Source organism: Priestia aryabhattai (assembly GCF_023715685.1).
GTDB classification, from domain to species: Bacteria; Bacillota; Bacilli; order Bacillales; family Bacillaceae_H; genus Priestia; species Priestia aryabhattai_B.
Map to the genome: position 1 here is coordinate 173,014 of NZ_JAMBOQ010000003.1, position 115,343 is coordinate 288,356.

General features: G+C 37.9%; 118 protein-coding genes, 2 pseudogenes and 4 riboswitches (2 of these 124 only partly in view). Of the genes and pseudogenes, 85 read left to right on the forward strand and 35 right to left on the reverse strand.

Translation table 11 applies throughout. The features are described from left to right. The 3 genes in view from M3225_RS14000 to M3225_RS14010 are tightly spaced (each overlapping or abutting the next) and all read left to right on the forward strand, a layout consistent with a single transcriptional unit that may run on beyond the window. On the forward strand, positions 1 to 335 hold the end of the coding sequence (locus tag M3225_RS14000) for an ABC transporter ATP-binding protein (protein WP_251394704.1). Its footprint begins 430 nt before the window's first position; only the last 335 of its 765 coding nucleotides appear in the window; its start codon lies off the left edge, out of view; it ends in the stop codon at positions 333 to 335. Further along, complete coding sequence (locus tag M3225_RS14005; protein WP_251394706.1) at positions 332 to 1,075, forward strand: ABC transporter permease; 744 nt, start codon at positions 332 to 334, stop codon at positions 1,073 to 1,075. The genes M3225_RS14000 and M3225_RS14005 overlap by 4 nt, the downstream gene beginning before the upstream one ends. Then, positions 1,072 to 2,082, forward strand: coding sequence for an ABC transporter substrate-binding protein (locus tag M3225_RS14010; protein WP_251394708.1), 1,011 nt, complete (start codon positions 1,072 to 1,074; stop codon positions 2,080 to 2,082). Before M3225_RS14005 ends, M3225_RS14010 begins: the two co-directional genes overlap by 4 nt. 176 nt (positions 2,083 to 2,258) lie before the next feature. Here the strand turns inward: M3225_RS14010 and hxlB are convergent, their stop codons facing one another. The 3 genes from hxlB to M3225_RS14025 all read right to left on the reverse strand — a co-directional run bounded on the left by hxlB (position 2,259) and on the right by M3225_RS14025 (position 4,090). After that, a complete protein-coding gene (gene hxlB, locus M3225_RS14015; RefSeq protein WP_251394710.1) occupies positions 2,259 to 2,816 on the reverse strand; it encodes a 6-phospho-3-hexuloisomerase in 558 nt (185 codons plus the stop codon). A 10-nt stretch (positions 2,817 to 2,826) separates the two neighbouring features. Beyond that, positions 2,827 to 3,456 (reverse strand): 3-hexulose-6-phosphate synthase, encoded by a 630-nt coding sequence (gene hxlA / locus M3225_RS14020; RefSeq protein ID WP_251394712.1) that lies wholly within the window; start codon positions 3,454 to 3,456, stop codon positions 2,827 to 2,829. A gap of 268 nt (positions 3,457 to 3,724) precedes the next feature. Beyond that, on the reverse strand, positions 3,725 to 4,090 hold the full coding sequence (locus tag M3225_RS14025; protein ID WP_251394714.1) for a winged helix-turn-helix transcriptional regulator: 366 nt from the start codon (positions 4,088 to 4,090) through the stop codon (positions 3,725 to 3,727). Positions 4,091 to 4,361: 271 nt separating this feature from the next. On the opposite strand from M3225_RS14025, the gene M3225_RS14030 reads away from it, so the two are divergent. Next, a complete protein-coding gene (locus M3225_RS14030; RefSeq protein ID WP_251394716.1) occupies positions 4,362 to 4,943 on the forward strand; it encodes a hypothetical protein in 582 nt (193 codons plus the stop codon). 16 nt (positions 4,944 to 4,959) lie between these two features. Next, positions 4,960 to 5,283: a DUF3243 domain-containing protein gene (locus M3225_RS14035; RefSeq protein ID WP_251394718.1), complete on the forward strand. Its 324-nt coding sequence runs from the start codon at positions 4,960 to 4,962 to the stop codon at positions 5,281 to 5,283. Between the two features lie 43 nt (positions 5,284 to 5,326). Here M3225_RS14035 and M3225_RS14040 read toward each other — a convergent pair whose 3' ends face one another. Genes M3225_RS14040 through M3225_RS14050 form a run of 3 tightly spaced genes read right to left on the reverse strand, consistent with a single transcriptional unit; the run spans position 5,327 to position 7,725 of the window. Then, positions 5,327 to 5,512, reverse strand: a complete 186-nt coding sequence (locus M3225_RS14040; RefSeq protein ID WP_014461400.1) for a FeoB-associated Cys-rich membrane protein — start codon at positions 5,510 to 5,512, stop codon at positions 5,327 to 5,329. A 15-nt stretch (positions 5,513 to 5,527) separates the two neighbouring features. Beyond that, positions 5,528 to 7,498, reverse strand: a complete 1,971-nt coding sequence (feoB, locus tag M3225_RS14045; protein WP_251394720.1) for a ferrous iron transport protein B — start codon at positions 7,496 to 7,498, stop codon at positions 5,528 to 5,530. Then, on the reverse strand, positions 7,495 to 7,725 hold the full coding sequence (locus M3225_RS14050; RefSeq protein ID WP_013055605.1) for a FeoA family protein: 231 nt from the start codon (positions 7,723 to 7,725) through the stop codon (positions 7,495 to 7,497). The genes feoB and M3225_RS14050 overlap by 4 nt, the downstream gene beginning before the upstream one ends. A gap of 175 nt (positions 7,726 to 7,900) precedes the next feature. Between M3225_RS14050 and M3225_RS14055 the strand changes: the two genes are divergently transcribed. The 3 genes from M3225_RS14055 (at position 7,901) to M3225_RS14065 (ending at position 11,861) form a co-directional block, all read left to right on the forward strand. Continuing rightward, positions 7,901 to 8,386 carry a GNAT family N-acetyltransferase gene (locus M3225_RS14055; protein ID WP_251394722.1) on the forward strand — a complete coding sequence of 162 codons (486 nt, stop codon included), beginning with the start codon at positions 7,901 to 7,903 and terminating at the stop codon, positions 8,384 to 8,386. 192 nt (positions 8,387 to 8,578) lie between these two features. Next, on the forward strand, positions 8,579 to 10,912 hold the full coding sequence (locus tag M3225_RS14060) for a YhgE/Pip domain-containing protein (protein WP_251394724.1): 2,334 nt from the start codon (positions 8,579 to 8,581) through the stop codon (positions 10,910 to 10,912). A gap of 97 nt (positions 10,913 to 11,009) precedes the next feature. Then, on the forward strand, positions 11,010 to 11,861 hold the full coding sequence (locus tag M3225_RS14065; protein WP_251394726.1) for a class I SAM-dependent methyltransferase: 852 nt from the start codon (positions 11,010 to 11,012) through the stop codon (positions 11,859 to 11,861). Positions 11,862 to 11,919: 58 nt separating this feature from the next. Here M3225_RS14065 and rpoN read toward each other — a convergent pair whose 3' ends face one another. Further along, on the reverse strand, positions 11,920 to 13,254 hold the full coding sequence (gene rpoN, locus M3225_RS14070; RefSeq protein WP_251394728.1) for an RNA polymerase factor sigma-54: 1,335 nt from the start codon (positions 13,252 to 13,254) through the stop codon (positions 11,920 to 11,922). A gap of 215 nt (positions 13,255 to 13,469) precedes the next feature. After that, positions 13,470 to 13,817, reverse strand: a complete 348-nt coding sequence (locus M3225_RS14075) for a winged helix-turn-helix transcriptional regulator (protein WP_251394730.1) — start codon at positions 13,815 to 13,817, stop codon at positions 13,470 to 13,472. Between the two features lie 212 nt (positions 13,818 to 14,029). Here M3225_RS14075 and M3225_RS29595 point away from each other — a divergent pair, with 212 nt between their 5' ends. Beyond that, positions 14,030 to 14,155, forward strand: a complete 126-nt coding sequence (locus M3225_RS29595; RefSeq protein WP_285885578.1) for a hypothetical protein — start codon at positions 14,030 to 14,032, stop codon at positions 14,153 to 14,155. Positions 14,156 to 14,203: 48 nt separating this feature from the next. Beyond that, a complete protein-coding gene (locus tag M3225_RS14080; protein ID WP_251394732.1) occupies positions 14,204 to 14,341 on the forward strand; it encodes a zinc-binding dehydrogenase in 138 nt (45 codons plus the stop codon). Between the two features lie 41 nt (positions 14,342 to 14,382). Here M3225_RS14080 and M3225_RS14085 read toward each other — a convergent pair whose 3' ends face one another. Together M3225_RS14085 and M3225_RS14090 are read right to left on the reverse strand one after the other, a co-directional pair. Beyond that, entirely contained in the window at positions 14,383 to 16,140 is a 1,758-nt protein-coding gene (locus tag M3225_RS14085) for an ABC transporter ATP-binding protein (RefSeq protein ID WP_251396077.1), read from the reverse strand. A gap of 43 nt (positions 16,141 to 16,183) precedes the next feature. Next, positions 16,184 to 17,926, reverse strand: coding sequence for an ABC transporter ATP-binding protein (locus tag M3225_RS14090; protein WP_308215742.1), 1,743 nt, complete (start codon positions 17,924 to 17,926; stop codon positions 16,184 to 16,186). Between the two features lie 126 nt (positions 17,927 to 18,052). Between M3225_RS14090 and M3225_RS14095 the strand changes: the two genes are divergently transcribed. Next, positions 18,053 to 18,538, forward strand: a complete 486-nt coding sequence (locus M3225_RS14095; protein WP_251394734.1) for a DUF6985 domain-containing protein — start codon at positions 18,053 to 18,055, stop codon at positions 18,536 to 18,538. A gap of 40 nt (positions 18,539 to 18,578) precedes the next feature. Here the strand turns inward: M3225_RS14095 and M3225_RS14100 are convergent, their stop codons facing one another. Next, positions 18,579 to 20,129: a solute symporter family protein gene (locus tag M3225_RS14100; RefSeq protein ID WP_251394736.1), complete on the reverse strand. Its 1,551-nt coding sequence runs from the start codon at positions 20,127 to 20,129 to the stop codon at positions 18,579 to 18,581. Between the two features lie 16 nt (positions 20,130 to 20,145). Beyond that, positions 20,146 to 20,481, reverse strand: a complete 336-nt coding sequence (locus tag M3225_RS14105) for a DUF485 domain-containing protein (protein WP_251396079.1) — start codon at positions 20,479 to 20,481, stop codon at positions 20,146 to 20,148. Positions 20,482 to 20,971: 490 nt separating this feature from the next. Between M3225_RS14105 and M3225_RS14110 the strand changes: the two genes are divergently transcribed. From M3225_RS14110 to M3225_RS14125, 4 genes are all read left to right on the forward strand, one after another. Further along, positions 20,972 to 21,280, forward strand: coding sequence for a hypothetical protein (locus tag M3225_RS14110; protein ID WP_251394738.1), 309 nt, complete (start codon positions 20,972 to 20,974; stop codon positions 21,278 to 21,280). Positions 21,281 to 21,497: 217 nt separating this feature from the next. Continuing rightward, positions 21,498 to 22,253, forward strand: a complete 756-nt coding sequence (locus M3225_RS14115) for an IclR family transcriptional regulator (protein ID WP_251394740.1) — start codon at positions 21,498 to 21,500, stop codon at positions 22,251 to 22,253. A gap of 31 nt (positions 22,254 to 22,284) precedes the next feature. After that, positions 22,285 to 23,112 carry an aldo/keto reductase gene (locus M3225_RS14120; RefSeq protein WP_251394742.1) on the forward strand — a complete coding sequence of 276 codons (828 nt, stop codon included), beginning with the start codon at positions 22,285 to 22,287 and terminating at the stop codon, positions 23,110 to 23,112. 121 nt (positions 23,113 to 23,233) lie between these two features. Continuing rightward, complete coding sequence (locus tag M3225_RS14125) at positions 23,234 to 23,995, forward strand: SDR family oxidoreductase (protein WP_251394744.1); 762 nt, start codon at positions 23,234 to 23,236, stop codon at positions 23,993 to 23,995. A gap of 93 nt (positions 23,996 to 24,088) precedes the next feature. Here the strand turns inward: M3225_RS14125 and M3225_RS14130 are convergent, their stop codons facing one another. After that, positions 24,089 to 24,544 carry a MarR family winged helix-turn-helix transcriptional regulator gene (locus tag M3225_RS14130; RefSeq protein ID WP_016763199.1) on the reverse strand — a complete coding sequence of 152 codons (456 nt, stop codon included), beginning with the start codon at positions 24,542 to 24,544 and terminating at the stop codon, positions 24,089 to 24,091. 352 nt (positions 24,545 to 24,896) lie between these two features. Here M3225_RS14130 and M3225_RS14135 point away from each other — a divergent pair, with 352 nt between their 5' ends. The 17 genes from M3225_RS14135 (at position 24,897) to M3225_RS14215 (ending at position 41,210) form a co-directional block, all read left to right on the forward strand. Continuing rightward, positions 24,897 to 25,535, forward strand: a complete 639-nt coding sequence (locus tag M3225_RS14135) for an HlyD family efflux transporter periplasmic adaptor subunit (RefSeq protein ID WP_251394746.1) — start codon at positions 24,897 to 24,899, stop codon at positions 25,533 to 25,535. Positions 25,536 to 25,577: 42 nt separating this feature from the next. After that, positions 25,578 to 27,203 carry a DHA2 family efflux MFS transporter permease subunit gene (locus tag M3225_RS14140; RefSeq protein WP_251394749.1) on the forward strand — a complete coding sequence of 542 codons (1,626 nt, stop codon included), beginning with the start codon at positions 25,578 to 25,580 and terminating at the stop codon, positions 27,201 to 27,203. A gap of 18 nt (positions 27,204 to 27,221) precedes the next feature. After that, positions 27,222 to 27,752 (forward strand): NAD(P)H-dependent oxidoreductase, encoded by a 531-nt coding sequence (locus M3225_RS14145; protein ID WP_251394751.1) that lies wholly within the window; start codon positions 27,222 to 27,224, stop codon positions 27,750 to 27,752. 8 nt (positions 27,753 to 27,760) lie between these two features. Then, the gene (locus M3225_RS14150; RefSeq protein ID WP_251394753.1) at positions 27,761 to 28,171 is read left to right on the forward strand and encodes a hypothetical protein; all 411 of its coding nucleotides are present in this window, start codon (positions 27,761 to 27,763) and stop codon (positions 28,169 to 28,171) included. A 162-nt stretch (positions 28,172 to 28,333) separates the two neighbouring features. After that, entirely contained in the window at positions 28,334 to 28,759 is a 426-nt protein-coding gene (locus M3225_RS14155; protein WP_251394755.1) for a MarR family winged helix-turn-helix transcriptional regulator, read from the forward strand. A 117-nt stretch (positions 28,760 to 28,876) separates the two neighbouring features. Beyond that, on the forward strand, positions 28,877 to 29,866 hold the full coding sequence (locus M3225_RS14160) for a LacI family DNA-binding transcriptional regulator (RefSeq protein WP_251394757.1): 990 nt from the start codon (positions 28,877 to 28,879) through the stop codon (positions 29,864 to 29,866). After that, the gene (gene rbsK, locus M3225_RS14165) at positions 29,859 to 30,737 is read left to right on the forward strand and encodes a ribokinase (RefSeq protein WP_251394759.1); all 879 of its coding nucleotides are present in this window, start codon (positions 29,859 to 29,861) and stop codon (positions 30,735 to 30,737) included. The genes M3225_RS14160 and rbsK overlap by 8 nt, the downstream gene beginning before the upstream one ends. After that, positions 30,738 to 31,127 carry a D-ribose pyranase gene (gene rbsD, locus M3225_RS14170; protein WP_251394761.1) on the forward strand — a complete coding sequence of 130 codons (390 nt, stop codon included), beginning with the start codon at positions 30,738 to 30,740 and terminating at the stop codon, positions 31,125 to 31,127. 14 nt (positions 31,128 to 31,141) lie between these two features. Next, entirely contained in the window at positions 31,142 to 32,623 is a 1,482-nt protein-coding gene (locus tag M3225_RS14175; protein WP_251394763.1) for a sugar ABC transporter ATP-binding protein, read from the forward strand. Position 32,624: 1 nt separating this feature from the next. Further along, positions 32,625 to 33,584: a ribose ABC transporter permease RbsC gene (gene rbsC, locus M3225_RS14180; RefSeq protein ID WP_025749709.1), complete on the forward strand. Its 960-nt coding sequence runs from the start codon at positions 32,625 to 32,627 to the stop codon at positions 33,582 to 33,584. Positions 33,585 to 33,595: 11 nt separating this feature from the next. Further along, on the forward strand, positions 33,596 to 34,516 hold the full coding sequence (rbsB, locus tag M3225_RS14185; protein WP_251394765.1) for a ribose ABC transporter substrate-binding protein RbsB: 921 nt from the start codon (positions 33,596 to 33,598) through the stop codon (positions 34,514 to 34,516). Positions 34,517 to 34,953: 437 nt separating this feature from the next. Next, a complete protein-coding gene (locus M3225_RS14190) occupies positions 34,954 to 36,222 on the forward strand; it encodes a PcsB-like coiled-coil domain-containing protein (RefSeq protein ID WP_251394767.1) in 1,269 nt (422 codons plus the stop codon). 154 nt (positions 36,223 to 36,376) lie between these two features. After that, entirely contained in the window at positions 36,377 to 36,988 is a 612-nt protein-coding gene (locus M3225_RS14195; RefSeq protein ID WP_251394769.1) for a flavin reductase family protein, read from the forward strand. Positions 36,989 to 37,343: 355 nt separating this feature from the next. Further along, positions 37,344 to 38,621, forward strand: coding sequence for an ABC transporter substrate-binding protein (locus tag M3225_RS14200; RefSeq protein ID WP_251394771.1), 1,278 nt, complete (start codon positions 37,344 to 37,346; stop codon positions 38,619 to 38,621). Positions 38,622 to 38,693: 72 nt separating this feature from the next. Further along, entirely contained in the window at positions 38,694 to 39,548 is an 855-nt protein-coding gene (locus M3225_RS14205; protein ID WP_251394773.1) for a carbohydrate ABC transporter permease, read from the forward strand. A 68-nt stretch (positions 39,549 to 39,616) separates the two neighbouring features. Further along, on the forward strand, positions 39,617 to 40,423 hold the full coding sequence (locus tag M3225_RS14210) for a carbohydrate ABC transporter permease (protein ID WP_251396080.1): 807 nt from the start codon (positions 39,617 to 39,619) through the stop codon (positions 40,421 to 40,423). A 52-nt stretch (positions 40,424 to 40,475) separates the two neighbouring features. Continuing rightward, positions 40,476 to 41,210 carry a sugar phosphate isomerase/epimerase family protein gene (locus M3225_RS14215; protein ID WP_251394775.1) on the forward strand — a complete coding sequence of 245 codons (735 nt, stop codon included), beginning with the start codon at positions 40,476 to 40,478 and terminating at the stop codon, positions 41,208 to 41,210. 31 nt (positions 41,211 to 41,241) lie between these two features. On the opposite strand, the gene M3225_RS14220 is transcribed toward M3225_RS14215, so the two are convergent. Beyond that, a complete protein-coding gene (locus tag M3225_RS14220) occupies positions 41,242 to 41,757 on the reverse strand; it encodes an N-acetyltransferase (protein WP_057241493.1) in 516 nt (171 codons plus the stop codon). A 264-nt stretch (positions 41,758 to 42,021) separates the two neighbouring features. Between M3225_RS14220 and M3225_RS14225 the strand changes: the two genes are divergently transcribed. The 5 genes from M3225_RS14225 (at position 42,022) to M3225_RS14245 (ending at position 46,251) form a co-directional block, all read left to right on the forward strand. Next, the gene (locus M3225_RS14225; RefSeq protein WP_251396081.1) at positions 42,022 to 42,357 is read left to right on the forward strand and encodes a response regulator; all 336 of its coding nucleotides are present in this window, start codon (positions 42,022 to 42,024) and stop codon (positions 42,355 to 42,357) included. Positions 42,358 to 42,849: 492 nt separating this feature from the next. Beyond that, entirely contained in the window at positions 42,850 to 43,224 is a 375-nt protein-coding gene (locus tag M3225_RS14230; RefSeq protein ID WP_251394777.1) for a DnaJ family domain-containing protein, read from the forward strand. A 36-nt stretch (positions 43,225 to 43,260) separates the two neighbouring features. Then, positions 43,261 to 44,067 carry an alpha/beta fold hydrolase gene (locus tag M3225_RS14235; protein ID WP_251394779.1) on the forward strand — a complete coding sequence of 269 codons (807 nt, stop codon included), beginning with the start codon at positions 43,261 to 43,263 and terminating at the stop codon, positions 44,065 to 44,067. Positions 44,068 to 44,079: 12 nt separating this feature from the next. Further along, a complete protein-coding gene (locus tag M3225_RS14240; protein WP_251394781.1) occupies positions 44,080 to 44,667 on the forward strand; it encodes a histidine phosphatase family protein in 588 nt (195 codons plus the stop codon). A 264-nt stretch (positions 44,668 to 44,931) separates the two neighbouring features. Further along, positions 44,932 to 46,251, forward strand: coding sequence for an aspartate aminotransferase family protein (locus M3225_RS14245; RefSeq protein WP_251394783.1), 1,320 nt, complete (start codon positions 44,932 to 44,934; stop codon positions 46,249 to 46,251). A gap of 171 nt (positions 46,252 to 46,422) precedes the next feature. After that, positions 46,423 to 46,522: riboswitch (SAM riboswitch) on the forward strand. Positions 46,523 to 46,766: 244 nt separating this feature from the next. On the opposite strand, the gene M3225_RS14250 is transcribed toward M3225_RS14245, so the two are convergent. Continuing rightward, positions 46,767 to 47,396 (reverse strand): hypothetical protein, encoded by a 630-nt coding sequence (locus tag M3225_RS14250; protein ID WP_251394785.1) that lies wholly within the window; start codon positions 47,394 to 47,396, stop codon positions 46,767 to 46,769. A 53-nt stretch (positions 47,397 to 47,449) separates the two neighbouring features. After that, a complete protein-coding gene (locus M3225_RS14255; protein WP_251394787.1) occupies positions 47,450 to 48,019 on the reverse strand; it encodes a YkoF family thiamine/hydroxymethylpyrimidine-binding protein in 570 nt (189 codons plus the stop codon). A 522-nt stretch (positions 48,020 to 48,541) separates the two neighbouring features. Here M3225_RS14255 and M3225_RS14260 point away from each other — a divergent pair. The 3 genes from M3225_RS14260 (at position 48,542) to M3225_RS14270 (ending at position 52,687) form a co-directional block, all read left to right on the forward strand. Then, positions 48,542 to 49,885 (forward strand): 5'-deoxyadenosine deaminase, encoded by a 1,344-nt coding sequence (locus M3225_RS14260; RefSeq protein ID WP_251394789.1) that lies wholly within the window; start codon positions 48,542 to 48,544, stop codon positions 49,883 to 49,885. A gap of 300 nt (positions 49,886 to 50,185) precedes the next feature. After that, positions 50,186 to 51,511 (forward strand): NCS2 family permease, encoded by a 1,326-nt coding sequence (locus M3225_RS14265; protein ID WP_251394791.1) that lies wholly within the window; start codon positions 50,186 to 50,188, stop codon positions 51,509 to 51,511. A 144-nt stretch (positions 51,512 to 51,655) separates the two neighbouring features. Next, positions 51,656 to 52,687, forward strand: coding sequence for a LacI family DNA-binding transcriptional regulator (locus M3225_RS14270; RefSeq protein WP_251394793.1), 1,032 nt, complete (start codon positions 51,656 to 51,658; stop codon positions 52,685 to 52,687). Between the two features lie 24 nt (positions 52,688 to 52,711). Here M3225_RS14270 and M3225_RS14275 read toward each other — a convergent pair whose 3' ends face one another. After that, on the reverse strand, positions 52,712 to 53,269 hold the full coding sequence (locus M3225_RS14275) for a shikimate kinase (protein WP_013055659.1): 558 nt from the start codon (positions 53,267 to 53,269) through the stop codon (positions 52,712 to 52,714). Positions 53,270 to 53,815: 546 nt separating this feature from the next. On the opposite strand from M3225_RS14275, the gene M3225_RS14280 reads away from it, so the two are divergent. From M3225_RS14280 to aroD, 3 genes are all read left to right on the forward strand, one after another. Then, positions 53,816 to 55,246 carry an aldehyde dehydrogenase family protein gene (locus M3225_RS14280; RefSeq protein ID WP_251394795.1) on the forward strand — a complete coding sequence of 477 codons (1,431 nt, stop codon included), beginning with the start codon at positions 53,816 to 53,818 and terminating at the stop codon, positions 55,244 to 55,246. 51 nt (positions 55,247 to 55,297) lie between these two features. Further along, positions 55,298 to 57,055, forward strand: a complete 1,758-nt coding sequence (locus tag M3225_RS14285; RefSeq protein WP_251394797.1) for a thiamine pyrophosphate-binding protein — start codon at positions 55,298 to 55,300, stop codon at positions 57,053 to 57,055. 66 nt (positions 57,056 to 57,121) lie between these two features. Then, positions 57,122 to 57,907: a type I 3-dehydroquinate dehydratase gene (gene aroD / locus M3225_RS14290; RefSeq protein WP_251394799.1), complete on the forward strand. Its 786-nt coding sequence runs from the start codon at positions 57,122 to 57,124 to the stop codon at positions 57,905 to 57,907. 38 nt (positions 57,908 to 57,945) lie between these two features. Here the strand turns inward: aroD and M3225_RS14295 are convergent, their stop codons facing one another. Continuing rightward, a complete protein-coding gene (locus M3225_RS14295; RefSeq protein ID WP_251394801.1) occupies positions 57,946 to 58,122 on the reverse strand; it encodes a YvzF family protein in 177 nt (58 codons plus the stop codon). Between the two features lie 202 nt (positions 58,123 to 58,324). On the opposite strand from M3225_RS14295, the gene treP reads away from it, so the two are divergent. The 7 genes from treP to M3225_RS14330 all read left to right on the forward strand — a co-directional run bounded on the left by treP (position 58,325) and on the right by M3225_RS14330 (position 66,325). Beyond that, the gene (gene treP, locus M3225_RS14300) at positions 58,325 to 59,788 is read left to right on the forward strand and encodes a PTS system trehalose-specific EIIBC component (RefSeq protein WP_251394803.1); all 1,464 of its coding nucleotides are present in this window, start codon (positions 58,325 to 58,327) and stop codon (positions 59,786 to 59,788) included. A 15-nt stretch (positions 59,789 to 59,803) separates the two neighbouring features. Then, positions 59,804 to 61,489 (forward strand): alpha,alpha-phosphotrehalase, encoded by a 1,686-nt coding sequence (gene treC, locus M3225_RS14305; protein WP_251394805.1) that lies wholly within the window; start codon positions 59,804 to 59,806, stop codon positions 61,487 to 61,489. A gap of 88 nt (positions 61,490 to 61,577) precedes the next feature. Continuing rightward, positions 61,578 to 62,294 carry a trehalose operon repressor gene (treR, locus tag M3225_RS14310; protein ID WP_251394807.1) on the forward strand — a complete coding sequence of 239 codons (717 nt, stop codon included), beginning with the start codon at positions 61,578 to 61,580 and terminating at the stop codon, positions 62,292 to 62,294. A 356-nt stretch (positions 62,295 to 62,650) separates the two neighbouring features. Then, positions 62,651 to 63,373, forward strand: a complete 723-nt coding sequence (gene pxpB / locus M3225_RS14315) for a 5-oxoprolinase subunit PxpB (RefSeq protein WP_251394809.1) — start codon at positions 62,651 to 62,653, stop codon at positions 63,371 to 63,373. Continuing rightward, a complete protein-coding gene (locus tag M3225_RS14320; RefSeq protein ID WP_251394811.1) occupies positions 63,363 to 64,361 on the forward strand; it encodes a 5-oxoprolinase subunit C family protein in 999 nt (332 codons plus the stop codon). The genes pxpB and M3225_RS14320 overlap by 11 nt, the downstream gene beginning before the upstream one ends. An 11-nt stretch (positions 64,362 to 64,372) precedes the next feature. Further along, positions 64,373 to 65,128 (forward strand): LamB/YcsF family protein, encoded by a 756-nt coding sequence (locus tag M3225_RS14325; RefSeq protein WP_251394813.1) that lies wholly within the window; start codon positions 64,373 to 64,375, stop codon positions 65,126 to 65,128. Positions 65,129 to 65,137: 9 nt separating this feature from the next. Beyond that, complete coding sequence (locus M3225_RS14330; RefSeq protein WP_251394815.1) at positions 65,138 to 66,325, forward strand: NRAMP family divalent metal transporter; 1,188 nt, start codon at positions 65,138 to 65,140, stop codon at positions 66,323 to 66,325. Positions 66,326 to 66,367: 42 nt separating this feature from the next. Here M3225_RS14330 and trhA read toward each other — a convergent pair whose 3' ends face one another. Then, positions 66,368 to 67,018, reverse strand: coding sequence for a PAQR family membrane homeostasis protein TrhA (trhA, locus tag M3225_RS14335; RefSeq protein WP_251394817.1), 651 nt, complete (start codon positions 67,016 to 67,018; stop codon positions 66,368 to 66,370). 382 nt (positions 67,019 to 67,400) lie between these two features. On the opposite strand from trhA, the gene M3225_RS14340 reads away from it, so the two are divergent. The 4 genes from M3225_RS14340 (at position 67,401) to M3225_RS14355 (ending at position 70,877) form a co-directional block, all read left to right on the forward strand. Further along, entirely contained in the window at positions 67,401 to 68,039 is a 639-nt protein-coding gene (locus tag M3225_RS14340) for a DUF1643 domain-containing protein (RefSeq protein ID WP_251394819.1), read from the forward strand. Positions 68,040 to 68,140: 101 nt separating this feature from the next. After that, the gene (locus M3225_RS14345) at positions 68,141 to 68,560 is read left to right on the forward strand and encodes a hypothetical protein (RefSeq protein WP_251394821.1); all 420 of its coding nucleotides are present in this window, start codon (positions 68,141 to 68,143) and stop codon (positions 68,558 to 68,560) included. Between the two features lie 463 nt (positions 68,561 to 69,023). Continuing rightward, entirely contained in the window at positions 69,024 to 69,677 is a 654-nt protein-coding gene (gene bluB / locus M3225_RS14350; RefSeq protein ID WP_251394823.1) for a 5,6-dimethylbenzimidazole synthase, read from the forward strand. A gap of 168 nt (positions 69,678 to 69,845) precedes the next feature. Further along, on the forward strand, positions 69,846 to 70,877 hold the full coding sequence (locus M3225_RS14355; protein WP_251394825.1) for an AI-2E family transporter: 1,032 nt from the start codon (positions 69,846 to 69,848) through the stop codon (positions 70,875 to 70,877). Here M3225_RS14355 and M3225_RS14360 read toward each other — a convergent pair. Next, positions 70,874 to 71,752, reverse strand: a pseudogene (locus M3225_RS14360) (LysR family transcriptional regulator). The gene M3225_RS14355 and the pseudogene M3225_RS14360 overlap by 4 nt on opposite strands. A 178-nt stretch (positions 71,753 to 71,930) precedes the next feature. Between M3225_RS14360 and M3225_RS14365 the strand changes: the two are divergent. The 9 genes and pseudogenes from M3225_RS14365 to M3225_RS14405 all read left to right on the forward strand — a co-directional run bounded on the left by M3225_RS14365 (position 71,931) and on the right by M3225_RS14405 (position 80,780). Continuing rightward, on the forward strand, positions 71,931 to 72,365 hold the full coding sequence (locus M3225_RS14365) for a zinc-binding dehydrogenase (protein ID WP_251394827.1): 435 nt from the start codon (positions 71,931 to 71,933) through the stop codon (positions 72,363 to 72,365). A 50-nt stretch (positions 72,366 to 72,415) separates the two neighbouring features. Next, positions 72,416 to 72,640: a zinc-binding dehydrogenase gene (locus M3225_RS14370; protein WP_251394829.1), complete on the forward strand. Its 225-nt coding sequence runs from the start codon at positions 72,416 to 72,418 to the stop codon at positions 72,638 to 72,640. Between the two features lie 234 nt (positions 72,641 to 72,874). After that, complete coding sequence (locus M3225_RS14375; RefSeq protein ID WP_251394831.1) at positions 72,875 to 73,453, forward strand: DedA family protein; 579 nt, start codon at positions 72,875 to 72,877, stop codon at positions 73,451 to 73,453. A 517-nt stretch (positions 73,454 to 73,970) separates the two neighbouring features. Continuing rightward, on the forward strand, positions 73,971 to 74,867 hold the full coding sequence (locus M3225_RS14380) for a shikimate dehydrogenase (protein ID WP_251394833.1): 897 nt from the start codon (positions 73,971 to 73,973) through the stop codon (positions 74,865 to 74,867). Positions 74,868 to 75,510: 643 nt separating this feature from the next. Continuing rightward, complete coding sequence (locus M3225_RS14385; RefSeq protein WP_251394835.1) at positions 75,511 to 76,815, forward strand: MFS transporter; 1,305 nt, start codon at positions 75,511 to 75,513, stop codon at positions 76,813 to 76,815. Between the two features lie 111 nt (positions 76,816 to 76,926). Beyond that, positions 76,927 to 78,135, forward strand: a complete 1,209-nt coding sequence (locus tag M3225_RS14390; protein ID WP_251394837.1) for a CaiB/BaiF CoA transferase family protein — start codon at positions 76,927 to 76,929, stop codon at positions 78,133 to 78,135. Further along, entirely contained in the window at positions 78,135 to 79,091 is a 957-nt protein-coding gene (locus tag M3225_RS14395) for a hydroxymethylglutaryl-CoA lyase (RefSeq protein ID WP_251394839.1), read from the forward strand. Before M3225_RS14390 ends, M3225_RS14395 begins: the two co-directional genes overlap by 1 nt. A 204-nt stretch (positions 79,092 to 79,295) precedes the next feature. Then, positions 79,296 to 79,786, forward strand: a pseudogene (locus tag M3225_RS14400) (aldehyde dehydrogenase family protein); the annotation flags it as partial. A gap of 118 nt (positions 79,787 to 79,904) precedes the next feature. Next, positions 79,905 to 80,780, forward strand: a complete 876-nt coding sequence (locus tag M3225_RS14405) for a sugar phosphate isomerase/epimerase family protein (protein WP_251394841.1) — start codon at positions 79,905 to 79,907, stop codon at positions 80,778 to 80,780. A 249-nt stretch (positions 80,781 to 81,029) separates the two neighbouring features. On the opposite strand, the gene atzF is transcribed toward M3225_RS14405, so the two are convergent. From atzF to M3225_RS14430, 5 genes are all read right to left on the reverse strand, one after another. Next, positions 81,030 to 82,781 (reverse strand): allophanate hydrolase, encoded by a 1,752-nt coding sequence (atzF, locus tag M3225_RS14410; protein ID WP_251394843.1) that lies wholly within the window; start codon positions 82,779 to 82,781, stop codon positions 81,030 to 81,032. A 14-nt stretch (positions 82,782 to 82,795) separates the two neighbouring features. After that, a complete protein-coding gene (gene uca, locus M3225_RS14415; RefSeq protein WP_251394845.1) occupies positions 82,796 to 86,407 on the reverse strand; it encodes an urea carboxylase in 3,612 nt (1,203 codons plus the stop codon). 16 nt (positions 86,408 to 86,423) lie between these two features. Further along, entirely contained in the window at positions 86,424 to 87,077 is a 654-nt protein-coding gene (locus tag M3225_RS14420; protein ID WP_251394847.1) for an urea amidolyase associated protein UAAP2, read from the reverse strand. Between the two features lie 20 nt (positions 87,078 to 87,097). Continuing rightward, on the reverse strand, positions 87,098 to 87,835 hold the full coding sequence (locus tag M3225_RS14425) for an urea amidolyase associated protein UAAP1 (protein WP_251394849.1): 738 nt from the start codon (positions 87,833 to 87,835) through the stop codon (positions 87,098 to 87,100). Positions 87,836 to 87,882: 47 nt separating this feature from the next. Then, a riboswitch (guanidine-I (ykkC/yxkD leader) is annotated at positions 87,883 to 87,987 on the reverse strand. 124 nt (positions 87,988 to 88,111) lie between these two features. Then, positions 88,112 to 89,461, reverse strand: a complete 1,350-nt coding sequence (locus M3225_RS14430; RefSeq protein WP_251394851.1) for an APC family permease — start codon at positions 89,459 to 89,461, stop codon at positions 88,112 to 88,114. Positions 89,462 to 89,524: 63 nt separating this feature from the next. Then, positions 89,525 to 89,626: riboswitch (guanidine-I (ykkC/yxkD leader) on the reverse strand. A 212-nt stretch (positions 89,627 to 89,838) separates the two neighbouring features. Continuing rightward, positions 89,839 to 89,940: riboswitch (purine riboswitch) on the forward strand. A 508-nt stretch (positions 89,941 to 90,448) separates the two neighbouring features. Between M3225_RS14430 and M3225_RS14435 the strand changes: the two genes are divergently transcribed. Then, entirely contained in the window at positions 90,449 to 91,774 is a 1,326-nt protein-coding gene (locus tag M3225_RS14435; RefSeq protein ID WP_251394853.1) for an amidohydrolase family protein, read from the forward strand. Between the two features lie 47 nt (positions 91,775 to 91,821). Here the strand turns inward: M3225_RS14435 and M3225_RS14440 are convergent, their stop codons facing one another. After that, positions 91,822 to 92,019 carry a cold-shock protein gene (locus tag M3225_RS14440; protein WP_013055689.1) on the reverse strand — a complete coding sequence of 66 codons (198 nt, stop codon included), beginning with the start codon at positions 92,017 to 92,019 and terminating at the stop codon, positions 91,822 to 91,824. Positions 92,020 to 92,442: 423 nt separating this feature from the next. On the opposite strand from M3225_RS14440, the gene M3225_RS14445 reads away from it, so the two are divergent. From M3225_RS14445 to M3225_RS14475, 7 genes are all read left to right on the forward strand, one after another. Further along, positions 92,443 to 93,075 (forward strand): NAD(P)-dependent oxidoreductase, encoded by a 633-nt coding sequence (locus tag M3225_RS14445; RefSeq protein ID WP_251394855.1) that lies wholly within the window; start codon positions 92,443 to 92,445, stop codon positions 93,073 to 93,075. Positions 93,076 to 93,248: 173 nt separating this feature from the next. Further along, positions 93,249 to 94,235, forward strand: coding sequence for a Gfo/Idh/MocA family protein (locus tag M3225_RS14450; protein WP_251394857.1), 987 nt, complete (start codon positions 93,249 to 93,251; stop codon positions 94,233 to 94,235). A 403-nt stretch (positions 94,236 to 94,638) separates the two neighbouring features. Beyond that, on the forward strand, positions 94,639 to 95,181 hold the full coding sequence (locus M3225_RS14455; protein ID WP_014461319.1) for a peroxiredoxin: 543 nt from the start codon (positions 94,639 to 94,641) through the stop codon (positions 95,179 to 95,181). 119 nt (positions 95,182 to 95,300) lie between these two features. Continuing rightward, complete coding sequence (locus M3225_RS14460; RefSeq protein ID WP_251394860.1) at positions 95,301 to 95,744, forward strand: TlpA family protein disulfide reductase; 444 nt, start codon at positions 95,301 to 95,303, stop codon at positions 95,742 to 95,744. Positions 95,745 to 95,963: 219 nt separating this feature from the next. Then, positions 95,964 to 96,575: a sigma-70 family RNA polymerase sigma factor gene (locus M3225_RS14465; RefSeq protein ID WP_251394861.1), complete on the forward strand. Its 612-nt coding sequence runs from the start codon at positions 95,964 to 95,966 to the stop codon at positions 96,573 to 96,575. Then, positions 96,568 to 96,714, forward strand: a complete 147-nt coding sequence (locus tag M3225_RS14470) for a YvrJ family protein (RefSeq protein WP_251394863.1) — start codon at positions 96,568 to 96,570, stop codon at positions 96,712 to 96,714. The genes M3225_RS14465 and M3225_RS14470 overlap by 8 nt, the downstream gene beginning before the upstream one ends. A gap of 4 nt (positions 96,715 to 96,718) precedes the next feature. Continuing rightward, entirely contained in the window at positions 96,719 to 96,946 is a 228-nt protein-coding gene (locus M3225_RS14475) for a helix-turn-helix domain-containing protein (protein WP_251394865.1), read from the forward strand. Between the two features lie 315 nt (positions 96,947 to 97,261). Here the strand turns inward: M3225_RS14475 and M3225_RS14480 are convergent, their stop codons facing one another. The 5 genes from M3225_RS14480 to M3225_RS14500 form a co-directional block, all read right to left on the reverse strand. Continuing rightward, positions 97,262 to 97,435 (reverse strand): twin-arginine translocase TatA/TatE family subunit, encoded by a 174-nt coding sequence (locus M3225_RS14480; RefSeq protein WP_013055701.1) that lies wholly within the window; start codon positions 97,433 to 97,435, stop codon positions 97,262 to 97,264. 73 nt (positions 97,436 to 97,508) lie between these two features. Next, entirely contained in the window at positions 97,509 to 97,823 is a 315-nt protein-coding gene (locus tag M3225_RS14485) for a DMT family transporter (protein ID WP_251394867.1), read from the reverse strand. Position 97,824: 1 nt separating this feature from the next. Next, positions 97,825 to 98,166: a quaternary ammonium compound efflux SMR transporter SugE gene (sugE, locus tag M3225_RS14490; RefSeq protein WP_025749661.1), complete on the reverse strand. Its 342-nt coding sequence runs from the start codon at positions 98,164 to 98,166 to the stop codon at positions 97,825 to 97,827. Positions 98,167 to 98,208: 42 nt separating this feature from the next. Then, positions 98,209 to 98,799, reverse strand: a complete 591-nt coding sequence (locus M3225_RS14495; RefSeq protein ID WP_251394869.1) for a TetR/AcrR family transcriptional regulator — start codon at positions 98,797 to 98,799, stop codon at positions 98,209 to 98,211. 84 nt (positions 98,800 to 98,883) lie between these two features. After that, the gene (locus M3225_RS14500; RefSeq protein ID WP_251394870.1) at positions 98,884 to 99,537 is read right to left on the reverse strand and encodes a hypothetical protein; all 654 of its coding nucleotides are present in this window, start codon (positions 99,535 to 99,537) and stop codon (positions 98,884 to 98,886) included. 908 nt (positions 99,538 to 100,445) lie between these two features. On the opposite strand from M3225_RS14500, the gene pgsB reads away from it, so the two are divergent. The 6 genes from pgsB to M3225_RS14530 all read left to right on the forward strand — a co-directional run bounded on the left by pgsB (position 100,446) and on the right by M3225_RS14530 (position 106,832). Beyond that, complete coding sequence (pgsB, locus tag M3225_RS14505; protein ID WP_016763263.1) at positions 100,446 to 101,627, forward strand: poly-gamma-glutamate synthase PgsB; 1,182 nt, start codon at positions 100,446 to 100,448, stop codon at positions 101,625 to 101,627. 16 nt (positions 101,628 to 101,643) lie between these two features. Next, a complete protein-coding gene (pgsC, locus tag M3225_RS14510) occupies positions 101,644 to 102,093 on the forward strand; it encodes a poly-gamma-glutamate biosynthesis protein PgsC (protein WP_013055707.1) in 450 nt (149 codons plus the stop codon). A 40-nt stretch (positions 102,094 to 102,133) separates the two neighbouring features. Beyond that, positions 102,134 to 103,330 (forward strand): CapA family protein, encoded by a 1,197-nt coding sequence (locus tag M3225_RS14515; protein ID WP_285885580.1) that lies wholly within the window; start codon positions 102,134 to 102,136, stop codon positions 103,328 to 103,330. A gap of 28 nt (positions 103,331 to 103,358) precedes the next feature. Continuing rightward, complete coding sequence (locus M3225_RS14520; RefSeq protein WP_251394871.1) at positions 103,359 to 104,921, forward strand: gamma-glutamyltransferase family protein; 1,563 nt, start codon at positions 103,359 to 103,361, stop codon at positions 104,919 to 104,921. A gap of 20 nt (positions 104,922 to 104,941) precedes the next feature. After that, entirely contained in the window at positions 104,942 to 105,145 is a 204-nt protein-coding gene (locus M3225_RS14525; RefSeq protein WP_014461308.1) for a CapE family protein, read from the forward strand. A gap of 124 nt (positions 105,146 to 105,269) precedes the next feature. Beyond that, positions 105,270 to 106,832, forward strand: coding sequence for a gamma-glutamyltransferase family protein (locus M3225_RS14530; RefSeq protein ID WP_251394872.1), 1,563 nt, complete (start codon positions 105,270 to 105,272; stop codon positions 106,830 to 106,832). 26 nt (positions 106,833 to 106,858) lie between these two features. Here M3225_RS14530 and M3225_RS14535 read toward each other — a convergent pair whose 3' ends face one another. Further along, the gene (locus M3225_RS14535; protein WP_251394873.1) at positions 106,859 to 107,308 is read right to left on the reverse strand and encodes a staygreen family protein; all 450 of its coding nucleotides are present in this window, start codon (positions 107,306 to 107,308) and stop codon (positions 106,859 to 106,861) included. 148 nt (positions 107,309 to 107,456) lie between these two features. Here M3225_RS14535 and M3225_RS14540 point away from each other — a divergent pair, with 148 nt between their 5' ends. The 3 genes from M3225_RS14540 (at position 107,457) to M3225_RS14550 (ending at position 109,025) form a co-directional block, all read left to right on the forward strand. Beyond that, positions 107,457 to 107,624, forward strand: coding sequence for a hypothetical protein (locus M3225_RS14540; protein ID WP_013055713.1), 168 nt, complete (start codon positions 107,457 to 107,459; stop codon positions 107,622 to 107,624). A 137-nt stretch (positions 107,625 to 107,761) separates the two neighbouring features. Beyond that, positions 107,762 to 108,235 (forward strand): hypothetical protein, encoded by a 474-nt coding sequence (locus M3225_RS14545; RefSeq protein WP_251394874.1) that lies wholly within the window; start codon positions 107,762 to 107,764, stop codon positions 108,233 to 108,235. Between the two features lie 130 nt (positions 108,236 to 108,365). Further along, the gene (locus M3225_RS14550; RefSeq protein WP_251394875.1) at positions 108,366 to 109,025 is read left to right on the forward strand and encodes a haloacid dehalogenase type II; all 660 of its coding nucleotides are present in this window, start codon (positions 108,366 to 108,368) and stop codon (positions 109,023 to 109,025) included. A 31-nt stretch (positions 109,026 to 109,056) separates the two neighbouring features. Here M3225_RS14550 and M3225_RS14555 read toward each other — a convergent pair whose 3' ends face one another. The 3 genes from M3225_RS14555 to M3225_RS14565 form a co-directional block, all read right to left on the reverse strand. Continuing rightward, the gene (locus M3225_RS14555; protein WP_013055716.1) at positions 109,057 to 109,239 is read right to left on the reverse strand and encodes a CsbD family protein; all 183 of its coding nucleotides are present in this window, start codon (positions 109,237 to 109,239) and stop codon (positions 109,057 to 109,059) included. Between the two features lie 140 nt (positions 109,240 to 109,379). Continuing rightward, complete coding sequence (locus M3225_RS14560; RefSeq protein ID WP_251394876.1) at positions 109,380 to 109,874, reverse strand: NUDIX hydrolase; 495 nt, start codon at positions 109,872 to 109,874, stop codon at positions 109,380 to 109,382. Between the two features lie 91 nt (positions 109,875 to 109,965). Beyond that, complete coding sequence (locus tag M3225_RS14565; protein WP_251394877.1) at positions 109,966 to 111,516, reverse strand: glycoside hydrolase family 10 protein; 1,551 nt, start codon at positions 111,514 to 111,516, stop codon at positions 109,966 to 109,968. Between the two features lie 215 nt (positions 111,517 to 111,731). Between M3225_RS14565 and M3225_RS14570 the strand changes: the two genes are divergently transcribed. From M3225_RS14570 to M3225_RS14590, 5 genes are all read left to right on the forward strand, one after another. After that, on the forward strand, positions 111,732 to 112,586 hold the full coding sequence (locus M3225_RS14570) for a MurR/RpiR family transcriptional regulator (RefSeq protein WP_251394878.1): 855 nt from the start codon (positions 111,732 to 111,734) through the stop codon (positions 112,584 to 112,586). A gap of 14 nt (positions 112,587 to 112,600) precedes the next feature. Next, positions 112,601 to 112,906, forward strand: coding sequence for a PTS sugar transporter subunit IIB (locus M3225_RS14575; RefSeq protein WP_013055720.1), 306 nt, complete (start codon positions 112,601 to 112,603; stop codon positions 112,904 to 112,906). Between the two features lie 83 nt (positions 112,907 to 112,989). Beyond that, positions 112,990 to 114,291, forward strand: coding sequence for a PTS sugar transporter subunit IIC (locus M3225_RS14580; protein ID WP_251394879.1), 1,302 nt, complete (start codon positions 112,990 to 112,992; stop codon positions 114,289 to 114,291). Positions 114,292 to 114,345: 54 nt separating this feature from the next. Further along, positions 114,346 to 114,612: a hypothetical protein gene (locus M3225_RS14585; protein ID WP_251394880.1), complete on the forward strand. Its 267-nt coding sequence runs from the start codon at positions 114,346 to 114,348 to the stop codon at positions 114,610 to 114,612. Between the two features lie 16 nt (positions 114,613 to 114,628). Next, positions 114,629 to 115,343 carry the 5' portion of a 6-phospho-beta-glucosidase gene (locus M3225_RS14590; RefSeq protein WP_251394881.1) on the forward strand. Its footprint extends 602 nt past the window's final position, so 715 of the gene's 1,317 nt are visible here — the first part of the coding sequence; the start codon lies at positions 114,629 to 114,631; the stop codon falls past the right edge of the window.

The window sequence follows — 115,343 nt, forward strand, 5'->3', positions numbered from 1 at the left end:
CCTTTCTAAGAACGGTATTAAGCGGTTCTAACGTGCTGCTTTTAGATGAGCCTTTCAGTGCGCTTGATGCCATTACGCGTTTGTCGATGCAGGAATGGCTGCTTGAACAATGGCAAAAGCGTAAGCACACCATCTTATTTATCACTCATGACGTAAACGAAGCGCTTTTTTTATCAGATCGTATTTTTATCTTTTCAGACAAGCCGGTAAGTCACCTTGAAGAAATTCAAGTGCCGCTTAGCAGGCCTCGAACGCAAAAAGATTTGAATCAACAGCGTGTGCTTGATGTGAAAGATTATTTAATTGAACAGCTAAGATCGAAGGTGAACACATGAAAAAGTACGGGGCTTCAGTGATTTTAGTAGTCATTTTGCTGGCTGCTTGGGAAATTGGAGCACGCATTGTAAACTATCCGTTTATTTTACCAACGCCCAGTGGTATTTTAACGAAGCTTTGGGATTTGCGAATGGATTTATTGTTTAAGCATTTACCAGCTACGTTATCTATTATCCTAATTGGGCTGGTTATATCCGTTGTACTAGGGGTTCTGCTGGCTGTGTGGATGAATTGGAGTCCGCTTATTGAGCGTGCTTTCTATCCGCTTATTATTGCGTCGCAAATGATCCCGACCATTGCCATTGCTCCTGTATTTGTTCTGTGGTTTGGCTACTCAATTTGGAGCAAAGTGATTGTGACCGTATTAATTACGTTTTTTCCCATTACTGTTGGCACGTTTGATGGGCTTCGTTCCAGCAACAAAGAGTTAAAAGAACTCATGTTAACGATGGGAGCAACAAAAAAAGATATTTTCTTTAAGTTGAACATTCCTTCTGCACTGCCTCATTTTTATTCAGGGCTCAAAGTAGCGGTTACCTTTAGTATAATAGGTGCTGCCATTGGGGAATGGCTAGGTGCACAAGCGGGTTTAGGATATTTCAGTCGTCGCATGATGACACAGTTTGATGCAGCTGGTGTATTTGCACCAATTGTGATTTTATCCGCGCTTGGTATTTTATTCTTTATTATTGTAGTAGGTTTCGAAAAACGTTCATTAAAGTGGAGGAAAACAGAATGAAAAAATGGTTTGCGATTGGCTTAAGCTTGCTGCTTGTTTTGATGCTCGCTGCTTGCGGTCAGAACAAGGAAAATAAAGCTGGTGAAAGTAAAAAATTAAAAGACGTTACAATTATGCTTGATTGGTACCCAAATGCAGTGCACAGCTTCATTTACGCTGCACAAGAAAAAGGATATTTTAAAAAAGAAGGACTGAATGTAAAAGTACAGTTTCCTGCTAATCCAACAGACTCACTTAATTTAGCAGCTGCGGGGAAAGTCACGCTCGGCCTTTACTATCAGCCTGATGTAGCAATGGCACGAGCAAATGAAGATGTGCCGGTAAAGTCGGTAGGAGCGATTGTAAGGTCTCCGCTAAACCGAGTTGTAGCGCTGAAAGATAGCGGTATTAAACGTCCTAAAGATTTAGAAGGAAAAGTAGTAGGCTACAGCGGAACACCATTAAGCGAATCTGTTCTAAAGAAAATGGTGAAAAGCGATGGAGGAGATCCGAATAAAGTAAAACTAGTAGACGTAGGGTTTGAGTTAAATTCATCGCTGATTAGCAAAAAAGTAGATGCTGTAATAGGTGCGTATATTAACCACGAGGTACCATTGCTTCATAAAAAGGGATACAAAACGGTTGACATTGATCCTTCAGATTACGGCGTACCATCTTATTATGAGCTAGTGGCAGTTACAGGGGATCAAACATGGGCGAAAGATTCTGATACGATTAAAGCATTTTGGCGTGCAGCGACAAAAGGGTATGAATACACCGAGAAACATCCAAAGGAATCACTTCAAATTTTGTTAGATAATCAAGATAAATCAAACTTCCCGCTTGAAAAAGATGTGGAAACAAAAAGTTTGAATATCTTACTTCCAAAAATGAAGTCTGAACAAGGTTTCGGCAGCCAAACGAAAGAATCATGGCAGTCAAATGTGGATTGGTTAAAAGAGTCAGGGTTAATTAAGAAAAAGCCGAATGTAGACGAGATGTTTGAGAATATTGGGGAATCCAAGTAAAAAATTTAAAAGTTGCAGAGCAGCCGTTTTATGGAGATGCAACAAAATTTGAATAGGGATGTTGAAGAAACAAGGTTAACGATAAAGTAAATTTAGTTTCTATATGAGATAAGTGGATATTTCGTTATATAGAAGGTTTCAAAACAAAAAAGGTCTTGCCTAGGCAAGACCTTTTTTTATTCTAAATTTGCGTGCTTTCCGTACATCGTATAAGTATCAAGTTCTTTCTTCTCCATGAAGCGAAGAATAAGCGCATCGTAAAAGAGAAGAAGCGTTTGTTCAAACAGTGACGCCATAGGCTGAACTGTTTGATAACTGCTTTGTTCTTGATCCTTCGGAGCACCAGGCAGCTTCACGATAAAGTCAGCCAGTTTGCCAAGCGTGGAAGCCGGGGAAATTGTAACTACTCCAACTTTTCCTCCAAGTTCTTTTGCTTTTTGAGCTATAGGAATCAAGCTTTTCGTTTCGCCAGAACCTGATCCGATGATTAATAAATCATCTTGTGTGAATGTGGAAGTTACGGTTTCTCCAATTACATAAGCATCAATACCCATATGCATCATACGCATAGCAAACGATTTGCCCATAAGGCCTGAACGGCCGGCTCCTGTGACAAACACCTTTTTAGATAAGATGATGCCATTTACAAGCTGTTCAGCTTCATCGTCAGCGATTAGAGCAGTTGTTTGTAAAAGCTCATTCATAACCGTTTTTAAATGTTCGCTCGTCTGCATAGAAAGCTCCTTAATTTGTAATAAGCTCTTTCATTTGAGAAGCAACTGATTTTTTATCGTCTTGGCTCGTGATGCCACCGCCAACGATAACAAGATCAGGCTGTGCTTTTACTACTTCAGGTAAAGACTCTAATTTAATGCCGCCAGCAACGGCTGTTTTTGCATTTTTTACAACGCTTTTGATTGTTACTAAATCTTCAAAAGAGTTTTGGCCAATCGCTTGAAGATCGTATCCTGTGTGTACACAGATATAATCAACGCCAAATTCGTCTAGCTCTTTTGCGCGCGCTTTAATATCTTTTACACCAATCATATCGACTAGAATTTTTTTACCTTGTTTTTTGGCTTCTTCAACTGCACCTTTGATTGACATATCTTCAGCAACACCTAAGATGGTAATGATGTCTGCCCCGGCTTGAGAAGCTTGCTGTACTTCATAACCAGCTGCATCCATGATTTTTAGGTCAGCTAATACTTTTAAATTAGGAAATGCTTCTTTAATTTCTTTAACGGCGCGAAGACCTTCATTGATTACAACAGGTGTACCGATTTCCACGATATCAATATGTTCTTCAACTTCTTTTACTACCTCTTTTGCTTGAGAGATATTAACAAGATCTAATGCTAATTGTAGTTCCATTCTACTCCACTCCTTACAGGAATCTATAAATACCTTTTGTGCTTTTTTACATAAAAAGCAGCTGGTGTAGTTATTGTACTCGCAGTTTGAGGTTCTTAAAAGTACGCACTTTTCCCACAAATAGTGTGGGAAATGATAGTATACAGAAGTATACTAATGGACATATCAGTCTTGTAACCGCTTAATTTTCATTAAAAATGCGGATGATATTGAGTAACATCATCCGCGTAAAAAAATAAAAACTATGGAATAGAAGGAGTAGTTTCCATCATTTAATTAACGTTTCCGCCTTTTGTTCTTGATTAATCAGCACTGTATCACGGTAATTTTTACCCCAATCGTACATGGCTGTCAAAATAGGCATTAAACTTTCTCCTTCTTTTGTAAGTGAGTATTCCACTTTAGGTGGTACGACAGGATAAACTTTACGGTTAACAATTAGATCTTCTTCCAGTTCCCGCAGCTGGTTAACCAGCATGCGCGGCGTAATATCAGGAATAAGCGATTTTAATTCTCCAAACCGTTTTGTTCCTTCACGTCCTAAGTGCCATAGTATCAGCATCTTCCATTTTCCACTGATAATAGCAAGCGTTAATTCTTTCTCACAGTTAAATTCCTTATTAAGCTGGCTCAATTGCTTCACCCCTATGACCAATAGTATAAAATTTCTTTTAAAGTACTTCTTATTATACCGGTGCTGACAATCCTTTTACAAAAATCCGGCTTGTATCTTTCTATTAACAAAGTTCAGCTTTTCTTACTATTCTTACTATATAGTTATTCTTTACTAGTGAGATGTAAAAGGTGGCCTTTAGTCATGTTTTTTATTTTTAAGGAGTTCAATTGTTTAAATATAAAAAAAGATGGGAAATCACTCAATAACAATGCTAAAGGAGGCAGTGAAAATGGAAAAGAGCCGATCTGAATTACAAAACCCTGCTTTAAGTAACAGCGCAGGCATTAACAACGACGTAGGAATCAATAACAATCCACAGACAGCTAATAGCACTACTGCTGTTAGCAATGGAAAAAGCTGCAGCAGCAAGCTGGTAAAAGGTGTTGTTGTCGGAGCAGTTGTGGGTGGATGTATAACACTACTTGATAATAAAACTCGCTCATCTGTTAAAAGAAGAGCCGTTACATTAAAGGACTCTTCTGCAAACATGATTAATCAAGTAAAAGAGAACCCTCAAGAAACAAAAGAAAAAATGGTGCAACAAATGAAAAACGCATCGAATCTTTTGAAAGATGCAATTAATGATGCCAAACATTTGTACGAGCGTGTAAATGAAGATTTCTTTAAGCAAGCAGAAGATGTGAAAAGCGTTACGCATGATGCAAAATCGACGGTAGAAGATGCTAAAAGTGATTTACAGCAAATTGGTGAAAAGGTGAAAGATGCAACTTCTGAAATAAGTAAGGAAAAGATGACGCCAGACGAAAAACCAGAAGCTGAGCGTGAAAGAACATACCAATCTATTCACTAAAAAGGAGATGTTAACTGTGAGTCAAATGAATGAAGGAACTACAAAAGACATGAATAAAATTGAAGAAACGGTAGATAATTTAGGGACGGAGAAAAAAGAAGCAATTTTGCAGAATTTTGATACGTTTACTGATTATTTAAGTCAAAAAGTCCATGTCGGTAAAAAGCTCGGGTTAAATGAGGAACAACTAGCAGCCGCTACAAAAAAAGTGGCTAGCTATTTAGCCAAAAATGAGGAGCCTCGAAACCGAGAAGAAAAAGTCCTTCATGAATTATGGAAAGTCAGCAGTGAAGAGGAAAGGGAAGTCCTTTCTCATCTCATTTTAAAACTAGTTGCGTAACATTAAAAAAGCATCCCATCTATCAGGATGCTTTTTTAATGTATTAAGATGATTGATTTTGAGCTTCTTGAATCGTTTTATCCCAATCAATACCGCAATCATCCGTCGTACAAGAAGATTGCTGTCCGCAGCTTGCGCATTTTCCCTGAGTGCTCTTGCGGAAGAATTTTGTCATATGATAAAGAGCATATCCAAATATTAAAACCCCAATTAAAATGTTAATAATCACTGTTATTCACTCCTTTTAAGAAAAACCAAGTACTTTTCCGATAGTGTGTACAAGCAAAGCTACGAGATAAGCGACAACTAAAGGGTAGGCAACGGCAAATGCCGTCCATTTTAATGAGCCGGTTTCTCGACGAATAACAGCGACGGTTGCTAGACACGGAACGTAAAGAAGAACAAACACCATAAACGTATAGGCTGTTAGCGGTGTAAAGAATGTCTTCATTGTGTCTCCAAGCTGTCCTTCTTGTACTTTATAAATGATGCTCATAGTCGAAACAACCACTTCTTTCGCTAGGAAGCCTGTGATAAGTGATGCTACAGCTTGCCACGTTGCAAAACCTAGAGGGATAAATAGAGGAGCAATAGCACCTCCAATAATAGCCATAAAGCTATTTTCCATATCTACTCCAAAGCCGCCAGGGCCGGCGTAAGATGATAGCCAGATAAATACAGAACCAGCTAAAATCACCGTACCTGCTTTTCGAACAAAATTTCGTCCTTTTTCCCACGTGCTTCTCCAAAGAGTTTTGGCCTGAGGTACGCGGTAAGGAGGAAGTTCAACAATAAAGGTTGATTGTTCGTCTTTAAGAAGCGTTACTGATAAAATCTTCGTTACAACAAGTGCTAAAATAATGCCAAGCAAGTACATAGAAAATACCACAGCTGCTCCATTGTGCACAAAAAACGCACCTACAAACAAAGCGTATACAGGAAGACGTGCTGAGCAGCTCATAAATGGATTCACTAAAATGGTCATAAGACGCTCTTTTCGCTGTTCAATTGTACGCGCGGCCATAATCCCCGGTACGTTACATCCAAAGCTAATAATCATCGGAATAAAGGCTTTACCGTTTAAGCCGAAAAATTCCATGATACGATCCATTACCACAGCGATTCGAGCCATGTATCCTGAATCTTCAAGCAGTGAAATGAAAAAGAACAGGACGAAAATTTGTGGTACAAATACTAATACGCCGCCTACGCCTGCAATGATGCCGTCTACAATTAAATCATGAATAAATGGAGCGGCACCAGCTGCATTTAAAAGAGAATCAGCGCCTTCACTAAGCGTTCCGCCAAAAAAACCGTCGAGTTTATCAGAAAGCGGAACGCCAATCCAAGTAAACGTAATATTAAAAATCAAATACATTAAGCCAAGAAAAATAGGGAGACCGAGCCACTTATGCGTCACGATTCGATCAAGTCGATCAGTGAAGGTTAAAGGTGTTTCGCTGCCCTTTATGATACACTCTTTGGAAATGCGGTCAATAAATGCTGTACGCACGTCGAAGAAATGCTCACTAAGCGGCTTGTTTAATTTTTCGGCAGTCGCTTTTCGAAGCTCAAGCAGCTCTGAGTAACTCGTTTTTTCTTTTAAAGTTGATTCTATTACGCTGTTTTCAGCTAAAAATTGAATCGCAATCCATCTGCTGACATCCGCTTTTGTTTGAATGATATTGATTGCTTGTTCAGCAGTTTCTCCGTAATTCAATTGAAACAACGGAGCTTTTAAATCTTGCTTCAAAGTGGAGAGAAGCTCATTAATTCCTTTTCCATTGCGGGCAATAATTGCAGAAACCGGAATATGTAATGAGTTGCTAAGCTTCTCCAAATTAAAAGTCAGTCCGCGTTTTTCCGCTACATCAATCATATTTAAGCCGATTACTAATGGCTTTCCATATTCCAAAGCTTGAATAGTGAGATGCATACTTCTTTCAAACTGAGAAGCGTCTACAATATTCAGCATACTGTTAAATTCTCCGGTTAACAAAAAGTTAGTAACGACTGCTTCATCTGAAGAAAGAGGAGTAAAGTCATACACACCTGGCAAATCAACCAGCTGGCTGTTTTGTTTTTTAATAGACCCAACTTTCTTTTCAACGGTTACACCGCTCCAGTTTCCTACGTATTCATAGGAATCTGTTAATATATTGAATAAAGAAGTTTTTCCTGTGTTTGGATTTCCTAAAAGTGCAATTGTACTCATGCTGTCTCAACCTCAATTTTAGCTGCATCGCGTTTTCGGATACTAATCATTTGACCTTGACATTCAATAATACAAGGTCCTCCTAAGATGGTTTTTTGTTTCATGCATAGTTCGCATCCTTTTTTTACCCCAAAAGAAAGAAGGCGGCGTTCTAATGATCTATCTAAAAATTCAATGTTTTTAACTTTTACTTTGTCGCCAATACTCACGGTAGTTAAATTCATCATTCAGCACTCCTGTTAATGATAATCATTTTCAATTTGTATCTATCTCGATTATACATAAGGTTCTAAAATCAATCAATGCTTCTAGAGCGTTACAATTAAAAATATATATTTATAACTATATTTTTTAGGTGAAATTATGTACGATTTTAGCAGCAAATTGTCAGGGGGGATGTGAGTGGATGTAATCGTTCGCAAAATGAGAAAAGAAGATATTACGTCTGTTCAATATGTCGCAAAGATGAGCTGGTATGATACATATGAAGGAATTATTCCTCGAAGCGTTCAGAATCGGTTTCTTTCAGAAGCATACTCAAATAAAAGGCTGCTGTGGCGCTTGCACAATTCGTTCATTTATGTAGCAACTATTGATGAGAAAATTGTAGGATACGCTAACTTTTTTTCACTGCGAAACAGAGGGGAGATAGAACTAGGATCTATCTATATATTGCCTGCTTATCAAGGAAAAGGAATTGGCTCACAATTGCTGGAAAAAGGAATGAAACGCTCGAAGGAATTAAAAATCGTTTACATTAACGTAGAAAGGGAAAACAGAATAGGCCGTGCATTTTATCAATCAAAAGGTTTTCAGCTCGTGGATGAATTTGATGATGAATTTGAGGGGCATTTATTAAAAACGATGCGGATGAAGTTAATGATTTAAGCCTAGTGTTTAGTATGAACCTTCTCTTAAAAAAGCTGATTTTAAACTTTCTGCTAAAATCAGCTTTTAATTACAGAATAACGATTGACCTTATTCTTGTGAATATGGTAACATTAATCAGAACTTAATGACCGAAAGTGTTTTTCGGTCAAACAGTCAGACAGAAGTAAGGATTATTGGAGGCTAAAAAACATGAATATGATTAAAGGAGAATGGAAAAAAATCTTTTCCAAACCAATGACTATTGTCGTGATTTGCGGATTGTTATTTGTTCCATTACTTTATAATGTCATCTTTTTATCTGCTTACTGGGATCCATATGGAAAAACAGATCAAATTCCAGTTGCAGTGGTAAATGAAGATAAAGGTGCTACGTTAGATGGAAAGAAATTGAATGTCGGTCGTGATTTTGTTGATGATTTAAAGAAAAACGATAAATTTGATTGGAAATTTACGAGCAAAGAAAAAGCGTTAGATGGCTTAAAGAACGAGGACTATTATTTAGTTTTAGAAATCCCAAAGAATTTCTCCAAAAATGCAACAACATTAATGGATAAAAATCCTAAAAAAATGAAATTCATCTATCACACAAATGCCGGAAAGAACTATTCAGGCGCTCAAATTAGCTCAAATGCAGTAGCTAAAATCAATGATCAGATTAAAGAAGCGGTCACAAAGCAGTATGCTGAAACGGTATTTGACAGTTTTAAGCAAGTAGCGGACGGTCTTCAAAAAGCAAGTGACGGTGCCGGAGAGTTAGAAAACGGCTCAAAAACGCTGCGAGATAACATGAAGAAATTAGCAGACAGCACGGTCACGTTTGAAGACGGTACAGCTAAATTAGCAAGCGGGTTAACGGATGCACGAAAAGGAGCAACAGATTTAAACGCTGGTGCAGCTAAGCTACTGAACGGTGCGGACACAATTAATGAAAACTTAGGTAGCCTAAACAGCGGTTTAGGGAAGTTAGAGAGTGGAAGCAGTCAATTATATAGCGCTTCTAGTCAATTAGAAACTGGAGCTGTTGGTGTTCGAGATGGATTGTCAAAGTTACAAAGTGCAACCAAACAACTTAATGATGGAACGCATACACTTCAAGGAAAGCTTCCGCAGTTCACAAGCGGTTTAAATCAAGTAGATGCTGAAGTGAGCAGCGTTACCCAGCAAATTAATCAAGCGGAACAGGAAATTACGCAGATTAAACAGCAGGTAGATTCAAAAAAAGCAGAGTTTGAACAGCAGCAGCAAGCTCTAATTGACAGCATTAACAGCAATGAGTCTATTCCTGATGAGCAAAAACAAACGTTGATTGCAGGAATTAAAAAGCTAACGTCTCAGCAGTTTATGGATGAACAGCAGCAAAAAGCAGAGCAGTTAAAAGCAAAAGTAGATAAAGTGCAAGAGTTATCTGCGGCGCTTCAAAAGCTGTCTAAAGGCGGAGAAGATATTCAAAGCGCAATTAATAAAATTGCTGACGGGCAAAGTCAGCTGTACGATGGACAAACGAAAGTATACAACGGTGCTGTTAAATTAGCGGACGGAGAAAAGCAGTTCAACAGCAAATTTGCAGAACTAAACAGCGGTATTGCTAACGCTCATACAGGAGCTGGAAAGCTTGCTAACGGGCAGCAGCAAATTGTGGATGGACTTAAAAAGTCTGAACAAGGAAGCGCAGCGCTAGCAAATGGTTTAACACAGCTAGAAAACGGGGCAACCAAATTAGCAAATGGTTCTAAAGAGTTAACAAATGGTTCGTCCAAACTATATGATGGTTCATCTAAATTATCAGATGGAACAAGTGAGCTTCATTCATCTTTAGCAGATGGTGCAAAAGATGCGAAAGATGTTAAAGCGGATGATAAAACATATAGCATGTTTTCAAATCCAACCGATTTAAAATCAGATAAACAAAACAACGTAGATAAGTACGGTGTCGGATTAGCTCCATACATCTTATGTATTGGCTTGTTTGCGGGAACGTTAATGTTTTCAGCGGTATACCCAATGAAAGAGCCATCAATTCGACCAACATCAGGCATTTCGTGGTTCTTAAGTAAGTTTAGTGTTATCACTATTGTAGGTATGCTACAGGCAGCGATTGCTGTTACAGCTCTTCTATGGGGCTTGCATTTAAACGTAACAAGCATTTGGCACTTCTATATCTTTACCATGATTACAGGTGTAACGTTCTTTACACTTATCTTATTCTTAACAACAGCGTTAGGAAAAGTAGGGCAGTATTTAGCCTTTATTATTCTGCTGCTTCAAATTGGCGGCAGTGCAGGTACATTCCCTAAAGCACTTGTGCCGGAATTCTTCCAGGCAATCAATCCATACTTGCCTATGACCTATGCAATTCGCGGTTTCCGTGAAATTATTTCAATTGGTGATGATTTCGGCTATGTATGGCATCAAGCTGGCGTACTTGGAATCTTTGCAGCAATCTTCATCACTCTTTCATTGATAATGTTTTATATCAATGCAAGAAAAGAGAAGCATCATACAGAGGAAGAGGCAGCAGCATAATTTAGTTAATATAAAAAGAGAGTTCCAGTTTAAAAAGGAACTCTCTTTTTCTTTATGATAGTATAGGTTTACGTATAAAAGAGGGGAAAGTGAATGCATGCAGCTTACAAAATTTTCGGTATATGAAAGTGATCGTGTGAAAAAGTGGCAGGAAGGGCTGAAAGAGTGGGATGGTTCAATATCGGAACGGATGATAAATGACCGAGCTGAAGATGAATTTTGGCAGCAGTATTTAGAAAAAATGTCTTTTAATTCAGAAAATGATCCTGTAGTAAAACAGCTTCAACAAGAACTTCTTGCTTTTTTAAATTCAAGTGACTCTGTTATGGAAATTGGCCCTGGTTGGGGAAATTATACGTTTTCGATTGCTGATTATGTAGAAGAACTTACGTGTATGGATTGTTCACCAAGCATCATTCGCTACTTACAAAAACAATCGGGGGCTCGCTCTAATTTAAAGTTCATAGAAGGGAAATGGGAGTACGAGCGTCTAATGGATAACTATGATGCAGTAGTAGGAATAAACTGCTTTTACCGTATGCATAATATTGTCGATGGTCTTCTAAATATGAATGATTCGGCTAATCGCTTGGCTGTTATTGGCATGACAACAGGTCCAGAAAAGCCTCATTACGTAGAGTTACATAGAAAACTTGGGTACGAGATTAAATGGCGTCGTAAGGAATATATTGACTTATTAAATATTTTATATGAACTGGGCATTTATGCAGATTGCAAGCTGATTCCTGTAACCAAAACGGTAACGTATGATACTTATGAAGATCTTATCAAGAAGAACTCGACAAAGGTTCTTTCCAAAGATATTGACAGGCTAGAAACTGAGAAGATTATTTTACAGCATGTAAAGAAAGTGAATGGTACATATGAATATACGTATCAGTATCATATGGCTTTTATTTATTGGAAACCGATAAAAAGAACCCGTTGAGTAAAAATCAACGGGTTCTTTTTAGTAGTGATAAAGCTGTGGTTTAGAATAAGTAATATTAAAATCGTCGCCGCTTAGAAGAACTTTCAATTCCTGCTTCTTCGCGGTATTTAGCCACTGTTCTTCTTGAAATTTGAATTCCTTCGTTTGAAAGAAGCGACATGAGCTTTTGATCTGAAAGAGGTTTCAATTTATCTTCTTCGGCAATTAATGTTTTAATTTTTTCTTTTATAAAGGCAGTAGAATTGCTTTGTTCGCCATCAGTTCGCTCTAAAGAATTGGTGAAAAAGTATTTTAACTCAAACAACCCGCGTGGCGTTTGAATATACTTTCCGTTAGTCGCACGGCTTACCGTTGATTCATGACAATCTACTTTTTGAGCAATATCTTTTAAGGTAAGCGGCTTTAGCCCCGAGATACCTACTTCGAAAAAATCCTGCTGATGTTCCACAATGGCTTTAGACACGTTGTAAATCGTTGCATTACGCTGCTCAATACTATTGATTAGCCAAGTAGCTTCATGCATCTTTTCCTGTACGTATCGATCGGTCGTTACGCATGCGGAGTGATGAACTAGCTTTTGGTAGGTGCTGTTAATTTCGAGGGGCGGAAGCAACTCGCTATGAAGAATGACATGATAGCGGCCATCAATTTTCTGTACCGTTACATCAGGTGAAATGTACTTCGTAAGCGGGAGGTGAAAATCTCCTGCTGGACGAGGATTTAATGTCCGGAGGCAGTCCACAATTTCTTGTACTTCACGCATCGAAATAGAGTATTTTTTTGAAATGTTCCGATATTTTTTGTTGGCAATATCTTCAATATCGTGTTTTACCACATCGTATAAAAAAGGCGGCTTTGACTTTTTTGTCTTAATTTGAATAAGCAGTGAATCGACAAAGTCTTGAGCGCCCACTCCAATCGGATCAAAGCTTTGTAAAACGTGGATCATATCGTTGACTTCGTCAATTGAAACGTTCAGCAGTTCGGCTGCCAACTTTGGCTCAATTGCTAAAAAGCCGTTTTTATTTAAGTTTCCAATTAGAAATTGAACGATGTGTTTTTGCTGTGAGTGTAAATGATTTAGCATAGAAAGCTGCTCTAATAAATGACTCTCTAATGTCACAGTTTGATCAGATATATAATTAAACGGATTATACTCGTCATCGGCATGACCTTTTGAATATGAACGCTGTTCTCGAGTGTCAAATGAATCTTTTTGCTGAGAGTCGCCAGCAGACAGTTTAATTACAGGATTTTCATTGACTTGCTGATGAAGATAATGAACTAAATCGGCCGTAGAATAATTTAAAATGTTGATAGACTGACGTAATTCAGGTGTCATGGCCAATTTTAATAGTTGTTTTTGGGATAAATCTAAACCTAATTGCATCATTGAATCACCTATCATTCTTGAGTTCTATTTCGACAATTCTGGCTGCATCGTTCGACATCATCATATCTGAAAATGCGAAAGAATTCTATAGTGTTGTCAGATGTTCTTACACAGGGGCGGATCGCAAGAAAGAGTAGGAGAATAGATAAAACACAAACGAATAGCTCCTCACAACAGCTATTCGTTTGTTTTGACAGAGCCGCTAGGAGAACTTAGCTGCAATTTGGGTTGTTTCCCATTCTTCTATCTCCCCATGCGCACATCATATTTAAAATTTCTCGTAAGGTTTCGCCTTCTTCACTGAGTGAGTACTCTACTTTAGGAGGAACTTCATTGTATACTTTTCTATTAACCATACCATCTTTTTCTAATTCTTTTAGCTGTTGAGACAGCATTTTTTTGGTAATAGCAGGCATAGCTCGCTGAAGTTCACTGAAACGTTTTTCGCCTTCTTTTAATAGGCATAAAATAACGACTTTCCATTTCCCGCCGATTACTTCAAGCGTTGCTTCAACAGGTATATTATAGTGGGTTGCTTTCACCGTTAATCCTCCATTCATAAACAGATATGAAATATGAATATAATAATTTGGTATCCATAGACCTAGGTTACCGGGAAGGTACCTGGTTACACGAAAGTGCCGTCTTTTGTAAACAACATGTATTTATTATACTGAAAAAGAACTTTTAATTGAAGGAAGAAATTTAAAAGGAGAGATCTTGATGAAAGCTTTATTGCTAGAAGGCAAAGGGAAAGTAAGTGAGATGAAAGTTGGCGAAGGCTCTTGCTTTTAATAGTCAAATTGCATTTATCGCAGGACCGCCTAATGTAAACGATGCGATTTCGTTCGCGCATCCACTATCGTTTCATCAAGTTGCATTAGGAAGTGTACATTAGTCTAATAACGTAAAAGAACAGTAAAAACTTGCTGAGATGGGAAATAGAATGCTTTTGCTTTTACAAGAAAATAAGCTAAATGCTCTCGTGGAAAAAGTTATTTCACTAGACGAAGTGCCAGCAGCATTAGATAAACTGGCGACTCGTCGAGTAAAAGGGAAAATTGTAGCTGTGATAGATAAATGATAGGAATGAAAAAGGCAAACACAATGAAAGTGCTTGCCTTTTTAAATGGTAAACTGCTGCGTATAGAGCTTGTGGTAAAACCCTTGTTGCTCTAGCAGCTCGCGATGATTTCCTTCTTCAATAATTTGTCCGTCTTTTAAGACAAGAATTTGATCTGCATTTTCAATCGTTTTGAGGCGGTGGGCAATCACAAAGCTTGTTTTTCCTTTTAATAGATTACTCATTCCTCTTTGAATATCAATTTCTGTTTTTGTATCAATATTGGAAGTAGCTTCGTCTAAAATTAAAATATCACAGTCAGAGAGCATGGCTCGAGCAATCGATAAAAGCTGCTTTTGGCCTTCACTTAAATTTCCACCACCGGCTGAAATCACGGTATCGTATTGCTGCGGCAGGTGCTTGATAAAAGAATGAGCATTTGCCATTTTTGCTGCGCTTTTCACTTCTTCATTGCTGGCATCTAATTTGCCAAATCGAATGTTATCCGCAATCGTACCAGAAAATAAATAGGTATCTTGAAGAACAATGCCGATTCGGTTTCTTAAATCATGGATGTTATAGTCACTGATGGAGCGGCCGTCAATTTTAATTTCTCCGTTTGCGATGTCATAAAATCGTGTGAGCAAGTTAATGATTGTTGTTTTACCGGAGCCTGTCGGACCAACCAAAGCAACCATTTCACCTTTTTTTGCTGTAATTGTAACATTTTTTAAAATTATTTTTTTGTCAGTATAGCCAAATGATACGTTCTCAAAAGCAACGTCTCCTGCAAATTTTGTAACAGAAAGAGCGTTTGGCTTGTTTGTGACGTCTGGCTGCTCATCCATAATTTCAAACACACGCTCTGCGCCGGCCATAGCCGAAAGAATGGTGTTTACTAAGTTTGCCATTTGACTGATTGGGCGAGAGAACTGACGTGAGTAGTTAACAAATGAAGCGATCATCCCAACTGTAACGCTACCTTGAACAGCCATAAATGCTCCCGCTCCAATCACTAGTGCTAAGCCTAAGTTGTTAATAAAGTTTGTGACAGGACCTAAAAAGCCTGAAAATGTTTCTGCTTTTGTTGCTGAACTTCTTAGCTGTTCGTTTCGTTCATTAAAAACAGTTAAAAAGTCTTTTTCCTTACTAAAAATCGTAACAACTTCTCCTCCAGAGATCGCTTCTTCTACAAAGCCGTTTAGCTCACCTAAGTCTTTTTGTCGTTTGACAAAATTTTCACTGCTTCGTTTTAATATTTGTCGAACGATTATAACCATTAATGGAATAACAATCAGCGTGATAATTGCAAGAATCCAGTTGAGCGAGAACATCGCAATGGTAATGCCGATTAAAGACAAAATAGAAGACAGAGCTTGAATAACGCTTTGACTCAGAGCATTGTTTAAATTATCAATATCATTCGTGACTCGGCTCATTAACTCTCCGTGAGCTCGCTTGTCAAAAAAGCGAAGAGAGAGAGTCTGAAGCTTTGCAAATAAATCTTGGCGGAGCATTCCAATAGTCGTAAACGAAACGTTCACCATTAAATAGGTTTGCAGCCATGTTAACAAAGATGTCGTAATATAAATTCCTGCAAGAGTGAGTGACATTCGTATCGTTCCGCTGATATCTTTGGGAATAATATGCTCATCAATAATAACCCCAATTAAATAAGGCCCTAATAAATTAAGCAGGGAAGTCACGATGACTAAGATAATCGCAGCCACAAGCGGAGGTTTTCGTTTCCCCATATATGACCAAATTCTGTGCAGTGTTTTTTTAGCATTCTTTGGCTTAACTACAGGGCCTTTCATCATTCCTCTAAGACCGCGAATAGAACTGATTTGATTTTTACCTTGATTATTCACTAGGCAACACCTCTTTTCCGCCTTGTGCAAGATAAATGTCGTAATAAAGAGAGCGATGACGAAGCAATTCTTCATGAGTCCCTTGTTCAGCGATTTTGCCTTCATCCATGACGATAATATGATCAGTATGGAGAAGAGACGAAATTTTAGAAGCAATAATAATGACGGTCGCATCAGAAAACTCTTCTTTTAAATTTGTTAGTACCTGCGCTTCTGAGACAGCATCCAACGCCGAAGTTGCATCATCAATGACGAGAATAGCAGGCTTTCTAACAAATGCACGAGCGATTGAAAGACGCTGCTTTTGCCCTCCTGATAAATTGGTAGCTCCCCGCGTTAAAGGATAATCATATTTTTCTGGGAGTTTTTCAATGAACTCCGTCGCGCATGCAAAACCCGCAGCATCTTCAATTTCTGAGGAAGAAGCATGTTCTTTTCCCATTCGGATATTCATATCAATCGTTCCGGTAAACAGCGTAGCTTTTTGAGGAATAAATCCAATGGATAAGCGAAGCTCTTTTACGTCATAGTCCGTAAGATTTTTTCCATCTATGAAGATTTGGCCGTCATCAGGATCATATAAGCGGGAAATAAGCTTTGCGAGCGTCGATTTTCCGCTTCCAGTAGAGCCGATAATGCCAATTGTTTCTCCATGTCTAGCAGTAAATGAAATATCTTTTAATACGTTTTCGCCATTTTTACTGTAGCTGTATGTAACGTTTTGAAACGATAGATCACCTTTAAGTCTGTTGATTTGAGCAGCAGAGTTTGCTGGAGGAATGTCTATCTTTGTTTTTAAAACAGAATCGATTCGTTCAGCTGAAGGGAATGCACGCGTAATTTGCATCAAGACCATGCTGCTTGACATAAGTCCGTTTAAAATAATCGTGAGGTAATTAATAAAAGCTAAAATCACCCCTGCTTCTATTTTGTCTGCCTCCACTTGAAGTCCACCGAGCCATAGAGTAGCTACCATTCCGATATTTACTACAAATAAAATAACGGGCATTAAAAGCGAGATAAGCTGAACAGCGCTCATATTAGCTCGCGTCAAGGAGTTGTTTGCTTGTTTAAACTGATTGATTTCATATGATTCTCTTACATACGCTTTTACTACACGCATCCCTGATAAATTTTCTTGCACTTTTGTATTTACACGATCAACTCTTTGCTGAACTTTTTTAAAAAGTTTTCCAGCTTTCGTGATCACAAACCAAATGCATAAAAATAAAATAGGGACGACCACGACGATAATAGGAAACAAAGAACGAGCGGTTAATAACACGATAACAATACTTCCGGCAAAAAGTAGAGGACCTCTAACTAATACTTTTAGCGTCATATTCAATGCGTTTTGAACACTCGTTACATCATTTGTCATGACAGTAATTAAGTGACCAGTTCCTAGTTTGTCTCTGTTGCTGTTTGAGAGGTTTTCAATCTTTTCAAAAAGCGATTTCCGAATATCGGTAGAAAAGTTTACTGCCGCTTTTGTACTAAGGATGGCGCAGACGATACCAGCAGCTAAGCCAATTATAGCTAACATGAGCATAAGGATACTTCGGGTAATAACATACGTTTGATTGTTGTTTGCAATGCCATAATCAATGATATGCTGCATGATAGTAGGCTGAAGAAGGTCAGCTAACACTTCAATTACCATCAATAGCGGGGCAAAAAGCGCGAGCCATTTGTAAGGTTTTAAGTAAGGGTACAAAGATTTAATTGTATTCACACATTGTGACACTCCTTTCTGTAAAAAATATGGTAACATAGAATAAGTTTAGAAGTTTGTTTCAAGCACCATTTATTATACGCCAATGCAAGCAGAAATCCACTTTTTGAGAGGGTCAGGTATGCAATGAATCAAATATTACGAGTACATCATCCACTTTTTGGATCTTTGTTATATGACTCGGCCTGGGTTGGAGAAAAACAGGTCACTTTCTTTGGACAAAAACAACACATATTATTGACAATTGATGGAGATAAAGAGAAGCCATTTCAAAAACAACAAGAAGAGGCCTTTCGAGCATTTTGGCTTCAAGGCGAATTATTGTTAAAGAGGACGGAAAAAGCTCTTTTTGATTATTATCAACAGGTGCGAGATGAATACAGAACTCAAGTTGAAAAAGACGTGGTAGACTTATTAGTTCCGAATATTAAAAAGCGAAAAGACATCGGTTTTTTAGTTGAGTGTATTCAAATCTTTGTCCCTGAAGCACCTCATGATACAAGAGAACTTGGTTTGTTTTTTGAATGCACGTGGGAAGAAGAGCATATGTTAGCTGTAAAGTTTAGAAATGAACAAATTGCCGCTATTGGCTTACAAGAGGATTTATTCTAGTAAAAAGCCTTGAAGCAAACTGCTTCAAGGCTTTTTTGCATTAATGTTTAACAGGCTCTTCGATTCCCATACCTGTATTTGCTTTTACTAAAATCTCATCAAATTTCTTTTCGTCTGCTTTTTTAGAGGAAAGAAGTGTTCCTATAAAAGCAGCTAAGAAGCCTAGAGGAATAGAGATAATACCAGGGTTTGTTAGTGTGATGAGCGGTTCACCTACAAAGATAGCAGCTCCCGGCTCAGGTGCCCACACGTTTGGACTAATGGCGACTAAAAATAATGAGCTGAATAGCCCAACCAGCATGCCAGTAACCGCTCCAGATGTATTAAAGTGTTTCCAAAAAATGGTAAGTAGAATAATTGGCAAGTTAGCGCTCGCTGCCACTGCAAAGGCAAGTGCCACTAAAAATGCTACGTTCATGTTTTGAGCGAATAATGCAAGAATAATAGATAGGATGGATACCCCAATAGAAGCCCATCGTGCAGCCACTACTTGTTCTTTTTCAGTAGCAGCTCCTTTACGAAGAATATGACTATAGAAGTCGTGCGCGAATGCTGAAGCTGCTGAGAGCACCAGTCCGGCTACAACAGCTAAAATCGTAGCAAATGCTACAGCTGAGACGAATGCAAAAAGAAAGTCTCCACCAAGAACTTGAGCGAGCAGGGGAGCTGCCATATTTCCTGCTGCATTTGCTTTGATAATATCATCGTATCCTACGAATGCAGCAGCGCCGAATCCTAAAAAGATAGTCATGATGTAAAAAACGCCAATAATCCACGTTGCATAAATAACAGACTTTCGTGCGGTGATGGCATCTTTTACTGTAAAGAAACGAATAAGGATATGAGGCAAGCCTGCTGTACCAAGAACAAGAGCTAAATTCAACGAAATCATGTCCAGCGGATTTTTGAATTTATTGCCTGGATTTAAAAAGCTGTCACCAAGAGGAGTTGCGGTTTTCATCTCAGAAAACATTTTGGCTAAGCTAAAATCAAATTTTGAAAATACAATAATGGAAATAATGAACGTACCAATCATAAGAAGCAAGGCTTTGACAATCTGTACCCAGCTAGTCGCCGTCATTCCTCCAAATACAACGTAAACCGTCATCAAGACGCCGACAATCAAGACAGAGTATACATAATCCAGACCAAGTAATAGATGAATTAATGCTCCTGCTCCAACCAGCTGCGCAATCATATAAAAAATGGAAATGGTGATCGTATTTAACGCAGCAACTCCCCGCACTTTCTTTTCGTTAAAACGAGCTGCTATCATGTCTGCCATCGTGTACTTTCCTAAGTTGCGAAGTGGTTCAGCTACAATGTATAACACAACGAGATAGGCAACTAAAAAGCCAATGCTGTAAAAAAAGCCGTCAAACCCAGAAAGCGCTACCATTCCTGCTATGCCTAAAAATGACGCAGCAGACATATAGTCTCCAGCAATCGCCATTCCATTTTGCCAGCCGGTTAAACTTCCGTCTGCTGTATAAAAATCACTGGTCGTTTTTGTCCGCTTTGATGCCGCATACGTAATGATTAGCGTAAGACCTACAATGGCTAAAAAAAGTGAAAAAGCTAGTACGTTCATTCGCTCAACCCCCTATTCAATTTGCAGCTTCTTTTTTAATCGTGTCAACAAGTTCATCAAATTTTGAGGCTCTTTTTGTGTATAAAATGCATAGGGTCCAAGTCATCACAAACTGTGCAAAAGCAAATACCCACGCCCAAGTCATAGAAGCAAAAGCCGGTTTGTTTAAGACGGTTGTGTATGCCGTTAAGATAGGCAGCGTAAAATAAAAAGCAAGAAAAAACAGAGAGAGCGGTAAAATAAAATTGCGCTTTTGTTTCAAAAGCTTTTGAAATGAAGCAGACTGTACAATTTCTGTGTAATCAGGAGAGGAAGAAGCAGTGTTTACCTTCTTTAAAGAATTTTCATTCATCGCCAAGCGGAATTCCCCCTTTGATAATAAATAGATGAAGCAAAAAGCTTCATATCACTTGAATTATATTATTTTCGGAATAAAAAGTAAATTCTGTCTTTTCGTGAGAATGGTAACTTTAGAAGTTTTTTAATATACTAAAGGTTCAAACTAAATGAATACTAGCATAATGAAAAACGAACATCATTCAATACAAAAGAAAAATCATTTACAAAAGGAATGTTTAAATTAATCCTTGGTTTCTTTTACATATAAGGCTTCTCTTTATTATCTAAACGTTATTTTTTTGTTTGGCCTTTTGAAAAGTAAGAGAAGATGATGGTAAAACCATAAGCACACAATAATGTTAGATAGGGAATAAGTAGAGAAAATACAGTATTATTTTGAAATGGTTATAAATAGACAAGGTATTATGAAAGGTTTTTATATGGATATTATTTACAATAAACAAATGATGTGACTACTTATATAAAAGAGAAAAGGTGAAATAATGGCATTTGGAATCAAACGCCCAGAACTAAACACATGGAAAGCAGCTGTTAAGCGAGGAGAGATCGCATTTTTAACTCATTACTGGCTTGATGAGCGTTTTCCAAATGCAACTACTGTGACAAAAGTAGGTTGCAGTGACTTAAATAAGCTGATTAAGTGGGGAGAAAAGCATGGTATTTCCGCTAAGTATATCGATAATCGATCCGGCTATCCCCATTTCGATTTACTAGGCGAGCGTCAGAAAGAAATTATGAAAAAGGAAAATCAGCTGGAGCAGCTGAAGCGATTTGAAGAAGTTAACGAGTGAAAAGCAAAGCTAGTACAAGAAAACTGTAAAAAACTTCTATTGTTAATGTTTTTTTTATGTTTAAATAGCAAAAACAGTGGAATAGATTAAGAAGAACAATTACGTCATATATTTTCTTATATAGGGAAAATAACTTGAAAAAGTTTCTTTATTTGATACGATAAAGAGCTTTGTTTTATAATAAAATTGTTGTTCGGATAAAAGGAGGAAGAAGGGCATGTCCGAGGTTGGAACTTTAAAAAAAGGATTAGATATCTTCTCTTTGCTTTTAAACCGTCCGAATATGACTATTCCAGAAATGATGGAAGCCCTCGGTTTTAATAAGAGTACGATGTATCGTCTTGTGAGCACGCTCGAACAAAACGGATTTATTGTAAGAAACCCGTCTAACCGCTATACGGTTTCACCCCAATTGGTGCTGGCACTCGTGCAAAATACGATGCATACGAACTATGAAATGAATTGGCTCTCTGTTCCGGCTATGCAGAAGCTGAGTGAAGAGACCAATGAGACCATTTACGCGGGAATTCTCCATCATAAACAAATGGTTACAACTCAGGTGGTGAACGGGCAATATAGCACTCGTACGCATTCTGAAGTAGGAAATAAAAAGCCGCTTCATGCAAATGCTATTGGGAAGTGTATTCTTGCCTATCAAGAGGATAGCGTGCAAAAATCTATTCTTCACGAACTTTCGCTTGAAGGTTATACAGATCGAACGATTACCGAGCTGGACGAGCTTGAAGCAGACTTAGCTTTAAGTAAGGAAAGAGGATATGCTATCGACAATGAAGAACGGGAGCTTGGCGTTCGCTGTATTGCGGCCCCTATTTTTAAAAAAGGAAAAATAATGGCAGCTATTGCTTTATCAGGTCCATCCGTTCGTATTTCACAAGAGAAAGACGAAGAACATGCTGCACTTGTTAAGCAATGCGCAGAACAAATTTCACAAGCAATTACTCTTTATGAATAATTCAACAATAAAAAAGGGGATGAACGGTAACATGGAAAACTTACAGTCAACAACGACCTTAGCAAACGGCGTTAAAATGCCTTGGTTAGGTCTAGGTGTTTATAAAGTAGAAGAGGGTCAAGAAGTTGTAGATTCAGTTAAATATGCAATAAAGGCTGGATATAAAAGCATCGATACGGCTAAAATTTATGAAAATGAAGAAGGCGTTGGACAAGCGATCAAAGAATCAGGTGTTTCTCGCGAAGAATTATTTGTTACATCAAAAGTATGGAATGCGGATCAAGGCTATGACACAACTCTTCAAGCGTTTGAAACAAGCTTAAACAAGTTAGGTCTTGATTATTTAGATTTATACTTAATTCACTGGCCAGTTGAAGGTAAGTATAAAGATACGTGGAAAGCACTTGAAAAACTTTATAAAGACGGGAAAATTCGTGCAATCGGTGTATCGAACTTCCAAGTTCATCATTTAGAAGACTTAATTGCGGATGCAGAAATTAAGCCGATGGTAAACCAAATCGAGTTTCATCCACTTTTAACACAAACAGAAGTGCGTGAATACTGCAAAAAACAAGGAATCCAAGTGGAAGCTTGGTCGCCGCTTGCACAAGGTGAGTTACTTGATAATGAAGTGTTAACTCAAATTGCTGAAAAGCACGGAAAATCAACTGCTCAAGTTATTTTACGTTGGGACCTGCAAAACGAAGTAGTAACTATTCCTAAATCAACAAAAGAACATCGTATTATCCAAAATGCAGACATATTTGATTTTGAATTAAATGCAGAAGAAGTTGAAAAAATTAACGCATTAAATCAAAATCATCGCGTAGGTCCAGATCCGGATAACTTTGACTTTTAATTTCAAAACAAGACTAAAACGTCTCGTAAGATAAATAATAAACAAAGCGCTATTGTTATTCATGCAGTAGCGTTTTGTTTATTAAAAAGTAAATGCGATGGTTGAACGAGGAGGAAGAGTAATGGAAATGTCAGGAAACACCATTTTAATTACGGGCGGAGCGTCAGGGATTGGGTTGGCACTTGCAGAACGTTTTTTAAATGAAGGAAATGAAGTTATTATTTGTGGAAGGCGGGAATCAAAGCTGCAAGAAGCAAAAGAAAAATTTCCTTCATTACATACAAAAGTGTGTGACGTATCAATAGAAGAAAGCAGAGTAGAGTTAGTAAAATGGGCGACTGAAACGTTCCCAAAATTAAATGTTATTGTGAATAATGCAGGCATTCAGCAGCGCGTAAATCTTTTACACATGCAGGAAGAGTGGCAGTACTATGAAAAAGAATTAATGAGTAATGTAAGTGCACCTATTCATTTGATTTCGTTATTGATTCCTCATTTCGTTCAACAAGAACGTGCAGCGGTTATTAACGTAACATCCGGGCTGTCTCTAACACCTGGAGCATGGGTGCCAATCTACAGTGCAACAAAAGCGGCCTTGAGGTCGTTTACGATTAGTTTAAGACATCAAGTAGAAGGAACAAATACCGAAGTAATAGAAATTCTTCCTCCAGCCGTGAACACAGATTTAGGAGGACCGGGTCTTCATACATTTGGAGCACCTCTTGATGACTTTGCTGATTCAATATTTAAAGAATTGAAAAAAGGTAAAATCGAAATTGGCTATGAAGATAGTGCTAAGAGGCTTCATGCTTCCAAAGAAGAAATTGAGAAAGCTACAGTACAGGCTTGGAATGGATTTTTAAAAAACAATCCTGAATTTTAAAGGTAGGAAACAAAAAGGTTCCTAAACCTGTCAATAGTAGCGGGTCATAAAAAGCGTGTGTCCATAAAATAAATGAACACACGCTTTTTATCATTAACGATCCACAGTTTGTCTAATTCGTTTTTCCATTTTTTCAAGCATGCGGAGGTACTCATCCTGTTCTTCAGGAGTTAGAGCAAAAAGCATGTCTTGCCAAAATAAATTTCGCTGCTCAATTACATAGTTCACTAATGTTTCGCCAGCCTCTGTTAATGATATCCATACAATTCGGCGGTCTTTTTGGTCACGTACGCGCTTAATGAGTGCATCATCTTCTAATTGATTTAATAAAATGGTAGTAGCCCCGGAAGTTAGCTTTAGATTTGAAGAAATTTCGGCTACCATACGTTTAGAGCTGACTCCAATGAATTTTAGAATTAAAAATTTCGTAATGGTCAAATTATAGGGCTGCTCACTGATTTTATCTTCCAAGAGCTTCCGCTTGAGTTCAAATAATGAGGTTTTAACTTGGTCAAGTTTTTCTAGTTTATCTATTAACTGCTGATCCATCATAATCACCTTTTCTTTATCATTATAGGTGTTAAACAATTGCTGCTAGTTACCTATTGTGGTTTATGTATATAGGGAGTTTGTTCCAAACAAAGGAGCTGTTTTTGCGTATAACCCTATGCTTATATATCTAACTTTAAAGTAAAGTAAAGTACTTGTAAAGAAACCAAAACTTTTAAGTTGTATTTCGGTTAAAGATGTAGTAAAGTATTCAGTCGGGAAAACTTTATGAAACATAAATGTTTAGTTTTAAAAATAAATTAAAATCAAAGTTATTTACAACTAAATATCTTTGTGATAAAGTTATCTAGCGTAATACTTAACTGAATGAAATATTAAGGAGGTAAAATAAATGTCAAGAGGGCGTTTAATTTTAATGAACTTTATCGGAATTATTGTAGTATTAGCTTTAATTATTGGTGGAGGATACTATTATATTCAAAAATCTAATTATGTATCCACAGACAACGCAAAAGTGTCCGGCGACCTTTATACAGTAGTAGCGCCAGCGGCAGGTAAAGTAGCAAGCTGGAACATTGAAGAAGGTAAAGATGTTTCAAAAGACGATGAAGTAGCTAAAATCCAATCAGAAGATGGAGAAAAAACAGTTACAGTACCAGAAAATGGAAAAATCATCAAAACACAGGTAAAAGAAAATCAAATGGTTCAAGCTGGTCAACAAATTGCTAGCGAAGTAGATATGAATAACTTATTCATCATTGCAAACATTAAAGAAGACAAATTAAAAGATATTGAAGCTGGCGATGACGTTGATGTAACAGTTGACGGAGATACTAAAACAACAATCGATGGAAAAGTAGAAGAAATCGGTTATGCAACAAACTCAATTTTCTCATTAATGCCAAGCTCTAATTCAGACGGCAACTATACTAAAGTATCACAAACAGTTCCTGTTAAAATCTCTATTTCTAACTACTCTGAAAACGTACTACCAGGTATGAACGCAGAAGTTAAAATCTCTAAAAACTAAGCACGTACATGATTAAGAAGAGAAGAAAGGAGGAAGGAACTGATGTCAGCAAACACGATACAACCAGAGGAAAGCTCAGTTAAAAAGCATATCCCGCTACTAGTCGTACTTATGCTTGGATTGTTCTTAGCAATTTTAAACCAAACGCTGCTAAATGTTGCGATTCCGCATCTGATTACAGAGTTTGGCGTTACGGCTAATACGGCACAGTGGTTGCTTACGGGATATATGCTTGTAAATGGTGCACTTATTCCATTATCAGCCTATTTAATTGAACGTTTTGGCGTTCGTCGCTTATTCTTATTTGCAATGGTCTGCTTTACAGTAGGTGCACTTGTCTGCGGAATTGCGCCTACTTTCTCGATTATGCTAATAGGACGTCTTGTTCAAGCAGTCGGAGGAGGAGTACTAGCACCTCTAGTTATGACCATTATCGTATTTATTTTCCCTCCTCATATGCGCGGAAAAGGAATGGGGATCTTTGGTTTAGCCATGATGTTCGCTCCGGCAATTGGACCGACGCTTTCAGGATGGGTTATTCAAAACTATGACTGGCACATTTTATTTACGGGAATGGTGCCACTAGGGGCGCTCGTACTTATTATTGCAGCTTTTAAATTAAAAGATATTAAACCACCTCAAAATGTAAAAGTAGATCTAATTTCTGTGTTTACATCTCTTGCAGGTATGGCTTTACTTCTATACGGCTTCAGTGAAGCTGGAAAAGATGGTTGGACGGATTCAGTTGTATTATCAACGATGATCGGTGGTATCGTCTTATTAATCATCTTTGTTTTGCAGCAGCTTCGACTTAAGAGTCCATTACTTGATGTGAGAGTATTTAAATACAGTATTTTCTCATTATCTAATATCATTAGTATTGCCATTACAATTAGCATGTATGCTGGTATGTTCTTATTACCAATTTATTTGCAAAATATTCGTGGCTATTCAGCGTTTGATTCAGGTTTATTAATCTTGCCTGGTGCACTTGTTATGTTAGTTATGTCGCCAATTTCTGGTACGCTGTTTGATAAACTAGGACCGCGTCCACTAGGGATTGTCGGGATGTTGATTACGGTTGTGACAACATTCGAATTTACAAAATTAACACTGGAAACACCCTTTAGTCATATTGTTATTATTTATATGATTCGTGCATTCGGTATGTCATTATTGATGATGCCAATTATGACAGCTGGTTTAAATCAGCTGCCGGCAAAATTAAGCAGCCATGGTACCTCAATGGCGAACACGCTTCGTCAGGTGAGTGGTTCAATCGGTATCAGTTTAATGACTACAATCTTTACAAATCGCACAACATATCATGTGAATGAAATGAGCAGTTCAATGACTACATCCGATCCATTCTTTATGAATAACTTCCAGGTATTTGTTCAAAAGATTGCTCAAACGCTTCACCTTTCTCAAACAGAGGCTCAAAAACAAGCTTTAACAACATTAGCTGGAAAAGTTCAAGCGCAAGCAACTGTACAAGGAATTAACGACGCGTTTTACTGGACAGTTATTATTGCCATTATTGGATTGATTTTAAGTTTCTTCCTACGTGATGTTCGTAAAGATGCAGTAGTAGAAGTAGAAGAGACAGAAAAAGAAACAACAGACGATATTCGTATGTTACCGGCACCAAAAGATATGAACTCATAAGCAACGGAGGGATAAAGGATGAAAATTTGTATCGTATATGATAGTGAAGGCGGACATACAGAGGCATTAGCAAAAGCGATTGCTTCTGGCGCTGAGCTGTCTGGAGAAGCAACCGTATATGTAAAGCATGTCGAAGATGCAGATGTACGTGAACTGCCTGAAATGGATGCTATTATTTGGGGCTGCCCAGGGCATTTTGGAACAATTAGTTCAGGGTTAAAAACGTGGATTGATAAATTAGGTTATCTATGGGCAGAAGGTAAATTAATTAATAAAGTAGGTGCGGTGTTCTGTACAACAGCTACAACGCACGGTGGCTTAGAAGCGACGCTTTTAAATTTAATTACACCTATGCTTCATCAAGGTATGATTATTGCTGGGTTACCAGGTAACATTCCAGAAAATGCGCTGTACGGTACTTATTACGGTGTTGGAATTACTTGTCCAATCGAAGGTAACGAATTATTAACAGAGAACGACCAAGCGCTAGGTAAAGCATTGGGAGAACGTGTTGTTCAAGTGACTAAACGAATGACACAAGGACAGTAGGTGACGGTATGTTAGGTATTTTACTGATCGTTGTAGCTGTGATTCTAGTTGTACTAATTATTACAATGAATGCCAAAGCATCATCTTCTAAGCGCCAGCGTACAGTTCCACCTAAAAAAGAAGCGGCTGCCTCAAATGCTCCTAAAGAGCCAAAAGTAGAAGAGAAAAAAGCACCAGAAAAACCTGCAGCACCAAAAGAAGAACAGCCAAGAGAGCCACAGGCGAAGACGGAAACAAGAACATCTAGACATAAGAGAGAAAAAGATGTCATGAACGATGATATGTATCGTCAAGTGCTCCAGAAGTTTAGAGAAGGCGAAAAAGACGACACGGTTTTCACAAAAGAAGAACGCGACGTTATGAATGATGACGCTTTTCGTAAAGCTTTAAGATCGTTTAAGAAAAACGATAATGAATGAGTTTCTTCTATTATAATAGTACGGAATAAAATAGATAGAAAATAGGTTATAAGCATTCCGCGAAACCAGCCGTTCTCCCCAGGTTAGGTTTCGCTTGGAGTGTAGCAGGGGGCTGACATGTTAAAATCGACTCCCTGATTATAAGAAAGGGGACGTCAAAACATGGAACAGCTCACATTTATTGAAGAGGTCCAGAGAATTTCGATATCCCTTAACAAAAAGGTAATGGCAGAGATAAAAGAAAGGTTGCTTTCACAAGGGATTACGCCTTTTCAATATCATATCTTATTAATTATAGGTAAATGCAGTCACATTGGAGTAACCAAGCTGGCAGAAGAGATGCGCGTAAAGCCTAGCGCGATTACTCCTGTTATTAATCGTTTAATAGACTTAGAGTTAGTTTCACGCTATCACTCTAAAGAGGATCGTCGTAAGGTAAACATTGAGTTAACAGCTAAAGGTGAACAAGTGATTGAAGAAGCAAATGAGATTGTGCAAAAAATGATTGCTCATTTCTTTTCTTGCTATGAACCGAAAGATCAAGAGCAATTTTTGAAATTATTTAAGAAACTAGACGCTAATATCTAATGAAAGAAACATCACTTCTTAATGGAGTGATGTTTTTTTGATAAAAAGATTGTCAACTTCACTTTTCCATGATATTATTTGTGTAAACGGTTACATATATGAAGGGAGGGAAATAAAGTGGTAACAATTCGTGATGTAGCAAAAGAAGCAGGTGTGTCCGTTGCGACCGTTTCGCGCGTTTTAAACAGTACAGGGTATGTAAAAGAAGACACGCGTGTGCGAGTAATGAATACAATTCAAAAATTAAACTACAGCCCTAACGAAGTAGCCCGTTCTCTTTATACACGTGAATCACGTTTGATTGGTCTATTGCTTCCAGACATTACAAACCCTTTTTTCCCTCAACTTGCACGAGGAATAGAAGATGAAGTACATAGCCATGGATTTCGTTTAATTCTTGGCAATAGTGATGAGCAGTTAGAGAAAGAATTAACATATCTCCAAACGTTTACGCAAAATCATGTAGTAGGAATGATCACGGCAACAACAAGTCTAGCTCAGAAACTATATGAAGGTCTTACATTTCCCGTAGTGTTTTTAGATAGAAGTTCTGATCAGTATCCATCCGTTTATGCTGATGGTTTTGAAGGTGGGAAACTTGCTGCAGAAGAAATAATCAAAAGAGGAAGTAAAAGAGTTACACTTATCAAAGGTCCAGTAAATGTAAAGCCTGCCCAGGAACGTTTTCAAGGCTCTCTGTCTGTTTTGAGTCAGTCTGATGCAGACTTTTACGTATTAAATACAAATTCTCTAGCGTTTGACGATGCGCAGAAATGGGCAAAGGAAATCTTTCAAAAGTACCCTGAAACAGATGGAATAATTGCTAGTAATGACATTGTAGCCACAGCTGTTTTACACGAGGCGTTTCGATTAGAAAAAAGTGTGCCTGATGATCTACAAGTGATTGGTTTTGATGATATTCCGCAAAGCCGCTTTTCGTTTCCAGCGCTGTCTACAATTCGTCAGCCTGCTTATGAAATGGGCAAGCAAGCAGCAGGTCTGTTAATGAAATGCATTAAGAAAGAACCTTTAATTCAAAAGCAAGTACAACTACCCGTTACGTTTATTGAACGAAATACGACACGAAAGGTTGAGGAACATGGCTAAAGTAACTGTGATTGGAAGTTCATCAATGGATTTAGTAGTAACATCAAATATTCGTCCTGGAGCTGGAGAAACAGTGTTAGGAGAATCATTTAAAACCGTTCCGGGAGGAAAAGGAGCCAACCAAGCTGTTGCAGCAGCCCGTCTTGGAGCGGATGTGAGTATGATTGGGTGTGTGGGCGAAGATCATTATGGAAAAGCAATCCTGGAGAATTTCAAATCAAACGGTGTATCTGTGGAAAGTGTGAAACCGGTTACAGGTTCAGATAGCGGAACAGCTCACATTATACTCGCTGAAGGCGATAACAGCATTGTAGTTGTCAAAGGAGCAAACGATTATATTACTCCAGACTACGTAGAAAAAGCAAAAGAAAAAATTAAAGAAGCTGATATCGTACTTATTCAGCAAGAAATTCCAGAAGAAACGGTTGAATATGTTGCTCAGCTGTGTCAGGAATTAAACGTACCGCTTTTATTAAACCCAGCCCCTGCAAGACCATTAAAAGCAGAAGTGATTGAACAAGTTTTTTACATCACTCCAAATGAACATGAAGCAGAGCTTTTATTTGAAGGAAAAGAAAAAGCAGAAATGTTAAAACAGTATCCAAATAAATTGTTCATTACAGAAGGAAAACAAGGTGTACGCTATTTTAACGGCGAGAAAGAAGTATTGGTTCCTTCTTATCAAGTAGAAGCGGTTGATACAACAGGAGCAGGAGATACATTTAATGCAGCGCTTGCTGTGGCACTTGCCGAAGGCATGGGTTTTGAAAAGGGAATTCAATTTGCCAATCGCGCAGCTTCGCTATCCGTCACTAAATTTGGTGCTCAAGGCGGCATGCCGACTCGAAAAGAAGTGGAGGAGAGCTTGTAAATGAAACGACACGGAATGATTAACAGTCATATTACAAAGATACTAACAGATCTAGGTCATACAGACACAATTGTCATTGCAGATGCAGGGTTACCTGTTCCTAGTAATGTGCCTAAAATTGATTTGTCTTTAAAGCTAGGAGTGCCTAGCTTTGAAGATGTAGTAATGGCTGTATTAGAAGATATGGCTACAGAAAAAATAGTGATTGCAGCTGAAATGAAAAAAAGAAATCAAAAAGCTTATGAGTTAATGGAAAAGCAAAACATCTTAGTAGAAGAAGTATCGCATGAACAATTAAAAATGCTAACAAGCAAAGCAAAAGTGGTAATTCGTACAGGAGAAGCAACTCCTTATGCAAACTGCATTTTACAAGCGGGAGTTATTTTTTAAAAGAGGTGAACAGCATGCATATTGCAATGAGAGGGATTCATAAAGCCTTTGGAGCAAACCGTGTACTAAGGGGTGTGGATTTTGAATTACATGAAGGTGAAGTTCACGCACTAATGGGGGAAAATGGAGCGGGAAAATCTACGCTGATGAATATTTTAACCGGCCTTCATAAAAAAGATGAAGGGCAGATTCTGATTGATGGCAAAGAAACATATTTCCAAAATCCAAAAGAAGCAGAACAAAATGGAATTACTTTCATTCATCAAGAGCTGAACGTTTGGCCTGAAATGACGGTGCTTGAGAATCTATTTATCGGCAAAGAATTAAAAACATCCTTAGGTTTTTTAAAAACAAAAGAAATGAAAGCGTTAGCAAAGGAGCAGTTTGAAAAATTAGCTGTTACCATTCCTCTTGATCAAGAAGCGGGACTTTGTTCGGTCGGACAGCAGCAAATGATTGAGATAGCCAAAGCGCTGATGACCAATGCAAAAGTCATTATCATGGATGAGCCAACGGCAGCGCTTACTGAAAGAGAAATTCAAAAGTTATTTGACGTGATTAATGCACTGCGAAAACAAGGTGTATCGATTGTCTATATTTCACATCGTATGGAAGAGATTTTCGCTATTTGTGATTCCATTACGGTCATGCGTGACGGACAGACAGTGGATAAAAAGCCGATTCCAGAAACCAGCTTCGATGATGTCGTTCGTAAAATGGTAGGAAGAGAATTAACGGATCGATTTCCTGCTAGGACTTCTTCTAAAGGAGACGTTGTATTTGAAGCAAAAGGCTTAGAGAGAAAAGGTGTATTTCAAGACGTTAATTTTTCAGTGCGATCAGGAGAAATTGTTGGCGTTGCAGGGCTGATGGGAGCTGGCAGAACGGAAATTATGCGGGCTATCTTCGGACTAGATCCGTTAGAAAAAGGCGAAATTATATTAAATGGCAAACGGGTCAACATCACAAAGCCCGTTCAAGCCATTAAATTGGGTCTCGGGTTCATTACAGAAGACCGTAAAACAGAAGGGCTCGTTCTGGATTTTTCTATTCGAGAAAATATTGCGCTTCCAAGTCTATTCAGCTTTTCGCCTAAAGGCTTTATTGAACAAAAAAGCGAGCAGCAATTTGTAGAGTTACTTATTAAACGTTTAACGATCAAAACCGAGTCGTCTGAGACGAGTGCAGGTAACTTATCGGGAGGAAATCAGCAAAAAGTAGTTATCGCCAAGTGGATTGGCATTGGACCCAAAGTGCTGATTTTAGATGAACCAACTCGAGGAGTAGACGTTGGGGCAAAGCGTGAAATTTATCAGCTTATGAATGAACTCACAGACAGAGGCGTGGCCATCATTATGGTGTCTTCAGAGCTTCCGGAAGTACTCGGTATGAGCGATCGCATTCTTGTTGTGCATGAAGGAAAAATAACAGGTGAACTGACAAGTGAAGAAGCAACTCAAGAAAAAATTATGACATTTGCAACAGGAGGTCAGTAAAATGAAAGCAAACACAGCGATAAAAGAAAATCGCGTTGATAACGTGATGCAAAAGCTAGGTCCGTTACTAGGTCTATTTATTCTTATTGTCATTGTATCGATTTTAAATCCAAGCTTTTTAGAACCTTTAAATATTTTAAACTTGCTGCGTCAAGTAGCCATTAATGCCTTAATTGCATTCGGTATGACATTTGTCATTTTAACAGGCGGAATTGATTTATCGGTTGGCTCTATACTTGCTCTATCAAGTGCGTTAATGGCAGGTATGATCGTTTCGGGTGTAGATCCTATTTTAGCTATTTTAATAGGATGTGTGTTAGGAGCTGTAATGGGTATGATTAACGGCTTGCTTATTACAAAAGGAAAAATGGCGCCGTTTATTGCGACGCTAGCTACGATGACAATTTTTAGAGGGTTAACGCTTGTTTATACAGATGGAAACCCGATTACCGGCTTAGGTGAAAATTATTACTTCCAATTATTTGGTCGCGGCTATTTTCTAGGTATTCCTGTTCCAGCGATTACGATGGTACTAGCATTTGCTGTCCTATGGGTGATTTTGCATAAAACGCCGTTTGGTCGTAGAACATATGCAATCGGTGGAAATGAAAAAGCGGCATTTATTTCAGGAATCAAAGTGCCAAAAGTTAAGGTTATGATCTACTCACTAGCAGGATTATTGGCAGCGCTATCAGGAGCGATTTTGACTTCTCGTTTGAACTCTGCTCAGCCAACTGCAGGTACATCTTATGAGTTAGATGCTATTGCTGCAGTAGTACTAGGTGGAACAAGTCTTTCTGGAGGACGTGGACGCATTGTTGGAACATTAATTGGTGCGTTGATTATCGGAACGTTAAACAATGGCTTAAACTTACTTGGCGTTTCGTCATTTTATCAAATGGTCGTAAAAGGAATTGTTATTTTAATCGCGGTATTAATTGATCGCAAGAAGTCAGCTTAGGAGGGGAAAACATGAAGAAAATTTGGCTCGTGTTATTATCATTTTCATTATTACTGTTAGGGGCTTGTTCACTTCAGCCTCCTGAGTGGGCGAAACCATCTCAAAGTAAAAATTTAAAAGATATTAAAATTGGTTTATCTGTTTCTACATTAAATAATCCGTTCTTTGTCTCGCTAAAAGAAGGGGTACAAAAAGAAGCAAAAAAACTAGGTATGGAAGTAGTCGTAGTAGATGCTCAAAATGATTCAGCAAAACAAATTAACGATGTAGAAGATTTAATGCAGCAAGGTGTTAACATTCTGCTTATTAACCCAACGGATTCGGCTGCTATTTCAACAGCAGTACAATCGGCTAATAATGTAGGTATTCCAGTTATTACGCTAGATCGTTCAGCAGAAAAAGGGAAAGTGGAAACACTGGTAGCTTCAGATAATGTAAAAGGTGGTCAAATGGCTGCTGATTACATTGTAAAAAAAGTGGGGGAAAAAGCTCAAGTAGCAGAACTTGAAGGCGTACCAGGAGCTTCAGCAACTCGCGAACGAGGAAAAGGGTTCCACAACGTTGCAGATCAAAAGCTAGATATTACGGCTAAACAATCAGCTGATTTTGACCGTACAAAAGGCTTAAACGTTATGGAGAATGTTCTTCAAGGAAATCCTGGTATCAAAGCCGTATTTGCTCACAATGATGAAATGGCATTAGGAGCTATTCAAGCTATTAACAGCTCAGGAAAAGATGTGTTAGTAGTAGGGTTTGATGGAAACGACGATGCAATTAAAGCGGTAAAAGAAGGGAAACTAGGAGCAACTGTAGCTCAGCAGCCTGTTTTAATTGGTAAACTTGCCGTAAAGTCTGCTAAAAATGTTCTTCAAGGCAAAAAAGTAGATAAGCAAATTCCGGTGCCTTTAAAACTAGTAACCTCTGAAAAATAACGTATTCATACGTGTGAAAAAAAGACGCGCATTTGACTTATGGGCGTCTTTTTGTGTATATACAGTGTGAAAAAGAAGTGAAAAAGTCACAACTTTATAAATAGTATAGGAATTATGTAGGTGGCATTTATGTAATAAAAAGTAAAAAACACCGAAAAAAGACGGTAAAACACATAATTTTCCGTGAAAAATTTGTAATATATCTGTAATAATAAGTAGTTATTTCTATTTTTGAAGAGGAATTTTGCCCTGTTTATGACAAAAATATATCTTTTTTAATAAACAGTAAACCTCTCTATCAAGGGATTTTGGTGATGAATTCCCAGAAAGAGATTCTTGGTTATACAGATTATGGGATTTTTTTAATTGTATTGTAACATAAACAGATAGTTTTTTATGGTATAACTATGTCTATGAGGAAAGGGGACTATTACTTTATGAAAATTTTTAAGCGTATGACTCTTGCAGCAGTCACAGGAATTTTCTTCATGACCGGCATTACAGAGACTCACGCCCAATCGAATGAAGAAGCGCTCCAGAGTACTGAAAATAAAATTAAAGAAACAGAAAAGGCTGTTCAACAAAAAGAGAAAGAGAAACAGTCTATCAATTCAGATGTTCAAAACATTCAATCACAATTAAATTCATTACATACAGTAATCTCTAACAATAAAAAAGAGTTAGCATCGACTGAAAAGCAGATTTCAGAAGCGAACCAAATGATTGAGAAAAAGAAAAAAGAGATCGTTTTGCTTCAGGAAAAAGTGTTAAGTCGTAAAGATATTATTGAAAATCGATTAGTTGCTTTACAGCAAGACGATAAAACAAGCGTTGTTATTGATACATTAATGAATGCTGATAACTTTGGAGATTTTGTTGCACGTATGGGTGCTGTAACAACTTTATTGTCAGCAGATAATGATATTTTAAAGCAACATCAAAATGATTTAGATCAAATTGAAAAAGATAAAAAAGAAATTGATAAGCAAGAAAAAGTACTAGAAGCAGCAAAAGGTAGCCTAGCGGCTAAACAAGCTGAATTAGATAAAAACGTTGCCAAACAAACAGCAACGTTAACAACTATGCAAGAAAAATACAGCACGGTCGTAAATGAAATTGAGGCAGCTTCTTCAGAAAAAGCAAACCTTCAGTCTGAATTAACAGGCATTCAAGATAAGATTGCAAAAGAAAAAGAAGCAGCTCAAAAGCAAGCTGAGCAAGTGGCAAAACAGCAGGCAGCTGAAAAGGCTGAGGCTGATGCAGAAGCAAAGCGTCAAGCTGAACTAGCAACAGCTAAAAAAGATGTAAAAACAGAGCCAAAACAAGAAGTAAAAACAGCTGCAGCTACAGAGAAGAAAGCAGCCGTTTCTTCAGAAGCAAAAGAAACGAAAAAAGAAGAAAGCACACAAAAGCATTCTGGTAAAGAAATGTATGTAGAAGCAACAGCTTATACAGCTAATTGTGCAGGTTGTAGCGGCGTAACAGCTACTGGGCAAAATGTAAGTTCAGGCACTCATAAAATTATTGCGGTAGATCCATCCGTTATCCCATTAGGTTCGAAAGTATATGTAGAAGGATACGGAGTGGCAACAGCAGGTGATACGGGCGGTGCGATTAAAGGATATCGAATTGACGTATTAGTACCTTCTGAATCAGCTGCAAAAGCATTCGGACGTCGTACAGTAAAAATTACGGTGTTAAATTAACGAAATAGGCTGAGACAAAAGTATTTTAGTTGAAGGAAGATCCGAACGATTCATCGTTCGGATTTTTTTGCATGTTGGTGAGCAAATTGCTAGCTAATCTATGCTCTTTTCGTTACCATACAATAAAGTAAATGGAAGAAAAGGAGTGGGTAAAATGAAGGTAGTCGATCCAGCGGTACAAAGTGCAAAAGACAATTATCATTTACTAACAGGTGTCGTCATTCCTCGGCCTATTGCGTTTATTACAAGTCAAAATAACGACGGTGTAGTGAATGCCGCGCCGTTTAGTTTCTTTAATGTAGTTGCAGCAGAGCCTCCGCTGATTGCCGTTTCGGTTTCGAGAAGTGAAGGTCAAATGACGAAAGATACGGCCAAAAATATTAGTGTATCTAAAGAATTTGTGGTTCATCTTGTAGACGAAAACTTAGTGGAACAAGTGAATCAAGCGGCATCTTCTTATCCTTCTTCCGTAAGTGAAGTCGAAGAAACGGGGTTAACACTAGCACCGAGCAAAAAAGTGCAGGTTCCCGGAATTCAAGAAGCCAGCATTCGAATGGAATGTAAACTTCACCAAATTGTTCCATTAGGAACGAACGAAGCATACAGCTCAGATTTGTTTATCGGTGAAGTTGTGATGTTTCATATTAGTGAAAAAGTGATAGAAAACGATCGCGTTTCTGCAGAACGTGTGAAGCCAGTCAGCCGACTTGCGGGTTCTAACTATAGTAAACTGGGACAATTATTTTCCTTAGAACGTCCCAAATAAGCAAGAAAGTGTTACTTATGTAGCAAAAAAATAGTATACATTGGATTTTTTTAAATAAGCGATTGTGTTCTGTTTCAACAACGACAGTACATTCGCTTTTTTTCGTAAACGAAAAAGTTAATAGAAACCATAATAACAAAATCAATTTAGAAAAAGGCAAAAATGTAAGGTTTTTGCCTTTTATATTTACCATTGAGGAAAAGGGTATTCATTCATATAATTTAGATTAAGTAAATTGTATACGCTTTCAATATACAGAATTATTTTTCAATAATTCTTTCGGGAGAAAAAGAGATATGAGCGTTTACAAAAAAACTTGCCACACTAGGAGACGAGATCATAGGAGGGGTATTCATTGAAACGTTGGTTTAGTTTAATCAGTTTTGCACTCATTTTAACCCTAGTACTTGCAGGATGCGGAGGAAAGTCTGCTAATGAAACAAGTGGTAGCGGTGGAAAAGAAGTTGTTGCGTGGGCTTGGAATATTAACGTACCGGTATTAAAGAAAGCAGCAGCAGAATATCAAAAAGAGAATCCAGGTTTTAAATTAAAAGTAGTGGATATGGGACGTGAAGACGTTTATTCAAAACTAACAACAGGATTGCAAGCTGGCGGAAAAGGCCTTCCTGATATTGTATTAGTAGAAGACGATCGTTTCCAAGGATATTTGGATGCATTTCCAAAAGCATTTTTAAACCTATCAAAAAAAGGATTTGATAAGCAAGAAGATAAATTTCCTGAGTTTAAGAGAGCCCTTTTATCAAAGAATGGGGATATGTACGGCTTCCCGTTTGATGCAGGTCCAACAGGCGTTTTCTACCGCACAGATTACTTTGAAAAAGCAGGCGTAGATCCAAACAGTATCAAAACATGGGATGATTACATTGCGGCTGGTAAGAAAATTAAAGAAAAAGTTGGCGTTGATTTACTAGGTTTAGATTTTAACAATGACGATGGCTTATTCCGAATGGCGCTGACACAGCAAGGTACGTTCTATTTTAATAACAAAGGAAAGTTAAATTTAACTTCTAAAGAAGCGAAAAAAGCAATGGAGTTAAATAAGAAGTTAAAAGAAGCAGGCATTGTTAAAAATACAGTGGGCTGGGATGCTTCAATCAGTGCTTTAGCAGAAGGAAAAGTAGCAAGTTCACCATCCGGTGCTTGGCTATTCGGTTCTATTACACAGCAGGCTCCGGATTTAAAAGGAAAATGGGGCGTATTTTTATTACCTTCGTTTGAAGAAGGAGGCAACCGTGCTTCTAACTTAGGCGGAAGCAACTATGTGATTTCAGCAAATAGTCAAAAAGCAGATGAAGCGTACAAATTTATGGAGTATTTCTCAACAACGGATAAAGTTCAAGAAGAAGCGATGAAGGGCGGATTATTCCCATCATTAAATACCGTATATTCTTCAAAATTATTCACTGCACAGGATGAGTACTTTAATAATCAGACGATTTGGAAAACATTCGCAGATGAAATGAAAGATATTAAACCGGTTAACTTTACAGGCAATTACTCAGTTGCAAACAGTGAAGCAGTCAAAGCTGTTTCAGAAGTAACAAATGGTAAGGGCGTTACAGAATCGCTTGAAGCAGCTCAAAAACGCTTAGAAAACCGAATTAAAAAATAATCAAGAAGCATAGAAGGTGATTTCTAGAAGATTACCTTCTATCTCTTCTTCTTGCGGTACCAGGAGGTCATCATGAAGACAAATAAATCGTTGCCTTACTTATTTATTGCTCCAGCACTTTTGCTGTTCACGCTGTTTACGATCTACCCTATTTTTTCATCGTTTTTTCTAAGCTTTCAGAGTATGGAAGGCGGGAAGTATGAATTTACCGGATTATCAAACTACACACGACTGTTCGGAGATGATATTTTCTGGAAAGCGCTTGGAAATACGGGTGTTATTTTAATCGTTCAAGTGCCCGTTATGATTTTGTTAGCACTTGTACTAGCTAATGCGTTAAACAGTCAGCTTTTAAAACTGAAAGGTTTTTTCCGAGTTTCATTTTTCTTGCCGGCAGTAACGTCACTAGTTGCCTATTCTATTTTGTTTTCAATCATTCTTCAAGATGAAGGAATTATGAATACTATTTTAGGGTTTTTCGGTATCGATGCAATTCAGTGGCTGGGGGATCCATTTTGGGCTAAAGTCTCAATCATTGTTGCGATGACTTGGAGATGGACAGGTTATAACATGGTTATTTTTCTAGCAGCTCTTCAAAGTTTATCTCGTGAAGTTTACGAAGCAGCTGATTTAGACGGGGCAAATCGTATTCAAAAGTTTTTCCACGTAACAGTTCCACAATTAAAACCCGTTATCTTGTTTGCTACTATTCTATCAACAATTGGTACACTTCAATTGTTTGACGAACCTTTTAACTTAACAAAAGGCGGCCCTGCTGATTCCACGATGACGCTAGGCTTATATATTTATCAAAATGGCTTTGAGTACTTTGATTTTGGATATGCTTCAGCCATTGCGTACGTTGTTGTATTATTAGTTGGTATTTTAACGTTCTTCCAATTTAAATTTACGGGTGATAAATCATGAGTGTATTAGAGAGAGTAGAAGCAACCGCAGTAGCTACCGTTCCTAAGGTCAAAAAGAAAAGTCACATCATGCGTAAAATAGGATTATACAGCTTGCTTGGGCTGTTCACCATTATCTCTATTTTCCCTTTTTACTGGATGTTTATCGGCGCTACGAATGAATCAGGGAAAATGTTTACAAACCCTCCAACGCTGAAGCCTGGCGATCAATTTATGACAAATCTACAAAATTTAAATGCCTCAATTGATTTAGGGCGCGTCTTCTTTAACTCAGTATTTGTTTCAGGAGTGTATGTGATTGTAGCTTTAATGGTCTGTTCTACAGCTGCGTATGCGCTAGCTAAATTTGAATTTAAAGGACGAAACGCAATTTTTACTACGCTTTTATTGTCCATGATGATTCCATATCAAGCAACGCTCATTCCGCTTTTTCAGCTGATGTCGAATTTTAATTTGCTTGATACGTATTTTGCTCTTATTGTTCCGCAGCTGTGCTTTCCGTTCGCTATCTTTTTATTACGTCAGAACTTTTTAGCTTTTCCAACGGAACTTATTGAAGCAGCTCGTTTGGACGGAGCTGGAGAGATGAGAATCTTTTTAACCATTGTGCTTCCTTCTATGAAGCCTGCTATGGCTGCAGCAGCTATTTTCTTATTTATGACACAGTGGAATAACTTTATGTGGCCTTTAGTTGCGACTACATCAAACGAAATGGCTACATTGCCGGTTGCTCTTTCAAGCTTAATTGGATTATCGATTATTGATTACGGTCAAGTAATGATGGGGGTAACGATTGCGACCATTCCAATCATTGTCTTCTTCCTAGCACTTCAGCGTCATTTTATTTCAGGAATGCTTGGAAGTGCAGTAAAATAAAAAGCAGAAGCTCCTATTATAGGAGCTTTCTCAATGAATAGGGGGAGAGAAGATGGGAGAAATACCTGTAGGAGTTCAGCTTTATACGCTGCGTGAAGAAACGAAAAAAGACTTCAAAGGAACTCTTCAAAAAGTAGCTGCATTAGGATATCAAGGGGTAGAGTTTGCAGGGTATGAAGGACATACAGCGCAAGAAGTAAGAGCATGGTTAACGGATTTACAGCTGAAGCCAGCTTCTAGTCATGTGCCGCTTGAACAATTAGAATCTAATTTAGAGCAAGTGATTCACTTTGAACAGCAAGTTGGAAATTCACATATTGTTTGTCCTTATTTAATGCCTGAACGACAAACTGAAAAAGGATATTTCGAACTTATTGATTCTTTAAATTACATTTATACGTATTGTAAAAAAGAAGGCATGTCGTTTAGCTATCATCATCATGATTTTGAGCTGAAGAAATTGTCAACTGGAAAGTCAGCTCTCCAAACAATCTTAGAACAAACTGAGGTAGACGTAGAGCTGGACATTTATTGGCTGACTAAAGCAGGCGAAGATCCAGTGGAGTGGATGAAGCATTATCGAAATCGTGCGCCTTTTATCCATTTAAAAGATATGACAACAGACGGCGAGCAATTTTTTGCTCCTCTTGGTACCGGAGGAGTAGATGTAAAGGCGGTAATGCAAGAAGGACATAGAGCAGGTGTAAAATGGTGGATTGTTGAACAAGATCACTGCAAAGAAAATACTCTTAGCAGCATTGAAAAAAGCTTAGCATATATAAAATAAAAAATGAACAGACGTCGTCTGTTCGCTTTTTTTATTGATAAGCTGGAGTCCATTCAATCTCTCCGCACTTATTCGTATAATCAATATTTACCTCAAAGTTATGTTTTTCATAAAAATGAATCAATCTTTCGAGATGATCCCAGTCGCGCTCAGCGATATCCCCTTTAATGACATGAACATTTTGATCAACCGCTACTTCTTTTAAATAATTCATACATACAGAGCCATATCCCTTATTAGCAGGACCTTTAATGTCACCAATAAAAATAGTGTGATTATCTTCATATACGCCATCGATGGCAAAATCCCAAGCGCCTCTATAGGCTTTTGTACATTCATTTAGCATAATTTTACATGCGTTGCCGTCATTTTGTGCCGATACAATAACTAACTGATTATCTTCAGGCTGATCGACACCAATAACTTCATACTTTTTAGCAATTTCTTTTAAATTATCCTGCATGCGAAACAGCTGAAACTCTAAATCATCAAGTGTTTCTTTTAATTCTTCTGCATTCTGTTTTTTTTCTGTAAGCTGAGTAAACATTTTATACTCCTTTCCGTCTGTTTTCGGTCTAAGTGCGCCTATGACAAAGAGGACACGGTGTATAAAGCGAAACTTTATTTGGCAAAGTATCTAGCTTAGTAAAAATATAAAAAGGAAAGAACCTGATTTGATTGGTTGTTCATCAAAACGGCTGCTTTCCTTATCATTCACTTTTAAATTTTTCACAACGTGTATAAGGGTAACAAAGACTCACTAACCTTGTCAATAAGGTTGGGGCTCTATTTATGAAGGAAGTAACGAGTAATATTACTTAGTCAGGTAGAATTAAAAGAAAGCGGTTTTCACGTTCGGTATTTTAACAACGGAGAAGACGCATTAAACTCTATTCATCAGCAAAAGCCGGAAGTGGTTGTTCTAGATATCATGCTAGGAGAAAATAAGTTAGACGGCTGGGATGTTTTAAGACATCTTAAAGAAAATACAGAGACAGAAAAAATTCCTATCTTAATCTCATCTGCTTTAGGCGAAAGAAGCAAAGGATTAGAGCTTGGAGTGTGTGAGTTTCTTAACAAACCCTATCAGTCTAGTAAATTATCCAAAACGATTCTCCAGCTGCTTTTGAAAAAAACAAGAGCATGAAGGAGAAATTATGATTCCGTCAGATAAAGAAGAGTAGAAATTTGGTGAGGCTTCGTTATTTCTACGGAGTCTCATTAAACGAAAAGAAAGTTAGTAAAGTAAGATAAAAAACCATTGAAAACGTTCTCAAAATGTGGTTTTATAGAAAGTAGGCATAACATGATGACCTTAGAATTACCTTTTTCCACCTCCTTACATGTGTAAGGAGGCTTTTTTGTATAAATATAGTAAGATAAGATAACAAAACCTGACGCAGAATCGTTCATTGAATTTCAGTTGGTTAAGAAGCTGCTCAAGAAAGTTTGATAATGAAAGGCATGAAGCTCTGGAAATTATTTTACAAAGGGAGGTGATCTAGCCAAGAAGTGATGGTAGTTCAATTTTTATAATCATAGTATAATAAAAAATACGGTTATAAAAGCTGTGTTTGTTATACATCTTTTATATAGAAGGTAAGGTTGAATTTTATATTTTCTTAAAGGAGGTCTTTCCTTGGATATTGCGTATATAATTGCTGAAGAAAGAATTAGACAAGCAATAAAAGACGGTGACTTTGATAAGCTACCTGGGGAAGGAAAACCATTAAAGTTAGAAGATTTATCACATATACCTGAAGAACTGCGCCAAGCGTATAGGATGTTAAAAAATGCAAACATGATAACTGATGAACAAGAGCTAAAACGAGATATGGCTACAATAGAAGAATTAATTTCTATATGCACGGATGCTAATGAAGAACAAAGGCTAACAGAGATGCTTACGGAAAAGCGTTTGCGCTTTGAGCAGCTCGTTGACAAGAAAAAGATGACAAGTTCTGCAGCTTACAGGACGTATCAGAATAAAATTCACTCCAAATTTTTTTATTAATGAGTATAATGGACGAGACGATCGGAGGGTGAGAACTTGCGGCTATTGATTTTATTGATTAGTATTATATTATTTATTTCGCTTTGTTTTTATATCTTTGCCCCACAAACAAAACGAGGTGCCCAATCGAAAAATGTGCCGGTTTTATTTATTCATGGCTATTTAGGTAGTCAAAAAAGTTTAGGGAAAATGATTAAACGATTTGAACAAAACGGATGGGGAACTAAAGTAGCTTACTGTGTCGTTCAAAAAGATGGAGCTATTCAGTGGAAGCATATTATGAAAGCAAAAGAGGGAAAACTTCCGCTTATTCATATCGTCTTTAAAAAGCCAGATGCCAGTATTGCACAGCAGCAAAAATGGATTGAAGCTATTATGCAAGATGTACGTGATACATATAAAACATCTTCTGTTGATTTAGTTGGACATAGTATGGGAGGAGTAACAGCAGCTGCTGTTAGTTTGTCTAACCCTCAATATATTCAAAAATTAGTTACGTTAGGATCACCAATTCAAGGATTAGATTATCAGGAATTAATGGAGATGTACCCTCATGCACGCAATCATATTGAATCTATGGGTGCCCGTGATTTAGCTTTTCACTCTATAGCGTTGAACAAGCTATACGAAAGTCGTCAAGATTTCTCAAAAGAAATCGACGTTTTTTCAGGAGCAGGAGATGTGGGAGATAAGACAGATGGTGTGGTAACAGTAGAAAGTGCATATGGACTGCAAGAGTTTACCGAACATATTCATCTCCAAACGTTTCATGAAGCACATTCGGATTTACATGAAAGCCCAGAGGTTGATAAAGCTGTCTATCAATTTTTAAAACGGGATTAAAGGGGGATTACGATGCTTTACTTAATTAGACACGGCCAAACAGATTGGAATAAAAACAAACTTATTCAAGGGCATGCTGATATTCCGCTCAACGAAGCGGGAAGGCAACAAGCCAAACGCGTAGCGGAACGTTTTCGAGATACCCATATTGATGTAATCTACACAAGCGATTTGCTTCGTGCGCAGGAGACGGCCCGAGAAATTGCGGCAGTTGCTAAAGTAGATAAAGTCGAGGTTTGTGAACAGCTGCGTGAGCGCTCTTTTGGAGAACTAGAATCAAAGAACGTAGAAGTTTTGCATGAGCTTGTGCCAAACTATGCGACAAATTGGGGAGAAGAGCCTTTATATAATATCGAAACGCTCGAAGCTGCTCAAGAACGGATGGTTCGACGGTTAACGGAAATTATGAAGGAGTCTATCGGAAAGAAAGTAGCAGTTGTTAGTCATGGAGCAGCAATTAATACATTCATTCATCATGTAACAAGCGGAGAACAAGGAACAGGGACTACTATTTTACAAAATACATCGATTACAACTTTTGCTTATGAAAGTGGAAAATGGCGTCTCGAAACGATCAATGATGCCAAACATCTTGAATAAATATACTTAAAAGCACTGGAGAATTTTCTTCAGTGCTTTTAAGTATTGTAAATAAGCGAAGAGTAGAGGAGATTGAAAGACGATATATTAATTTTATATATAAATATTTATACAATTGATTTTAATAAAAATGCATAGTAAAATAAGTTTTATTACTATTCTATTAAAGCGTTTAGTATAACTGGATTTCCTAATATTGTTTAATAAGCAACTATATTTCAGAATAAGATTAATTGATTTGGATAATTTCAAGGAGGATGTAGTATGTCAAAAGATTGGAGTCATTTATTTGAAAGAATGCCTGAATTGCTAGCACCGACGATGGCTAAAGACCATCCGAATTTGCCCGTTGTGAAAGAAGAAGGATGCTATTATTACGGGCTGGATGGTAAGGAATATCTCGATTTTACTTCCGGAATTGCTACGACAAATGTAGGACATAGACATCCGAAAGTAGTAAAAGCCATTAAAGATGGAGCAGATCAATTATTGCATGGTCCTTCAGGTGTTATTATGTACGAATCGATATTAAAGTTAGCTGATGAGTTAGGGAAGGTAACACCGGGCGATTTAGACTGTTTTTTCTTTGGGAATAGTGGCACCGAAGCAATTGAAGGAGCATTGAAATTAGCGAGACATGTGACTAAGCGTCCGTACGTTATTTCTTTTTTAGGTTGTTTTCATGGCCGTTCCATGGGAGCTTTAAGTGTTACAACATCCAAAAGTAAATATAGACAATTTCAGCAGCCGTCGGGACTGACGTATCAAATTCCATATGCAAATCCAAAAGAGTGTCCTGCAGAGCTAGATAGCGATATATACTTTACTGAAAAGCTTGAAAAAGATTTTGAAACACTGTTTAAGCACCAAGTGACGCCTGAAGAAGTGGCTGCGGTTATTTTGGAACCAGTATTAGGAGAAGGCGGCTATATTATTCCTCCTAAAAGTTGGATGAAGAAGTTAAGAGAAATTTGTGATCGACACGGAATATTACTTATTTTTGATGAAGTGCAAACGGGTTTTGGACGCACCGGCGAATGGTTTGCTGGACAAACGTTCGATGTCGTACCGGATATCATGGCTATAGCAAAAGGAATTGCTTCTGGAATTCCACTTAGTGCAACAGTAGCTTCTCAAGAATTAATGAAGCAGTGGCCGCTTGGCACACATAGTACAACATTTGGAGGGAATCCTATTGGATGTTCAGCAGCGCTTGCAACTCTTGAAGTGATGAAAGAAGAACAACTGCTGGATAATACGAAAAAAATGGGTGCTTATGCGTTAGAAAAGCTACATCTTTTAAAGGAAAAACATTCAGTGATTGGTGATATCCGTGGTTTAGGACTTATGATTGGAATTGAAATTGTTGATCCTTATACGGGAGAAGGAGATGGAGACGCCTTATTCGAGATTTTAGATCTAGCTTTAGAAAAAGGCGTGTTATTTTATTTTTGCGGAAATGCAAGTGAAGTTATTCGTATGGTACCTCCGCTTACTGTAACAAAAGAACAGATAGATGATGGCATTCGCATGCTAGATGAAGCTATTACTTCTTTTGAAAAAAAGTCAGTTGTAAAGGCATGATTACAAAAATATAAAAAAAATTATATATTTGTAACCTAGTTGTCATAGTAATGGTAGCGATATCATAGTTTTAGAGGGAAAACAATTTTCTGAAAAGTAGTTGACATCTGTTTGTGCAGCATGTAACATAATACTTATCTTATCAACAATTATCAACAAAATTCGACAAACTTCTTATCAAGAGAGGTGGAGGGATAGGCCCTGTGAAACCTCGGCAACGGACTTTATAGAACCGTGCCAACTCCCACAAGCAGTGCTTGAAAGATAAGAAGAGACCAGGCTTACTAACAATTGTGATCCCAACCTCTTCTTACAGGCACTTAGACACTGTAAGTGGAGGTTTTAATTTTATGACAAGAGTATGACATTTAGATAAAAAAACAGCAGGTAATTTCGCCTGCTGTTTTTATATGCTGTAAAACGATAAATAACCTACCAGAATACCTAGTAAAAGAACTCCGGTAGTAATACCGACAATCCACCATATCATTTTTTTCATCATTTATTCCTCTTTATCAATTAACTGTAGCTGTAGATCCGCCTGAAGTGCCGGAAGCTGTGCCGTAAACAGTTTGTCTTTTGATTCCGGCATCTTTAGCTGCAACTTTCCACTGCCAGTCGATCCGCCCGTAGGCTCGGTTGTTTTGTACCCAAGATTTTGAATTCTTTTTTGAAATAGACACAAGGGGGTTTACATTTTTCGTAACGACGCCTCGTACACTTTTGACTGAAGTCACCGATGAGTTTTTTGTGTAATAGTCTACGTACACCGTTAGTTTCGTTGTTGTAAATCCAGCCGCTTTATAAGAAGCCGTATAAGCTGCTGTTTTGAATAAAGGTGAAGCCGTTCTTGCTCCGTATGCTGCTGTACTTGCAGCTTCAACCGTGCCGCTGCTCTCTTCAATATCCATTTTTAACAGAGATGGATCCTTTAGTGATTGTACAACTTTTTGTTTTTGCTGACGTGACAGTTTTGAAAATTCATATAGTGCACTTTTATCACTTTGCGCTTTCAAAAACTGAGTATAAGAAGCAACCGTTAAATGGGCAGGTTTTTCACTAGCCAGAACAGAATTTGGTACGACTAATATACACAATAATACACTTATCAAGAAAAAAGAAAAAAACGTTCTTTTTGTAGCCATATTTATATAAATCCTTTCTATTACTCTATCTTTATAAATAGATAAGAAGTAATTTATCGTTTTGAAGAAGGGCTATGTGCTGTCATATTAACTGTCATCACGACACGGGCTTGCTGCACGGATTCAATAAAACATTCGTATAAAGAAGCGAATACTTTGTCCACATCCCCTTCTAAAGCTGTTGCAAAAGGCACGGTTTCGGCAAAAACTCCCTGTTGTTTAACTGCGCCAATTCCGCTTTTGATGATGTCTACATAATGCGGCGTATCTAATGGATACAAAGAAAATTGAGTGGATACAGGGAACGAAGCACAAAGCTGTTGCTTTGGAGACACGCTTTCTTTTGGTTCTACTTTTCTTTTTTTGAAATATTTTTCGTGCTGCCCTGTTGAAAATGTAGCATTCAACACAATATGCTTTCCTGATTTTCCAGCACTTTTATAAACGGCTTGCACAACTTCAAACACGTCTTTGGCAGTTCCTTCAATAAATGTACTAACACGGTCCGTTTTTCGCTGAACTTTAGACATGTCCACTTCGTTTAGTGCGTCTAAAATAATATCGATGAAGTTATCACTCATAACGGAAAGCGTAAAACGACAGCCAACATTTATTTTTTCCAAACTAATCACCCCTAAAATATAGATTTGTAGTTTTTTAATCATACAAATCATAAAATAACTTTTCTGTTTTGTATAGAAACAGAAGATAGATTCTTTATTTTTAGGAAATATTACATAGAAGAAACGAAAATAAATTGCATAACATGAAAAATAAGGGTGTTAAGAAAAGTCACATAATGAAAAAGAATAAAAAAACAATGTTAGAACTTCTGACAAAAAGCTGGAATATAGACTGAAAACACCATATTATATATACAAGATCACATTATTCTCCTGCGATTTCGTATAACCTCTTGAAAAAGGGACTTGGGATTTTATCATAAATCCAACCTCCTAGCTGTATAATCAGCTAGGAATTTTTTTTACCCAAAGTCTCTATAGCGTATGAGGTTACCTACACTTATTCAACTCAGAGCGTGCATCATATATATATAAGAACAGTGTAAGAAAGGTTGCTTGAAGATGTTAGTGTTCGGCTTGAGCTAGAAAATAGATAGATGTTACGAAAGAGGGGAAGAAGGTATGGCGCACACATTAATTAAAAATGCAGAGATTATTACGATGAATGAGAAGAACGATATTATTTACGGTGACCTTTATATTGTAGGAAATCATATTGCAGCCATTGGAAAAAATCTGCATCCGGAAAAGGTAGATAAAGTCATTGACGCGGCAAATAAAACGATTGTGCCAGGCTTTATACATACTCATATTCATTTATGTCAAACGCTTTTTAGAGGGCAAGCAGATGATTTAGAGCTGCTAGACTGGCTTAAAAAGAAAATATGGCCGCTTGAAGCTTCGCATGATGAAGAATCTATTTATTATTCAGCACTGTTAGGGATCGGCGAACTTATTCAAAGCGGAACTACAACGATTGTAGATATGGAAACTGTTCATCATACGGACTCTGCTTTTCAAGCTATATCTCAAAGCGGAATCCGAGCTCTTGCAGGAAAAGTAATGATGGATAAAAAGGGCGATGATCTGCCAAAAGCCCTTCAGGAGACAACGGCTGACTCTATTAAAGAAAGTGTAGAATTACTTGAAAAATGGCATGATTCAAATAACGGTCGTATTCGATATGCATTCTCCCCAAGATTTGTGCTGTCGTGTACGGAAGATTTGCTGCGTGAAGTGAGTCATTTATCAGCTGCATATAATGTTCATGTACATACTCATGCTTCTGAGAATCAGGAAGAAATTCGCATCGTAGAAGCTGAAACGGGTATGAGAAATATTATGTATTTAGATCATTTAGGATTAGCCAATGAGCGCCTTATTTTAGCGCACTGTGTGTGGTTAAACGATCAAGAGAAGCAAATTATTAAGAATCAAGGAGTAAAAGTCAGTCATTGCCCAGGCTCAAATTTGAAACTCGCATCGGGAATCGCAGATGTGCCCAATCTATTAGAGCAGGGGGTATTTTTAAGTCTTGGCGCTGACGGTGCTCCTTGTAATAACAATTTAGATATGTTCAACGAAATGAGGCTGGCCGCTACGATTCATAAACCAGCGTATGGACCAACCGCCATGAATGCAAAGCACGTTCTAGAAATGGCTACAATCGGCGGAGCGAAAGCAGTTGGGCTCGAAAAAAAAATTGGAAGTTTAGAGGTTGGGAAAAAAGCGGATCTTGCTATTTTAAATTTAAATCAGCTCCATACCTTTCCATCTTACGGCGTAGACCCTATTTCCAGAGTGGTGTATTCAGCAACGCGAGCAGATGTAGAACTAACGATGGTTGATGGAGAAATCGTGATGGAAAATCGCGTGCTGAAAACAATTGACCAGGGAATTGTATTGAAAGAAGCAAATCATTCGATTGATCGTCTTCTAAAAAGAATCCCGCTTTTAATTTCATAAGATGTAAAACGAAGAAAAGAATGCTTTTTTAGCATTCTTTTTTTGTATGAATGATTAAAAAGAGCACTCTTGCAACAGACTAAAAAGATAGAAGAAATAAATTTTCAAAATTCCAAACTAACGGAAGATAAAAATTTTTATAATGATAGCGTTTTCTGCCTTTGCATATCTACAAATTAAGACTATAATAGGACAAAAGATTTTACTTTGCAACGTAAAATCCTCCTAAATCGTGTCCTTTTTAGGACATTTGAATAGGTAGGATTTTTTATTTTTTTTAGAAGTAGGGAGGCGCGCGCGTTGGAGCGTAACGGAATATTAGAGCGCTTGTTTAAACTATCAGAGCGCAACACAACACCAAAACAAGAAATACTAGCAGGACTTACAACTTTTATGACGGTCAGTTATATGGTAATTGTCAATCCCATTATCATGTCTGACGCGGGTATACCCCGAGAAGCGGCTCTCGCAGCTACCATTTATGCCATTGTATTTAGTACGTTACTGATGGCCCTGTGGGCAAACTTCCCCATTGTAACCGGTCCAGGGATGGGTTTAAATGCGTTTTTTACGTATTCAGTAGTATTAGGACAAGGATTGTCATGGCAAACGGCACTTGGGGCAGTTTTTATATCCGGCGTGTTGTTTTTTGTTTTAACGGTAACAGGAGTACGTGGAAAGATTATTGATGCCATTCCAAACGTATTAAAGTCTTCAATAGCAGTTGGAATTGGTCTTTTTGTTGCGTTTATCGGTTTGAAAAACGCTGGATTAGTTGTGGCAAACGAGTCTACTTTTGTAGGACTTGGAAATGTCATGGATAAAGGCCCCTTACTTGCTATTTTTGGGCTGATATTAGCAGCTGTATTGATGGCTAAAAATGTAAAAGGTGCTCTCATTATAAGTATTTTTGCTACTACAATATTAGCGATGATTGTAGGAGTACAAGCAATTCCTCATTCGGTGAAAGACGTCTTTTCAGCTACGCCGCCAAGCGTCGGAGAAACATTCTTTCAAATGGATCTAAAAGGTGCAGTTGCCTACGGTATTTTTTCAGTTGTATTTTCTTTCACCATCGTAGAATTATTTGATACGCTAGCGACACTGATTGGACTATCTAAAAAAGCAAATTTAGTAGATAAAAACGGTAAAATTCCAGGTTTAAATCGTGCGCTTGCAGCGGATTCAATCGGTACAATGGCGAGTGCTATTTTTGGAAGTACAGCGTTAAATACGTATATTGAAAATGCAACAGGTATTGCAGAAGGAGGACGTACCGGCTTAAAGGCATTAACGGTTGCCATCTTATTTATATTTACCCTGTTTTTTGCACCGCTCATTCAATTTATCCCAAGCGTTGCTACTGCTCCAGCACTCATTATTATTGGTTCACTTATGCTAAGTGACATTCGAAACGTTAACTTCGACGATTTTACTGAGGTTGTTCCAGCTTTCCTAACGATTGTCATGATGCCGTTAACCTACAGCATTGCAGAAGGTTTAGCATTCGGCTTCATTTCGTACACAGCGATTAAATTGTTTACAGGACGCCATCGCGAAATTCATTGGATGATGTATGTGATTACCATTGCCTTTTTTATCAATTTTTATATGAGTTCGCATTAGGAAAAAAGACGTAGCATGAGGCTGCGTCTTTTTTGTTACTGGGCCTTTGTCAGGGAACATCGTGAAAGAATGAAGCTTTTCTTTTATTTTAGATAATTGTAAAATAATTATAAAAGGTGCTTTATAAAGGGTTGGTGGAATAAATTGAAACAAAATAAACGCAAACGTGTAACCTTACAACAAGTGGCGGAACACGCGGGAGTATCTCGAGCTACCGCTTCGCTTATTGTACGAAATAGTCCAAGTGTTTCCGAAAAAACAAGGAAAAAAGTTCTAGATTCGATGAAAGAGTTAGGATACGTATATGACCGTATTGCAGCAAATTTAAGATCTCAAACTTCATCAACAATCGGAGTTATTATTACTGACATATCTAATACGTTTTTTACAGAATTGTTAATTGGAGTGCACGAGGAGCTCGAGAAAGACGGATATACGGTGTTTTTAGGTACGACGTTTGATTCAGATAATCGACAGGATCAGTTGCTTTCTACGATGCTAGAGCATCGGGTAGGAGGCATTATTTTATGTCCTGTTGCGGGTACATCGGAAGATACGATAAGAAAAATTCAGCATTTAGATGTTCCTTCAGTACTAGCAGTAAGGGAATTGCCTGAAGTGGAGTCAGATTATGTAGGGGTAGATTATAACTTAGGCGTTCAAAAAGCGGTTCAACACTTACTAGAACAGGGACACAAAAGAATCGCATTTTTAGGAGGAACAACCGGTTCTACAACGTGGAAAGAAAGAATGGAAGGTTACCGTTTGGCGCTAAAGAGCGCAGGGATTTCTATAGATGAAGACCTTATTATTCCTAGCGGTCCGACAAGAAGCGGCGGTGTAGAAGCTGCACATCAAGTATTAGACATTTCTGAGCCTCCAACAGCAGTTTTTTGTTTTAGCGACCTAGTTGCATTTGGTGTTATGCAAGGCTTAAAAGAGAAAGGGGTAGTTCCAGGAGAAGATATAGCAGTAGTGGGATTTGACAATGTCATGGAATCATCTGTGTGCCACCCTACTCTAACAACCGTCTCTTCTTTTGCAAGACAAATAGGAAAAGATGCTGCACGGTGTCTTCATAACCAAATTGTTGATAAAAAAGAACATCATCATCGTATTATTTTAACGCCTCAATTAGTTGTTCGAGAATCGTCATCAAAGAAAAGAAGCAGTTGATCAACTGCTTCTTTTCTCTGTGAATTATTTAGACGGTTCGTAGATATCCCAAGCCATTTTCAAGGAATCAACAATATAATTTGCTACTTCTTCAATATCCAAATTGTCAGTTTCTACTTTGGAGTGGTGGTTGGAATAAATTGCTTGGCGCGTATAAAATAATTCTTCAATATCCTCTAGACTTCTTCCTTGTAAAACAGGACGACTGTCAATAATGAGGCTAATGCGTTCTTTCCATGAATCCCATGAAAGGTCTAAAAAGAATACAATACAATTTGATAAGCATATTTTTTGAATTTCTTCTTGAAGAAATGCGCCTCCACCAACGGATATAATTTTTAAACGCTGCTGAGATAACTGGCTAATTACTTCTTTTTCTTTATTTCGGAAAAACTCTTCACCAAACTCTTTAAAGATTTGTGATGTAGGCATTTGAAACATTTTTTCAATTTCTTGGTCTATATCGACAAAATCTCTGTATAATTTCTTAGCGACTAGTTCGCCGATTGTTGTTTTACCTACGCCCATAAAGCCAATAAATACAATGCTTTTTTCTCTAAGAGACATCTCGCTGTAAGTCATTTTTCAAAGCCTCTTTCTGTTTTTAACAATAAAAAACTTATTATTTTGTATTTTAGTTATTAGAATTATAATACAAATTTTACTGTTTGTAAAAACAGTAAAATTTGTATTATGTCCTAAGAAGTAAGTATCAGCTCACATTTATAAAATTTTTGTTAGTCAACAGATGGTGATACGCTGTAACCAAAACAAATAAGCAATAGTTAAGCTCGATTATAATCATAAATCTTTGCCATATTGATAGTGCTGCTATCTTACATACTCCTACAGTGAATGTAAGAAAAAAAGGAAGTGAATGTGAAACTACGTAAGAGATTATAAGCAAACTGTACTCAGTATTAATAAATATTTTTAGAAAATTCTTTAATTTCCTATTGCTAGATTAAAATTTCTGTTGTAGGATTATGATAACGTTTACAAAACGAGTTATAACTTTAAATCAATAGAATTTATAGAAATCTGTATCAGACTTTAGATCGATCTAAATATAAAATTAGATCGATCTAAAAATAATAATCAGGTCAATTGTTAAAAGGAGAGATAACAATGAGCTTTAGACGAGCAAGGCCTTATGTAAATAAAGAATGGCTTGAAGGTAATCGATCAGTAGTAAGTATTAAAAGTCCGTATTCGCAGGAAGTAATTGGTGAGCAAATTATAGCAACGCCAGAAGATGTTGAAAGAGCTCTATCAGCCGCCTATCAAGCTAAAAAGACAATTGCGAGTCTGTCTTCTTATGAAAGGGCAAAAATTTTAAAAGAAGCAGCAAGGCTCTTGGAAAAGCAAAAAGAAAAATTTGCTTCTCTCATCTCAAATGAGTTAGGAAAACCGTTGAAGAATACGTTGGATGAAGTATCTCGATCTGTAGAAACATTAGAGCAATCTGCGGAAGAAGCAAAAAGGCTTATCGGTGAAACGATACCAGGAGATGCTTCCGAACGAGGGGGAAAAGCGATAGCTTCCACATTCCGTGTACCTGTAGGAGTTATTGCCGCTATTACTCCTTTTAATGCACCTTTAAATTTAGTATGCCACAAAATTGGACCAGCTTTTGCCGCTGGCAACAGTGTTATTTTAAAACCGGCTCCGCAAACAACCTTAGTTGCTTCAGAATTTATATCTCTATTATTAGAAGCTGGAATGCCTGAATGCGCTATTAATATGGTTTTAGGCGGAGTAGAAACAGGACAGCAAATCGTAAAAGATGACCGTGTAAATGTAATTTCTTTTACCGGTGGAACAGTGGCAAGCAGAAATATATGTGAACTGGCTGGAATGAAAAAAGTACTTCTAGAATTAGGAGGAAATGCTTCAACGATCGTTCATGAAGATGCCGACATTAAAAAAGCTGCTGAGCAATGTGGGAGAACAGGATTTAGCAACTCCGGTCAAAGCTGTATTTCAGTTCAGCGTATTTATGTACATGACTCAGTTGTTTCTGAATTTACAGAGCTTCTGAAGAATGAGGTAAAGTCTTTAAAAGTTGGAGATCCTCTGTTGCCGCAAACAGATGTTGGATGTTTAGTAGATGAAAAAGCAGCAAACCGAGTTTTGGCTTGGATTGAAGAAGCAGTCGGCCTCGGTGGAAAGTTGGTATGCGGCGGCAAAAAGACAGGGGCTTCTATAGAACCTACTGTTCTATTAAATCCTCCTAAACAAAGCAAAGTGGTGTGTCAAGAAGTGTTTGGTCCTGTGGTGAGTATCATTCCTTATCAAGATATTGAAGAAGCTATTCAGGAAACAAATGATTCATCTTTCGGTTTGCAAGCAGGCCTTTTTACAAATCAAATGGACCTAGCTTACCGTGTTGCTGAATCTTTAGAAGTGGGAGGAGTTGTGATTAATGGCACCTCTAATTTTCGACTCGACCATTGGCCGTACGGTGGGATAAAAGACAGCGGTGTTGGTAGAGAAGGACCTCGATTTGCGATTGAAGATATGACAGAAACAAAAATGATTGTCCTGCAGCTATCGTAGCTGAGTTTATTACCTGACAAAATATATATGGAATTTAAAGGAGGATATACAATGGAAAAATTAATATCACATCAATTAGTAAATTATCTTGAGGAGCGAGGTATCGAGCATATTTTTGGTTTGTGTGGTCATACCAATATAGCGGTACTAACAGCCTTAGAAGAAAGCAAGATTAAATTTATCAACGTTCGTCATGAACAAATTGCAGCGCATGCAGCTGATGGCTACGCGCGTGTGACGAAAAAAGCAGCAGTAGTATTAAGTCACTTAGGTCCTGGTTTAACAAATGCTGCCACAGGAGTGGCCAATGCAGCGTTAGATTCGATTCCAATGGTTGTCATCGCTGGTGATGTTCCTACTCATTATTACGGAAAGCATCCGCATCAAGAGGTTAACTTACATGCTGACGCTTCGCAATATGAAATTTATCGTCCATTCGTTAAGCGTGCATGGAGAGTTGATCGTCCAGATTTATTTCCAGAAATATTAGAGAAAGCATTTTTACTAGCGGAAAGCGGAAACCCTGGACCCGTACTAGTATCTGTACCTATGGATATCTTTTCAAAAGAGATCGATGTTTCTTTATTTGATCGATTGCATCGTCAAACGAAATCTTTGCAAAAGCCTTCTATTGATGATGAAACGGCAAAGAGTATTGTACAAAAATTAATCAATGCCAAAAATCCAGTGTTGTATGTAGGCGGAGGTATTATATTAGCAGATGCAGCAAATGAGTTAAAAGAGCTTGTGGATCACTTGAACATTCCGGTAGCCCACTCCTTAATGGGAAAAGGAGCACTTCCAGATGATAATGACTTGACTCTAGGGATGACTGGGTTTTGGGGCACGAAGTTTATTAATGAAAAGTGTCGGACTGCCGATTATATTTTAGCATTAGGAACACGGTTTGCAGAAGCAGATTCTAGCTCATGGGAGCCGGAGTATACGTTTGATTTTTCACAAACAAAATTGATTCATATTGATATTGATCCTAGCGAGATAGGGCGTAATTATCCTGCTGAAATTGGTGTAGTGGCTGATTTAAAACAAGCTCTCAAAGTCTTAAATCGTGTGGCTAAACAGCTTATTCCGGAAGGGGTAAAAAACGAAACATTAATAAAAGAGATTGCTTCTTATCGTGAAGAGTTTAAAGCTAGTAATGAAGAGTATATTCATGACAATTCATTCCCAATGCAGCCGCAGCGAATTTTAAATGAGGTTCGTGAAGTACTTCCAAAAGATGCCTATATTACTACTGATGTAGGCTGGAATAAGAATGGGGTAGGACAGCAGTTTCCAATCTATGAAGCTGGAAGCATATTAACTCCAGGAGGTTTTGCCACAATGGGATTTGGAGCGCCGGCAGCTTTAGGAGCAAAGGTAGCTCAGCCTGATAAAGTAGTTGTTTCTCTAGTAGGAGACGGAGGATTCGGCCAAAATCCAGCTGTGCTTGCTACGGCAGCTGAAGAGAACATTCCTGTTGTTTGGATCATTATGAATAACTTTGCGTTTGGTACGATCGCTGGACTGCAAAAAGCACATTTCGGAACCACTCTAGGCACGTTATTTGAAAAAGATGGAGAGGTATATTCTCCTGACTTTGCAAGTATCGCTAAAGCTTATGGAGTAGAAGGTATAAAAATTCAATCAGCCGAAGAGTTCAAACCGGCACTGCAAAGAGCTATTGCTTCTAATAAACCAGTTGTAATTGATGTGGCGATGTTAAACAATCCAGTACCAACATCAGGGCATTGGAACATCATGGATATTTATTCGCCAGATAAGAAAGTACACCATGTATCTGTGTAACAAGTATTGAACGAATACTAAAATGAAAACCGAAACATTTAACTTTGATAAAAAGGAGCTGTTCGTATGTTAGAAAGAGGAGAAGAAACTCATTCTCCATCTATTTGTACGCCTTTAGTAGGCAAAAATCACAAAGAGCTTTTAACAGAGCTAGCGGACATTATATTAAAAAAACCGGATATAATTGAATGGCGCTTGGATTTTTACGAAGAAATTCAAGATATAAACAGCGTCCTTTCTGCAGCTAAAGGTATATATGAAAATAGTGAGCGCACTCCTATTTTGCTTACTATACGTTCTCAAAAAGAAGGAGGGCAGCCTATTTCCTTGTCGGAAAAGGAAGTAGTAGCCATACTTGCAGAGGTATGTAAACACCCATATGTAGCAATTATTGATTTTGAAGTATCAAATCAGCCAGAGCATATCAGCTATTTGCGCAAAATTTCCAAGGAAAATAAAAAGAAACTTGTGCTTTCTTATCATAATTTTTCTTTTACCCCTCCTAAGGCGGAAATTTTTAAAAGCGTATTTCTAGCTGAATTTTATGGAGCAGATGCAGCAAAAGCAGCTGTCATGCCCCAGAATAATCAAGATGTTTTAACTTTATTAGAAGCTACAAGGGAGGCTGAAAAAGAGCTCAGCATTCCTCTCATTACCATGTCGATGGGAGGATTAGGAGCTATTAGCCGGATCGTAGGGTGGATGTATGGCTCTTCTGTTACTTTTGCTGTAGGGAAAAGCAGTTCAGCTCCTGGGCAAGTTCCAATTGATGAATTACGAAAAATAATTCAGTTAACAAAAAAAGTTACGGATTCTGAAAACTATCATTCCCATCAAATTATTTCGATGTAAAATAAAAAGAAAAAGAGCATGCTATGCTCTTTTTCTTTTTATTTATCCTTTACATGCATTGAAAGATACACGCGAGTATCTTTTTTGCGCTCATACTTTGGATTAGCGCTTCGCGTATATTCTTTTGACTGATGTTCTATATGGTAGTTCTGTTCAAATTGTTTGATTGCTTCATTAATTTCTTCTTGTGTTCCCATTAATCTTACTTGCAGCATTGTAACGTCTCCTTCCATACACTTTGCTTTTTGACTATATCATGAAATAAAAAAGAAGTAATTTTATTTTTGTTGACTAACCTGTATATACAGGTTAGAATAAAAGTGTAAAACTTGTATATACAAGTTTGTGGTGGTGAGATTTATATAGGGGATAGGAAATATAGGAGTAAAATGAAAACGGAAACAAGGGGGAAAAGACATGAATCGTGAATCTGTTGAACGCATTATAGAAGCTGTTGGCGGAAAAGAAAATATCTCTGCTGCAACGCACTGTGTAACGCGCCTTCGACTTGTTTTAAAAGATGAAGGTAAAGTCAATCAAAGTATGCTAGATGAGCATGAATTAGTAAAAGGATCTTTTTCTACAAATGGCCAGTTTCAAGTTGTTATTGGTCAAGGCACGGTTGATAAAGTATATAAAGAAATGGTGGCGCTTACAGGGATAGGTGAACTATCAAAAGAAGAAGTAAAAAATGAGGCAGCTAAAAACTTAAATCCGCTGCAGCGCGCAATAAAGACATTAGCTGACATTTTTATTCCCATTTTACCGGCAATCGTAACAGCGGGTTTATTAATGGGAATCAATAATGTACTAACAGGAGCGGGAATTTTTTACGATGATAAATCGATCGTAGATGTTCATACACAGTGGAAAGACTTCGCGAGCATGATTAATTTAATTGCGAATACGGCTTTTGCCTTTTTGCCAGCTCTTATTGGATGGTCAGCTGTTACGCGCTTCGGAGGAAGTCCTTTATTTGGAATTGTCCTTGGGCTCATGCTTGTACACCCTGACTTGCTAAATGCCTGGTCTTACGGAGAAGCATTAAAAAAAGGAAGTATCGATACGTGGAATTTATTTGGCCTGCATGTTGAGAAAGTCGGCTATCAAGGGCAGGTTTTACCTGTATTAGTTGCTTCATTCGTACTGGCAAAAATCGAATTATTCTTACGAAAACGAATACCAGATGGTTTTCAACTTTTAATTGTAGCGCCTGTAGCTCTTTTAGTGACAGGGTTTCTCGCTTTTATTGTAATTGGTCCAATTACATTTGCAATAGGAAATGTCATTACAGATGCAGTTGTATGGTTATTCAAAACGGCTCCATTTATTGGAGGGCTTGTGTACGGAGGCTTATATGCTCCACTTGTTATTACAGGTATGCATCATACATTTTTGGCAGTAGATTTACAGCTGATCGGAAGCGTGGGAAGTACCTTCTTATGGCCAATGGTAGCATTATCAAATATTGCACAAGGCTCTGCTGCTTTTGCGATGATGGTTCTTTCAAAAGACGATGAGAAATTAAAAGGATTGTCTTTAACGTCAGGGATTTCGGCTTGGCTTGGCATTACGGAACCTGCAATGTTTGGTGTTAATTTGCGCTTTAGATTTGCTTTTATTTCTGCAGTGATTGGTTCAGCTATTGCGGGTGTCGTCATATCCGTAGCGGGAGTGAAAGCAGCATCAGTAGGAATTGGTGGTATTCCAGCTCCGTTATCAATTGTTCCAGAGAGCTGGTCGCCTTTTATTATTGGAATGGTAATTGCAATCGTTGTGCCGTTTCTTTTAACGTTAACGCTTGGAAAGCTTCAGAAAAAATCAACCGTTACATCAACGGTTGCGGGTACAGACTCGCTTCAACATAATTCTAAGAATTAAATGGTGGTGTTAAAAATGCAAGAACCTTGGTGGAAAAAATCTGTTGTCTATCAAATTTATCCAAAAAGCTTTTATGATACGACTGGAAATGGCGTTGGCGATATAGCTGGTATTATTGAAAAGCTAGATTATTTGAAAGAGCTCGGCGTAGACGTTGTGTGGCTAACGCCAATTTATAAATCGCCGCAGCGAGATAATGGATATGATATAAGTAATTATTTTGTTATTCAAGAAGAGTACGGGACAATGGAGGACTTCGATCGTTTAGTAACAGAAGCGCATAAGCGGGATCTTAAAATCATCATGGATATTGTCGTTAATCATACGTCAACTGAACATGAATGGTTTCAAGAAGCTAAAAAATCGAAAGATAACCCGTACAGAGATTTTTATATTTGGAAAGATCAAAAAGAAGATGGAAGTGCTCCGACGAATTGGGTTTCAAAATTTGGAGGGTCGGCGTGGGAGCATGATAAGCTGACAGAACAATCTTATCTGCATTTGTTTGATGTCACGCAAGCGGATTTGAATTGGGAAAATGAGCATGTGCGCCGCAGCGTGTATGATATGATGAGGTTTTGGCTTGAAAAAGGTGTAGATGGATTTCGGCTAGACGTTATTAACTTAATTTCAAAAGATCAGCGTTTCTTAGATGATGATGGTTCTGTTGCGCCAGGTGATGGCCGGAAATTCTACACCGACGGTCCTCGCGTGCACGAATATATGCGGGAAATGAATCAAGAAGTTTTTTCAAAATATGATAGTATGACCGTTGGGGAAATGTCGTCGACAACTGTTGACCACTGTATTCAGTACTCTCATCCGGACCGGGACGAGCTTAGCATGACGTTTAATTTTCATCATTTAAAAGTCGATTACCCAAATGGAGAAAAGTGGGCGCTAGCAGATTTTGATTTTATTAAATTAAAAGAGATTCTATCAACTTGGCAAACGGAGATGAATAAAGGAGGGGGATGGAATGCACTATTTTGGTGCAACCATGATCAGCCTCGTGTTGTTTCCCGCTATGGAAACGACGAACTCTATCATAATAAATCTGCCAAAATGCTCGCTACAACGATTCATCTGATGCAGGGGACACCTTATATCTATCAAGGCGAAGAAATAGGTATGACAAACCCGAAGTTTTCCTCTATTGATGAATATAGAGATGTGGAGTCATTAAATGTGTATGAGATAAAACGTGCACAAGGAATGGACGAAAATGAAATTTTGGAGATTTTAAAACATAAATCAAGAGATAATTCCCGTACACCGGTGCAATGGAACGATGAGCCGAATGCAGGTTTTACAAAAGGAAAGCCATGGATTAATCCGGCCTATAACTACCGTGAAATTAATGTAGAAAAAGCGTTAGATAATGAAGATTCGATCTTTTATTTTTATCAAAAGCTTATTGCATTACGCAAGCAGTACGAGATTATCACCTACGGAAACTATGAATTGATTCTTGGAGAAGACAAGCAGATTTTCGCTTATATCCGAAATGGAGTAGATGAAAAGCTGTTGGTGATAAATAATTTCTACGACAGCGAAACGACCTTTAAACTGCCGGAAGATATAACTTTTGAAGGATATCATAGTGAAATATTGCTGTCTAACTACGAAGATTCATCAAAGGAATTCAAGCGAGTCTTACTTCGGCCGTATGAATCAATCGTGTATCATTTAAAAAAATAGAGAAAAAAGTAAAAAGAACGATGGGTGACAATCTATCGTTCTTTTTATACAATTGGGTATATATAGAAAGCAAAATAGGTGATGGCAATTGAAAGAAAATAAATTTATCAATATTTACGAACAGTTAGTCGATAAAATTAAACGCGGTGACTGGCGCCCTAATACAAAACTTCCTTCTGAAAATGAGCTTGTTGAACAGTATCAAACGTCTCGTGAAACGATACGGAAAGCGTTAAATTTACTTTCACAAAATGGCTACATTCAAAAAATGAAAGGAAAAGGCTCTTTTGTATTGGACGTATCACGCTTTGATTTTCCAGTATCAGGACTTGTTAGCTTCAAAGAAGTTGCGGAAAAGCTAGGACATACATCGACTACTATTGTAAAAGAGTTTGAACTAATCAAGGCTGATCAAGATCTGTGCACACAGCTTGGGACAACGAAAAAAGACCTCATATGGAAAGTAGTTCGAGCGCGTGAAATCGATGGAGAAAAAATTATTTTAGACAAAGATTTTTTTCATAAAAAATATGTTCCTCACCTCACAAAAGACATATGCGAAGGCTCTATTTATGAATACTTAGAAAAAGATCTTGGGCTGAAAATAAGCTTTGCTAAAAAAGAAATTTCCGTTGACGAACTTACGGAAGAAGATAAATGTTACTTAGATTTGAAAGACTATGAACATATTGTGGTAGTAAGAAATTATGTGTATCTAGAAGATGCAAGCCTTTTTCAATATACGGAATCACGTCATCGTCTTGATAAGTTCCGTTTTGTGGATTTTGCTCGCAGAGGTATATAATGTTCCACTGTCCATGAGTTTTTCCTTTTAGTAGATACTTACACAAAAACTGCTTTGATATAGGAAACGAAGCAGTTTTTTTGTGTGAAAAATTGAAAAAACATCATCCTTTTGACGATAAAATTCTAAAAAGGTTGAATTTTTCTTTGGAGTTTGTTTTAGTAGAACATAAGATTATTTTATATTTGTATAATGTTATCCATACAGGATACAGATTTATTTTTCTTTTTTTTATTAGATATATAAGAAATTGTTATTTGAAAACAATAATACCATTAGTAATTCTAATAAACGTATCTATCTACAGCATTAAAGGAAGCAGCTCAAACAATACTAAGTAAAAAGGAGGAGACGGAATGAGTAACGATTATCGACTTTATCCTCTTGGTGATAGCGGCATTGTCGTTTCATTTGGAGACGAAATTAATTTCGACATACATAAACGTATTCAGCAATTTACTCAGGTGCTAGAGCAATCATTATGTAAGGGAATGATTGAATATGTGCCGGCTTTTACAACAGTTACAATCTATTATGATCCTTGGGTCATGAGTGAAAAAGGAAAAAGAAACCCTTACACAGCAATATCTACATATATTGAAAAGCTCCTTTTCCACCAGGAAGAAAAATCTGAAGCGGTCGCTAGACAAATTGAAATTCCGGTGTGTTATGGAGGAAAGTACGGTCCGGACTTAGAGAAAGTAGCTGCTTTTCATTCATTAACGCTTGAAGAAGTTATCCGTATTCATACAAATGGAGAGTATTTGGTGTATATGATAGGCTTTGTTCCTGGTTTTCCTTACTTGGGAGGGATGAGCGAAGAAATTGCGACCCCAAGAAAAGAATCACCGAGAAATAGCATCCCAAAAGGGTCAGTTGGCATCGCAGGAATACAAACCGGCGTGTACCCAATCGAGACACCCGGAGGATGGCAGTTAATCGGGCGTACTCCTTTGTCACTATTTAACCCAGAAAAGGATTCGCCAAGCTTGCTTCAAGCAGGTGATCGTATCCGATTTGTTTCCATTTCTGAAACAGAATATGAAGCACAAAAGGAGGTGGATGAAGATGAGTATTAAAGTAATACGTCCTGGTTTATTAACGACGATTCAAGACATCGGCAGACATGGATATCAAAAGGACGGCATGATTGTCAGCGGGGCAATGGACAAAGTTGCTTTAAGGATTGCCAACTTATTAGTAGGAAATCAAGAAAATCGGCCGGTTATTGAAATTACGTTAATGGGACCAAAAATTGAATTTCAGCAAGATGCTTTGATTGCACTGACCGGAGGGGATTTATCGCCAACTGTTAATGATGAAGCCGTAAAGATGTGGCGACCTTTATATGTGAAAAAAGGGAGCGTGCTACAGTTTGGCGTTCCAACTTTAGGATGCCGTTCGTACTTATCGGTTTCCGGTGCTTTTAACGTTCCTGCAATTATGGGAAGTACATCTACTTCATTGCGCGCTCGGATAGGCGGGTTGCACGGTAAAGCATTACAGTCAGGAGACGAAATATTAACCCACCCTCCTACAGAAATAGGGGAAGTAATTATAAAGAAACTGCTGAAAAAGCAAACGGGCCGCTCTTTTCAGCAGGCTTTTTGGACGATTCATCCTAAACTTCTTCCTTCATACGAGACACCTATTATCCGCGCGATGAAAGGTGCGGAATTTGATTGGTTTATAGAAGAAAGTCAACAACATTTCTTTCAGCAAGAATTTGACGTTACGCCGCAATCTGACCGAATGGGCTATAGGCTAAAAGGGAAGAAACTAGTCCTTGGTGAAGAAAAAGAGCTGCTTTCTAGCGCTGTGACGTTCGGTACGATTCAAGTACCAAAAGAAGGACAGCCCATTGTTTTATTAGCAGATCATCAAACGACAGGAGGATATCCTAGAATCGGGCAGGTAGCAACTGCAGATTTTTCAGCGTTGGCGCAAGTTTCTCCAGGGAAAAAGGTTTCTTTTCAAGCAATTTCACTGGATGAAGCGCAGCATTTATATATGGAGCAGGAAAAGAAGATAAATCATATTAAAAGAGCACTTCGAATGAAAATATAAGGGGGAAGAAGATGGCTACCGTTGATTTGAACTGTGACTTAGGGGAGAGTTTTGGGAACTATAGATTAGGAAATGATAAAGAGATTTTGCGCTATGTAACGTCAGCAAACATTGCTTGCGGCTTTCATGCCGGAGATCCTTCGGTTATGAGAGAAACAGTAAAGCTGGCTTTGAGTGAAAATGTGGCGATTGGCGCGCACCCTGGATTGCAAGATTTAGCTGGATTTGGACGTAGATATATGAAAATTACGCCTCGCGAAGCTTATGATTTAATGGTGTATCAAATGGGGGCTCTTTCAGCTTTTATACGTTCAGAAGGAGGGATACTTCATCACGTGAAACCTCATGGCGCTTTATATAATATGGCTGCAGCAGATCGAGACATAGCTAAAGCTATTACCGAAGCTGTTTATAATGTCAGTGAGGAAGCTATCCTATATGGTTTGGCTGGAAGTGAACTGATTAAAGCTGGAAACGAAATGGGCTTACGTACGTCTCAGGAAGTATTTGCAGATCGAACCTATCAACAAAATGGCATGCTGACGCCCAGAAACGTTGAAAACGCCGTTATTAAAGATGAAAACGCCGCTATTTCTCAAGTAATTAAAATGGTCAAAGAAAAGAAAGTGCTCACTGTGCAAAATGAAGAGATTCCCATTCAAGCAGATACCGTTTGTATTCATGGAGACGGTGCACATGCTGTTGAATTTGCCAAAGCTATTTGTGACAAGCTAAAAGAAGAACAAATCATTATTCAACCACAATGAGGTGACATCATGAAAAAAGAACGCAACTGGAGTGTGCTGCTCGGAGCTGCATTTTTAATGGCTACTTCAGCAGTGGGTCCAGGTTTTTTAACTCAAACAACGGTCTTTACACAAGCTCTCGCCGCAAGTTTTGGTTTTGTCATTTTACTGTCGATTTTATTAGACATTGGCGTGCAGCTAAATGTATGGCGTATTATTGCCGTTTCAGAAAAAAGAGCACAGGATATCGCTAACAGTGTTTTGCCAGGTCTCGGCTTATTTATTGCTATTCTAATTGTAATCGGAGGCTTAGCATTTAATATTGGAAACGTAGGAGGCGCGGGTCTTGGCTTCAATGCGCTATTTGGCATTTCTCCTAAAGCGGGTGCAGTCATTACAGCCATCATTTCTATCGCAATCTTTTTAGTTAAAGAAGCCGGAAAATTAATGGATCGTTTTGCTCAATTAATGGGTGGAATATTAATTATTTTAATGGTGTATGTTGCTGTTTCTTCCTCTCCTCCATTAGGAGAAGCGGCATCTAAAACATTTTGGCCAGATAAAATTGACGTAATGGCGATTGTTACTCTTGTAGGAGGAACGGTAGGAGGATATATTACATTTGCAGGAGGTCACCGTTTATTAGATGCAGGAATCAAAGGAAAAGCCGCGATTCCTGAAGTAACAAGAGGAGCAGTATCGGGCATTACGATTGCTTCTATCATTCGAATTTTTCTATTTTTAGCGACATTAGGTGTATTGAGTCAAGGGTTAAAGCTGAATCCTGATAATCCACCTGCCTCTGTTTTTCAGTTAGCTGCAGGAGATATTGGCTATAAATTATTCGGTATCGTCATGGCAGCGGCGGCTATCACTTCAGTTATTGGTTCGGCATATACATCGGTTTCCTTTATTAAATCCTTCAGCAAAAGGATTGAGAAATATGAAAACTGGATTATCATTGCATTTATTACGATTTCAACCCTGATTTTCTTAACGATTGGTCAGCCGGTCACTCTGCTTATTTTAGCTGGAGCATTGAATGGGTTAATTTTGCCTATTACGCTCGGAACAATGCTTATAGCGGCGTATAAAAAGAAGATAGTAGGCGATTACAAGCATCCGACTTGGCTTACCGTTTTTGGCGGTTTTGTGGTCGTTATTATGGCTGTGCTAGGAGTCTATACGCTTGTGACTCAAATTTCAAAACTGTGGTAAGGAATTCTATAACCAATTAAAAAAGGGCCTTCTGACCCTTTTTTAATTGGTTATAGGCAAAACATACAAAATGATTGCTAAAAAGTGGAGTACGGTCCCTCCAAGGACGAAAATATGCCAAATCATATGATGAAAACGAAATCCTCGCCATACGTAAAAAACGGCTCCGATTGTATACAATACGCCTCCAACTACGAGAAGGACAATTCCTTGATGGGCAATAGTTTGAGTTAAGGAATCCCACGCAAACACAATCATCCATCCCATAAATACGTAAAGAATGGTGGAAATAAAAAGGAATTTCTTCACAAAAAAAGCTTTGAATACAATTCCTGCAAGAGCGATGCCCCATACAATGCCAAAAAGTGTCCAGCCGATGGTTCCTTTTACTGCGATAAATAAAAATGGAGTGTACGTACCGGCAATAAACAAATAAATAGAAGAGTGGTCGAATATCTCAAAAAGATCTTTTACCTTCCCTTCCGGAAAGCTATGGACAAGCGTAGAGGAGACGTAGAGAAGCAGCATGGTTACTCCGTAAATAGTAAAACTGATAACGTGCCAAGGCGTTCCTTCTAACGAAGAAAGTACGATTAAAAGCGTTAATCCAACAATACTGAGTACGGCTCCAATGCCGTGTGTAATCGCATTTGCAATTTCTTCTCCTCTTGTAAATGTGTGTGTAGTAGCCATTTACAAAATCCTTTCTTTATACAAATTTATCTTCTATTTTCTCAGAGGATAAGTTTTGAACATACCTGCTGAGGAAAAATCCGTAACTGTCAAAAACATGAGCAAAAAAGTCATTGGTTATTTCTTTATTATAGACCATTTTTTTGATTTTATCTATTTTGACTGGTGATCTGAAAAGATGAAGGGTGTATATGTGAATGTTCACTAGCTGTAAAAAGCATGTATAGAAGAAAAAAATGCTTTTTGAAAAAATGTCAGAAAAGTTGTCATGAAGGCATGATTTTGAAATACATATAAAATAAAACTTTTAACAGTCAAGGTTACGATTACTGCTTAGCTCATTTGCAATAGATAAGTAACAAGATTGTAAGAAGGCAGGGGGATGGAAGCAGTGAAAAAAGAAGTTATTTTTGATGAAACAGGGACATACAAGTACTCTCTATTATGCAAATGGAGTGAAGTAAACGAACGTAAACTTACGTTTATCTTGTCATTTCCAGAAAATACGTATGAATACAGCGACGATGCAGCTGTATCCAAGTGCATAGAACTGGCGCAAAAGTGGGGATTTGGAGTCTTAGAAATCGTTTATTTATTCAGCTATCAAACCGATCATGTTTCGTTTTTACGCATGCTTTCAAAAGAAGAAGCTGTTGGAACAAGAACAGGTGAATATATTCAAAAAGCAGTAGAAGATGCTGAACTTGTTGTGGTAGCTTGGGGCGATCATGGAAGCATTTACAACCGGCAAGAGGAAGTAGAACGCTGTCTGAAACACAAGCCGGTATATTGTTTTGGAAAAACGAAACAGCAATTTCCACGCCATATTTTATCTGTCGTGCACCGTGCAAAATTACAGAAATATGAAGTGCCGGCTAATCGTGAAGAGTCGGAAGAAGTTTCTTCGTTTATTGAAGACATAGATCAAAGTTTTGGTGGAGGGGATTATTCTCCAATTAAACAACTAACAGAAGAAGAACCGCTTATGTTTATTGAAGACATTGCCAGTATGTATCGATAAAGAGAAAAAGCGAGGTTTATATTCCTCGCTTTTTCGTTAGTATAAAACACCAAGTTTTATCATATGGTTGTATCAAGAAGCGTGTGTAAAGGGGGAACTTTATGAAATTGAATGAAGTATTGCACCGCATCACAACTATTTATAATGAGTTAGAAGAAGACTGCTTTCAATATATAGGGGCTGTGATCAATGAAGATGCAGAGCTGGATATTTCTTGTCTAGAAGAATTAAGTACGCTGTTAAACTTCGTATATGAATGCTCGCAGGATGTATTAGTAGGTTCTATTTTAACAAAATTGGATTATGGACAACCCATTTATCAATTTGCTATGTTAAAGCCTATTTCCCTTGAAGGAAATGAAGATAAGTTAGATATTTTATATGAAGAAAAGGTAAAAGTAGAAAGAGCTATTCTAGATGTGTATACAGCTCAGCGAAAGAAGTTATTGACTCAAGCAGCTGATGACTTAAAAGAACTGCACTACGAGCTGCAAACCTATGTGTATGCTTGCAACATATAAATGACTCTTTTGGAATGACAAGGAATATATATAAATAAATGGGAACATGTTAGGGTAAATAAAAAGAACACCTAATCACAGAGTTCTTTTTATTACAAAATATATGATTTTGAACTAGTAAAGCATAAAGACGGTGGTAATGGCAGTTACCCTTTCCTTTGTGCTTTTTTTATCCGATTGTGTTGATGATACTGCTTACTGCGTTAAAAAAGTTCATAAGTACCTCGTTAAGCACGTGATATGCCTCCTCTCTTATTAAATATGTACAGTCAAATTATTCAATTGTGTTAATGATGCTGCTTACCGCGTTAAATAAGTTCATTAAAACGTCGTTGAACATGTTTGCAACCTCCTTTATGATAAATTCATATAGTAATACGAGAAAACATAAAGCTTAGATCACATTTTTTAATATTTTTTTAGAAAAATAGTTAAAAAGAGAGTTTAATGGAGGTTGAAAAAGATGCACTCATTTACAAATGACGAAAAGCAAGCGGTATACAAAGCGATTTACGGAAGAAGAGATGTACGAACATTTTTGTCTGATGAGATTCCTAATGAAACGGTTTATAATATTTTACAGGCTGCTCACAGCGGTCCTTCTGTCGGATTTATGCAGCCTTGGAATTTTATATTAGTATCTGATGCAGAAGTGAAAAATAGACTTGCTTGGGCAGCAGATAAAGAGAGAAGAGCACTGGCTATTCATTATGAAGGTGAAAAGAAAGAAGATTTTTTAGAGCTAAAGATTCAAGGATTAAAAGAAGCACCCTTAACAATTTGTGTAACGTGTGATCCAACAAGAGGAGGCTCTCATGTTCTCGGAAGAAACTCAATTCCAGAAACTGATATGCTGTCAACTGCATGTGCGATTCAAAATATGTGGCTTGCTTCATATGCAGAAGGACTAGCAATGGGGTGGGTGAGTTTTTATAAGAAAAATGATATACGTGACATTTTATATATTCCTCCTCATATTGATCCTGTAGCTCTCATGTCAATTGGTTACACAGATAAATACCCTGAGAAACCAATCTTAGAACAAGCTAACTGGGAAAAAAGAAGGGATTTAGACAAGCTAATTTATCATAATGTATGGAAAAACGAAAAAGAATAGCGAAGAGAAAATAAAGACATACTAAAAAGCGCGGAAATATAGTAAAATTTGAAGATGAAATGATACAATATGTATAGCGAAAGCGGATATGAGTGTCTAGCGTATCCGTTTTATTTATATGTATACAAATGACTTGGGAAAAAGAGAGATAGGAGAATCGAAGGTTTCATGAATATTGCAAGAAGTTGGCTTCATAACAAACTTACTGTTCGCATCATTACGCTCATTATCATTACAGTTTTACTCATCAGCATTAGAAGTATGCTTCAGCTGCTGTTATTTACATTTATTTTTACCTTTTTAATTGGTCGCCTTCAACAAACGTTAAGAAGAAAGCTTCCGCTTAACTCAACGCTTATACTCATCGTCATCTATATCACACTGATGGGGGCCCTCGGTATTGTAGGGTATGTATATATCCCGGTTATCATGACGCAAGTTACCGAGCTTGTACAGAAGCTGATGTATTTTTATAAGCACCCCCCTGATAATACATTCGTCACGTATATTATCGATAATCTAAAGAGATTCAAATCACCAGAAAATATTCAGCAGAATATTGATTTAGTATACAGCTATTTATCTAATATTGGAAAAGTAAGTGCACAAGTTTTCTTAGCACTCTTGTTAAGCCTATTCTTTTTACTTGAAAAGTCGCGGATTCACCGATTGTTTGTCCAATTGGAACAATCTAGACTGGGCTGGTTTTTCAAAGAAGCTGGCTATTTGGGGAGAAAATTTGTTAATTCCTTCGGTAAGGTAATAGAAGTTCAGTTTATTATCGCTTTTGTAAACAGCATTTTATCCGTTATTGCGCTGTGGGTGTTAGGGTTTCCTAATTTGCTCGCGCTTGGAGTTATGGTCTTTTTACTAGGTCTTGTACCGGTTCTTGGGGTGTTTGTTTCACTCATCCCACTTTGTACAATCGCTTACAGTTTGGGAGGCGGTGTAAAAGTGCTATCTGTGTTAATTATGGTGGTAGTACTTCACGCACTTGAAAGCTATGTATTAAATCCAAAGCTCATGTCATCTAAAACAAACCTGCCAACGTTCATTACGTTTATCATTTTAGTGTTTGGTGAACACTTCTTGGGCGTATGGGGGCTGATTCTTGGTATTCCTATTTTTATTTTCTTTTTAGATTTAGTAGGAGTAGATTCAGCACAACAAATGTCAAAAAAAGAAACCTTCGCAGATTAGTTTGCAGAGGTTTCTTTTTTTAAGGAGCGTATCGTTTTTTGAATAGTAGGATGATCTCGATGCTTAAGTTTATAAGCAAGAAAGATCTGATTTTTTACCGCTAAATGTTCAAGTTCAATCTTTACTTTTCTTTCTCGAAGCGCTTCTTGAATTAAATAGCGGGGAAGCAGGCTGATTCCCATGTGATGCTGAATGGCTTTTAACACCGTTTGAAGATTGGGAATCACATGATAAGGCTGAATTTCAGGGCGTTTTTTTAAATGCTGCCGCCAAAATCTCCTGATAATAGGAAGTTCAAGGCCATAGCTAATCCACCGCTGATTGTATAAAAAATCTTCTGCGTCTTTACTAGCTGTAATTTCAAAAGAAGGAGGGACAGTTAAGACAAACTCTTCTTCTTCAATGACCGTATATTCGTTTCCTGGTATTTGCAATCTTTGGGTTGTAATAGCAATATCAATTTCATCGTTTTGTATCTTTTCAAGTAAAGCAGAAGCAATACCAAACTAGCTGTAGCAACGGATACCTGCATCTTTTATTCTTTCTAAAGCTTGCTCTGTAAAATACTCTACAGGAGAACCAATTTTCACGACCGGCAGCGCGTCCGGATATGAGGTGGTCATTTTTAATTCAAGTGAAGCAGCTTCTAGACTTTCAATTGACGGGACGATACGAGTGTACAGTTCTTTGCCTTTTTCTGTTGGAATCATCTTTCTCGGTGCACGGATAAATAAATCTTCGCCTATTTCAGCTTCTAAAGCAGCTAAGTGCTGACTCATTGCCGGCTGCGTTAAGATCCTTGCTCTGGCTGCTTCAGAAACGGATCGATATTTGTAAATGCTAATAAAGCTACGATACCATTCAAAATCAATCATTCACGCTATCCTTTCTTATAAATTTATTTATGGATATCTATTTATTTTCTAATTTGTATTATAGACAAGCTCCTTTTAAAATGAAAATAGTAAGCAAATCATTTTTAGATAAAATAATAAAAGCACCGCTAGCCAAATGATTTAAAAAGGAGACTGCGTCGTCTACCACGGCGACTTTATGAAAAAAGGCGGATATGCTGAATATGCGGTTACAACTGCTCATTCAATTTCACGCATTCCTGATGCTGTTACATTTGAAGAAGCTGCTGCTTTGCCTACTGCAGGTTACACCGCGAATGAAGCACTATTTCGTAAACTTCCAATGAATCATATTAAAACCATTTTAATTCACGGAGGAGCTGGAGGCGTAGGTGGCTTTGGTGTGCAGCTTGCTAAAAACGCTGGAAAAACCGTTTTCTCAACAGCTTCAGCACATAATCATGAATATGTGAAGTCGTTAGGAGCTGATTATGTGATTGATTATCGCGAGGAAAGCGTAGTGGAAAAAGTATTGGAGCTGACAAATGGCCGCGGCGTAGATGCTGTGCTTGACACGGTGAGCGCAAAGAACGCAACGGATTCTTTAGATATGATTGCTATAGAGGGCATTTAGCACATATTGCTGGGGCACCTGATGATACAAAAGTAAAGCCTTTTACAAAGGTGCTTTCTTATCATGAAGTAGCTTTAAATGCTGCGCACCATATTGATGACATGATTGCGCAAGCGGATTTAGCAAAAATGGGTGATGAGCTTTTAGCATTAGTAACAGAGAAAAAAGTAGCTCCGATGATTGAGCGCATCATCTCGTTAAAAGAGGTGCCAAGTGCATTAGAAGAGCTCTCAAGACGCCATGTGAAAGGGAAAATTATTGCTAAAATTAAATAATAGCAAGACAGAAAAGGCTCTTTTATTACATCTAATAAAAGAGCCTTTTCTGCTATTTTCTTTTTTTGCGTTACTTCACTTATGAACTGCATATGATAGAAGATAATCAAATATAGCAAACCAATGTATATGAGCTTTTTTTACTAGTAAAATTGGTTTGAAATCGTGAAATTTTGAATAGTTTGAGTTATGATGAAAGAACGTGAAATTTGTATGATTGAAAGGAGAAAAAAGGTGCAAGGGTTTATTGATTTTGTACAAAATTTAGGCATAGTGGGCATCTTTATTGCTACAGCAATCGAAGCTGCAGCAATTCCTTTTCCGTGTACGTTATCGATCTTGCTTATTGGCTCGGTGCTGCAGCTTTCAATATGGAAAATCCTTATTGTTTCAGCTGTCAATACCGTTATTTATATCGCATTCAACTATATTCCGTTCGTTATGGGATATAGGTTTGAATCTATTACCAAGCGCTGGTTTGGTGAAAAAAATATAAAGCGTGCTCAAAAGTGGTTTCATAAATATGGAAAATGGAGTATTACGATTTCTCGTCCCATCAGTATCGCAAACTATATAACCTATTTAGCAGGTCTTAGTAAAATAAAATCCAGGGACTTTTTTTTATACAGCACCCTGGGCATTTTTCCATGGTTTGTTTTTTTGCTCTATGTAGGAGGACTTGGAGATATTGAAAAAATCCAAAAATATTTGCATGATGTTGATCGTTTAGTATTTGTTATCCTTATAGTCGGAGTAATGGTTGGTGCAGGCTGGTGGATGAAAAAGAGAAAAGAAAGCCATACTCAAAAATAGAGCTATAATTATTGTTATAGCTTTATTTTTAATATAGAGAAATTCTTTAAATAAAAAGATTTTTCTGAAAAGTAACAAAAAAACATTTTTCCTTTCAAAAAAATGTGATACTATGATATATAAGGTCGCTAAGAGTTGTCTTAGTTCACCGGCTGCTTACTGCAGTCATTTAATAAAGAGGCTAGGTATAGGTGAAAGCTTTGTTTCTAGTAATTTTGAGAAATGCTGCCTTGTGAAGGGAGGTAAGAAGTACAGTACGTGTCAAACGTATTTTATTAAAATAGTAAACTTGTAAGCGATTTCTTTATTTTTTATATGTGAGTAGAGCAGCTTTGGTTTTAAATGTAGCTTTTCACAAGTTGGTTGAATAATAAGTATAGGCGGAAATTAGATCGATCTAATTACAAGTATTATATGAATGCGAAATGGGTTTGATGGTAAATGAAAGTAAGCTTAAAAAGTACAGGTTAGGTTCCGCAAGTATTTCTGAAATTTTAATAAAACAGGAGGTAAAATCATGAAAAGCGTAGGGCGTATTAATGGTAAAACTCAGCTCATTGGCCTTTTAGCAACTCCAATTGGACATTCATTATCACCATCTATGCATAATATGGCCTTTAAAAAACTGGGATTGAATTATGCTTATTTAGCTTTTGAGGTAGGAAATGACTCGTTAGAAGATGCGATTAAAGGGCTGAGAGCGTTAAATGTTAAAGGTTTTAATGTATCGATGCCAAATAAGACAAAAATTCTCCCGTTTCTTGATGAATTAGCAGACAGCGCCAAATTTTCAGGAGCTGTAAATACAGTTGTAAACGATAATGGCCTATTAATTGGGCATAGCACAGACGGTATGGGCTACATTCGAAATTTAAAAGAGCACGGTGTAGATATCAAAGGGAAAAAAATGACTTTGATCGGTTCGGGTGGAGCAGCTACGCCTATTGCTATTCAAGCAGCCTTAGAAGGACTTGAAGAATTAACAATCTTTGCTCGTCACGATGAGTTTTATTCAAAAGCTGTAGAAAATGTAAAAATTATTAATGAAGAGATGAAGCATGTTTCATGTAAAGCAAAGCTGTATTCTCTTGAGAATACAGACAGGTTAAGAGAAGAAATTAGAACGAGCGATATTTTGACAAACGGAACGGGAGTGGGAATGAAACCGTTAGAAGAATTCAGCATTATTGAAGATATATCAATGCTACGTCCTGATTTAATTGTAACAGATGTCGTGTATATGCCTATGAGATCAAAACTGTTAGAACAAGCTGAATCAGTTGGATGTCAAACAATTAATGGAATAGGAATGATGATCTGGCAAGGGGCCATGGCGTTTGAATTGTGGACGGGAAAAGAGATGCCTGTGGAATATATTAAACAACAAATGTTTGAACCGAGCTTACAATATTAAAAACGCGTATTTTTAAACTTTGCTAGAAAGTTGTACGAATGAAGTGTCTATATTTTTTACTTCTTTAGCGCAATAAGAGAAATGATTCTAAATTTAATATGGTTATTGTTTAAAAGGTTTTGTTATATTAAAAAAGTATATATTTCAATTTTCTAAAAATTAAAAATATATATTGCGTAGACAAATGTAATTCAGTATACTAAAACTCAAGTTTGAATTGATTTTATATTAGTCTGTGCACAAAGACGACTCTCAGCAAAAAAAGGCAGGTGTTAGAATGAGAAATTAAAAAAGTAGACGTTGATCATCATGTTCGGATATTTGAGTAGACCATAAAATATATATCACCGTTCCGCAATATGTGAAGCGACTTCCGCTGAAATTAGATCGTTCTAATAAAGATTTATTAGATCGTTCCAATTAGAATTTTCTATTAATCTTTTTAATTCCACTAATAAAATGTTTTTACAAAAGGATAAGAGAACAAGTAAATAGCTAGAGGATTAGGTTTTCAGCATTGCAATCTTTCAACTTTAGTTCAGACTGGCTCTATTTAAACAAGCAATTATAAATTGAATCTGAGCAAAGAAACATTTTTTAAAATGAAAGCGCATACTTAAAATCTTATGAGTGAGGGAAAAGAATGAAAAAACATCGTTGGTCGATTGTATTCTTGATTGCGGTTGGTGTAATTGTAAACTATTTTGATCGAATCAATATGTCCATTGCTATGCCATTGTTACAAAAAGAATTTAATTTGACAGCAGGGCAGATGGGGATTTTCCTATCAGCATTTGCATGGTCTTACGCTTTACTTCAACTTCCTATAGGGCCTTTGCTAGATAAAATAGGCGTAAAATGGGTAACGCGTGTAGCTACCGTGATATGGACAGTAGCTTGTCTTTTAACTGCAGCAGCAAATGGATGGGGTTTAATTATTTTATCTCGGGTGCTGTTAGGAGTTGGGGAAGCACCATTCTTTCCATCTGCTGCCAAAGCAGTTAGCCATTGGGTTCCTCGTCAGGAGCGCGGAAAAGCTATCGCAGCTTATGATTCTCAGTCCAAACTTTCCAACGCCATCGGCGCGCCTATATTAGCCCTAATTGTAACAGAGTGGGGCTGGCGAGGCGGTTTCTTAGCAACCGCTATTCTTAGTTTCATATATGCTGTCGTCTATTGGATCTGGTATCGTGAACCTCATGAAGATGAGCGTTTGACGAAAGAAGAATATGACTACATTGTTCAAGGCGGTTCTCAAAGTTCAGAAGAAGCTAAAGGCAGTGCAATGGAGAACATTAGATATTTGCTAACTAAAAGAAAAGTTTGGGCAGTATTCATTGGGTTTGCGGCATACGGCTATTCATGGTTTTTGTTCTTGACTTGGCTTCCTGGATATTTAGCAACAGAAATGAACATGTCTATCTTAAAATCAGGCTGGTATTCTGCTATACCTTGGATTGTAGGTACCATTACTGAAGTGGTAATTGGCGGCTGGCTTGTTGATCGTCTCATTAACAAAGGGTATGATCGGACACGTGTTAGCAAATTTTTTCTAGTAATAGGTATGGTATGTGGTTTATCAATTATTGGCGCAGCGTTTACTCACAGTGCAAACATAGCTGTGTTTTGGATTTCAACAGCACTTGGAGGTCTTGTTGTCACATCTGCTGTTGCCTACAGCATTCCTACATTTATTGCACCAAAAGGAACGGTGGGAACATTAACGGGACTTTTAACATTTGGAAATAATTCAATGGCTATTGTTGCGCCAATTACGACTGGGTTTATTGTTCAGGCAACGGGTTCATTTATGTATGCTTTCCTTTTAGCAGCTGCTTTTTTGGTTATTGGAATTTTAAGCTATACGTTCTTATTAACAGATCTAGAGCCAATTGAAAGCAAAGAGTCTACCCTATTAGAGGAAAAGGAGTTAACTTTAGAAAAATAAATAATCTTAGTATTTAGACTATTAATATTAGTTTTTAACATATTAAAGAAAATGTACTAATCAATTATCTTAATTAAGCATGCAAACAGTTATTACCGGAGGGGATTCAACGTGTTAACCAAAAATTACGGACCTTTAACAGGAGTCCAAATACTAGATATCTCTACTATGATTGCTGCTCCTTTTGGAGCTACTCTGCTAGCGGACTTAGGAGCGGAAGTAACCAAAATTGAGCTTCCGGGAAAAGGAGATACGCTTCGGACCGTAGGGCCTTGGAAAGGGACTGAGCCTTTAAGATGGCCGGGACTAGCTCGCAATAAAAAGTCTGTTACACTGGACATTCGATCAGAAGAAGGAGCAGAGATTTTCAAAAAGCTAATTAGTCAAGTAGATGTTTTAATTGAAAATTTTCGCCCGGGTACACTGGAAAAATGGAACTTAGGATATGAAGAGCTTAAAAAAGTTAACCCTAAGCTAGTAATGGTGCGCGTATCAGGTTATGGACAAACAGGCCCTTATCGAGAAAAAGCTGGATTCGGTACACCAGGCACAGCATTTAGTGGACATACTTATTTGCAGGGGTATTCGGATCGTCCGCCAGTCAGTCCTTCTTACTCTTTACTAGATTATGTAACTGGCATATATACTGCGTTCGCTTGTGTAAGCGCTATCTACCATAGAGATGTACACGAGCAGCCGGAAGGTCAAGTAGTAGAAATGGGATTATATGAATCTATTTTTCGAATGATGGAATTTTTAATCGCTGAATATGATCAAAACGGCAAAGTAAGAGAGAGAAGTCCTGGACTTGCAGGTCATTCAAGCCCTGCAGGCACATATGAAACAAAAGACGGAAAATTTGTTGTATTGGTATGCAGTACAGACTCTACCTTTGATCGTCTAGCAGAAGCAATGGAAAGGAGAGATATGTTAAAGGACCCGCGATACTATACAAATGTAGAACGTCTAAAGCACGATCATGAAGTTCAGGAAATTGTGTCAAATTGGATTAAGGGCTTCACTCAAGATGAGCTGCAGGAAAAGTTAGATTCATTTGGTGTACCTGTTAGCCCTATCTACAGCATTGAAGATATATTTAATGATCCTCAGTATAGAGAGCGAGAAAACATTGTAGAAGTAGAGCATCCCCGTTTAGGAAAAATTAAGATTCCAGGAGTAGTACCAAAGTTTTCACATACACCGGGAGCCATTCGTCATCGTGCGCCTGAATTGGGAGAACACAATGAAGAAATTCTAGGCCGAAAACTTGGATTATCAAGTGAAGAATTAGCGGCGTTGAAAGAAAAGGGGGTTATTTAATGAATGCTATTCAAAAAATAGAGTTACCGGAAAAAGTCATAATCTGTGAAGTAGCTCCAAGAGATGGATTTCAAGCTGAAAATGAGTGGATTCCTACGGAAGAAAAAATATCTATTATCCGTCAACTAGCCAAAACAGGCATTCAATCAATGGAAATTACATCTTTTGTACACCCGAGAGCCATTCCTCAGTTAAAGGATGCCGAGCAGGTCGTAGAAAGTGTTCAAGATTTAACAAATATCAAATTTCGCGCTTTAGTTCCGAATGTAAAAGGTGCACAACGAGCCATTAACGCCGGAGTGAAAAAGTTAAAGCTTATGCTTTCAGCTACAGATTCTCACAGCTTATCTAACGCAAATTGTTCTGTAGCAGAAGCCCAAAAAGGTTTTTATCCTATTATCGAATTAGCGGAAAAGCATAACGTTAAAGTGGGAGGTTCAATTTCGGCAGCTTTTGGATGTCCTTATGAAGGAAAAGTTGCTATAGAGCGCATTTCTTCTATTGTAGAACGATACAGAATGATGGGAGTCGAAGAAATTTCTTTAGCGGATACAACAGGGATGGCAAATCCTCAGCAAGTGTATCGTATGCTAGGGTTTCTTAAACAAAATTATCCCGACATTATTTTCTCCATGCATTTGCACAATACGAGAGGAATGGCATTTTCTAATGTAGTGGCTGCTCTGCAGCAGGGTGTTATTCATTTTGATAGTTCTATTATCGGTTTAGGAGGATGTCCCTATGCCCCAGGTGCCACGGGAAATATAGCTACAGAGGATCTGGTTCATGGATTAAGTGAAATGGGAATTCATACAGGTATTGATCTTAACAAGCTTATTGAAGCGGCAAAAGAGGTGAAGCAAGTAATTGGCCATGACGGTGGAAGCTATATGCTGCAAGCAGGTCCTTGTTCAGAACTTCATGCTAAGCCAAAGGTTCAAGAGAAGTTAGTATAAATAATCCGTAAACATTGACAAGTACGATAGCCTTTTAGGAGGTGATGTAGGCGTTTAGATAAAAATGAATTAGATCGATCTATATATCGTATAAATAACGTTCAAGACTTCTTTTATATAAAAGTTTGGTCAATATAAGCATGGTTAGTACGTGAAAAGACAAAATAGATTTTGTTTAATAAAAATGAAAAGTTGGTGGTAAACATGATAGAAACTATTCAAAAGAAATCACAGCCTTATATTAACGGTGGATGGATTGTTGAAGATCGTGAAGTCGCTTTAATAAAAAACCCCTATTCAGGAGAAGTCATAGGTGAGCAGTTATTAGCGAATGAAGAAGATGTTGAAAAAGCATTAGCATCAGCATATGAAGCAAAAAACAAGTCGCTGCACTTTCTTCTTACAAGCGTTCTAAAATTTTAAAGAAGGCGGCTATATTACTAGAACAAGAGAAAGAAAAATTTGCTCGACTTATTTCTTTAGAATTAGGAAAGCCTTTGAAAAATACGCTGGATGAAGTGGCCCGTTCAATCGAAACATTAGAATTGTCAGGGGAAGAAGCAAAAAGATTGATTGGTGAAACATTGCCTGGCGACGTTTCAGAACGCGGTGCACAAGCTATTGCATCTACTTTTCGAGTGCCGATTGGTGTTGTAGCGGCTATCACACCGTTTAACGCCCCTTTAAATCTTGTGTATTAAGACTGCCCATAGAGAAATAACATCAAATCAATATGTAAAACGTTTAAAAGTATATATTGGCGTTTCTGATTAGATCGATCTAACACAGCTGAATAAAGGAGGAATTTATAAAATGTCCAATCAATTTTCCCTTGCTTATCTTACTGTTCTTGGATGTTCACCACCTGAAATGACGTACATGGCTGCGAAGGCAGGATATGATTTTGTTAGCTTGAGGCCTATTTACATGGGGTTGCCTGGAGAGCCTAATTATGCGTTAGCTGAAAATAAGCAGCTGATGCGAGAAACAAAATCCGCTATGTCAGAAACAGGAGTGAAGCTTCTCGATATAGAGTTAGCACGTATCTATGAAGGAGCTGATCTAAAACGTTACTTACCTGCAATGGAAGCAGCTGCTGAACTTGGAGGACGTCACGTCCTTAGTAGCATTTGGACTGATGATCGCAATTTTGGTATTGAATGTTTTGCTGAACTCTGTGATCTAGCTAAGCCTTTTGGTTTAACCATTGAATTAGAATTTGTTCCTATTGCGAGCGTATACAACCTTAAAGGAGCACTGGATTTTCTTCATACAGCTAACCGCGAAAATGCAGGTCTTATGATTGATATTCACCATTTTCATCGATCAGGAGATAAGGTGGAAGATTTGGATCAAGTACCTTGTGAGTGGTTTCGCTACCTTCATCTTTGCAACGCTTCTGCGGAAATTCCTGTTTCAAAGGAAGAGATGACTCGAGTTCTTAGGGAAGAACGATTGTATTTAAATGAAGAAGGTATTGACGTTGCTAGTATTGTGAATCGTATCCCGCAAGTTCCTTATTCCATAGAATTGCCACATGTGAAACGTGCCAACGAATTAGGATATGAAGAGTTTGCGCGCCAGTGTTTACAAACTGCTAAACAATACTTAGATAAACATCCGCGCAACAAGTATGTTTCTCATGACACTATGGGACAAGATCAGCTGCGTTTTCATTCTACACGATAGGTGCTTTAGAGATTGTTATGTATCTCATCTTTTAGGTCTAACTAATTGAACTACCCCCACTTAGCAAGCTTGAAGTGGGGGTCTTCTCGGTTAGAATGATAAACATAGGAATCAAGAATAAATAGCGTATGAGATCGTACATTTACTTTGTAATAATTAATGCTGAGTTGCTATTTTTATATACATTGAAGGTTTGACGAAAAAGAGCTGTTGAGAATTTCCTCAACAGCTCAGCAAATGATTGATTTATTAGTAATTTGAGAGAGCCCGCCAGCTTCTATAAGACGTAATATCCTCCGCATCTTCTGTCGCATGAGCTTCACAAAGAAAACCTGCTACTTCACTGCCGTCTTGAAGAGTGATTTTGCCTAGTCCAAGAGGAGAAGGGATAGAATCGGCAAAAGAGCCGAGTAATGATAAAGGCATTTCCCAAATTTCAACTTCAATTTTTTCTCCTTGTTGATGTGCTCGCAACAGCCCCGGTTTTGCTGGAGAAGTAGGAAGCTTAAAAAGTTGGTAACAAGGAGCGGTTTGGTCTTTTCGTACAAATGAAGCTCCGTGTTCAAGCATTTGAGGTTCAAGTGAAAACCCGCGCATATGCAAACCGCAAACTGCTATTAATGTTGTATCTTTTTGTGAACTCACCGTTTGTTCCCCATTTAAAAACAATTCGCTGAGTCCGCAAATGAATTGTTCACCGTCAAATGTAGAGAAAAACGAAATGCCGAACGGTAAATCAAGGCCTGCATCTTGAGATGGAAGAGATACAGCACATAAATCGAGTAAGTTACAATGGTTTGTAAAACGCCCCATGTCACTGTTTGTATCAATTGGATTTTCTCTTACTTGTTCCCGCGTCCACGTTCCGCCAGCTGTTGGCATAACAAGAACAGCATTTTTAAGCTGGTGATATGCTTTGTGTTTAAATGATTGAAGCTTATGTGAAGCTTGAAATAAGGTAGCAGCATCATATTCTGATTTAGCTCCTGAACGAAGCACTTGCTCGGTTACAGGAAATGCTGTTTCTTCATGAGAAGTGATAAATTCCCCTAAATCAGCCCAGCGCTCGGCTACGTAAGGGCCGTCATATAATAAAGCAGCTGCTTCACTTAAATACGAGCCTTCAATGTATTGAATTGGAATAGATAAATCTTCAATCTTTTTCACTGCTTGTTTCCACGCTTCTTCGTATTGTTCAGCAAACGGCCCGTAAAATGAAAGCGGTTCTTTTACCATGCAAATTTTTCTAGGAAGAGCCGAAGAAGCACGAACAACAGAGCGTGACCATGGATCCCGATCGTCTATTCCTCTAATAAGAGAATCCACTAGCAGTACGTCATTCCATTCATGAGCAAAAGCAGTGACGCAGTCTAAACTTTTACACGCCGGAACTACACCGATAGATGGCCACGCTCCGAGGGAAGGTTTATAGCCAATTAAACGGTTTAAACCTGCTGGAACGCGTCCTGAACCAGCTGTATCGGTGCCTAAAGAAAAAGCAGCATGCCCGCGAGCTACGGATACAGCTGATCCTGAGCTCGATCCGCCGCTAATGAGCTCTGACTTTAATGCGTTGTGTGTTTCGCCGTAAGGGCTTCGTGTACCGACAAGTCCTGTAGCAAATTGATCCAAGTTGGTCTTTCCAAGAGGGACAGCACCTGCATCAATAAGGCGTTGAACAACCGTAGCATGTTCAGAAGGGATATACGTATATTCTTTACATCCGGCTGTTGTAGGTATATGTGCTACATCGATATTGTCTTTAATGGCGAATGGAATTCCCCACAATGGTAACGCTTCAGGGCTTAGCGTGACTAAGCGATCAAGATAAGGTTTTAACTCGCCAAGTGTAGGAGGGGTAATCCATATGTTCATGTCTTTGTCAGCTTCTACACGTGTAAGAATTTGATGAACCACATCTTCCGGAGTTAATTCTTTTTTGATATACATATCGCGTAACCATTGAATCGAAAATGTTTTAGGCAAGCTCACTGTTTTCATTGTATCCACCGTCCTTAATGAGTAATTGGAGCAAAGGCTTTTATACCGGCAATCAGCTGTCCAGCCTGTACTTCATCGCCTGGTTTCACATGAATAGAACTGATATATCCATCCAAAGGTGCTAATTGAGGAAACTCCATCTTCATACTTTCTTCTATAATTAACGTATCGCCTTTTTCAACTTTTTGTCCTTCTTCTACAAGAACTTTCCATACGCTTCCCGGCATTGTACAGCGAACAGCTTCTGTACCTTGGGGCAACTCTTGTTCCGTAATTTCAGCCGTTTCGTGTTCAGAGACATACTCAGCTAAGCCAAGTGCTTTCCAGCTTTCTCGTTCTGTTTGAAAAGCAGCCTGCTGGGTGTGACGAAAAGCAGCTGTGCTTTCTTCAATCGATGAAAGAAAATCTAAATATTCCCCGAGTCTAAACGTTGTCTCCGTAATATCCGCTTCGAATCTCCCACGAAGGAAATCTGCGCGCAGTTTTAAAAGCTCATCTGCTCCTACTGGATAAAATTGAATTTGGTCAAAGAAACGAAGAAGCCACGGTTTTCCGGCTTCAAAACTTTCCGTTTGACGAAGTCGGTTCCACATTTGAATTGTACGTCCTACAAACTGATAGCCGCCAGGACCTTCCATTCCATATACGCACATATATGCACCGCCAATACCAACTGCATTTTCAGGCGTCCATGTACGAGCGGGATTATATTTAGTTGTAACTAAGCGGTGACGAGGGTCTAGGGGCGTAGCTACAGGCGCACCTAAATATACATCTCCAAGCCCCATTACTAGATAATTGGCGTCAAATACAATTCGTTTAACATCTTCAAGATGGTCCAGACCGTTTACTCGGCGAATAAATTCTAGATTGCTTGGACACCACGGTGCGTCTGGACGAACGTTTTGCTGATAGCGTTCAATAGCTAATTGAATCACAGGATCGTCCCATGAAAGTGGAAGTTTTACAATACGAGACGGAACTTCCATTTCTTCAAGAGGAGGAAGCGCGCGATCAATAGCCGAAATGTGCTGACAAAGTTCAAGAATAGACATTTTTGTTGCATCAATATGAATTTGAAGAGAACGGATGCCAGGCGTTAAATCTAGAACTGGTAAATCCTCACGCGTTTGGATAGCTTCCATCAAAGCATGTACTTGGAAGCGAAGCAGCAGGTCAAGCTCCATTTCTCCGTACTCCACAAGTATATTCGCATCACCTGAGCAGCGGACGAAAAATGGGAACCGTCTATTTTCCGTTTCGTTGATTAGCAGCGGATAATCGCTTTTTAGCGGTTGAGCTACTGGATTTGTAAGTAAAGGAAGTGATGTAGATGTTCCTATACGTTGTAAAAAGTTTTCTTGGGTATATTTAAGTTTCTCAGCTTGTTCAAGGTCAATCAATTTAAACGAAATTTTATCTCCGGGATGAAGCTGTCCTATTTTCCAAAACTCTGCTGAAGCGGTGGTAACAGGGCAAACAAAGCCGCCAAGACTCGGACCGTCGGGGCCAAGTAAAATAGGCATATCTCCCGTTAAGTCTAAGGTGCCGATTGCATATGCATTATCATGAATATTTGATGGATGCAAACCGGCTTCTTCTCCATCTTCACGGGTCCAAAAAGGAGCTGGACCTATTAACCTAACGCCTGTTCTCGAGCTGTTAAAATGAACTTCCCATTTTGTATCTGTGAGCTGTTGTAAGTATTGAGGCTGTAAAAACTCTTCTGTACAATGAGGACCCGGAATCACACCGATTGTCCATTCTTTAGACATGGCAGGCTGATAAGAAAGGGCAAGTTCATTTTCAACGTGAGAGTAGTCAGAGACACGCAGTACATCTCCTGTACGAAGTGCTCTTCCACCGTGTCCTCCGAAGCTTCCTAGTGTAAAAGTAGAAGAACTGCCTAATATTTTAGGCATATCAAGTCCGCCGCCAATAAGTAAATACGTCCGCATTCCTTCGGTTGCTTCACTAAATGAAAGAATTTGTCCCGGCTTTGCTTGAATGGTTTTATACATAGGAATTTCAGCGTCGTCTAATGTGGCATGCATGTTAGCACCCGTAATGCAAAAAGATACATCGTCTCTAAATTTATAAGAGCCGCCTCGGAGAGTCATTTCGATCCCCGGTGCATCTGGCGAATTTCCGAGAAGTTTGTTTCCTATGCGAAAAGCAAAAGGATCCATTGGACCGCACGGAGGAACCCCTACGTTCCAGTGCCTGGTGCGTCCTGGATAATCTTGAACAGTAGACTGAACGCCGCCGTCTAATACTTCGAGTGCCTGTTCGCTCGGAGTATATGAGTTAAGCATTTGGGTATACACGTCACCTATTTTGCACGCTTTTTCTTCTAACAGTCCCTGCAAGTATTGAAGATTAGTAGTAACGCCGTATAATCTTGTCTCTTTTAAGGCAGCGCTCAATTTTAGAAGGGCTTCTTCTCGTGTTTTTCCGTGAACGATAATTTTAGCCAGCATAGGATCATAAAGTGACGTTACATGAATACCATCTCGTACCCACGTTTCGACTCGAGCCCTTTTAGAGAAAATCGCTTGATCGATTTGCCCGCCGCTTGGACGAAAATCATTTAAGCAATCTTCCGCATAAATACGAGCTTGGATACTGTGACCTGAAGACGCAGGAAGCAAAGAAGGAAGGTTTACTAGCTCATCCGAAGCTTCTTTAAGCATCCATTCTACTAAATCAATGTTTAATACTTCTTCTGTAACTCCGTGCTCTACTTGAAGGCGAGTATTTACTTCTAAAAAATAAAACTTCTCCGCTTCGGCGTCATAGAGAAACTCTACTGTTCCTGCACTTCGGTATCCGACTTCTTTGGCTAGTCGCGTAGCTGCTTGCAGCATATTTTCTCGTATATATGAAGGGAAGTTTGGAGCGGGGCTTTCTTCAATTACTTTTTGATTTCTTCGCTGAATCGAGCAGTCGCGTTCTCCTAAAGCGACTACTTCTCCGAAAGAATTCCCAAAGATTTGAACTTCCACATGGCGAGCTTTTTGAATATACTTCTCTAAAAAAACACCGCTGTTTTTAAAGTTTGTTTGTGCTAAGTGGCACACGAAGTCAAAAGCTGCTTGAAGAGCTTTTTCATCTTTGCAAATACGCATTCCAATTCCGCCTCCGCCTGCTGTACTCTTTAACATAACGGGATAGCCAATCTCTTCCGCGGCACATATAGCTTCTGATACATCTGTAATAAGAGGTGTACCGGGTAACAAAGGCACGTCGGCTCTTTGCGCAATTTCCCGGGCAGAATGTTTTAATCCGAATATTTCTATTTGTTGAGGTGTAGGACCGATAAATATAATTCCTTCAGCCTTACAGCGACGAGCAAATTCTGCGTTTTCACTTAAAAAACCGTAGCCTGGATGAATAGCTTCCGCGCCTGTTTTCTTTGCAATATCTAGAATAAGGTCTTCATTTAAATAACTTTCTTTTACAGGACCGCTGCCAATTAAAATGGCTTCATCTGCTTCATCAACGTGCAGGCTGTCTTGATCTGCTTCTGTATAAACAGCTACAGATTTCATCCCTAAATGTCGTAATGTTCGCTCAATTCTAACGGCAATTGCGCCTCGGTTAGCAATTAATACTTTTGTAAACATAGATGAACACTCCTTTTTATAATGAATCCCAAATAACTAAGCGAATAGGGGTAGGGTTATAATTGTTGCACGGATTATTAAGCTGAGGGCAGTTGCTGATCAATACAAGTGTAGGGTTGATAGCTTCCATTTCTACATAGTATCCGGGTGCAGATACGCCGTCATCAAACGTTAATCCGCCGCTTGGCGTCACGGGTACATTCATAAAAAAGTTTACGTTTGGTGCTAAATCTCTTTTGGTGTATCGGCTATCATATTTTGATAGCTGCAGCATAAATGTATCTCGGCAGTTATGCATCGGAAGCGTGTCATGTGCATAGCGTACGGTGTTGCTTTGTGCCGAACAAGCTCCGCCTAAGGTATCATGGCGTCCGCACGTGTCAGCTACAATTTTTACTAGCTCTTTTCCAGATTGAGAAAGCAGCACTGTGCCGGTGGATAAATAAATATTTCCTTGATTAGCAATCGTAGATACTGCACTGTAATGATCTTCTAGATTTTCTGCATCAAAGAATAAAGTATCCGCTGCTTGATTGCCTTCTATATCTATTATTCTAAGAGCTTGGCCGGGTTTAAGTTCGTGCATCCAGCCATCACCTGCTAGTACGGTTTCATCATAAATTGCGTTTTCTATGTTTCTATTACTTTCCACTCGATTAAATACAGCCATTATAGAAGCCTCCTTTATTTTTAAATAGTTGATAATGTTTTATTTCCAAGCAGCAGGTCATAAGACCATGTATTTTCAAACGCTCGTTTATTTTCAGGTCTAAAATTTAAACAGTAGTCGTCTGAGCTTACAGGAGCCGCTTCATCTACGGTTATTTCAATAGGAACAGAAGGATACGTTCCCCTCAGGTCTAAAGGATTAGGTGTATTGGACAGTACAAAAAGCAAATCCATTTCTGTTCTAAGCGTAATAAAATCTCCTTTTTTACAATGAGAAGAAACAAAATTCATATTCCCTTCTTCGTCGCAGTATACTTTTGAAAATAAATTAAGATTAGGAACGATATCACGGGCTGTTAAACCATTGCGTAGAAGCTCCATTGAGAAATTTTCTTCTCCATTTCTTCTCCATTCGTTTCGAGATTCTTGATAAGTAGATGCGCCGTATTTTTGATGAGTTAAGCTGCGCGTAGTATAGCCTGAAATTGTATCATGCCAGCCGATTGTATCAGAAATGATGCTCGCAAGTGCTCTGCCGTTGTCACTCATTAGAACGTGTCCTTTTGTTAAGTGAGCAGTATGCTGAGCTTTTAAGGTATCGGGCATGTTGTATCGCTCCGTTAAATCATGAATGTTGTATAGTAGTACGGATACATTTGCACCGGATTCTTGTGCGGTAAACGTCACCGATTTTCCTCTTCCAATTCGTCCTGACCATTTTCCGCCTGCCGGGATTGTTTGCTTCCAGATATAACTCATAAAGTAACCTCCTTAGAATAAAAAAAGGATAAAAGCCTAGGGGAGTAGTCTCCCAGGCTTTTATCCTTCCGTGTTATACAGCGTAGCGCTATATCGCTCTCTCTCGGACCAGTCTTTAACATATGTTAAACGGAACCCTAGACAGCTTTTTTGTTCTTAACGGCTGTAAGAACCTTTATCCATTTGTGGCTTTCGATTAATCGTAGTATAGTATGTGTGAAAATGAGTTGACAAGCAGTTTGTTAGAACACCTGACATAAAAACTGATTTTTCAGTTTATTTTTCAGTGACCGTCACTTTTGAATGATCTCGCTTCACAAAAGGGGACGCCAGTCGAGATTTGACAAATAAATAGAGAAATCCAATAGTAAGCCAGGCCACACCAATCAAAAGAGTGTCTTTGTTCAACAGCGTAAGCAGCCATCCGATAAATCCTGCTCCAATCAAAGGGAAGATAAGATAAAGTATCGTTTCAATGAACGACCGTTTTTTTAACTTAATATAAAAATGAGCAATGACTGATACATTAACAAATGTAAAAGCGGTTAAGGCACCGAAACTGACAAAAGTAACGGCTGTGTTTAAATCAATAACCATTCCCAAAAACGAAAAAGCTGTGACAAGCAAAATATTCAAAACGGGCGTTTTGAACGTTGGATGAATATATGAAAATACCTTTTGTGGCAACACAGATTCACGGCCTAAAGCATACAAAAAACGAGTGACGCTTGTGACCGAAGAAACTCCTTGAGTAAAGGTAGCGATAATTAAGACCGTAATAAATAGACTGCTTAAAAGGTTTCCGCCAACTAATTTTACTAGGGTATAGGCTGCATTATCAGGGTTAGTAAACGTGAATCCAGGGTAGGCAATCTGTGTAAAATATGAGATAGCGATGTACATAACAGCCGCGATACAAACAATAAGAAAAATAGCTTTTGGAATTGTCTTTTCCGGTTGAATTGTTTCTTCCGCCATTGTTGTAACTGCATCAAATCCTAAAAAGCAAAAGCAAATGAGCGCAGCTCCAGAAAAAATAGTCGTAAACGGTACATCTGAAGCCAAAAAAGGATGAAGTGAAAAAAGAGTAGAAGAACTAGCTTGACCTGTTGTAATATCTTTGATGATAAATAAACAAAACAAACCTATAAACAGAATTTGAACCACAACAGAGATGCCGCTTATACGAGCCACAGACTTAATACCAACAATATTGACTAAAGCTAGGATAATGTTCATGACAATGACCCATATGTATACAGGAGTAGAAGGGAATTCTGTATGCATAAAAATACCAAATGTCAAAATAGCGATAATGGGGGAGAAAATATAGTCTAAAAGAAGTGCCCAGCCTACTAAAAAGCCAAGGCGAGGATGTATAGCTTTTTTCGTATACGTATAAGCAGATCCGGCTATTGGATAGGCTTTTACCATTCGGCTATAGCTATATGCCGTAAAAAAGATAGCTAAAAAAGCAATTAAATAAGCAAGGACCATTTGCCCTCCAGCCGCATCGTAGGCTACTCCGTAAACTGTAAAGAAAATCATTGGAGTCATCCAAGCAAGACCCAAAAATACGATTTGATATACCTTTAGTGATTTACTTAACGTTGGTTGGTTGTTCATATAAATCCCTTCTTTCCTCTATTTTATAGTAGTAAAAAAGAAAAGCCTGGGAGAATGATGTCATTCTCCCAGGCTTTTCTCCCTCCGTGTATACGGAATGTTCCGTACGCTCTCTCTCGGACCAGCCTTTAACATGTGTTAAACGGAACCCTAGATCGCTTTTTTGTCTTCAACAGAGTGAAGACCTTTATAGGTAATGTAAGTAGTTCGAAGTATAAGCAGGATTATAGGAAGATGCAACTACTGTGTTAGATAGTTTAACAAGCTTTTTGAAAAAGTAAACTTTTGTAAAAAGCGAACTATATATAATTTTAATAAAAAGATTATTCGTTTATAGTTGACTTGTAGAAAGACCTATAGTATATTTGTAGACAAGAAAAAGCTAAATACGGTTCACTCATATATGTTTGAGAATATGGCTCAGACGTTTCTACCTTATCACCGTAAATGATAGGACTATGAGTAAAAAGTGAATCTAGGTTCCCATTTTCGCATTAGTGGAAAGTTTGGTCCAAGCGATTCACATATTCATTTTTGAAAAAGAGTGGATATGACACCGAAGGGATAAAAGCCCAGGCGGGTAGGTTTTTGCTCATTGTATTTGAGAGACCTGCCTTTGTTTGGGCTTTTTCTTATGTGTCTATTTACAGTGTGAGCGAGTGATAGAAATTTCTTGCTTGTATCTGCATTGCTTTCTGGGGAGAATAGCGATGCAAAGCATGAAATCACTCACTGAAGCTTTATCTGTAAGCCCTCATTTAACCATGGGAAGTACATTCTATCTATTTTCTAGCATTTTTTCTTTGATGAGCAGCGTGGGGACGCTGCTCCTTTTTTTGTTTTCGCTTTTTTCTCTACAAATAAAGGTCTCTAAAGAGAAGGTGATTCGCGAAATTTGGCGAATTAATGCTTTAAACAATAAATGATAGATAAGATAAAGGGGGCTATGGAAAATCAAGAAGTTGAAAAATTGAGGAGGGAATTACGTTGCTTCACTTAATTAATGTTCGTTTGCCAATTATGCACGATCACGCTCTTTTTGAAGTGAAGATTTCAAATGGAATGTATACTTCTATCGTTTTACAAAACGGTTATCTTGAAGGTGACGAGTTTTTTCCGCTACACGCAGCCGTATTAGGAAAAGAAACTTCACTTGATGCACAGGGTCGTGTGCTATTACCGGGATTTATAGATATGCATATGCATCTAGACAAAGCTCATTCGCTTCCTCAAGTGCCCAATATATCTGGAACTCTTCAAGAAGCCATTGAAAATTATAGCAGCAGCCTGCCGGCATTTCCAGAAGAAGAAATTAAGCAGCGAATGTTTAAAACTGCTTTGCAGGCATTAGCTAACGGTACAACTACGATTCGAACGCATATTGATTTTGACTGCAGCATGGAAGAAGATATTTTATTTCGCAGTTTACAAGCGGCTGTCGAAGTGAGAGATGAATTAAGTCCGTATATGGATGTGCAGGTTGTTCCACTATTCTCCAACTTAGACATTGATGATGTGAATAAAATGAGTAAAATTGAACGAGCATTCGACCTTGAAATTGATGCGATTGGAGGCTGTCCTCATTTAGCTAGAAATCCAGAAAAAGAGATTGATGCTCTGTTTTCGCTGGCTCAAGCTTATAATAAACCTCTTGATTTACATGTGGATGAAAGCGATGATCCGTCTGTTGATACAATAATTAATATTGCTCATAGAACAATTGAATTGAATATGGAAGGAAAAGTGGTAGTGGGGCATCTTTGCTCGCTTGCAGGAATGACTGATGCAAAAGTGAAAGAAATCTTACACCTTTTGAAACAGGCGAAAATTGGAGTTGTCACATTACCTGCTTCTAATTTATATCTACAGGGAAGAGAAGATAAAGGAATTGTAAGACGAGGCATAACGCGTATTCGCGACATACAAAAAGCAGCAATTCCGATTGCTACTGCATCAGATAACGTGAACGACCCTTTCCACCCGTTTGGAAAAGCAGATTTGCTGCAAGTAGGGTTACTGACTGCCTATGCTGCACATATGGGGAGTTCGAATGATCAGCGGCAATTGCTTCGAATGATTACAAGCATACCAGCTCGGCTGATTGGAAAAGAAAAGTATGGAGTAGAAGAAGGAAACGAAGCAAACTTTGTTCTATTAAATGTGCAGTCTGTGCAGGAAATATGGACTGAACTTCCAGAAACTCGCTTTGTTTTTAACAAGCATCGTTGGCTTAGCGTAAAAGAGACGCATCAACGGCTCGCTGATACGAACTTGACCAACCTTTGGCAGGAAAATCAAATTTTAATTGGTTAAATAGACATAAAAAGAAGCTGTCACTAAAGTGACAGCTTCTTAATCAATTACTTTTGAACGTTAGCAGCTTGTGGTCCACGAGCTCCATCTTCGATTTCAAATGTAACTTCTTGACCTTCTTCAAGTGATTTGAAACCTTCGCCTTGGATAGCTGAGAAGTGTACGAATACGTCGTCTTGACCTTCTACTTCGATGAATCCAAAACCTTTTTCTGCATTAAACCATTTTACTTTACCTTGTACCATTGTAGTACCTCCTGTGTGGAAAATCCACGAATATATTACTATCTCTGCTCAATTTCAATAAGAATCACTTTAAAGAAAGTCTTTCTATTTGTTAACACCGAACAAGAAATAATATACCTAGTATAACACTTTTTTATAAAAAAGAAACCTTTTTTCATAAAAAAGTACTCTGAGATAAAAATAAGTTGAAAATATGGATATATTTTGAAACGGCCGATTGGCTATTGTTTTGTGGATCGTTAGCCATCACTAAAATCTTTTATCACGTAAAAAAATGAACAGTGAGGTTGACAAATTGAATAAGTTGTAACTATAATGGTTACAACAGACTGAAAAGAATTAGCAATGCTATAAAAAGCTCAAATTTTTTTGTGTTAGATGTAACTATAATAGTTACATCTAAAATGAAAGGAGAGAATAAAAATGAAAATTGGTATTATTGGAGCAACAGGAAAAGCAGGTCAATTAATTATGAAAGAAGCAAAAAAGAGAGGACATGAAGTAACAGCCATTGTTCGAAATGCTTCTAAACTAAAAAATCAAACAAACGTACTTGAAAAAGATATTTTTGCCATTACTTCAAAAGATGTTGACCAGTTTCATGCTGTGGTAGATGCATTTAATGCACCTCCCGGAAGCGAACAGCTGCACGTTGAGTCTATACAATCACTTATTAAAGCATTTCAAGGTGTTCAAACGCGACTAGCAGTAGTGGGCGGAGCAGGAAGCTTATTTGTAGACGAAGAAAAAACAACGCCTTTAATGAGCACAGAAGGATTTCCAGCAGCTTATTATCCAACGGCTTCAAACATGGGTAAAGGTTTAAAAGAACTTGAAAAATCAAACATAAACTGGACTTATTTAAGTCCAGCAGCCTTTTTTGCCGCAGAAGGTGTTCGCACGGGTGCCTATCAATTAGGAAAAGATCACGTGATCACAAATAGTCAAAATGAAAGCTATATTAGCTATGCTGATTATGCGATTGCTTTAATAGATGAGTTAGAGAATAAAAACTATGTAAATGAACGCTTTGCTGTAGTGGGTGAGAAAGCCTAAATTTATGTTTGAGTCATATAAAAAAACAGCTTACATTTGACGTGAGCTGTTTTTTTATATAGAACAAAATAACTACAAAGCGATAGAACTGCGCATAGATTTTTTATTATTTCTTCGTTTTTCTTTCTAAAAACGATACAATACAACATAGATGACAAAAAGGAGATGAAAAGATGATTCGTTTTGGCGTAATAGGAACGAACTGGATAACAGATCGACTGTTAGAATCAGCTCAGTATGTAAACGACTTTCAGCTTGCAGCAGTTTATTCTCGAACTCTTGAAAAAGCAGAAGAATTTGCAGGTAAATATGATATTCCTCATGTATTTACTGATTTAGAGGAAATGGCAACGAGTTCTGAAATTGATGCAGTGTATATTGCTACTCCAAATGCTTATCATGCGGAACAAGCTATCTTATTTTTGAAAAATAACAAGCATGTACTATGTGAAAAACCGCTCGCAGCAAATGCAGCAGAAGTAACTCGCATGATTCAAACAGCCAAAAATCACAATGTGTTACTAATGGAAGCGATGAAATCAACACTTCTTCCCAACTTCAAAATTATTCAAGAGAGCTTACATAAAATTGGTCCAATTCGAAAATACGTTGCGGCTTACTGTCAGTATTCTTCTCGTTATGATAAATACAAAGAAGGTATCGTGCTCAATGCCTTTAAGCCAGAGCTTGCCAACGGTTCACTGATGGATTTAGGTGTATATTGTCTTTATCCTCTGATTACGTTGTTTGGAGGGCCTCATAAAATAAAGGCAACGGCGTTTATGCTAGAATCTGGAGTAGATGGAGAAGGGTCTGTTGCTTTAGAGTACGGAGATCGAGACGCGGTCATCATGTATTCTAAAATTACAAATTCTCATTTACCAAGTGAAATTCAAGGAGAAAAAGGCAGTATGATTATTGACAAAATACATACCGCTGAAAAGGTAGAAATTCGATACAATGACGGACGTGTAGAAGAGTTAACGGTCGATCAGCCTTATCCTGCTATGTATTATGAAATAAATGAATTCGTAGAGCTGTTAAAGCAAGGAAAGACGGAATCTGACACAAATTCTTATGAAAATTCGTATTTAACAATGAACGTAATGGATAAAGTACGAGAGCAAATCGGTCTTGTATACCCAAATGATAAGAAGTAAATAAAAGGGAATGCTTAGATAGCATTCTCTTTTACTATGTTTATAAAGAGCATAATTGAGATTCAAAATTTCGCTGCAGCACACTTGAAAAGCAAATATGTTGAAACAAGTGCAGGGTTTTAGTATCTTTTATCTTTACTCAACCTTACATATATAGGATTAATCAAGGGAAAGAATAGAAAGAGTGAAAAATATTCGATAATCAATCCTAGATTAAAATGATTATAAAAAGGTATTGACTATAATAATAGCTCGTGTATAATAAAGTATGTAATCAATAGTTATTACTAGTTTATAATAATACTAATAATCATTATCGAATAGTAAATAACGGTGATTGCATTAAAAATAATACATACAAGCATAAGCTTGTGAAATACATTGTACAAGGAGAGGTTTTGACATGGCAGAACGTATGGTAGGAAAACAAGCACCACGCTTCGAAATGGAAGCTGTACTTGCAAATAAGGAATTTGGAAAAGTAAGTTTAGAAGAAAATATGAAAAATGGTAAATGGACAGTATTATTCTTCTATCCAATGGACTTCACATTCGTATGTCCGACAGAAATTACAGCTCTATCAGATCACTACGAAGAGTTTGAAGATCTAGACGCTGAAGTTGTAGGTGTTTCTACGGATACAATTCATACTCACTTAGCTTGGATTAACACAGATCGTAAAGATAATGGACTGGGAGATTTGAATTATCCATTAGCTGCAGATCCAACTCATGCAGTGGCACGTGATTACGGCGTGTTAATTGAAGAAGAAGGTGTAGCGCTTCGCGGATTATTTATTATTAATCCAGAAGGTGAATTACAATACGCAGTTGTAAACCATAACAACATCGGTCGCAGCGTAGAAGAAACATTACGTGTACTTCAAGCACTTCAAACGGGCGGACTTTGCCCAGCTAACTGGAAACCAGGTCAAAAAACACTTTAATAAACAGCGGTGGAGTAGAGGAGAAATCCCTCTACTGCTACCATTAAAATAGAGAAGATAGTTTTCTAACTAGAAAAGACGGAATATTCAGTTTTATTAATAAGGAGGAGGATTTTAAGATGAAATTACGTGAACAAATGCCTGAATTAACTGGAGCAACATCTTGGATTAACGACGAAGTAACAAAGGAAGATTTAGTAGGTGATAAAGCAACGCTTATTCACTTTTGGTCAGTAAGCTGCCATTTATGTAAAGAAGCAATGCCTGAAGTTAATGATCTTCGTGATGAGTATGATGATCAATTGAATGTTGTAGCGGTTCATATGCCTCGTTCGGAAGATGACTTAGATATGGGTGTTATTGAGGCAATGGCAATGGGACACGATATTACTCAGCCAATTTACGTAGACAGTGAGCACAAGTTAACAGACGCTTTTGAAAATAAATACGTACCAGCATATTATGTGTTTGATAAAGAAGGCAAGCTTCGTCATTTCCAAGCGGGTGGAAATGGGATGCCGATGCTTCGCAAACGTATCGACCGCGTCTTAGGCGAAGAATAATTTATACATGAGGAAATAAAAAAGCATTTCTGCAAGCAGAAATGCTTTTTTTTATTTTTTAATAAGTTCTTTCTACCGTTAATAAGCATTTTATCACATTGACATAAAAAACCTAATATAGTTAAATTTATATAGGAACAAATGTTCGATTTTGTGTTGTTATTTTACTCTTTTCTCCCTTTTTAATAAATATAAGAAAAAAAGGAGGAGATTTGCACAATGACTCAGCTCTATTCGCAGCAAGAAAAGCAGCACGACACAAAATGTATCTTTCATACATTTCTTACAAACCACAGCGCAACTCTTCAGACTCATTTAATGAATACATTTTTGACACCAGAACGCTATGAGCGATTACAAAAAGCGGTTGTTAAAAATGATACAAAAGAACAAAGACTTCTAAACAAAGAATTTCATCAGTTTTATAGCGAAGTTAGATTGCTTCATTATATTAACAAGCTTTGCAGACATTATTCCAGAGATGCCATGCGAGTAAAAGAAAAAGAGCGTTCTTATATTCCTCTTCGCCTCCAGCAGCCGGTTGCGCTAGATGGAAACCGAACAGTTGAAGATATGGTAGGGGTACAGGACGGAGCTGTATGGGAGCATGAATTTTTAGCGAATCAACTTGAAAATCGTATTCTTCACCATGCATTTCGACAATTAACGGCCAAGCAGCAGTGTATGTTGCACTTGATTATTGTCGAACGCTGGACTCATAAAGAAATCGCTGCTTATTTTTCTATCTCTCAGCAAGCGGTTTCTAACCATTATCAACGTGCGCTAAGCAAGTTGAAAAAAATTATGAAGGTGAGTGATAGATATGTTTGATCCTCAGTGGCTTCAACTGGTTGGAAACGTAGGATTTCCCGCTGTCCTTTCTTTTTACTTATTACTGCGTGTAGAAAACAATATAAAGCGACTTGAAGAAAAAGTGGAAGAATTAACAATTGATTTAAGAAAGAAGTGAAGAGATGGAAACTCTATATGAACTTGTAAATAAAGTAAAAGCTGGAGATGAAGAAGCGTCAAGGCGTTTATTGAAAAAACTGGAACCAAAACTAAATAAAGCTGTCCAAAGCTTTTCACTACATGAGAGAGAAGACGTAAAGCAAGATTTAAAGATTAAAATTCTTTCCGCTGTTAAGACGTTTGATTTTTCCCAAACGCCAGGACTTTGGGAATTTTTACGTCATAAATAAAAAAGAGCGCTCGTTGTATCAACGCTCTTTTTTTTATTTTTGTCGCAGTTCTACTCCTTACCTTTCAGTGGAAAATACAAAAAATAGAAAATGGATAAATATTTTAAAAAAGGTGATGTGTACACATAGAGTTTAGTAGTATACTAACAAGTAGAATTTGTTGTGTAAAAAGAAGGTAGTCGTTCCTTACACATAGATGATTGTCTGCAACGAATAGAGTATAGAAGAGTTTTATTTATCGAATTTCAGTGTATTCTCACCACAAAGAAGCTGACTCAAACGTTTGAGTCAGCTTTTACAATAGATATAAGCCTCTTATTTAGGAGGTGCTTTTTCTTTTTCGTCTTCTTCCATAATTCCTTTTGTAGCGTTTTTAAACTCTTTTAACGTTTTTCCGGCAGCTTTGCCTAGTTCGGGCAATTTCTTTGGACCAAAAAGCAATAGAGCGACAAATACAATTAAGGCAATTTCTCCAAACCCAAGGTTCATTGTCATCTTCTCCTATTTTTTGAAAGTGTTTACAAGTTTAGTATAGCACGAAAAGAGAGGAAGTAGTACACCCTTATCCAGTGATTTTAAGGCCGATTACACCTGCTACAATACAAAAAATAAATAGAATTCGACGCATATCTTTTGCTTCATGAAAGAAAAGCATGCCAAGAAGTACACTTCCGGCAGCTCCTACTCCCGTCCATATGCCGTAAGCTGTTCCAATAGGTATTTCCTTTAATGCTAAGGAGAGAAAGTAAAAACTTCCTGCACCGAAAAGTATAAATCCAATCGAAGGAAACAGTCGCTTAAATCCATCTGAAAGTTTTAAGAAAATCACAAATCCCACTTCGCAAAAACCGGCAGCTATTAATGCAATCCAAGCCATATTAAGATTCCTCTCTTTCTGTTTCTTCAGTAGAAATTAACTTTAAACCGATGATTCCAAAGATCATTAATCCTAAAAATAAAATCTTTCCAATATTTGCTCCTTCGTCTAAAACGGTCATTCCGAGTATCGCTGTGCCAGCAGCTCCTATACCAGTGAATACTGCATAAGCTGTTCCGACAGCAATTTTTTTTAAGGCATTTGAAAAGAAATAAAAGCTGATGACAATTGTTACGATCGTAATGATTGTTGGAGTTAATTCAGTAAATCCGTGTGAATATTTTAAGCCGATTGCCCATACAATCTCGAGCAAACCAGCGATAATAAGATAAATCCAAGCCATTCTAATTCCTCCTTACATAATAATAAGCCCTTTTTACAGGGCCTATTTAGCACGTATGCCTTCCCAAAATATCGTCCAAGCATCGTGGATTTTTTGGTCATAATGTTCTGGTTCGTAATAAAAACGCTGAATGAACAGTCCGTCGGTTAAACAATAAAAGCTATTGATATACAAATCAATGGGACGTTCAATTATTTCTCCTTCAGCCATCCCCTGTGTAAAAATAGCATGCAAGATTTGATCAGATAATCGTTCGCTTCTTAAGAAAATAGATTTTACTTCCGACTGCAAATGTTCAGGTGGAAACAAAATAAGCCGACGATACATCTGTCCAAAAGAATCTTTTTCAATCATCGTGCAGAAATCTACAACAAAGCAATGAAGCTGTTCTTTAGCAGACTTTGTTTTATGCTGTTCGTATATAACAGACAACTTTGTTAAAAATAAATTCATTAAATCATGCACGGTTAGTAAAAATAAGTCGTCTTTATTCTTAAAATGAGCGTACAGGGAAGGTTTTTTTATACCTACTTTTGATGAGATATCAGCAAGCGATGTTTCTGTATAGCCTTTTTCTCCAAAGAGCTCCATCGCTGCAGCTCTAATTTTTTCTACAGTTGATAATTCACTCAAGAAAAGCTCCTCCTTAATCTAACTAACGGTCGTTAGGTAAAAGATATCAAATATAAAAAAAAGAAGCAAGGGAATTGCTTCTTTTTAATGTATTTTCACTAAATGACGCTGAGTTAAAAATAAAGAAAAGATAAAAATAAGCTCAAACGTATTTGTTACGGCTGTACTTGGTATAGGAATTGGCACAGCACTTCCTACAATCATCACCGCTACTCCAATCATCATGCTGCTCCATCGAGTCTTGCGAAATAAGGAAATTCCAATAAAAAGCAAAATAATCGCCACAATGAGAACCATAAGAGGGGGACCGGATGATCCCGCTAATGTATAGCGAACAATGCCATATTCACGTATAACTTCCATACGCTGACTAATCGTCTCGATTATTTCATAGCTGATTAAGGCAAACGTAGTTAGCAAAAAAAGAATGCCGGCAACTGGTTTTTTAGCCCATGTAATCGTCGAGTATTTCGCTACGCCATATGCAAAGAGCACCAGAGTAGGGGGAAATAAAGCGTGAAACCAAAAGCGAAGCATGCTGAGTGAACGTAAAGTATCGCCTTCACCGATAAATGAACCAATCCCAATCATTATATTATCGTAAATTAGTCCAGCTATTACTAAAGGAAGAAAAAGGATGTAAAGCGGCGAAGTGTTTTTTCTTACTACATATATGCTAAAGAAAAACAGGACGATATAGCAAAAAGAAAATAGAAAATAAAGGATTGTATCAACCATTGTTTTCCTCCTTTTGATGATACTTCTTCTTTTTATGATAACATCATATGCCAAAAAAGTGAGAAGTCATGCATTTTTCTAGGCAATCTTATCGGACAAAAGCTACCTTTATCGGTAGAAAGATTCAGAAAATATTGAAATAAAAATAGGGAAAGAGGCCATAGTCAAGAGATTTAGATTTACTGAATTGATTATTAAATAAAGGAAATCTATAAAACAACAACAAAAGAACTAGTCACATATGGAGTCTAAATGCTTATATAATTAGAAAAAAATATTTAATGTCCTTTCTATTTAAGTAAGTTAAATGTAAGCGGAAAATGATAAGAAAATGTATTTTTCTTACTTTTATATCTATCTATCATCCTCACAAGTACGGTTGTTAGACAAATTCAATTGGTATATCCACAAAAAGGAATTAATGGAATAAAATATTTTTTATCCCACTTTTATATTACAAAACGTTTTCTAAAGTTAAGAAATTTTTAATTACGTAATATTTCCGTGTGTTAATTGTAAGAGTGATGTATAAAATATTCCTGTTATTATGGTAAAAAAAGGTATCGATGGAATTTTTCTAGGTAAATAAACTTTAGACCTATTCTGTAAATTTCAAATAAAACGATGAGTTTTTAATTCTGTAAATAGACAATCGGAATTGTAAGAATATATAACATTTGAGCTATTGACCACTAATGAGCGCAGATGATAGTTTTAGAGCTGTTGAAATTGGTACTCGAGTCCATTTTTCAAAGCAGGTGTTTTAGCAGCATGCTAGCGCTGTTAATTGATTAGTTCCCATACATATATAAAGGGAGTAAAACTATGAAATCGTATATCTATCATTATGAATCAAAAGCATTCATAACGTATCCAACAGGAGAAGTTTGGAAGGAGAAGAATGAAACATGATCTTAATTATCCTATGCTGCCTATTTTTAGTAGGGTATGGCGTTTGGGAGTATCGCAGACATTTACGCAAGCTGCATTCAATTCCTGTACGAGTGAATGTTAATGGTATTCGCGGAAAATCCACCGTTACACGATTGATTACAGGTATTGTAAAAGAAGCAGGTTACAAAACAGTAGGGAAAACGACAGGAACACAAGCGCGTATGATCTACTGGCATACAAGTGAAGAAGAACCAATTATTCGTCGTAAAGAAGGTCCGAACATTGGAGAACAGCGACGGGTGGTAAATGAAGTTGCCGATATTGGTGCGGAAGCTCTTATTTGTGAATGTATGGCGGTACAGCCTGATTATCAAATCACATTCCAAAATCAGCTGATTCAAGCCAAGGTAGGCGTTATTGTAAACGTACTAGAAGATCACATGGATGTAATGGGTCCAACTCTAGATGAAGTTGCTCAAGCGTTCACTGCTACTATTCCTTATGATGGCCACCTTGTTACAATTGAAGGTCCATATTTGGAATACTATAAAAAAATAGCCGCAGAGCGCAACACAAAGGTTATTGTAGCTGACAATGATAAAGTATCTGAAGCGTATTTACGTGAATTTGATTATATGGTTTTCCCTGATAATGCTTCCATCGGTTTAGCAGTAGCAGAAGCACTTGGTATCGATGCTGAAACAGCGATGAGAGGAATGTTAAATGCCCAGCCTGACCCAGGAGCAATGAGAATTACAACGTTTGGCGATGAAAAAAATCCAGCATTTTTAGTAAATGGATTTGCGGCCAACGACGCTTCTTCTACGCTTCGTATTTGGGAACGTGTAGATTCAATGAACTATAGCGAAAAGCTTCCTATTGTCATTATGAACTGCCGTCCGGACCGTGTAGATCGCACGGAGCAATTTGCTGAAGATGTAATGCCATACATTGAAGCGGACGTAATGATTGCAATTGGTCAGACGACCTCACCGATCGCTGCTGCATATCAAAGAGGCGAATTGCCAACAAAAGAATTCTGGGATATGGAAGGCGCTTCTACAGAAGAAATTTTAGAGCGCATGAAGCCTTATTTAAAAGATCGTATTGTATACGGTGTCGGAAATATCCACGGTTCAGCCGAGCCGCTTGTTGAAGCTATTATTGAAATGAAAAAGATGAGAAAAGCAGTTTAATCTAGGAGGCCATTTCATGTTCGGATCAGATTTATATATTGCCCTTGTGTTAGGGGTTACACTAAGCTTAATTTTTACAGAAAAAACGGGCGTATTGCCAGCCGGTCTTATCGTACCGGGGTATTTAGCTCTTGTATTTGATCAGCCAATTACCATTTTAATGATTTTCTTAATTAGTATTTTAACGTATGTTATCGTCGTGTACGGAATCTCAAAAGTAGTTATTTTATATGGACGTCGCAAATTTACAGCGATGTTAATTACGGGTATTGTGATTAAAGTTGCATTTGATTATTTCTTCCCAATCTTGCCGTTTGAAGTGTTTGAATTACGCGGAATTGGTATCATTGTACCGGGCTTAATTGCAAATACAATGCAAAAGCAAGGTCTTCCTTTAACAGTTGGAACAACGGTTTTATTAAGTGGTGTAACATTTGGAATTATGCAAGTTTATTATTTATTTTAATACACAAACAAACCGCAGCTGGTAAAGGAAGGTGAAAGCGTTGAAAGAGAAAAAATTAAACTTTCAAGAAAAAGTATTGATGTTTATAAAGAAAACAAAGCCTACAACTGGCAAGCAAGCTCTTATCTTAACGCCAATTTTAATCGTAATTTTAGCTCTTTCAGGATGGATGGAGCGTTCGGATGCTCTTGAAAACCCTGAGACTGCTAATCCAGAGGCCAATAATGATTTAACGATGACTATGGTCGGAGACATTATGATGGGTCGCCATGTAAGAGAAGTAACTGAACGCTACGGAGAAGATTTTGTATTCCGCAACGTGGAGCCGTTCTTTAAAAATTCGGATTACGTAAGCGGGAACTACGAAACGCCGATTTTAACAAATGACGTAGATTCATATAAAGCAGTGGAAAAAGGTATTCATTTATATAGTAAGCCTGCTGATCTAGCGACCGTTAAAAATGCAGGTTTCGACGTATTAAACTTAGCGAACAACCACTCCATGGACTACAGTGCAAAAGGGTTAGAAGATACGATCTCTACTTTCGAAGCAAACAAATTAGATTTTGTTGGTGCTGGTCGTAATTCTGAAGAAGCAAAACATATTTCGTATAAAGATGCTGACGGTATCCGCATTGCAACCGTAGGTTTTACGGACGTATATGTAGATGGAACTCAGGCTGGAAAAAACAATCCAGGTATTTTAAAAGCAGACCCGGATCTTATTTTCAGCACGATTCAACAAGCGAAAGCAAATGCTGATTTAGTTGTAGTGAATGCCCACTGGGGTGAAGAATACGATGCACAACCAAGTCCTCGTCAAGAAGGACTAGCAAAAGCGATGGTAGACGCTGGTGCGGACATTATCATTGGTCACCATCCGCACGTTCTACAATCATATGACGTATATAAAGGTTCGGTTATTTTCTATAGCTTAGGAAACTTTATTTTTGACCAAGGGTGGTCAAGTACGAAAAATACAGCGATGGTTCAGTATCATTTAAACAAGCAGGGCCAAGCTAAAATTGATGTTATTCCAATGGTTATTAAAGCAGGTACACCAACTCCAACAGATAACCCTTGGCGCATGAAGCGTATTTATAACGATTTAAACAAGTTTTCTTCAAACCCTGAACTGTTAGAAAAAGAACGAAACAAGTTTGAATTAAACTTAGATCATTCTCGCATTATAAAACATGCAGAGGAGCGCAAAAAGAACGAAGCGCAAGCTAACTAATAGCCGTCATACACAGAGGAGGTAAAAGATGATAAATAAACGTAATACGATTATTGTTTCCATTGTCATCTTTTCACTCATAGTAGGTGTATGTGTTTATCAATTTATGTTTCCAAAACAAGAATATGCAGTAAGTACTTCAGATCCTCGCGCCACAAAAGTAGGTATGGAAATTCTTAAACAAGGCGGTACAGCAGTTGATGCGGCTATTGCCATTTCCTACACGCTTGGTGTTGTGGAACCGTACGGATCAGGACTTGGGGGAGGCGGCGGAATGCTGATTGATCCAGCAGATGCCTCTCCAACATTTATTGACTACCGAGAAATTGCACCTAAGAATGATAAAGAAGATGAGATTGGCGTACCAGGATTCGTCGCTGGTATGGATTATATTCAGCACCATTACGGATCTCTGTCGATGAGCAAACTAATCGACCCGGCCATTAACTATGCCGAGAATGGGTACAAAGTGGACAAAGATTTGCACGATAGGCTGGTTTCATACAAAGGTAATGTGAATGAAGATGAAATTCCTAGCTTTTATCCAGATGAGGACGCCATTAACACAGGTGAAATCGTCAAACAGCATGAATTAGCGAACACGCTGCAAAAGATTAAGGAAGAAGGACCAAATGCTTTTTATAGAGGGGAAATTGCAGACGATATTACAGAAGAAACGAAAGTAAGTCACAAAGACTTACGAAAGTATGAGCCTGTTGAGCGCAAACCTCTATCGACTAATTATAAAGGTCATCAAATTATTTCAGCACCTCCTCCTTTTGCTGGTGCTACGCTTATTCAAATGTTAAAAATGACGGATCAAGAAGATATTTGGAAGCTGAAGGAATCGCACCCTAGTCTTTATTATCATTTTCTTGGTCAGATTTCAAAAGTAGCTTATCAAGACCGTTTGAAAAAAATTGCCGATCCGGCTTTTATAAAAGAAACACCAAATGATTGGATCGACGATCATTACGTGCATTTACTTCGTAATAAATTAAATAATACTGAAACAGATCATACCAAAGTAAGCGACGTCGAAGAACATGAAAGTACCACTCATTTTGTTGTCATGGACGGTGAAGGAACCGTTGTATCGACAACGAATACGCTGAGTAATTTCTTCGGCAGCGGTGAATATGTAGATGGGTTCTTTTTGAATAATACGCTCAATACGTTTGGGGAAGGAATTAATAAGCGTGAACCTGGTAAGCGCCCAAGAACATTTACAGCCCCTACCATTATTCGGGAAGGTGATGAATGGGTAATGTCCATTGGCACACCGGGAGGAAATCGCATTCCGCAAGTGTTAACGCAAGTAATTGGGGATTATTTTGAAGACAAAGATTCCATTAAAAACGCAGTAGAAAACAAGCGTGTAATTTTTGATTCTCATAAGTTTTATTCAGAAGCTAAGCTTAAACAGTCAACTAAAGATGGTTTAAAAACGTACGGATATGACTTAAAAAACAATGATAACGCTATGTTTTACGGAGGCGTTCAAGCTCTTGTGAAAGACTTAAAGAAAAATAAAATCCAAGGTGACGCTGATCCGCGCCGCCACGGTTTATGGGAAGAAAGTACAGACTAACTTAATTGGAGGAATAGAAAATGATCGCAAAACGAATCGTAGGGATTGTAGGACCAATTGCTATTGTAGCAGGAGTAGTAGCAGGACTTGGAGCTTTAAAACATCCGGCTACTCTTTCAACAGATGAACAGCAAAAAATTGAAAATAACGTAAAAATGATTGAACAAACAAAATCTGCTGCTACAGATGCAGTAAATGATGCTGCGGCAGCTTCTGGAAAATAAACCTTGTATAGTAATAAAAAGGCATCGTCTAGGACGATGTCTTTTTTTGTGTTCAATGTAATGTATGGATAAAAATGAAAGCGCTTCACAAAATATACAGATGAGTAAAAATGGAGGGTAATATGTGAATAAAAAGTTACTGTTGTTTAATATTATTGCTTTTTTATTATTAATTTGCGTTATAGCCGCTTTTTTTATGACTCAATCGAGTACGGAACTTAGTCCTAAAAAGCTGCTTAAAAGAAATAATGATCATTCTTATGGTGTGAGTTCATCTAATTCTCTGGCAGCAAATATAGGGATGGACGTATTAAAAGAAGGCGGGAATGCAGTAGATGCGGCTATTGCTATTTCGTATGCTCTGAACGTAGTTGAACCTTTTGGATCTGGGATTGGCGGAGGCGGAGGTATGCTAATTGCTAAAAAAGATCAGCCCGCTACCTTTATCGATTACCGGGAAACCGCTCCAACTTCTATGAGCGGTAAAAACGGCGTGCCTGGATTTGTCGCTGGTATGGAATATATTCAGCAGAAGTATGGTACAAAATCAATGAGTGATTTGATTCAGCCCTCTGTTGAATACGCTGAAAAAGGGTTTGAAGTAGACTCTCTTTTATCTTCTCGATTGTATTACTCTAGAGGAAGGATGGATGTGGATGATCTCTCTGCTTTTTATCCGAAGGGAGAAGCAATCGAGGAAGGAGAAACGCTGTCGCAGCCAGTATTAGCTAAAACGTTAATCAAGATTCAGCGAGAAGGTGCATCTGCATTTTATAAAGGAGATCTGGCACAAGATCTTGCTGATGCAACGCCTATTTCTAAAAAAGACTTATCTTCCTATCAAGTAACAGAAACCAAGCCTGTCGTTTCTACTTACAATGGAACTGAAGTTATTTCAGCGCCTCCGCCTTTTTCTGGGATTACACTTATCCAAATGTTAAAAATGGCAGAGACAGAAAATCTTGAAGCAATGCCTGACAAAGAATATTACGAAACGATGAACAGGATTAAAAAAGCAGCTTACTCCGATCGATTAAAACATATAGGAGATCCAGTCTTTCATAATCAAAACTTAAGTGAATTAGTTAGTGATGATTATATAACAAACTTGGTCAATCACCCGACACGTTCTTCAGGTGAAAGAGACGAAGAACACGAAAGTACAACGCATTTTGTTGTTATTGATTCAGAAGGAACCGTTGTATCTACGACAAATACGTTGAGTAACTTTTTTGGTACAGGCGAACAAGTTGACGGTTTTTTTCTTAATAACAATGCTGATACATTTGGAAGCAAAGAACCGAATAATCGTGAGCCTGGAAAAAGAGCAAGAACTTTTACGGCTCCCACCATTATAAGAGAAAAAGGCGAGTGGGCGATGGGAATAGGTTCTCCGGGCGGAACACGGATTCCTCAAATTTTAACTCAAGTACTTTCTAAAAATCTTGAAGGAAATGAACCGCTTCAAGAAGCTGTAAATGAACCAAGATTTATTTTTGACGATTCGACCATTTATGTAGAGCCCGATTTAAATACGAAAAATATTCCTTCTGCATTTCGAGTGCAAACAAAGGAAAGCGACGTATTTTATGGCGGTATCCAAGCGTTAACAATTAACTTTCAAGATAAACAAATGGAAGGAGCGGGAGACCCTAGAAGAAATGGGGTTTGGAAAACAGGAGATTAACGAAGTAAAGGCCCCTTCTCATATGCTTAGGCATAATGAGAAGGAGTTTGAAAATAACGAATGGAATGAAAGTCTTTGTCGCTAGAATGAAAATGTACATAAATGGGGGAACGATCTAAGGCAGGATGAGCTCTGAAAAATGTGGCATCACCGTAGCGCAATGCTTTTAGTAAGTAAGGCATTTCCTGTTTAAAAATAGCATACCGTATGGCTTGAACAGACTTTTCTGTTTGTTCATTTCCAATAAATACGTATACATACAGCGTATCAACACCGTCTTTGTGGAGCCATTCGGCAAAAAGCTCATTTCGCTGCTCATTTAATTGATCAACAGCAAATTTTTCGTCGATCCAAAGAAATAAATCGTCTGTTTGTTCAGAATGAGTGAGCGTATAGCGGCGCCCAATAAAAGGAAAGGTGGGCGTGCTTCCTTGCCGGTATGTGACGCTAAATTGCTGAGGATTAAAAGCAGACAAACGGCATCTTCCTTTCACGCTTTTAAGTAGTTTATGCATAAAAAAAAGAAATTTCACACATTCGTCAAGAATTTCAAGCTGTTTTTCTTACATGCATACTTATTAAAAAGTTGTTACACTGAAGAAAAGAAATAGTGGGTGATAAAAGATGGAGCCGCTGTATATTGTTTTATCGATTTTTTTAGCAGCGATGCTATCGTATGATATTGCTAAATTTGTTCGAGGGGACCGGCCAGATTGGAAAGAGGGTCTCGTGACGGGTCTTGTGTTTGTCGGCTTTTTAGCAGCCATGCAAATGGCTTTTCACATTGTATAGCGACGAAAGAAAAAAGTGCTTGATGCACTTTTTTCTTTTTTAAAGATATGCCGGATAAGTTTAGTTCGGCAAGACTAAAAAGCTCGGATATCGAATAAGCTGTTGTATACTGCATTTTTGATAAAGGGGCTTTTTACTTGTATCGAAAAAAAACACTGTTTTTGAAGCGAAGTTTAGGAGTAGCTGTGTTTCTATCTGTTATTGCGCTAGGAATTTGGATGTTTCAATTTACATTCTTTTCTCCGAGTCATCAAGCCAAATCTGCCATAAAAGAATTTTATACGTTAGAACAGGAAGGGAACTTTTCGGAATCATGGAACCTTTTTCATTCATCCATGAAAAAGAAGTGGACAAAAGGTGCGTACATACAAGATCGAGCACATGTATTTCTCAATCATTTTGGGGTAGAAACATTTACGTATTCCATTGAAGACGTTGAAAAAAGAAAGAGCTGGAAGATGGAAAATGATCGTAAGGCGTTTCCTGTTGTTTACGAAATGACCGTTATACAAACGTATAAAGGAAAATACGGAAACTTTGATTTAGTGCAAAAAGTGTATGCTGTTCGTGAAAAAGGAGAATGGAAAGTGGTGTGGGATTATAAACAGTAGGAGAGCCTGCTGTTTTTTTTATCTTCATAAAAAATAAGCATACCTCAGCTGTTAATATGCCTCTTTTTTAACAGAAAAAACGTTATGTTTTTTTACGAGTGGGTAAAATGAAAGAAGGAGGCGAACACAGATGAAATTTAAAACGATTTTATTTGATGCATATGGAACACTGTTTGATGTACATACCGTTATTGAAACGTGTGATAAGCTGTATCCGGAACGAGGAGAAAGTATTAGCCATTTGTGGCGTTTGAAGCAAATTGAATATGCAATGCAATATCAGCTGATGGGACGATACGTTGACTTTTATACATTAACAAATCAATCCCTGAAATATGCAGTAGAAGCGAATGATATTGATCTAACGGAACATGAAGAAAAAATGCTGATGAGTGCTTACATGAAGCTGAATGTCTATGATGAGGTCAAAGAGGTGCTCGCCTATTTAAAAGAAAAAGGATATCGGCTGGCTATTTTTACAAATGGTCCTAAGCGTATGATTGATCCGCTTGTTTCTTATCACAACATGAATCATTTATTTGAAGACGTTATTTCCATAGATGAAATTAAACAGTACAAGCCTACGATGGCAAGCTATCATTATGCAAAAAATAAAATGAACGCAAAAAGGGAAGAAGTGTTGTTTTTGTCATCGAATACATGGGATATTGCAGGTGCTAAAAACTACGGGTTCGCAACGGCTTGGGTCAACCGAAAAGGAAATGTAGCTGAGCATAAAGAATTACAGCCAAACGTAATCATTAAAAGTTTAAACCAGCTTATTAAATAAAAAAAGGAACGAGCATTAAGCTCTTCCTTCTTTATTTATTGCTAAATGTATCTTTTGTTTCGCCTACTGCTTTTTGAGCATTTCCTTTTGTTTTCTCAGCTTTTCCTTCTCGCTGAAGATCGCGGTTATTCGTTGCATTTCCCACTTGATCTTTTACTTCACCTTTAGCTTTTGATACATTTCCTTTAATTTTATCTCCTAAACCTTTACTCATTTTAATCTTCCTTTCTATTAGTGATTAAGTAGTGTTACTTGTCTGTTCCACCATTAGAAAGAAGTTAAACATACTTTCTGCTTTTGACTTAAACGGAAGCTAAGCGTACGATACTCAGAAGTAATGTTTAGGCAATATCATTATTGTTCGGAGGTTTTAAGTTCCCAATCATCATAAATCTGAGATTCATAAGGCCATGATAATAAGCTTAAAGATTCCACTGCTTTTAGAACAAGAGGCGAGGCATTATCGATGTTGAGATCTTGCGGTGCAATCCATAATGCTTCCAACGAATCTTGTCCTTCAAACTGTACGGGGTGGGAAACAAGCTCACCGCCGGAAATGTCTACGTAATAAAAAACGGCAATGTGATGCACGTGGGTAAATTCTTTCCACTTACAGGGATACTGAAAATCTGTTGTACCCGCTTGGGAAACAATGTTAATCTCAAAGCCTGTTTCTTCACTAAACTCTCTTTTCATCGCATTTGTTAATGTTTCACCGTGTTCTAGCTGTCCGCCCGGCAAATCAAAGCGATGAATATACGGGCCTCTATTTTTTCGAATAACAAGCAGCTTGTCATCTCGCATACAAATTCCATATACGCCAAAGGCGCGATCATAGTTTGGTTCCATCTTTTTTTCACTACTTTCTATAACAGAATGGCTTGATAAAAGCATTGTTGGATTTCTTTATCCTACCATACATTTTGCTATAGAAACTTTTTTAATGAGATGCTTTTACAGTAAACGTACGCGAAGCAGCACTTTCGTTATGCAAACGGTCAACAGAGGTTACAACATATGTGTACGTTTGATTTTTTAGTGCATTTTGATCTACAAACAATTGTTTTTCTCCTGTTTTTCGAACGGTCGTCAGCAAGTTTTCTGCGTTGTTAATATCGCCTCTTTTATTGCCTTGGAAGCGATAAATGGCATAATATGCGGAATCATTCTGCTGGTGATCTCGAATTTCAAATGCCGCTTCTTTTGTATGAGGTCCCACGTTTTTTAATTTTGGTGCTTTTGGTGCCGTATCATCAAGCCAAGGCATTGACGGAATAAGAGCAGGATGCTTATAAATATCGTTTTGCAGCTTGTCTTTTATTCCTAGTGGGTTTCGGTTCAAATCTTTCAGGCTAAAATGCATGCTCCCGTGTACTTCTGGAAATTGGTGGTTAAGAGCAATTTGCCTTGGATACTCATCAGGATCAGACCAAGCTTCCACCGCGTTGTTATTAATTTTGTAAGCAGCTTGTCCAATATAAAGGTGAACTGGCTTTCCGCGAACTTCATCTCTCCACCAGTTGAGCAGCGTATTGTAAGCAGCGGGTTCAAATCCAATATTCCAATAAATTTGCGGAGTGATGTAATCAATGTACCCATTTTGAATCCACGTACGCGTATCTGCATACAAATCATCGTAGTTTGTTTGTCCAGCAGTAGTCTCAGAGCCAGTTGGATCATTGGCGATGTTTCGCCATACGCCGAACGGACTGATACCAAACTTTACGTATGATTTTGTCTTTTTAATAGACGTGTTTAAATCTCGAACAAGCTGATTAACATTGTCTCGTCGCCAGTCTTCAATATTTGAGAACGTTTGAGCACCGTAGGTTTGATACGTTTTTTGATCTGGGAACGTTTGATCTGCAATTTTGTAAGGGTAAAAATAGTCGTCCATATGAACAGCATCAATATCATAGTTTCTTACGACTTCTAACACTTCTTCAATAATAAAGTTTTTTACTTCTGGAATACCTGGGTTGTAGTAGAGTTGTTTTCCGTAGGAGACGACCCAATCAGGATGTTGTTTGGCAGGATGATTATCGGCTAGTTTGTTTAAATCAGTATGATTCATTGTAATGCGGTAAGGGTTAAACCATGCGTGGAATTCTAAGTTGCGCTTGTGTGCTTCGTCCACCATAAAGGCCAGAGGATCATAGCCGGGATCTTTTCCTTGTGTACCCGTTAAATATTCTGACCAAGGGCCATATTTCGACGGATAAAAGGAATCAGCAGTGGGTTTAATTTGAACGACAACAGCATTCATCCCCATCTTTTTTACTTCATCTAGCAAATAGGTAAACTCTTTTTTCTGCTGCTCAACCGGAAGCCCAGGCTGAGAAGGCCAGTCAATATTGTATACGCTTGCAATCCAAGCCGCTCGAAGCTCCCGCTTTTGATACGTAGTAGGTACGTCTGCTTTAGCAGGTAACGCGCTCGAACAAAACAGCAGCAAAAACAAGATGCTTCCTATCCATTTTTTAATATGCATGTTCGTTCCTCCTTCTCTTTTGGTTGAGATAAAATTTCTTTCATAATATAGCATGTGGTCGTTATATTCACAATAGATTTTAATAAAATATTCTGAAAAATAAAATAAAGTTTTAAAAATATCAGAAAAATATTGAAATTAAACTTCAGAAAAAATATAATAATGGTAATTTAAAGAATATTTTAGAAATACGTTACTTAATAATGGAGGAATTCATGCGCCAATTTTCCGTACTTACTTTAATCGATGCACAAATGAATCATTACAGTCCTGCTGAAGGAAGAGTAGCTGATTACGTATTAGAGAATCCCACGACCACGTTGAACTTAACGACCAAGCAGCTAGCTAAGCAGTGTCAGTGCAGCGAAGCTACGATTATTCGCTTTTGTCAGCGTGTAGGGATCAATAGTTTTAAAGAATTAAAGATTGAATTAGCAAAAGATGCTCATAAGGTAAATGCCGAGCAGCTGCCGAATCTTCCAGTCAATTTTGAAGACGAGACCGATGCCGTGCTTGAAAAAGTCATGAGCAAAAGTATGAGCGCACTTATGAATACAAGTCGATTAGTGAGCTCTTCTGCAATTGATGCAGCCGCGGAAGCTATTCATGGAGCGAAACGAGTGTTTTTATACGGAGCAGGAGGATCATCTGTGGTTGCACTAGATGCTCAGTATAAACTGCTTCGAATTGATATTTCGGCGCTGTTTTCATTAGATAGTCATGTTCAAATGGTGATGGCTACGAATATGACAAAAGATGATGTGCTGTTTGTGGTATCCACTTCTGGTCAAACAAAAGAAGTGGTGGAGCTGATGCAAATAGCCAAAGATAAAGGAGCAGCCGTTATTTTACTAACGCAGCACGGGTCATCGCCAGCTTCTAGATTAGCTGATATTCTGCTGACTATTTCAGTAGAAGAGCAGCATATTCGAATTGGAACGATGAGCGCTCGTATTGCTCAGTTAGCCATTGTAGATGCGATGTTTATACGGTTATGTATTCAAAAAGGCAATCAAGTGTTTGAACGCATAATCGATACACATAATGTAATTCAAAAAATAAAGAGGTAGGGGGAAACGAGAAAATGAAGGTATTGTTTGTATGTTCTGGAGGAATGTCAAGTGCAATTGTGGTAAAAGCATTAAAAACGGAAGCACAAAAGCATGGAACGGATATGGAAGTGCTGGCAATTGGGACAAATGAAGTGGCAGAGGAAATTCAAAAGGGCTGGGACGTTGTAATGGTTGCACCGCAGATTCGTCACCGGTTTAACGCAGTGAAAGCGGAAGCAGATAAAGCTTCTGTTCCGTGCGGGCCCATTCCGCCGCAGGCTTATACACCGCTTGGAGGTCCGACGCTTTTTAAAACGGTTCAACAGCTCGTTAGCTGAGGAAAGCAGGTGTATTCCTGCTTTTTAAACATATAAGGGGTTTTAGTATACACAAGGGGAGAATATAGAGGGGGGAAGGGTATATGAGCAAATTTGTGTCGTTTTTAGAGAACAATTTATCGGGACCTATGGCCAGGTTATCAGAACAGCGGCATCTTCAAGCCATTCGCGATGGTGTTATTTCCGCTTTGCCGTTTATCATTATCGGAAGTTTTTTCTTGATTCTAGCATTTCCGCCTGTGCCGCAAGATAGTACAATTGCGAAATGGGCAGCTGATAACAGCGCCAACATTTTAATACCGTATCGAGTAACGATGTTTATTATGTCTTTATATATAGCCTTTGGGATAGGATACAACTTGTCTAAAAGCTATAATCTCGATCCGCTATCAGGAGCGCAAATTGCAGTAGCTGCACTACTTCTTACGCTGACTCCAAAGCTGGTTGAAGAAGAAGGGTTTATGCTTCCGATGACAAACCTTGGAGGTCACGGTTTATTTGTAACGATGATTGTGTCAATTTTATCGGTCGAGATTCTCAGGTTTTGTAAAGCAAAAAATGTCACCATTAAAATGCCGGAGCAAGTGCCTCCTTCTGTATCAAGGTCTTTTGAAGCGCTAATTCCAGTTGCAATTGTTGTTGTACTTATGACGATTATTACCATTGTTTTAGGTATCGATCTTCATCATTTAGTCGATAAACTAGTTGCTCCGCTTGTGGAGGCTGGAGATAGTTTAGCAGGAGTGTTAATACCGGTTTTCTTAATTACGTTTTTCTGGTCATTCGGAATCCACGGCGTCTCTGTTGTTGGTACAGTGGCACGGCCTGTATGGGAAGTTTATTTAGCGAAAAATGCCGAAGCGGTAGCAGACGGAGCTTCAACGCTTCCGTATATTGCACCTGAAACTTTCTTTCAGTGGTTTGTTTGGATCGGAGGATCTGGAGCGACGTTAGGCCTTGCTTTAGCGATGCTGTTTTTCTCAAAATCTAAATATTCGAAAGCGCTTTCTAGGACATCTTTTATTCCAGCGGTTTTTAATATTAATGAACCAATCATTTTTGGTTTGCCAATTGTCTTAAATCCTATTTTGATTATTCCTTTTATCATCATCCCGATTATTACAACGATCATTTCATATGCAGCAACGGCGGCAGGTCTTATTACTCCAACATACGTAATGGTTCCTTGGACGCTTCCGGCGCCAATTGGAGCTTATCTATCGACAGGAGGAGACTGGCGGGCGGTTGTACTGGTCGTTATTAATATTGCTATTTCTGTTGTGGTTTATCTTCCGTTCTTTAAAATGTATGACCGAAAGATGGTCGAAATGGAAAAAAGCGATGAAGCAACGATCACATCATCAGATGAAACAGTTCAAATGTAAAGAAAGAGAAGCCAACTTGTTTGGCTTCTATCCTTTTAATAGGAGTGAGGATCAATGTTTGTTCGGTTTCGATATAAAACCGTGTTTTTATTTCTGTTAACCATGATTCTTTGTAACGTTATTTTTACACCTTTGCTGCAGTATGCTGGTTTGTCAGCGCAGCATAGTTTATTTGCCATTACAAGTCTATCAGCAGCGCTGCTTACAACATTTATTTCCATTCGGCTTTCAACCGCAGCTTTATCTAAAACCGCCGTCTGTATACGCTTTGTTTTGCTTGGAGCAGGGTGCACAGCCATTACATATTTAGCCGTTTTTTAACAAGGAGGGGCAAGGAATGAAAGTAGTGACAATAGGAGGAGGATCAAGCTATACACCGGAATTGGTCGAAGGTTTTATTAAACGATATAATGAGCTTCCAATTCGAGAGCTATGGCTTGTAGATGTTGAAGAAGGAAAAGAGAAACTTGAAATTGTAGGGGCACTTGCGAGAAGAATGGTCAAAAAAGCAGGTGTTGATATGAAAATCTATTTAACGCTTGATCGAAAAAAAGCGTTGATGAATGCCGATTTTGTAACGACACAGCTTAGAGTAGGTCAGATTGATGCGCGTATTTATGACGAACGTATTCCACTTAAGTACGGAATGATTGGTCAAGAGACAAACGGGGTAGGAGGATTATTTAAAGGTTTGCGAACGATTCCGGTTTTGTTGAAAATTGCCGAGGAAATACACGAAGTTTGTCCAAACGCCTGGCTTATTAATTTTACAAACCCTGCAGGTATGGTAACTGAGGCGCTGCTTCGTTACGGAAAGCATTCTAAAGTGATAGGAGTCTGTAACCTGCCTGTACATATGACAAACTCCATCGCTAGCTTGCTTCAAATAGAAAAAGAAGCGGTTCATATTGAATTTGCAGGGTTAAATCACTTGGTATATGGACTGCATGTGTATGCAAAAGGAGAGGAAGTAACACAAGAAGTAATTCGGCGTTTAAGTGATCCAAAGTCCCAAGTAACAATGAGAAACATAGCTCCTATTCCGTGGCAAC

Bases quoted from the DNA above. Each gene is read 5' to 3' on its own strand.
- M3225_RS14550 (WP_251394875.1), top strand. From the start codon at position 108,366: ATGAAATTTAAAACGATTTTATTTGATGCATATGGAACACTGTTTGAT.
- M3225_RS14205 (WP_251394773.1), top strand. From the start codon at position 38,694: ATGAAGACAAATAAATCGTTGCCTTACTTATTTATTGCTCCAGCACTT.
- M3225_RS14320 (WP_251394811.1), top strand. From the start codon at position 63,363: ATGAGTATTAAAGTAATACGTCCTGGTTTATTAACGACGATTCAAGAC.
- M3225_RS14260 (WP_251394789.1), top strand. From the start codon at position 48,542: ATGGCGCACACATTAATTAAAAATGCAGAGATTATTACGATGAATGAG.
- M3225_RS14105 (WP_251396079.1), bottom strand. From the start codon at position 20,481: ATGAATGAAAATTCTTTAAAGAAGGTAAACACTGCTTCTTCCTCTCCT.
- pxpB (WP_251394809.1), top strand. From the start codon at position 62,651: ATGAGTAACGATTATCGACTTTATCCTCTTGGTGATAGCGGCATTGTC.
- rpoN (WP_251394728.1), bottom strand. From the start codon at position 13,254: ATGCAATTAGGTTTAGATTTATCCCAAAAACAACTATTAAAATTGGCC.
- hxlB (WP_251394710.1), bottom strand. From the start codon at position 2,816: ATGCAGACGAGCGAACATTTAAAAACGGTTATGAATGAGCTTTTACAA.
- M3225_RS14540 (WP_013055713.1), top strand. From the start codon at position 107,457: ATGGAGCCGCTGTATATTGTTTTATCGATTTTTTTAGCAGCGATGCTA.
- M3225_RS14155 (WP_251394755.1), top strand. From the start codon at position 28,334: ATGGAACAGCTCACATTTATTGAAGAGGTCCAGAGAATTTCGATATCC.
- rbsD (WP_251394761.1), top strand. From the start codon at position 30,738: ATGAAACGACACGGAATGATTAACAGTCATATTACAAAGATACTAACA.
- M3225_RS14050 (WP_013055605.1), bottom strand. From the start codon at position 7,725: ATGATGAATTTAACTACCGTGAGTATTGGCGACAAAGTAAAAGTTAAA.
- M3225_RS14125 (WP_251394744.1), top strand. From the start codon at position 23,234: ATGGAAATGTCAGGAAACACCATTTTAATTACGGGCGGAGCGTCAGGG.
- M3225_RS14100 (WP_251394736.1), bottom strand. From the start codon at position 20,129: ATGAACGTACTAGCTTTTTCACTTTTTTTAGCCATTGTAGGTCTTACG.
- trhA (WP_251394817.1), bottom strand. From the start codon at position 67,018: ATGGCTACTACACACACATTTACAAGAGGAGAAGAAATTGCAAATGCG.
- M3225_RS14355 (WP_251394825.1), top strand. From the start codon at position 69,846: ATGAATATTGCAAGAAGTTGGCTTCATAACAAACTTACTGTTCGCATC.
- M3225_RS14080 (WP_251394732.1), top strand. From the start codon at position 14,204: ATGCTTTTGCTTTTACAAGAAAATAAGCTAAATGCTCTCGTGGAAAAA.
- M3225_RS14095 (WP_251394734.1), top strand. From the start codon at position 18,053: ATGAATCAAATATTACGAGTACATCATCCACTTTTTGGATCTTTGTTA.
- M3225_RS14130 (WP_016763199.1), bottom strand. From the start codon at position 24,544: ATGGATCAGCAGTTAATAGATAAACTAGAAAAACTTGACCAAGTTAAA.
- M3225_RS14580 (WP_251394879.1), top strand. From the start codon at position 112,990: ATGAGCAAATTTGTGTCGTTTTTAGAGAACAATTTATCGGGACCTATG.
- feoB (WP_251394720.1), bottom strand. From the start codon at position 7,498: ATGAGTACAATTGCACTTTTAGGAAATCCAAACACAGGAAAAACTTCT.
- M3225_RS14470 (WP_251394863.1), top strand. From the start codon at position 96,568: ATGTTTGATCCTCAGTGGCTTCAACTGGTTGGAAACGTAGGATTTCCC.
- M3225_RS14555 (WP_013055716.1), bottom strand. From the start codon at position 109,239: ATGAGTAAAGGTTTAGGAGATAAAATTAAAGGAAATGTATCAAAAGCT.
- uca (WP_251394845.1), bottom strand. From the start codon at position 86,407: ATGTTTACAAAAGTATTAATTGCTAACCGAGGCGCAATTGCCGTTAGA.
- M3225_RS14585 (WP_251394880.1), top strand. From the start codon at position 114,346: ATGTTTGTTCGGTTTCGATATAAAACCGTGTTTTTATTTCTGTTAACC.
- M3225_RS14475 (WP_251394865.1), top strand. From the start codon at position 96,719: ATGGAAACTCTATATGAACTTGTAAATAAAGTAAAAGCTGGAGATGAA.
- pgsC (WP_013055707.1), top strand. From the start codon at position 101,644: ATGTTCGGATCAGATTTATATATTGCCCTTGTGTTAGGGGTTACACTA.
- M3225_RS14275 (WP_013055659.1), bottom strand. From the start codon at position 53,269: ATGACTTACAGCGAGATGTCTCTTAGAGAAAAAAGCATTGTATTTATT.
- M3225_RS14425 (WP_251394849.1), bottom strand. From the start codon at position 87,835: ATGAGTTATATCTGGAAGCAAACAATCCCGGCAGGCGGAAAATGGTCA.
- rbsK (WP_251394759.1), top strand. From the start codon at position 29,859: ATGGCTAAAGTAACTGTGATTGGAAGTTCATCAATGGATTTAGTAGTA.
- M3225_RS14340 (WP_251394819.1), top strand. From the start codon at position 67,401: ATGGAAGCAGTGAAAAAAGAAGTTATTTTTGATGAAACAGGGACATAC.
- pgsB (WP_016763263.1), top strand. From the start codon at position 100,446: ATGATCTTAATTATCCTATGCTGCCTATTTTTAGTAGGGTATGGCGTT.
- rbsC (WP_025749709.1), top strand. From the start codon at position 32,625: ATGAAAGCAAACACAGCGATAAAAGAAAATCGCGTTGATAACGTGATG.
- M3225_RS14380 (WP_251394833.1), top strand. From the start codon at position 73,971: ATGAAAAGCGTAGGGCGTATTAATGGTAAAACTCAGCTCATTGGCCTT.
- M3225_RS14240 (WP_251394781.1), top strand. From the start codon at position 44,080: ATGCTTTACTTAATTAGACACGGCCAAACAGATTGGAATAAAAACAAA.
- rbsB (WP_251394765.1), top strand. From the start codon at position 33,596: ATGAAGAAAATTTGGCTCGTGTTATTATCATTTTCATTATTACTGTTA.
- M3225_RS14565 (WP_251394877.1), bottom strand. From the start codon at position 111,516: ATGCATATTAAAAAATGGATAGGAAGCATCTTGTTTTTGCTGCTGTTT.
- atzF (WP_251394843.1), bottom strand. From the start codon at position 82,781: ATGAAAACAGTGAGCTTGCCTAAAACATTTTCGATTCAATGGTTACGC.
- M3225_RS14190 (WP_251394767.1), top strand. From the start codon at position 34,954: ATGAAAATTTTTAAGCGTATGACTCTTGCAGCAGTCACAGGAATTTTC.
- bluB (WP_251394823.1), top strand. From the start codon at position 69,024: ATGCACTCATTTACAAATGACGAAAAGCAAGCGGTATACAAAGCGATT.
- M3225_RS14285 (WP_251394797.1), top strand. From the start codon at position 55,298: ATGGAAAAATTAATATCACATCAATTAGTAAATTATCTTGAGGAGCGA.
- M3225_RS14145 (WP_251394751.1), top strand. From the start codon at position 27,222: ATGAAAATTTGTATCGTATATGATAGTGAAGGCGGACATACAGAGGCA.
- M3225_RS14115 (WP_251394740.1), top strand. From the start codon at position 21,498: ATGTCCGAGGTTGGAACTTTAAAAAAAGGATTAGATATCTTCTCTTTG.
- M3225_RS14150 (WP_251394753.1), top strand. From the start codon at position 27,761: ATGTTAGGTATTTTACTGATCGTTGTAGCTGTGATTCTAGTTGTACTA.
- M3225_RS14110 (WP_251394738.1), top strand. From the start codon at position 20,972: ATGGCATTTGGAATCAAACGCCCAGAACTAAACACATGGAAAGCAGCT.
- M3225_RS14440 (WP_013055689.1), bottom strand. From the start codon at position 92,019: ATGGTACAAGGTAAAGTAAAATGGTTTAATGCAGAAAAAGGTTTTGGA.
- M3225_RS14085 (WP_251396077.1), bottom strand. From the start codon at position 16,140: ATGATGAAAGGCCCTGTAGTTAAGCCAAAGAATGCTAAAAAAACACTG.
- M3225_RS14220 (WP_057241493.1), bottom strand. From the start codon at position 41,757: ATGTTTACTCAGCTTACAGAAAAAAAACAGAATGCAGAAGAATTAAAA.
- M3225_RS14245 (WP_251394783.1), top strand. From the start codon at position 44,932: ATGTCAAAAGATTGGAGTCATTTATTTGAAAGAATGCCTGAATTGCTA.
- M3225_RS14485 (WP_251394867.1), bottom strand. From the start codon at position 97,823: ATGGCTTGGATTGCATTAATAGCTGCCGGTTTTTGCGAAGTGGGATTT.
- M3225_RS14450 (WP_251394857.1), top strand. From the start codon at position 93,249: ATGATTCGTTTTGGCGTAATAGGAACGAACTGGATAACAGATCGACTG.
- sugE (WP_025749661.1), bottom strand. From the start codon at position 98,166: ATGGCTTGGATTTATCTTATTATCGCTGGTTTGCTCGAGATTGTATGG.
- M3225_RS14345 (WP_251394821.1), top strand. From the start codon at position 68,141: ATGAAATTGAATGAAGTATTGCACCGCATCACAACTATTTATAATGAG.
- M3225_RS14405 (WP_251394841.1), top strand. From the start codon at position 79,905: ATGTCCAATCAATTTTCCCTTGCTTATCTTACTGTTCTTGGATGTTCA.
- M3225_RS14445 (WP_251394855.1), top strand. From the start codon at position 92,443: ATGAAAATTGGTATTATTGGAGCAACAGGAAAAGCAGGTCAATTAATT.
- M3225_RS14500 (WP_251394870.1), bottom strand. From the start codon at position 99,537: ATGGTTGATACAATCCTTTATTTTCTATTTTCTTTTTGCTATATCGTC.
- M3225_RS14560 (WP_251394876.1), bottom strand. From the start codon at position 109,874: ATGGAACCAAACTATGATCGCGCCTTTGGCGTATATGGAATTTGTATG.
- M3225_RS14075 (WP_251394730.1), bottom strand. From the start codon at position 13,817: ATGAATGGAGGATTAACGGTGAAAGCAACCCACTATAATATACCTGTT.
- M3225_RS14195 (WP_251394769.1), top strand. From the start codon at position 36,377: ATGAAGGTAGTCGATCCAGCGGTACAAAGTGCAAAAGACAATTATCAT.
- M3225_RS14120 (WP_251394742.1), top strand. From the start codon at position 22,285: ATGGAAAACTTACAGTCAACAACGACCTTAGCAAACGGCGTTAAAATG.
- M3225_RS14395 (WP_251394839.1), top strand. From the start codon at position 78,135: ATGAATGCTATTCAAAAAATAGAGTTACCGGAAAAAGTCATAATCTGT.
- M3225_RS14520 (WP_251394871.1), top strand. From the start codon at position 103,359: ATGATAAATAAACGTAATACGATTATTGTTTCCATTGTCATCTTTTCA.
- M3225_RS14325 (WP_251394813.1), top strand. From the start codon at position 64,373: ATGGCTACCGTTGATTTGAACTGTGACTTAGGGGAGAGTTTTGGGAAC.
- M3225_RS14365 (WP_251394827.1), top strand. From the start codon at position 71,931: ATGAAAAAAGGCGGATATGCTGAATATGCGGTTACAACTGCTCATTCA.
- hxlA (WP_251394712.1), bottom strand. From the start codon at position 3,456: ATGGAACTACAATTAGCATTAGATCTTGTTAATATCTCTCAAGCAAAA.
- M3225_RS14175 (WP_251394763.1), top strand. From the start codon at position 31,142: ATGCATATTGCAATGAGAGGGATTCATAAAGCCTTTGGAGCAAACCGT.
- M3225_RS14295 (WP_251394801.1), bottom strand. From the start codon at position 58,122: ATGCTGCAAGTAAGATTAATGGGAACACAAGAAGAAATTAATGAAGCA.
- M3225_RS14570 (WP_251394878.1), top strand. From the start codon at position 111,732: ATGCGCCAATTTTCCGTACTTACTTTAATCGATGCACAAATGAATCAT.
- M3225_RS14430 (WP_251394851.1), bottom strand. From the start codon at position 89,461: ATGAACAACCAACCAACGTTAAGTAAATCACTAAAGGTATATCAAATC.
- M3225_RS14065 (WP_251394726.1), top strand. From the start codon at position 11,010: ATGCAGCTTACAAAATTTTCGGTATATGAAAGTGATCGTGTGAAAAAG.
- M3225_RS14140 (WP_251394749.1), top strand. From the start codon at position 25,578: ATGTCAGCAAACACGATACAACCAGAGGAAAGCTCAGTTAAAAAGCAT.
- M3225_RS14010 (WP_251394708.1), top strand. From the start codon at position 1,072: ATGAAAAAATGGTTTGCGATTGGCTTAAGCTTGCTGCTTGTTTTGATG.
- M3225_RS14210 (WP_251396080.1), top strand. From the start codon at position 39,617: ATGCGTAAAATAGGATTATACAGCTTGCTTGGGCTGTTCACCATTATC.
- M3225_RS14330 (WP_251394815.1), top strand. From the start codon at position 65,138: ATGAAAAAAGAACGCAACTGGAGTGTGCTGCTCGGAGCTGCATTTTTA.
- M3225_RS14030 (WP_251394716.1), top strand. From the start codon at position 4,362: ATGGAAAAGAGCCGATCTGAATTACAAAACCCTGCTTTAAGTAACAGC.
- aroD (WP_251394799.1), top strand. From the start codon at position 57,122: ATGTTAGAAAGAGGAGAAGAAACTCATTCTCCATCTATTTGTACGCCT.
- M3225_RS14385 (WP_251394835.1), top strand. From the start codon at position 75,511: ATGAAAAAACATCGTTGGTCGATTGTATTCTTGATTGCGGTTGGTGTA.
- treP (WP_251394803.1), top strand. From the start codon at position 58,325: ATGAATCGTGAATCTGTTGAACGCATTATAGAAGCTGTTGGCGGAAAA.
- M3225_RS14465 (WP_251394861.1), top strand. From the start codon at position 95,964: ATGACTCAGCTCTATTCGCAGCAAGAAAAGCAGCACGACACAAAATGT.
- M3225_RS14280 (WP_251394795.1), top strand. From the start codon at position 53,816: ATGAGCTTTAGACGAGCAAGGCCTTATGTAAATAAAGAATGGCTTGAA.
- M3225_RS14215 (WP_251394775.1), top strand. From the start codon at position 40,476: ATGGGAGAAATACCTGTAGGAGTTCAGCTTTATACGCTGCGTGAAGAA.
- M3225_RS14480 (WP_013055701.1), bottom strand. From the start codon at position 97,435: ATGAACCTTGGGTTTGGAGAAATTGCCTTAATTGTATTTGTCGCTCTA.
- M3225_RS14460 (WP_251394860.1), top strand. From the start codon at position 95,301: ATGAAATTACGTGAACAAATGCCTGAATTAACTGGAGCAACATCTTGG.
- M3225_RS14455 (WP_014461319.1), top strand. From the start codon at position 94,639: ATGGCAGAACGTATGGTAGGAAAACAAGCACCACGCTTCGAAATGGAA.
- M3225_RS14575 (WP_013055720.1), top strand. From the start codon at position 112,601: ATGAAGGTATTGTTTGTATGTTCTGGAGGAATGTCAAGTGCAATTGTG.
- M3225_RS14135 (WP_251394746.1), top strand. From the start codon at position 24,897: ATGTCAAGAGGGCGTTTAATTTTAATGAACTTTATCGGAATTATTGTA.
- M3225_RS14250 (WP_251394785.1), bottom strand. From the start codon at position 47,396: ATGGCTACAAAAAGAACGTTTTTTTCTTTTTTCTTGATAAGTGTATTA.
- M3225_RS14060 (WP_251394724.1), top strand. From the start codon at position 8,579: ATGAATATGATTAAAGGAGAATGGAAAAAAATCTTTTCCAAACCAATG.
- M3225_RS14005 (WP_251394706.1), top strand. From the start codon at position 332: ATGAAAAAGTACGGGGCTTCAGTGATTTTAGTAGTCATTTTGCTGGCT.
- M3225_RS14420 (WP_251394847.1), bottom strand. From the start codon at position 87,077: ATGGCTGTATTTAATCGAGTGGAAAGTAATAGAAACATAGAAAACGCA.
- treC (WP_251394805.1), top strand. From the start codon at position 59,804: ATGCAAGAACCTTGGTGGAAAAAATCTGTTGTCTATCAAATTTATCCA.
- M3225_RS14525 (WP_014461308.1), top strand. From the start codon at position 104,942: ATGATCGCAAAACGAATCGTAGGGATTGTAGGACCAATTGCTATTGTA.